Origin of the sequence: Micromonospora marina, assembly GCF_900091565.1 — a bacterium.
Taxonomy (GTDB): domain Bacteria; phylum Actinomycetota; class Actinomycetes; order Mycobacteriales; family Micromonosporaceae; genus Micromonospora; species Micromonospora marina.
This window is the reverse complement of the sequence record NZ_FMCV01000002.1, coordinates 53,758-166,407: the sequence shown is the minus strand read 5'-3', so window position 1 is coordinate 166,407 and position 112,650 is coordinate 53,758. Positions and strand designations below refer to the sequence as shown.

At 72.6% G+C, this 112,650-nt stretch carries 106 protein-coding genes, 1 tRNA gene, 3 pseudogenes and 1 riboswitch (2 of these 111 cut by a window edge); of the genes and pseudogenes, 60 read left to right on the top strand and 50 right to left on the bottom strand.

What is annotated here, in order from left to right; genetic code table 11:
• Window positions 1-581, bottom strand: the 5' end (the start) of a protein-coding gene (locus GA0070215_RS28830; RefSeq protein ID WP_167361472.1) for a class E sortase. It extends 1,069 nt beyond the left edge of the window; only the first 581 of its 1,650 coding nucleotides appear in the window; its start codon is at window positions 579-581; its stop codon lies beyond the left edge, outside the window.
• On the bottom strand, window positions 578-1,384 hold the full coding sequence (locus GA0070215_RS03335) for a DUF881 domain-containing protein (RefSeq protein WP_018785566.1): 807 nt from the start codon (window positions 1,382-1,384) through the stop codon (window positions 578-580). The genes GA0070215_RS28830 and GA0070215_RS03335 overlap by 4 nt, the downstream gene beginning before the upstream one ends.
• 230 nt (window positions 1,385-1,614) lie before the next feature.
• Between GA0070215_RS03335 and GA0070215_RS03330 the strand changes: the two genes are divergently transcribed.
• The 5 genes from GA0070215_RS03330 to GA0070215_RS03310 all read left to right on the top strand — a co-directional run bounded on the left by GA0070215_RS03330 (window position 1,615) and on the right by GA0070215_RS03310 (window position 7,288).
• A complete protein-coding gene (locus GA0070215_RS03330; RefSeq protein ID WP_018785565.1) occupies window positions 1,615-1,878 on the top strand; it encodes a cell division protein CrgA in 264 nt (87 codons plus the stop codon).
• Between the two features lie 180 nt (window positions 1,879-2,058).
• A complete protein-coding gene (locus GA0070215_RS03325; protein ID WP_091041630.1) occupies window positions 2,059-4,257 on the top strand; it encodes a (Fe-S)-binding protein in 2,199 nt (732 codons plus the stop codon).
• Between the two features lie 125 nt (window positions 4,258-4,382).
• Entirely contained in the window at window positions 4,383-4,592 is a 210-nt protein-coding gene (locus GA0070215_RS03320; RefSeq protein ID WP_091041626.1) for a hypothetical protein, read from the top strand.
• Window positions 4,593-4,762: 170 nt separating this feature from the next.
• Entirely contained in the window at window positions 4,763-5,773 is a 1,011-nt protein-coding gene (locus GA0070215_RS03315) for a C40 family peptidase (RefSeq protein ID WP_026267909.1), read from the top strand.
• A 335-nt stretch (window positions 5,774-6,108) separates the two neighbouring features.
• Window positions 6,109-6,243: riboswitch (cyclic di-AMP (ydaO/yuaA leader) on the top strand.
• A 13-nt stretch (window positions 6,244-6,256) separates the two neighbouring features.
• On the top strand, window positions 6,257-7,288 hold the full coding sequence (locus GA0070215_RS03310; protein ID WP_091041622.1) for a C40 family peptidase: 1,032 nt from the start codon (window positions 6,257-6,259) through the stop codon (window positions 7,286-7,288).
• Between the two features lie 64 nt (window positions 7,289-7,352).
• Here GA0070215_RS03310 and dcd read toward each other — a convergent pair.
• From dcd to GA0070215_RS03300, 3 pseudogenes are all read right to left on the bottom strand, one after another.
• A pseudogene (dcd, locus tag GA0070215_RS03305) lies at window positions 7,353-7,670 on the bottom strand (dCTP deaminase); the annotation flags it as partial.
• A gap of 153 nt (window positions 7,671-7,823) precedes the next feature.
• A pseudogene (locus tag GA0070215_RS29630) lies at window positions 7,824-8,108 on the bottom strand (hypothetical protein); the annotation flags it as partial.
• A gap of 555 nt (window positions 8,109-8,663) precedes the next feature.
• Window positions 8,664-8,969: pseudogene (locus tag GA0070215_RS03300) on the bottom strand (dCTP deaminase); the annotation flags it as partial.
• Between the two features lie 78 nt (window positions 8,970-9,047).
• Here GA0070215_RS03300 and GA0070215_RS03295 point away from each other — a divergent pair.
• Window positions 9,048-9,593, top strand: coding sequence for a pyridoxamine 5'-phosphate oxidase family protein (locus tag GA0070215_RS03295; protein ID WP_091041618.1), 546 nt, complete (start codon window positions 9,048-9,050; stop codon window positions 9,591-9,593).
• A gap of 90 nt (window positions 9,594-9,683) precedes the next feature.
• On the opposite strand, the gene GA0070215_RS03290 is transcribed toward GA0070215_RS03295, so the two are convergent.
• Window positions 9,684-10,694 (bottom strand): zinc metalloprotease, encoded by a 1,011-nt coding sequence (locus tag GA0070215_RS03290; protein WP_091041614.1) that lies wholly within the window; start codon window positions 10,692-10,694, stop codon window positions 9,684-9,686.
• Window positions 10,695-10,963: 269 nt separating this feature from the next.
• On the opposite strand from GA0070215_RS03290, the gene GA0070215_RS03285 reads away from it, so the two are divergent.
• The 3 genes from GA0070215_RS03285 (at window position 10,964) to GA0070215_RS03270 (ending at window position 13,361) form a co-directional block, all read left to right on the top strand.
• Window positions 10,964-11,037: transfer RNA gene (locus GA0070215_RS03285), tRNA-Gly, on the top strand.
• Window positions 11,038-11,464: 427 nt separating this feature from the next.
• Window positions 11,465-12,310, top strand: coding sequence for an AraC family transcriptional regulator (locus tag GA0070215_RS03275; RefSeq protein ID WP_091041611.1), 846 nt, complete (start codon window positions 11,465-11,467; stop codon window positions 12,308-12,310).
• A 154-nt stretch (window positions 12,311-12,464) separates the two neighbouring features.
• On the top strand, window positions 12,465-13,361 hold the full coding sequence (locus GA0070215_RS03270; RefSeq protein ID WP_091042117.1) for an alpha/beta hydrolase fold domain-containing protein: 897 nt from the start codon (window positions 12,465-12,467) through the stop codon (window positions 13,359-13,361).
• A gap of 277 nt (window positions 13,362-13,638) precedes the next feature.
• Here the strand turns inward: GA0070215_RS03270 and GA0070215_RS03260 are convergent, their stop codons facing one another.
• Both GA0070215_RS03260 and GA0070215_RS03255 read right to left on the bottom strand, forming a co-directional pair.
• Entirely contained in the window at window positions 13,639-14,160 is a 522-nt protein-coding gene (locus GA0070215_RS03260; protein WP_091041608.1) for a GNAT family N-acetyltransferase, read from the bottom strand.
• Between the two features lie 9 nt (window positions 14,161-14,169).
• A complete protein-coding gene (locus GA0070215_RS03255) occupies window positions 14,170-14,565 on the bottom strand; it encodes a VOC family protein (RefSeq protein ID WP_091041605.1) in 396 nt (131 codons plus the stop codon).
• An 87-nt stretch (window positions 14,566-14,652) separates the two neighbouring features.
• Between GA0070215_RS03255 and GA0070215_RS03250 the strand changes: the two genes are divergently transcribed.
• The 4 genes from GA0070215_RS03250 to GA0070215_RS03235 all read left to right on the top strand — a co-directional run bounded on the left by GA0070215_RS03250 (window position 14,653) and on the right by GA0070215_RS03235 (window position 18,082).
• Window positions 14,653-15,546: a LysR family transcriptional regulator gene (locus tag GA0070215_RS03250; RefSeq protein WP_091041602.1), complete on the top strand. Its 894-nt coding sequence runs from the start codon at window positions 14,653-14,655 to the stop codon at window positions 15,544-15,546.
• Between the two features lie 27 nt (window positions 15,547-15,573).
• The gene (locus GA0070215_RS03245; RefSeq protein ID WP_244166843.1) at window positions 15,574-16,020 is read left to right on the top strand and encodes an NUDIX hydrolase; all 447 of its coding nucleotides are present in this window, start codon (window positions 15,574-15,576) and stop codon (window positions 16,018-16,020) included.
• A 77-nt stretch (window positions 16,021-16,097) separates the two neighbouring features.
• Window positions 16,098-17,150: a MerR family transcriptional regulator gene (locus tag GA0070215_RS03240; protein WP_091042113.1), complete on the top strand. Its 1,053-nt coding sequence runs from the start codon at window positions 16,098-16,100 to the stop codon at window positions 17,148-17,150.
• Between the two features lie 20 nt (window positions 17,151-17,170).
• On the top strand, window positions 17,171-18,082 hold the full coding sequence (locus tag GA0070215_RS03235; RefSeq protein WP_091042108.1) for an LLM class flavin-dependent oxidoreductase: 912 nt from the start codon (window positions 17,171-17,173) through the stop codon (window positions 18,080-18,082).
• Here GA0070215_RS03235 and GA0070215_RS03230 read toward each other — a convergent pair.
• Together GA0070215_RS03230 and GA0070215_RS03225 are read right to left on the bottom strand one after the other, a co-directional pair.
• The gene (locus GA0070215_RS03230) at window positions 18,079-18,492 is read right to left on the bottom strand and encodes an ASCH domain-containing protein (protein ID WP_091041599.1); all 414 of its coding nucleotides are present in this window, start codon (window positions 18,490-18,492) and stop codon (window positions 18,079-18,081) included. The two genes, GA0070215_RS03235 and GA0070215_RS03230, sit on opposite strands and share 4 nt — an antisense overlap.
• Window positions 18,493-18,533: 41 nt before the next feature.
• Entirely contained in the window at window positions 18,534-19,082 is a 549-nt protein-coding gene (locus tag GA0070215_RS03225; protein ID WP_208600276.1) for a phosphoribosyltransferase, read from the bottom strand.
• Window positions 19,083-19,242: 160 nt separating this feature from the next.
• Between GA0070215_RS03225 and GA0070215_RS03220 the strand changes: the two genes are divergently transcribed.
• From GA0070215_RS03220 to GA0070215_RS03205, 4 genes are all read left to right on the top strand, one after another.
• A complete protein-coding gene (locus GA0070215_RS03220) occupies window positions 19,243-19,875 on the top strand; it encodes a septal ring lytic transglycosylase RlpA family protein (RefSeq protein ID WP_091041594.1) in 633 nt (210 codons plus the stop codon).
• 68 nt (window positions 19,876-19,943) lie between these two features.
• Window positions 19,944-21,068 carry a PP2C family protein-serine/threonine phosphatase gene (locus GA0070215_RS03215; RefSeq protein ID WP_091041591.1) on the top strand — a complete coding sequence of 375 codons (1,125 nt, stop codon included), beginning with the start codon at window positions 19,944-19,946 and terminating at the stop codon, window positions 21,066-21,068.
• A gap of 120 nt (window positions 21,069-21,188) precedes the next feature.
• Window positions 21,189-23,045: an acyl-CoA dehydrogenase gene (locus tag GA0070215_RS03210; RefSeq protein ID WP_018785544.1), complete on the top strand. Its 1,857-nt coding sequence runs from the start codon at window positions 21,189-21,191 to the stop codon at window positions 23,043-23,045.
• Window positions 23,046-23,231: 186 nt separating this feature from the next.
• A complete protein-coding gene (locus GA0070215_RS03205; protein ID WP_013283345.1) occupies window positions 23,232-23,501 on the top strand; it encodes a DUF6458 family protein in 270 nt (89 codons plus the stop codon).
• A 9-nt stretch (window positions 23,502-23,510) separates the two neighbouring features.
• On the opposite strand, the gene GA0070215_RS03200 is transcribed toward GA0070215_RS03205, so the two are convergent.
• Window positions 23,511-24,377 (bottom strand): aldo/keto reductase family oxidoreductase, encoded by an 867-nt coding sequence (locus GA0070215_RS03200; protein ID WP_091041587.1) that lies wholly within the window; start codon window positions 24,375-24,377, stop codon window positions 23,511-23,513.
• A gap of 136 nt (window positions 24,378-24,513) precedes the next feature.
• On the opposite strand from GA0070215_RS03200, the gene GA0070215_RS03195 reads away from it, so the two are divergent.
• Window positions 24,514-24,921, top strand: coding sequence for a winged helix-turn-helix transcriptional regulator (locus tag GA0070215_RS03195; RefSeq protein WP_018785542.1), 408 nt, complete (start codon window positions 24,514-24,516; stop codon window positions 24,919-24,921).
• Window positions 24,922-24,931: 10 nt separating this feature from the next.
• Here the strand turns inward: GA0070215_RS03195 and GA0070215_RS03190 are convergent, their stop codons facing one another.
• The gene (locus GA0070215_RS03190; protein ID WP_091041584.1) at window positions 24,932-25,468 is read right to left on the bottom strand and encodes a SixA phosphatase family protein; all 537 of its coding nucleotides are present in this window, start codon (window positions 25,466-25,468) and stop codon (window positions 24,932-24,934) included.
• Window positions 25,469-25,585: 117 nt separating this feature from the next.
• On the opposite strand from GA0070215_RS03190, the gene GA0070215_RS03185 reads away from it, so the two are divergent.
• A complete protein-coding gene (locus GA0070215_RS03185) occupies window positions 25,586-25,876 on the top strand; it encodes a DUF6458 family protein (protein ID WP_091041581.1) in 291 nt (96 codons plus the stop codon).
• Between the two features lie 106 nt (window positions 25,877-25,982).
• On the opposite strand, the gene trhA is transcribed toward GA0070215_RS03185, so the two are convergent.
• On the bottom strand, window positions 25,983-26,660 hold the full coding sequence (trhA, locus tag GA0070215_RS03180; protein ID WP_018785539.1) for a PAQR family membrane homeostasis protein TrhA: 678 nt from the start codon (window positions 26,658-26,660) through the stop codon (window positions 25,983-25,985).
• A gap of 75 nt (window positions 26,661-26,735) precedes the next feature.
• Between trhA and GA0070215_RS03175 the strand changes: the two genes are divergently transcribed.
• The 3 genes from GA0070215_RS03175 to GA0070215_RS03165 are packed head-to-tail and all read left to right on the top strand — an operon-like array spanning window position 26,736 to window position 28,943.
• A complete protein-coding gene (locus tag GA0070215_RS03175) occupies window positions 26,736-27,350 on the top strand; it encodes a 5-oxoprolinase subunit B family protein (protein WP_018785538.1) in 615 nt (204 codons plus the stop codon).
• Window positions 27,347-28,210, top strand: coding sequence for a 5-oxoprolinase subunit C family protein (locus GA0070215_RS03170; protein ID WP_091041577.1), 864 nt, complete (start codon window positions 27,347-27,349; stop codon window positions 28,208-28,210). Before GA0070215_RS03175 ends, GA0070215_RS03170 begins: the two co-directional genes overlap by 4 nt.
• Window positions 28,194-28,943: a LamB/YcsF family protein gene (locus GA0070215_RS03165; RefSeq protein WP_018785536.1), complete on the top strand. Its 750-nt coding sequence runs from the start codon at window positions 28,194-28,196 to the stop codon at window positions 28,941-28,943. The genes GA0070215_RS03170 and GA0070215_RS03165 overlap by 17 nt, the downstream gene beginning before the upstream one ends.
• Window positions 28,944-29,002: 59 nt before the next feature.
• Here GA0070215_RS03165 and GA0070215_RS03160 read toward each other — a convergent pair whose 3' ends face one another.
• The 10 genes from GA0070215_RS03160 to GA0070215_RS03120 form a co-directional block, all read right to left on the bottom strand.
• The gene (locus GA0070215_RS03160; protein WP_091041572.1) at window positions 29,003-30,835 is read right to left on the bottom strand and encodes an NHL domain-containing thioredoxin family protein; all 1,833 of its coding nucleotides are present in this window, start codon (window positions 30,833-30,835) and stop codon (window positions 29,003-29,005) included.
• Window positions 30,836-30,953: 118 nt separating this feature from the next.
• Window positions 30,954-33,818: an LppU/SCO3897 family protein gene (locus GA0070215_RS29460; protein ID WP_091041567.1), complete on the bottom strand. Its 2,865-nt coding sequence runs from the start codon at window positions 33,816-33,818 to the stop codon at window positions 30,954-30,956.
• Window positions 33,819-34,166: 348 nt separating this feature from the next.
• Window positions 34,167-34,304, bottom strand: a complete 138-nt coding sequence (locus tag GA0070215_RS28340; RefSeq protein WP_013283356.1) for a hypothetical protein — start codon at window positions 34,302-34,304, stop codon at window positions 34,167-34,169.
• A gap of 223 nt (window positions 34,305-34,527) precedes the next feature.
• Window positions 34,528-36,003 (bottom strand): dihydrolipoamide acetyltransferase family protein, encoded by a 1,476-nt coding sequence (locus tag GA0070215_RS03150; RefSeq protein ID WP_091042100.1) that lies wholly within the window; start codon window positions 36,001-36,003, stop codon window positions 34,528-34,530.
• 5 nt (window positions 36,004-36,008) lie between these two features.
• On the bottom strand, window positions 36,009-36,998 hold the full coding sequence (locus tag GA0070215_RS03145) for an alpha-ketoacid dehydrogenase subunit beta (RefSeq protein WP_018785533.1): 990 nt from the start codon (window positions 36,996-36,998) through the stop codon (window positions 36,009-36,011).
• A complete protein-coding gene (pdhA, locus tag GA0070215_RS03140) occupies window positions 36,998-38,176 on the bottom strand; it encodes a pyruvate dehydrogenase (acetyl-transferring) E1 component subunit alpha (protein ID WP_013473399.1) in 1,179 nt (392 codons plus the stop codon). The genes GA0070215_RS03145 and pdhA overlap by 1 nt, the downstream gene beginning before the upstream one ends.
• Window positions 38,177-38,788: 612 nt before the next feature.
• The gene (locus tag GA0070215_RS03135) at window positions 38,789-39,286 is read right to left on the bottom strand and encodes a hypothetical protein (protein ID WP_244166842.1); all 498 of its coding nucleotides are present in this window, start codon (window positions 39,284-39,286) and stop codon (window positions 38,789-38,791) included.
• Window positions 39,287-39,498: 212 nt separating this feature from the next.
• Complete coding sequence (locus tag GA0070215_RS03130; RefSeq protein WP_091041559.1) at window positions 39,499-40,725, bottom strand: hypothetical protein; 1,227 nt, start codon at window positions 40,723-40,725, stop codon at window positions 39,499-39,501.
• 52 nt (window positions 40,726-40,777) lie between these two features.
• Window positions 40,778-42,436: a GTPase gene (locus GA0070215_RS03125; protein ID WP_051090467.1), complete on the bottom strand. Its 1,659-nt coding sequence runs from the start codon at window positions 42,434-42,436 to the stop codon at window positions 40,778-40,780.
• Window positions 42,437-42,473: 37 nt separating this feature from the next.
• A complete protein-coding gene (locus GA0070215_RS03120) occupies window positions 42,474-44,294 on the bottom strand; it encodes a GTPase family protein (protein ID WP_018785528.1) in 1,821 nt (606 codons plus the stop codon).
• A 210-nt stretch (window positions 44,295-44,504) separates the two neighbouring features.
• Here GA0070215_RS03120 and dnaK point away from each other — a divergent pair, with 210 nt between their 5' ends.
• The 5 genes from dnaK to GA0070215_RS03095 all read left to right on the top strand — a co-directional run bounded on the left by dnaK (window position 44,505) and on the right by GA0070215_RS03095 (window position 49,255).
• The gene (dnaK, locus tag GA0070215_RS03115) at window positions 44,505-46,370 is read left to right on the top strand and encodes a molecular chaperone DnaK (protein WP_018785527.1); all 1,866 of its coding nucleotides are present in this window, start codon (window positions 44,505-44,507) and stop codon (window positions 46,368-46,370) included.
• 48 nt (window positions 46,371-46,418) lie between these two features.
• Entirely contained in the window at window positions 46,419-47,147 is a 729-nt protein-coding gene (gene grpE / locus GA0070215_RS03110; protein ID WP_091041556.1) for a nucleotide exchange factor GrpE, read from the top strand.
• A 79-nt stretch (window positions 47,148-47,226) separates the two neighbouring features.
• Window positions 47,227-48,417, top strand: a complete 1,191-nt coding sequence (dnaJ, locus tag GA0070215_RS03105; RefSeq protein WP_018785525.1) for a molecular chaperone DnaJ — start codon at window positions 47,227-47,229, stop codon at window positions 48,415-48,417.
• A 24-nt stretch (window positions 48,418-48,441) separates the two neighbouring features.
• Window positions 48,442-48,882: a heat shock protein transcriptional repressor HspR gene (locus GA0070215_RS03100; RefSeq protein WP_091041553.1), complete on the top strand. Its 441-nt coding sequence runs from the start codon at window positions 48,442-48,444 to the stop codon at window positions 48,880-48,882.
• A 166-nt stretch (window positions 48,883-49,048) separates the two neighbouring features.
• Entirely contained in the window at window positions 49,049-49,255 is a 207-nt protein-coding gene (locus GA0070215_RS03095) for a hypothetical protein (protein ID WP_018785523.1), read from the top strand.
• A gap of 79 nt (window positions 49,256-49,334) precedes the next feature.
• On the opposite strand, the gene GA0070215_RS03090 is transcribed toward GA0070215_RS03095, so the two are convergent.
• From GA0070215_RS03090 to GA0070215_RS03075, 4 genes are all read right to left on the bottom strand, one after another.
• Window positions 49,335-49,763, bottom strand: a complete 429-nt coding sequence (locus tag GA0070215_RS03090) for a hypothetical protein (protein WP_018785522.1) — start codon at window positions 49,761-49,763, stop codon at window positions 49,335-49,337.
• A gap of 166 nt (window positions 49,764-49,929) precedes the next feature.
• Window positions 49,930-51,147, bottom strand: coding sequence for a cation:proton antiporter (locus GA0070215_RS03085; protein WP_091041550.1), 1,218 nt, complete (start codon window positions 51,145-51,147; stop codon window positions 49,930-49,932).
• 5 nt (window positions 51,148-51,152) lie between these two features.
• The gene (locus GA0070215_RS03080) at window positions 51,153-51,653 is read right to left on the bottom strand and encodes a cation:proton antiporter regulatory subunit (RefSeq protein ID WP_026267902.1); all 501 of its coding nucleotides are present in this window, start codon (window positions 51,651-51,653) and stop codon (window positions 51,153-51,155) included.
• A gap of 68 nt (window positions 51,654-51,721) precedes the next feature.
• A complete protein-coding gene (locus tag GA0070215_RS03075) occupies window positions 51,722-51,952 on the bottom strand; it encodes a winged helix-turn-helix domain-containing protein (RefSeq protein WP_091041547.1) in 231 nt (76 codons plus the stop codon).
• 272 nt (window positions 51,953-52,224) lie between these two features.
• Here GA0070215_RS03075 and GA0070215_RS03070 point away from each other — a divergent pair, with 272 nt between their 5' ends.
• The 15 genes from GA0070215_RS03070 (at window position 52,225) to GA0070215_RS03000 (ending at window position 64,143) form a co-directional block, all read left to right on the top strand.
• Window positions 52,225-52,524 carry a DivIVA domain-containing protein gene (locus GA0070215_RS03070; protein ID WP_208600275.1) on the top strand — a complete coding sequence of 100 codons (300 nt, stop codon included), beginning with the start codon at window positions 52,225-52,227 and terminating at the stop codon, window positions 52,522-52,524.
• On the top strand, window positions 52,521-52,775 hold the full coding sequence (locus GA0070215_RS03065; RefSeq protein ID WP_018785517.1) for a hypothetical protein: 255 nt from the start codon (window positions 52,521-52,523) through the stop codon (window positions 52,773-52,775). Before GA0070215_RS03070 ends, GA0070215_RS03065 begins: the two co-directional genes overlap by 4 nt.
• Window positions 52,776-52,887: 112 nt before the next feature.
• The gene (gene clpB, locus GA0070215_RS03060) at window positions 52,888-55,479 is read left to right on the top strand and encodes an ATP-dependent chaperone ClpB (protein ID WP_091041538.1); all 2,592 of its coding nucleotides are present in this window, start codon (window positions 52,888-52,890) and stop codon (window positions 55,477-55,479) included.
• A gap of 186 nt (window positions 55,480-55,665) precedes the next feature.
• Window positions 55,666-56,046, top strand: coding sequence for a hypothetical protein (locus tag GA0070215_RS03055; protein ID WP_091041532.1), 381 nt, complete (start codon window positions 55,666-55,668; stop codon window positions 56,044-56,046).
• Between the two features lie 81 nt (window positions 56,047-56,127).
• Window positions 56,128-56,766 (top strand): DUF4178 domain-containing protein, encoded by a 639-nt coding sequence (locus GA0070215_RS03050; RefSeq protein WP_018785514.1) that lies wholly within the window; start codon window positions 56,128-56,130, stop codon window positions 56,764-56,766.
• Window position 56,767: 1 nt separating this feature from the next.
• Window positions 56,768-57,262, top strand: a complete 495-nt coding sequence (locus GA0070215_RS03045; protein WP_091041528.1) for a DUF2617 family protein — start codon at window positions 56,768-56,770, stop codon at window positions 57,260-57,262.
• On the top strand, window positions 57,259-57,684 hold the full coding sequence (locus GA0070215_RS03040) for a DUF4247 domain-containing protein (RefSeq protein ID WP_018785512.1): 426 nt from the start codon (window positions 57,259-57,261) through the stop codon (window positions 57,682-57,684). The genes GA0070215_RS03045 and GA0070215_RS03040 overlap by 4 nt, the downstream gene beginning before the upstream one ends.
• 31 nt (window positions 57,685-57,715) lie before the next feature.
• Window positions 57,716-58,138 carry a DUF350 domain-containing protein gene (locus GA0070215_RS03035; RefSeq protein ID WP_091041525.1) on the top strand — a complete coding sequence of 141 codons (423 nt, stop codon included), beginning with the start codon at window positions 57,716-57,718 and terminating at the stop codon, window positions 58,136-58,138.
• The gene (locus GA0070215_RS03030) at window positions 58,138-58,902 is read left to right on the top strand and encodes a hypothetical protein (protein WP_091041521.1); all 765 of its coding nucleotides are present in this window, start codon (window positions 58,138-58,140) and stop codon (window positions 58,900-58,902) included. Before GA0070215_RS03035 ends, GA0070215_RS03030 begins: the two co-directional genes overlap by 1 nt.
• Entirely contained in the window at window positions 58,899-60,467 is a 1,569-nt protein-coding gene (locus GA0070215_RS03025; protein ID WP_091041517.1) for a polyamine aminopropyltransferase, read from the top strand. The genes GA0070215_RS03030 and GA0070215_RS03025 overlap by 4 nt, the downstream gene beginning before the upstream one ends.
• A gap of 187 nt (window positions 60,468-60,654) precedes the next feature.
• The gene (locus GA0070215_RS03020) at window positions 60,655-61,407 is read left to right on the top strand and encodes a hypothetical protein (RefSeq protein WP_091041512.1); all 753 of its coding nucleotides are present in this window, start codon (window positions 60,655-60,657) and stop codon (window positions 61,405-61,407) included.
• Between the two features lie 72 nt (window positions 61,408-61,479).
• Window positions 61,480-62,208 (top strand): hypothetical protein, encoded by a 729-nt coding sequence (locus tag GA0070215_RS03015; protein WP_091041508.1) that lies wholly within the window; start codon window positions 61,480-61,482, stop codon window positions 62,206-62,208.
• Window positions 62,205-63,014, top strand: coding sequence for an SDR family NAD(P)-dependent oxidoreductase (locus GA0070215_RS03010; protein WP_091041503.1), 810 nt, complete (start codon window positions 62,205-62,207; stop codon window positions 63,012-63,014). The genes GA0070215_RS03015 and GA0070215_RS03010 overlap by 4 nt, the downstream gene beginning before the upstream one ends.
• Before the next feature lie 154 nt (window positions 63,015-63,168).
• Entirely contained in the window at window positions 63,169-63,708 is a 540-nt protein-coding gene (pyrE, locus tag GA0070215_RS03005; protein ID WP_018785504.1) for an orotate phosphoribosyltransferase, read from the top strand.
• A 57-nt stretch (window positions 63,709-63,765) separates the two neighbouring features.
• Window positions 63,766-64,143: an ArsR/SmtB family transcription factor gene (locus GA0070215_RS03000; protein WP_007454255.1), complete on the top strand. Its 378-nt coding sequence runs from the start codon at window positions 63,766-63,768 to the stop codon at window positions 64,141-64,143.
• Between the two features lie 172 nt (window positions 64,144-64,315).
• Here the strand turns inward: GA0070215_RS03000 and GA0070215_RS02995 are convergent, their stop codons facing one another.
• From GA0070215_RS02995 to GA0070215_RS02980, 4 genes are all read right to left on the bottom strand, one after another.
• Window positions 64,316-65,098: a DedA family protein gene (locus GA0070215_RS02995; RefSeq protein ID WP_369753263.1), complete on the bottom strand. Its 783-nt coding sequence runs from the start codon at window positions 65,096-65,098 to the stop codon at window positions 64,316-64,318.
• An 80-nt stretch (window positions 65,099-65,178) separates the two neighbouring features.
• Complete coding sequence (locus tag GA0070215_RS02990) at window positions 65,179-67,695, bottom strand: polynucleotide kinase-phosphatase (protein ID WP_091041499.1); 2,517 nt, start codon at window positions 67,693-67,695, stop codon at window positions 65,179-65,181.
• Window positions 67,692-69,191 carry a 3' terminal RNA ribose 2'-O-methyltransferase Hen1 gene (locus GA0070215_RS02985; RefSeq protein ID WP_091041495.1) on the bottom strand — a complete coding sequence of 500 codons (1,500 nt, stop codon included), beginning with the start codon at window positions 69,189-69,191 and terminating at the stop codon, window positions 67,692-67,694. The genes GA0070215_RS02990 and GA0070215_RS02985 overlap by 4 nt, the downstream gene beginning before the upstream one ends.
• 56 nt (window positions 69,192-69,247) lie before the next feature.
• Window positions 69,248-69,457: a hypothetical protein gene (locus tag GA0070215_RS02980; protein WP_018785499.1), complete on the bottom strand. Its 210-nt coding sequence runs from the start codon at window positions 69,455-69,457 to the stop codon at window positions 69,248-69,250.
• 138 nt (window positions 69,458-69,595) lie between these two features.
• Between GA0070215_RS02980 and GA0070215_RS02975 the strand changes: the two genes are divergently transcribed.
• Entirely contained in the window at window positions 69,596-69,979 is a 384-nt protein-coding gene (locus GA0070215_RS02975) for a phage holin family protein (protein ID WP_018785498.1), read from the top strand.
• Between the two features lie 195 nt (window positions 69,980-70,174).
• Window positions 70,175-71,197 carry a class II fructose-bisphosphate aldolase gene (gene fbaA, locus GA0070215_RS02970; protein ID WP_026267898.1) on the top strand — a complete coding sequence of 341 codons (1,023 nt, stop codon included), beginning with the start codon at window positions 70,175-70,177 and terminating at the stop codon, window positions 71,195-71,197.
• Between the two features lie 92 nt (window positions 71,198-71,289).
• On the opposite strand, the gene GA0070215_RS02965 is transcribed toward fbaA, so the two are convergent.
• Window positions 71,290-72,501 (bottom strand): LOG family protein, encoded by a 1,212-nt coding sequence (locus GA0070215_RS02965; protein WP_018785496.1) that lies wholly within the window; start codon window positions 72,499-72,501, stop codon window positions 71,290-71,292.
• Window positions 72,502-72,763: 262 nt separating this feature from the next.
• Here GA0070215_RS02965 and GA0070215_RS02960 point away from each other — a divergent pair, with 262 nt between their 5' ends.
• The gene (locus GA0070215_RS02960) at window positions 72,764-73,192 is read left to right on the top strand and encodes a DUF3151 domain-containing protein (protein ID WP_018785495.1); all 429 of its coding nucleotides are present in this window, start codon (window positions 72,764-72,766) and stop codon (window positions 73,190-73,192) included.
• A gap of 51 nt (window positions 73,193-73,243) precedes the next feature.
• Here GA0070215_RS02960 and GA0070215_RS02955 read toward each other — a convergent pair whose 3' ends face one another.
• Together GA0070215_RS02955 and GA0070215_RS02950 are read right to left on the bottom strand one after the other, a co-directional pair.
• Complete coding sequence (locus GA0070215_RS02955; RefSeq protein WP_091041491.1) at window positions 73,244-75,259, bottom strand: MinD/ParA family ATP-binding protein; 2,016 nt, start codon at window positions 75,257-75,259, stop codon at window positions 73,244-73,246.
• 74 nt (window positions 75,260-75,333) lie between these two features.
• On the bottom strand, window positions 75,334-76,332 hold the full coding sequence (locus GA0070215_RS02950; protein WP_091041487.1) for a diacylglycerol kinase family protein: 999 nt from the start codon (window positions 76,330-76,332) through the stop codon (window positions 75,334-75,336).
• Between the two features lie 121 nt (window positions 76,333-76,453).
• On the opposite strand from GA0070215_RS02950, the gene GA0070215_RS02945 reads away from it, so the two are divergent.
• The 3 genes from GA0070215_RS02945 (at window position 76,454) to purD (ending at window position 80,289) form a co-directional block, all read left to right on the top strand.
• On the top strand, window positions 76,454-77,743 hold the full coding sequence (locus tag GA0070215_RS02945) for an adenylosuccinate synthase (RefSeq protein ID WP_018785492.1): 1,290 nt from the start codon (window positions 76,454-76,456) through the stop codon (window positions 77,741-77,743).
• A 284-nt stretch (window positions 77,744-78,027) separates the two neighbouring features.
• Window positions 78,028-78,951, top strand: a complete 924-nt coding sequence (locus tag GA0070215_RS02940; protein WP_091041482.1) for a type IV toxin-antitoxin system AbiEi family antitoxin domain-containing protein — start codon at window positions 78,028-78,030, stop codon at window positions 78,949-78,951.
• Between the two features lie 90 nt (window positions 78,952-79,041).
• Window positions 79,042-80,289: a phosphoribosylamine--glycine ligase gene (purD, locus tag GA0070215_RS02935; RefSeq protein ID WP_091042096.1), complete on the top strand. Its 1,248-nt coding sequence runs from the start codon at window positions 79,042-79,044 to the stop codon at window positions 80,287-80,289.
• Here purD and GA0070215_RS02930 read toward each other — a convergent pair.
• The 4 genes from GA0070215_RS02930 to GA0070215_RS02915 all read right to left on the bottom strand — a co-directional run bounded on the left by GA0070215_RS02930 (window position 80,273) and on the right by GA0070215_RS02915 (window position 85,267).
• Window positions 80,273-81,763, bottom strand: a complete 1,491-nt coding sequence (locus GA0070215_RS02930) for a N,N-dimethylformamidase beta subunit family domain-containing protein (protein ID WP_091041479.1) — start codon at window positions 81,761-81,763, stop codon at window positions 80,273-80,275. The genes purD and GA0070215_RS02930 overlap by 17 nt on opposite strands.
• Window positions 81,764-81,839: 76 nt before the next feature.
• A complete protein-coding gene (locus tag GA0070215_RS02925; RefSeq protein WP_091041475.1) occupies window positions 81,840-83,405 on the bottom strand; it encodes an AMP-binding protein in 1,566 nt (521 codons plus the stop codon).
• Between the two features lie 193 nt (window positions 83,406-83,598).
• On the bottom strand, window positions 83,599-84,813 hold the full coding sequence (locus tag GA0070215_RS02920) for an acyl-CoA dehydrogenase family protein (protein ID WP_091041472.1): 1,215 nt from the start codon (window positions 84,811-84,813) through the stop codon (window positions 83,599-83,601).
• 1 nt (window position 84,814) lies between these two features.
• Window positions 84,815-85,267 (bottom strand): SCP2 sterol-binding domain-containing protein, encoded by a 453-nt coding sequence (locus GA0070215_RS02915; RefSeq protein ID WP_018785487.1) that lies wholly within the window; start codon window positions 85,265-85,267, stop codon window positions 84,815-84,817.
• Between the two features lie 78 nt (window positions 85,268-85,345).
• On the opposite strand from GA0070215_RS02915, the gene GA0070215_RS02910 reads away from it, so the two are divergent.
• A complete protein-coding gene (locus GA0070215_RS02910) occupies window positions 85,346-85,984 on the top strand; it encodes a TetR/AcrR family transcriptional regulator (protein WP_018785486.1) in 639 nt (212 codons plus the stop codon).
• A gap of 448 nt (window positions 85,985-86,432) precedes the next feature.
• Here the strand turns inward: GA0070215_RS02910 and GA0070215_RS02905 are convergent, their stop codons facing one another.
• The 7 genes from GA0070215_RS02905 to GA0070215_RS02875 all read right to left on the bottom strand — a co-directional run bounded on the left by GA0070215_RS02905 (window position 86,433) and on the right by GA0070215_RS02875 (window position 93,479).
• Window positions 86,433-87,062, bottom strand: a complete 630-nt coding sequence (locus tag GA0070215_RS02905; RefSeq protein WP_091041468.1) for a DedA family protein — start codon at window positions 87,060-87,062, stop codon at window positions 86,433-86,435.
• 24 nt (window positions 87,063-87,086) lie between these two features.
• Window positions 87,087-88,346, bottom strand: a complete 1,260-nt coding sequence (locus tag GA0070215_RS02900) for an adenylosuccinate synthetase (protein WP_091041466.1) — start codon at window positions 88,344-88,346, stop codon at window positions 87,087-87,089.
• Entirely contained in the window at window positions 88,343-89,314 is a 972-nt protein-coding gene (locus GA0070215_RS02895; RefSeq protein ID WP_091041462.1) for a hypothetical protein, read from the bottom strand. Before GA0070215_RS02895 ends, GA0070215_RS02900 begins: the two co-directional genes overlap by 4 nt.
• 10 nt (window positions 89,315-89,324) lie before the next feature.
• On the bottom strand, window positions 89,325-90,212 hold the full coding sequence (locus tag GA0070215_RS02890) for a BUD32 family EKC/KEOPS complex subunit (RefSeq protein ID WP_091041459.1): 888 nt from the start codon (window positions 90,210-90,212) through the stop codon (window positions 89,325-89,327).
• Window positions 90,209-90,967 carry an NUDIX hydrolase gene (locus tag GA0070215_RS02885; protein ID WP_208600274.1) on the bottom strand — a complete coding sequence of 253 codons (759 nt, stop codon included), beginning with the start codon at window positions 90,965-90,967 and terminating at the stop codon, window positions 90,209-90,211. The genes GA0070215_RS02890 and GA0070215_RS02885 overlap by 4 nt, the downstream gene beginning before the upstream one ends.
• 80 nt (window positions 90,968-91,047) lie before the next feature.
• The gene (locus GA0070215_RS02880) at window positions 91,048-92,121 is read right to left on the bottom strand and encodes a MaoC/PaaZ C-terminal domain-containing protein (RefSeq protein WP_244166841.1); all 1,074 of its coding nucleotides are present in this window, start codon (window positions 92,119-92,121) and stop codon (window positions 91,048-91,050) included.
• Window positions 92,121-93,479 carry a 3-oxoacyl-ACP reductase gene (locus GA0070215_RS02875; protein WP_091041452.1) on the bottom strand — a complete coding sequence of 453 codons (1,359 nt, stop codon included), beginning with the start codon at window positions 93,477-93,479 and terminating at the stop codon, window positions 92,121-92,123. Before GA0070215_RS02875 ends, GA0070215_RS02880 begins: the two co-directional genes overlap by 1 nt.
• Before the next feature lie 55 nt (window positions 93,480-93,534).
• Here GA0070215_RS02875 and GA0070215_RS02870 point away from each other — a divergent pair, with 55 nt between their 5' ends.
• Window positions 93,535-94,827 carry an acetyl-CoA C-acetyltransferase gene (locus tag GA0070215_RS02870; protein ID WP_091041449.1) on the top strand — a complete coding sequence of 431 codons (1,293 nt, stop codon included), beginning with the start codon at window positions 93,535-93,537 and terminating at the stop codon, window positions 94,825-94,827.
• Between the two features lie 52 nt (window positions 94,828-94,879).
• Here the strand turns inward: GA0070215_RS02870 and GA0070215_RS02865 are convergent, their stop codons facing one another.
• Complete coding sequence (locus GA0070215_RS02865) at window positions 94,880-97,177, bottom strand: PKD domain-containing protein (protein WP_167361471.1); 2,298 nt, start codon at window positions 97,175-97,177, stop codon at window positions 94,880-94,882.
• A 176-nt stretch (window positions 97,178-97,353) separates the two neighbouring features.
• Here GA0070215_RS02865 and purB point away from each other — a divergent pair, with 176 nt between their 5' ends.
• The gene (purB, locus tag GA0070215_RS02860; protein ID WP_091041441.1) at window positions 97,354-98,778 is read left to right on the top strand and encodes an adenylosuccinate lyase; all 1,425 of its coding nucleotides are present in this window, start codon (window positions 97,354-97,356) and stop codon (window positions 98,776-98,778) included.
• Window positions 98,779-98,866: 88 nt separating this feature from the next.
• Here the strand turns inward: purB and GA0070215_RS02855 are convergent, their stop codons facing one another.
• Together GA0070215_RS02855 and GA0070215_RS02850 are read right to left on the bottom strand one after the other, a co-directional pair.
• The gene (locus tag GA0070215_RS02855) at window positions 98,867-99,448 is read right to left on the bottom strand and encodes a YbjQ family protein (protein WP_196806701.1); all 582 of its coding nucleotides are present in this window, start codon (window positions 99,446-99,448) and stop codon (window positions 98,867-98,869) included.
• A 6-nt stretch (window positions 99,449-99,454) separates the two neighbouring features.
• On the bottom strand, window positions 99,455-100,138 hold the full coding sequence (locus GA0070215_RS02850) for a S1 family peptidase (RefSeq protein WP_018785474.1): 684 nt from the start codon (window positions 100,136-100,138) through the stop codon (window positions 99,455-99,457).
• Window positions 100,139-100,608: 470 nt separating this feature from the next.
• On the opposite strand from GA0070215_RS02850, the gene purS reads away from it, so the two are divergent.
• The 4 genes from purS (at window position 100,609) to GA0070215_RS02830 (ending at window position 105,085) form a co-directional block, all read left to right on the top strand.
• Window positions 100,609-100,872, top strand: a complete 264-nt coding sequence (purS, locus tag GA0070215_RS02845; protein ID WP_013473439.1) for a phosphoribosylformylglycinamidine synthase subunit PurS — start codon at window positions 100,609-100,611, stop codon at window positions 100,870-100,872.
• Window positions 100,869-101,552 carry a phosphoribosylformylglycinamidine synthase subunit PurQ gene (gene purQ, locus GA0070215_RS02840; RefSeq protein ID WP_018785472.1) on the top strand — a complete coding sequence of 228 codons (684 nt, stop codon included), beginning with the start codon at window positions 100,869-100,871 and terminating at the stop codon, window positions 101,550-101,552. Before purS ends, purQ begins: the two co-directional genes overlap by 4 nt.
• Window positions 101,553-101,616: 64 nt before the next feature.
• Window positions 101,617-104,325, top strand: coding sequence for a phosphoribosylformylglycinamidine synthase subunit PurL (gene purL, locus GA0070215_RS02835; protein WP_091041439.1), 2,709 nt, complete (start codon window positions 101,617-101,619; stop codon window positions 104,323-104,325).
• 10 nt (window positions 104,326-104,335) lie between these two features.
• On the top strand, window positions 104,336-105,085 hold the full coding sequence (locus tag GA0070215_RS02830) for a 2-phosphosulfolactate phosphatase (RefSeq protein WP_091042088.1): 750 nt from the start codon (window positions 104,336-104,338) through the stop codon (window positions 105,083-105,085).
• Window positions 105,086-105,163: 78 nt separating this feature from the next.
• Here the strand turns inward: GA0070215_RS02830 and GA0070215_RS02825 are convergent, their stop codons facing one another.
• Window positions 105,164-107,497: a carboxypeptidase-like regulatory domain-containing protein gene (locus GA0070215_RS02825; protein WP_091042085.1), complete on the bottom strand. Its 2,334-nt coding sequence runs from the start codon at window positions 107,495-107,497 to the stop codon at window positions 105,164-105,166.
• A 160-nt stretch (window positions 107,498-107,657) separates the two neighbouring features.
• Here GA0070215_RS02825 and GA0070215_RS02820 point away from each other — a divergent pair, with 160 nt between their 5' ends.
• The 5 genes from GA0070215_RS02820 (at window position 107,658) to amcA (ending at window position 112,321) form a co-directional block, all read left to right on the top strand.
• On the top strand, window positions 107,658-108,011 hold the full coding sequence (locus tag GA0070215_RS02820) for a sterol carrier family protein (RefSeq protein ID WP_091041435.1): 354 nt from the start codon (window positions 107,658-107,660) through the stop codon (window positions 108,009-108,011).
• Window positions 108,012-108,179: 168 nt separating this feature from the next.
• Window positions 108,180-109,697 carry an amidophosphoribosyltransferase gene (gene purF, locus GA0070215_RS02815; RefSeq protein WP_018785468.1) on the top strand — a complete coding sequence of 506 codons (1,518 nt, stop codon included), beginning with the start codon at window positions 108,180-108,182 and terminating at the stop codon, window positions 109,695-109,697.
• Window positions 109,698-109,754: 57 nt separating this feature from the next.
• A complete protein-coding gene (gene purM / locus GA0070215_RS02810; protein ID WP_018785467.1) occupies window positions 109,755-110,909 on the top strand; it encodes a phosphoribosylformylglycinamidine cyclo-ligase in 1,155 nt (384 codons plus the stop codon).
• Between the two features lie 127 nt (window positions 110,910-111,036).
• Window positions 111,037-112,128 (top strand): cyclophane-forming radical SAM peptide maturase AmcB, encoded by a 1,092-nt coding sequence (gene amcB / locus GA0070215_RS02805; RefSeq protein WP_208600282.1) that lies wholly within the window; start codon window positions 111,037-111,039, stop codon window positions 112,126-112,128.
• Window positions 112,109-112,321: a multiple cyclophane-containing RiPP AmcA gene (gene amcA / locus GA0070215_RS02800; RefSeq protein ID WP_018785465.1), complete on the top strand. Its 213-nt coding sequence runs from the start codon at window positions 112,109-112,111 to the stop codon at window positions 112,319-112,321. The genes amcB and amcA overlap by 20 nt, the downstream gene beginning before the upstream one ends.
• Before the next feature lie 147 nt (window positions 112,322-112,468).
• Here amcA and GA0070215_RS02795 read toward each other — a convergent pair whose 3' ends face one another.
• A protein-coding gene (locus GA0070215_RS02795) for a DUF3073 domain-containing protein (protein ID WP_013283429.1) crosses the window boundary here: on the bottom strand, window positions 112,469-112,650 show its 3' portion. Its footprint extends 34 nt past the window's final position; the window shows 182 of its 216 coding nt (coding positions 35-216); the start codon falls outside the window, past its right edge; the stop codon is at window positions 112,469-112,471.

The following is a 112,650-nucleotide window of genomic DNA, read 5'->3' as shown; positions in this document are numbered from 1 at the left end:
CCGCGCTCGGGCGGGATCGCTCCTCCGGTGGGATGGCGGACGGGGTGCTGCTGCGCCGCCGGCCCGTACGGTCCCGGTCGCGGGGGACGCTCACCCGGCGGGGGTGGTACGTCGGCGGGCGCCGCGGGGCGCATCCCGGGGGTGGCGGAACCACCCCGGTACGCCGGTCCGTGGTCCGCCGGGCCGTGGTGTGCGGGGCCGTGGTGCGCCGGGCCGGCCGGGTGGGGCGTACCCCCGGGGGGAAGCTCGCTCGCCGGGGGGCGGAACCGGAGGCCGTCCTCGGCGCGGGGGGTGCCCGTCTGCTGGTGCCCCTGACCGCCCGGCCACGTCGGCGGCGGAGCGACGGGCGGCTGGGCGGTCCGGGGCGGCGCGGCCTGTGGCGGGGCGGCGGGCGGCGGGACGGGCGGCCGGGTGTCCGGGCCGCGTCGGGCCGGGGAGGTGTGGGCCGGACCGGCGTCGGGCCACGGCAGGTCGAGCGGGGGCGGCGACGCCGGGGCCGGACGCTCGACCCGGGGGAGGAACGCGGTCGGCTCTTCCTGGCGGTCGTGGCCGGTGCGTTCCCGGGGGTCGCCGCCGGTCACCGGGGCACCGTCGCCGACTGCAACGCGGTGGAGTCCTCGAACGCCGGCACGCTGACCGTGGAGACGCGTTCGACGTACCCGAGTTGGTAGTGGTCGGCCACTTCCTTGAACACCCGCACTCCCTCAGAGGCGGCGAGCGCCCGCTGGAGCTCCGCGGGATCGCCGATTGCCACGATCTTGAAAGGAGGGGAGTACACCCGGCCGTGCAGCAGCAGGGTGTTACCGACGCAGCGTACCGCGCTGGTGCTCAGCACGCGGACGTTCATGATTGACATGGCCTCCGCGCCGCCGGCCCAGAGCGCGTTGACGACCGCCTGGACGTCGCCCTGGTGCACCACCAGGTCGTCGTTGCTGGCGCCCTTCGGCAGGGGCTGGTCGGGCCGCCGGTCGGCGTCGTTCAGCTCGACGGTCACGCCGCTGCCGGTGAGCGCGGTGAATCCGGCGCCCTGCCGGCTGGCGGCGGCCCGGTCCCGCTGGGTCTTGATCGGCCCGTCTGCGCCCGCGAGCGCTTCGGTCTGCTCCTCCACCTCGGCGCGGAGCCGGGCGGCCTTCGCCTCGCTGGCGGCGACCTCCTCGCGGCGGTCCTCGATCAGCTGGGTGAGCTGGGGCCGGCGGTCCTCGCGCAGGGAGGTGCCGCCAGCGGTGGTGGCGGTGGTGGTGAAGAGCAGGCCGGCCGCGGCGGCGATCAGGGGTACGCCGACGGACCAGCCGGGGCGGCGCTGGCGGGCGCGCCGGGGCAGCAGGGCGGCTGCCGCGCGGCGGAGGGCCTTCTGCCAGGAGGCGGCGCCGGACGTGTACTCCACCGGGCGTTCCCTTTCCCGTCGTCTCGTTCCGGTCCGCACCGGTGCGAGGCGACCTGCTCGACCCGGAAAGTCCGCTCTTTCCGGTTACTGAGTGCACCGGCCTGGCCCCATTCGTGGCCTGGACGGTCCGTCGGGACTACGCTAGCTGTCGAACATTATTGGCCATGGACCGTCGCCCTCGCGCCCGGTTGTCAGGCCGGACGAGGTCGTACCCCCCTCTGGAGAGCGTCGTGCCCAAGTCTCAGGTCCGCAAGAAGAAGGTGTACACCCCGCCGACGGACGTGCGTCCGACGGCGACGGCGTCGACGCGCAAGCCTAGCCCGATCTGGCTGCCCGTCACCGCGGTCACGCTGATCGTGGTGGGCATCGGCTGGCTGGTGCTCTACTACCTGTCCGAGCAGGCGTACCCGGTCGCCAGCTGGGGTTACTGGAACCTCGCCGTGGGCTTCGGCGCGATGGTCTCGTCGCTGATCCTGCTCTCCCGCTGGCGCTGATCCGGCGCTGCCCCACCCCGGCGTAGGTCACGCCACGCCGCCCCTGCCCGGCGCTTCGACGCCGCTGCACCTAAGGTGTGCGCAGGGCGGCGTGGCCTGGTGCGAGAAGACTCACGTTACTGCTGGGTAACCTTGCGCGTAGGCTGCTACGGACAAGCAGCAGACCGGGAGGCCAACTCGATGGGCAGCGTCCAGATCGTCACCACGATCCTCGCGGCCGCCATCACCGCCGTGGCGGTGTGGCTTGCGGTGCGCGCGGTCATGAAGATGACAGCCGTCATCCGGCTCGGCCAGCCCGCGCCGGAGCGCTTCGGCGACAAGGGCGCGCGTACCAAGACCATGCTGGTGGAGACCGCCGGTCACACCCGCATGCTGAAGTGGAGCGTGGTCGGCGCCGCCCACTGGTTCGTGATGGTCGGCTTCGTCGTGCTGTCGCTGCTGGTGCTGGAGGCCTACTTCGAGGTGGTCTCGACCGGCGGCGGGCTGCCGATTATCGGGCACTGGACGATCTTCGGTCTGGTCACCGAGTGGATCGGCATCCTCGGCCTGGTCGGCATCGGAGTGCTGATGGTGATCCGCCTGCGCAACCGGCCCGGCCGCGCGGAGAACCGCTCCCGGTTCACCGGCTCGACCATGTGGCAGGGCTACTTCGTCGAGTGGGTCGTCCTGCTGGTCCTGATCTTCGGGTTCGTGATCCGCGGCTTCAAGGTCGCCACCGACCACTTCGAGTACCCGGTCTGGGCCGCCCCGCTCAGCCACGCGGTCGGCTCGGTTCTGCCGAACTGGGAGGCGGGCGTCAGCGTCGCCGCGCTCATCAAGATCGCCATCTCGATGACCTGGCTCATCGTGATCTCGCTGAACGTCACCATGGGCGTGGCCTGGCACCGCTTCCTGGCCTTCCCGAACATCTTCTTCAAGCGCGACCCGGAGAAGCCCGCCGGCTCCGGCCTGGGCCCGCTGCGCCCGATGACCAGCGAGGGCAAGCCGCTGGACTTCGAGGAGGCCGACCCGGAGAAGGACCAGTTCGGTGTCGCCCAGGTCGAGCAGTTCAGCTGGAAGGGCCTGCTCGACTTCAGCACCTGCACCGAGTGCGGTCGCTGCCAGTCGCAGTGCCCGGCCTGGAACACCGGCAAGCCGCTGTCGCCGAAGCTGCTGGTGCTGAGCCTGCGCGACCACGCGTACGCCAAGGCGCCGTACCTGCTGGCCGGCGGCGGCAAGGACCTGACCGGCGAGGAGAAGGCCACCGAGGCGCAGCTCGCCCACATGGACGTGCTGGCCCTGGCCGAGGCGGACCGGCCGCTGATCGGCACCGCCGAGTCCGGCGGTGTCATCGACCCGGACGTGCTCTGGTCCTGCACCACCTGCGGTGCCTGCGTCGAGCAGTGCCCGGTGGACATCGAGCACGTGGACCACATCGTCGACATGCGCCGCTACCAGGTGCTGATCGAGTCGAGCTTCCCGTCCGAGGCCGGCGTCATGCTCCGCAACCTGGAGAACAAGGGCAACCCGTGGGGCGCCCCGCAGAACACCCGCGAGGACTGGACCAAGGGCCTCGGGTTCGAGGTGCCGCGCGTCGGCGAGGTCGACGACTTCGAGTACCTGTTCTGGGTCGGCTGCGCCGGCGCGTTCGAGGACCGGGCCAAGAAGACCACCCGGGCGGTCGCCACGCTGCTCAACGAGGCGGGCGTCAAGTTCGCCATCCTCGGTGAGGGCGAGACCTGCTCCGGCGACCCGGCGCGCCGGATCGGCAACGAGTTCGTCTTCCAGATGCTGGCCCAGCAGAACGTCGAGACGCTCAACGAGGCGTTCGAGGGCCGGGAGAAGAGCAAGCGCAAGATCGTCGCCACCTGCCCGCACTGCTTCAACACGCTGGGCAACGAGTACGGCCAGCTCGGCGGTGAGTTCGAGGTCGTGCACCACACCCAGCTGCTGGCCCACCTGGTCAGCGCCGGCAAGCTCACCCCGGTGCAGCCGGTCGACGGCGGCGTGACCTATCACGACCCGTGCTACCTGGGCCGCCACAACCGGATCTTCGCCGCGCCGCGTGAGGTGCTCGGCGACTCGATCCAGGGCGAGCTGACCGAGATGCCGCGCAACAGCGAGCGCTCCTTCTGCTGCGGCGCCGGCGGTGCCCGGATGTGGATGGAGGAGAAGATCGGCAAGCGGATCAACGTGGACCGGGTCGAGGAGGCCATGTCCACCGGGGCGAAGACCATCGCGGTCGGCTGCCCGTTCTGCTCGACGATGCTGAGCGACGGCGTGAACGGCAAGGGCGCTGGCGAGGACGTCGAGGTGGTCGACGTGGCGAGCGTGCTGCTGCGCTCGGTCAAGCCCGAGGCCCCGGCCGGTGAGCCGGAGGTCGCGCCGGCCGCGAGCTGAGGCGTACACCGCGAACTGTCGTTCCAGCTCTCCGGCGCGCAGCTCGGCATCACGCTCACCGCGTTGCTCACCGGCTACCTGGCCGAGCCCGCCCTGACCCGGCTCTTCTCGCCGCTGCTGCTGGGATGAAGTGGGCGTCCCGGCAGGTGCTGCGGTGGTGGCGGGTGGAGGCGACCGACGCGGTGAAGACCGTGTTGCCGGACGCCGAGGAGCACGACCGGACCACCGGCGCGCTGGCCCTGCCGTGTTCGGGTACGCCGGGGCGAGCCGCCGGGCGCCGGCTGACGGGCGTGGTGACGCTCGACGACGTATTGGCATCCATCGTCGGTAGGTGAGCTGAATACCCTTGGTGCGCAACCGATTGCGGATACGTGATTGAACAAACGGTCGCCTTGATTCCATCGGACGCCTTCCCTAATGTGAGGCACCGACCGCTGTGGGTCGTCTGCCTCGACCTTCCCTCTCGCGAGGCGCCCGGCGGTCGGTTGCAAAGGAGTCCGTGCCGGTGGCAACCACGCCCCCTCAACGTCATGCCCCGAGCGCTCCACCCGGCCGGCCGGCCGGGTTCCGACGGGTGGTACGCCGTCTGGTCACCCTGGTCGCGGCCGCCGCGGTCGGCGCCGGAATGCTGACGGCCCCGGCGCACGCGGCGCCGTCGGTGGACGAGATCGACGCGCAGATCGACAAGCAGTGGGAGCAGCTCGAACCCACCATCGAGCAGTTCAACAAGGTCCGCTCGCAGCTCCGCACCAACCAGAAGAAGTCCAAGGCGCTGAAGGACAAGATGGTGCCGCTGGAGCTGGCCTCCACGCTCGCCATGAACAAGGTCGGCGACATCGCGGCCCGGTACTACATCCAGGGCCCGTCGCAGGAGCTGGGCGCGCTGCTGGTGAACACCAAGCCGGGCACGCTGGCCGAGCAGCTGGTCATGCTGGACCGGATCGCCGACGACCAGCGCCGCCAGATCGCCAGTGTGCTCAAGGTGCGCGACGAGTACAACAGGCAGAAGGAGAAGCTCGACGCGCTGATCGCGCTGGAGACCAAGCAGCAGAACGATCTCGCGGCGAAGAAGAAGCAGATCGACTCGGAGATCAAGCGGCTGACCGCCATGCTCCCGGTGACCTCGATCCGCCCGGCGGGCTGCCCCAAGATCGACGGTGTGGTGAGCAGCGCCGCGCGGACCGCCATCAAGACGGCGTGCGCCCAGGTCGGTGACCCGTACGTGTGGGGCGCCACCGGCCCGAACTCGTTCGACTGCTCCGGCCTCACCCAGTACGCGTACAAGTCGGCGGGCATCTCGCTCACCCACTTCACCGGCGCCCAGTGGAACGAGGGTCGCCGGGTCTCCCGCTCCGAGGCGCGCCCAGGTGACCTGGTGTTCTTCGGATCCGACCTGCATCACGTCGGGCTCTATCTCGGCAACGGGGTGATGGTGCACGCGCCCCGTACCGGCAAACCGGTCCAGGTGTCGAGCATCAACACCCAGCCGCTCGCCGGCTTCGTCCGGGTCAGCTGACACAGGCTCTGCCAGCGCCGAAGGCCCCCGGTCCGTCACGGACCGGGGGCCTTCGGCGTGTGCGGTGGCGGGTCGGTACGGCGTGCCACTTCTCCATCGGCGCGGCGGCCGGGTTGCGGAACCACGCCTTCTGGCCGAGGTGCCAGATCGCCGTCCAGTCACCCTGGCGGCTCTCCAGTGGGCGATCAGCCTTGAAAGACTTCGCCTCCGCCCCGGGGCGTGGCCCCGGATCGCGTACGGAGTGTCACGCCGCTGGAAGTTGCGGATCGATAACGGTGGTCCCTACTCTGGGGAATCGTCGGCCGCTCGTCTCACCGTCCAACCCGGTCGGTGACGGTCCGACACCGCCGAGTCGCCTGCGGGCGAGCCGGGGAACCAGGTACCTGGGGTGAATCCGCAGCGATGCGGTAGGGCGGCTCCCTTCCCGCCCGAATCCGTCAGCTAACCCGGTAGGCGGTACGGAAGAAGGAGTACGGACGCCCGGTGGCACTCCATGCCCCGCGGCCGTCGTCGAACCGGTCGGTCGACCGGTCCACGGCTGTGCCGCGTACCCGCTGGTCCCGCTTCACCACCGCTCTCGCCGCCCTCGTGGGCACCGCCGTCGTCCTGACCGGCGGCGCCACGGCGGCACACGCCGAACCCTCGGTCGCCGAGATCGAGGCTCAGATCGACCGCGACTGGAACAAGCTCGAACCGGTCATCGAACAGGTGAACACCGTACGCGGGCAGCTCGCCGCGCGGCGCAAGCAGGCCGACGCGTTCGGCCGGCAGATCGCACCCCTCGAAGCCCGGGTGGACGCCGCGCTCGGCCAGGTCGGCGGGCTCGCCGCCGACGCGTACAAGGGCGACAACCTCTCCACCGTGAACGCGCTGCTGGGCAGCCGCTCACCCGGCGACCTGGTCAACGGCCTGGAACTGCTCGACCGCTTCGCGCACCGCCAGCACGAGCAGGTGCGCTCCGTCGCCGCGCTGCGCGACGAGCTGGCGGCGAAGAAGAAGCCGCTGGACGAGATGATCGCCGGTCTGGCGCGTACCGAGGCCCAGCTCGCGGCGAAGAAGAAGCAGATCGACGCCGATATCGCCAAGCTGGAGAAACTGCGGCTCAAGGTGTACGGCAAGGGTGGCGGCGGCCCGCTGCGCCCGGCGCCGTGCCCGGCCGGCTATCCCGGCGGCCCGGCCGGGGCGGCGGTCAAGTTCGCGTGCGCGCAGATCGGCAAGATCTACGTCTGGGGCGCGTCCGGGCCGGACCACTTCGACTGCTCGGGCCTCACCATGGCGGCCTGGGCCAAGGGCGGCGTCTCACTGCCGCACAGCGCGCGCCAGCAGCACGGCGTGACGAAGCGGGTCAGCCGGGCCGAACTACGCGCCGGTGACCTCGTCTTCTACTACGGCGACCTGCACCACGTGGCGATGTACGTGGGCGACGGCTGGGTGGTGCACGCCTCGCAGTCCGGCAAGCCCATCACGATGAAGCGGGTCGACGACGGCGACATCAACAGCTACGGCCGCGTGTAAGGAAGGGCCCCCTCTTAACGCCTCCGGTATAGGAGGGGGCCCCTATTAACAACGGTGGGTGCCGTCAGCGCGTCGGCCAGGTGCGCCAGCTCTGCCAGGACCGGCTCGGCGTCGGTCCGCGCTGCCCCTGGTACCGCGAGCCGTAGACGGCCGAACCGTACGGATGCTCGGCCGGCGAGGAGAGCCGGAAGATGCAGAGCTGGCCGATCTTCATGCCCGGCCAGAGCGTGATCGGCAGATTCGCCACGTTCGACAGCTCCAGCGTGACGTGACCGGAGAAGCCCGGGTCGATGAAGCCGGCGGTCGAGTGGGTCAGCAGGCCCAGCCGTCCGAGGCTCGAGTTGTGTGTGGGAATGAACGATCGCCCGGCGAGGAACATGCCGCGCGGATCGTTCACCTCGATGCAGCGAACAGGTACGGATTCCATCGGCTGCACGGCGACGATCGATCGAGATCGGTGGAAGCGATCGAGCTTCTGCCTGGCCAGTTTCCGAGGAAGCCGGAAAACTGGAACATGTGGCGTGAACGTCACCTGGTACGCCGGGCCCTCGTCGACGCCGTCGAGGATCGCCCGCTTCTTTCGTTTGACCGGTCGAAGGCCGAGGCTGGCGGCCAGTTCGACCACTGCGTCCGTCAGGTGTTCCCTGGTGCTGACGAACTCACACCGACCACGGTCATCGACGTAACCATCGACGTCCATCATTCCCTGTAGCAGGGCTACGCGCTGACTTGTGTCCGCGGTCAGGTACAGCTGCGGCACATGCTGGTTCCCCAGCACTCCAAGGCGTCTGAGGCGGCTGGAGAGAGAGTCGTCGGGCATGAACCTGCCGGTGCTGTCGTCGCGGGTATGGCCCGTTCCACCGATCCGGTAGCCGGATGGGGCGCCGGTCTTCCGCACTGGGTAGCCAGCCCGTCGGATCTCCTCGAGGATCGGCTCGTCGGCGCAGGCGAACTCGGCGTTGGCGGATGTCCCGTCGCCGAGCCACGCGCCCAGCACGTACGGATCGATGGGCAACTCGCGGGTGGGATATTGAACTGGCTCGGCAAGTGCGACTTGGTGTTCGACCTCGCCGTCGCCGTAGTGAAGGTCCGAGGCGATCTCCGCGGTCGTCCGGATCGTCCCGCCGGTCATCGTTCCGTGGTCGATTCGCTTACGCTCCACCCGCGTGGTCGTCATCCAGCGGTGATCGGCGTCGGCGACGATCGACTCTCCGTCGGAGAATGTGACGCGAAAGCATGGGCGACCAGACAGGACCTCAGTGGCAGAACGAACCAGTACCGGGCGGCCGCGATCATCGAAGACGTGGTCACCGACCTTGAGGTCGCCCATGCTGGTCCAGCCGGATGGTGTCGGCACCGGCGTGTCGAGCGCGAGCGCCTTTCCCTCCAAGCGTCCAGCAAGTTGGTTGCCCAACGTGATGACTTCTAGTGTGGAGGCGAGGACAAACTCGCCCGGATGCAGCACGAACGGGTGCCCGTCGGCCACGTCGATCGCCGACGTCAGGTCGTCCTGCTGGATCGACGGGTCGATGTGCGTGTAGAGGTGGTTGTTGAAGACCCGGAACAGCCGGTCCAGGCGTACGTCGATGCTCGACGGCTGCACCAGCGTGGGCTCGAAGGGCTCCAGCGCGAGCGTGCCGGCCTTGATCTCGGAGACCAGGTCGCGGTCGGAGAGCAGCATCGGAACACCATAGCGACCGGTACGGGTGACCAGCGTGTCGCACTGCATCTTCGTACACGTGTTCGATAGAGTGTCCACATGGCTTCCTGGTCCGAATTCGCCGCCGACGAGCCCCGCCTCGCCGACGAGATCCGCCTCCTGATGCAGCAGTACGGGCCGGGCTTCGGCTACCTCGCCACGGTCCGCGCCGACGGCGGCCCCCGGGTCCACCCGGTCTCCCCGGTGTTCACCGCCGACGGGCTCTGGTGCTTCGTCATCGACTCGCCGAAGCGCCGTGACCTCGAACGCGACGGCCGCTACGCCCTGCACTCGTTCCCGCCGGAGGAGAGCGACGACGAGGCGTACGTCGCGGGCCGCGCCCGGGCGGTGACCGACCCCGCCACGGTGGCCCGGCTGGCCCGGATCGGCCGCGCGTCGCCGCAGGGCGACTGGCGGCTGTTCGAGTTCACCGTCGAGGTGGCGATGCTGACCCGGCGCGATCCGGTCGCCCAGCCCGGCGCCGCCCCGCCGCAGGTGCGGGTGTGGCTCGACCCGCACGGGGGCGCGTCGGCCCGGCCTGACCCGCTCGTCGCCGAGGGCTGCCGCGGCCGGCACGGCTTCGACACGCGCCGCCCGGCCGCCTGACCCGACCCGGAACGAGCGGTGCCGGCCCCGTCCGAAGACAGGGCCGGCACGCGGTACGCGGTACGCGGTACGCGGTACGCGGTACGACGGTCAGGCTGCGCGGTAGGCGTTCCATGCGGTGAGCATGCGGCTCGCCTGGCCGGCGGTGAACTGGTGCATGCAGGAGTCGTACGTGTAGTCCATGAAGTTGGTGATCGGGTCCATGCCCGCCGTCGAGCAGGTGTCCCGCCCGGTCGGGCACTGGTACGCCGGGGACGCCTCGGCCGGGGTGTCGGAGACGCTGTCGCCCGAGCCGGAGCAACCGCCCTGGAAGGTGTGGTAGAGGTTCAGCCAGTGGCCGACCTCGTGGGTGCCGGTGTCACCCTGGTTGTAGTTGGTCGCCGTGCCGCCGGGCAGCGACTCGTTGAGCACCACCACGCCGTCCATCTTGTCCAGCGAACGCTTCGGGAACGTCGCCCAGCCGAGCAGGCCGTTGCTCAGCTCGCCCAGGTAGATGTTGAGCGTGTTCTTGCCGCCCACGCGCAGCGAGGTCTTCATCGAGCGCTCCGCCGAGGAGCCCTGCACGATCGGGTACCACGACGGGTTGGTCACCCGGTTGATCTTCGTGAGCTGGAACCCGAAGGCGGTGGCGGCGCCGCCGGTCGAGCCCGCGTACGACTGGTTCAGCACGGTGATCTGCTGATTGATCATCGAGTCGGTGATGTTGCCGCCGGCCCGGGTGCTGTTCTCCTGGATGACGTGCACGACGACCGGGATCGTCACGGCGGCCAGCGGGGCGACGACACCGGTCCGGAAGCCGGCCCGCTCGCGCTGCGCGGCGGCGAGGTCGGCCTCACGCTCACGGACCTGCTCGGCGGTCAGGTGGTTCGGGTCCAGCTTGGCGTTGCCGCCCTTCGCCACGCGAGCGTTCGAGTGCTCGTGCTCGTGCTCGTGCTCGTCGGCGTGGGCGTCGGCCGGCTCGGCGCAGACGCCGGCCGGGGTGGCCGAGAGGGCCGAAGCGGCGGGGACGACGCCGACGGCGGCGGTGCTGAGCAGCAGTGCGAGGGTCGACGTCGCGACACCGGCGGTACGCCGGGTCAGCAGGTTGGGACGGAGTCCCATGGGCCCACCTCTTTCTGACGGCGTGGCAGGGGGTGTGTCACGCCGGTGCGGAAACGTGGTGCAGACGTTACATCCCATCGACATATTTGAGAACGGCCATATGTTGCCGACGTGCAACATGTGCCCGCCCGCGTCGGCCGGGCGCTTGATCCACTCCAGCTCGGGGAGGTGGCGGGATCAACCGCGCGTCGATGCCACCACCTCGCCGAAGTGGCGCGCGAGCACCTGAGTGCGCGGGGGTGTGACCTTCGGGTAGAGTGGTGCCGCCTGCGGGTGTAGTTCAATGGCAGAACATCAGCTTCCCAAGCTGACAGTGCGGGTTCGATTCCCGTCACCCGCTCCACCACGAAGGCCCTGATCAGGACGTCAGTCCCGGTCAGGGCCTTCGATGTTGCAGGGCTGGCGCTCGTGCGGCGTGCCATTGGCGTGCCAGCGCCGGTCGGAGGAGGGCACCCTGCCTGCGAAGTTGACCCGCGAAGAAGCCATCCCTTGAGCGGGACTTGGTCTGCCCAGGCGGCTGTGTCTCCGACCTGATCTACCGGAGCGACGCTGCGTTGACGGCTGCTGAGGTGGTCGACCGAGCCCTGGCCTACCAGCCGATCCAGATGCGGTCCACGCTGTGGGCGTAGCCTCCGCCGCGCATCCGGCCTGACCCCTGCGGCCGGCGGCCCTCCGAGAAAATCGAAAGTGAACGACCGAGGCGGCCAGCCCCGGACGCCTCGGGACGATGACTGACCGACCCGCTTGAGGGTGACGCCTACCATCGTGACGTGCGACCTACCGACCCGGTGCGCGTCGGTTCGCCCGCCTGGGACATCGCGGTCCCCGCACGACCGGGCCGGCTGGCGGGAGTCACCATGGCGGGTTTCAGCGACCGGGCTGACACCCCGGTCGAGGTCGAGGTCGTGCCGCACCCCGCAATCATGATGCTCTTCGACCTCGGCGATCAGCCGCTCGTCGTCGACGACGGCGCTGGACGGCAACAGCGAGGCTGTGTCACCGCGGGACTCGCGCCGCCCCCTGGTGCGCGCGGACGGGGTCAGGCCGGAAGCTTCGCCTGCCTCCAGGTGCGGCTGTCGCCCGTGATCGCGCACGCGGTCCTGGGCGCCACGGGGGAGCTGAGCGGAGCCGTGACAACCCTCGACGACCTCTGGGGGCGGGACGCCGCGCGAATCCAGGAGCGGCTGCGCGCCGCCCGCTCCTGGGACGCCCGGTTCGTGATAGCCGAGGCGGCGCTGGCCCGACGTCACGACGCGGGGCGCGCGGTCGATGCGGAGGTCGCCTTCTGCTGGAGGCGGATGGTGGCCGGCGGGGGACAGGTGCGGGTCGAGCGGTTGGCGACCGAGGTCGGATGGAGTCGTAAGCGGCTGTGGGCCCGGTTCCGGTCCCAGATCGGTCTCACCCCCAAGCGGGCCGCCCAGCTCATCCGGTTCGATCGGGCGGCCCATCGTCTCGCCGCGGGTCACAGCGCCGCCACGGTGGCGGCGGACAGCGGTTACGCCGACCAGTCCCACCTTCACCGAGACGTCATGGCCTTCACCGGAGCGACGCCCGCGACAGTGGCGAGCGCACCGTTCCTCGCCGTCGACGACGTCGCCTGGCCCGGCCGACCCTGACGCCGGACCGAGGGAGCCCTTGACATTCGTTCAATCCACCGGCACGCACCGGCTGTGACAGTGAGTCCACAGCGTCTGCATGCCGGAGGACACCATGAGAGGCAAAGCTCCACTGGGCACCCGGATCCTGAAGGATTCGCTGGACTGGGAGGCTCTGACCGACGATCAGGTAATCGCCGCGCGCGAGAAGGCCAACCGCGTTGTGTCGTCTCGTGCCGCATGGATCATCACCGGTTTCCCGGACCGCGGCGTACGCATCGAGGAAACCTTCATCGATCTTCCGGGTCGCCGTCTGACGCTGCGGGTGCACCGCCCCAAGGACACCGGCCGGAGGCTGCCGCTGGTCGTCTCGTTCCACGGCGGAGGTTTCTTCGCAGGGACCGCTGCGCAGAACGACTGGCTCAACAGCCACCTCGCGGCCCGGTGCCCGGCGGTGGTCGTCTCGGTGGAGTACCGCCTCGCCCCGGAGCACCCGCTGCCCCGGCCGGTCGACGACGGCTACGACACGGTCGTCCGGCTCGTCGACGACGCCGCGCAGTGGAACATCGATCCGGCAGCCGTCGCGGTCGTGGGCGAGAGCGCCGGTGGCACGATCGCCGGACTCATCGCCTTGCGTGCCCGCAAGGACGGCCCGCCGCTGCGTGCACAGGCTCTGATCTACCCGGGCACGGACTGGACGGAGAGCATGACCGAGTACCCCTCGATCACGGAGAACGCCGACAACCCCACCCTGCCGGTGTCCCGGCTACGCGCGACCCGCAAGTTGGCCGTGCCGCCCACCCTCGACCCGCGCAGTGTGTCACCGGTCAAGTTCGACAACCTCGCCGGACTGCCACCGACACTGGTCGTCATCGCCGCACTGGATCCGCTGGCCGATCAGGGAAGCCGCTATGTCGAACGGCTTCGCGAGGACGGCACCGACGTTCGCCTGACCTGCTACCCGAGGGCCACTCACACGTTCCTGAGCACTCCTGGTCTGGTGCCTGCCGCCCGGCCGGCGCGCCGCGAGACAGTCGCCTTCCTCCGCAGCCACCTTCATCCGGCGCCGTGAAGCCGGGCGGCCCTCGGGCAGGGCCGCACCGGCGGATCAGGGGTTCCGGCTCGCCCACTGCGCCTGAGTGGGCAGGTTCGCGTGTCGAGGCGGTCAGCTATCGCCTGCTTGGCCGCCGGGTCCAACGTCTCGGGCAGCCGGCCGAAGGACGCGGGCTCGGTACCGGCAAGCGTCTGTTCGGCGAGGGGACGGTGCCGAGCGCGCTGCGGCTCACCGAGTCGGTCACCCACGCCCACGGCACGCTGCAACTGACGTACGAGCCGGCCGGCGCGCCCGCCTACGGGGACGCGGCCGCGTAGGGCGCGCGGAGGTCGAGCACGTGCCGCAGGCCGGGCTCCCCGTCCAGATCAACCAAGCCGCCGGGCACCGCGCCGTCGAGCACGAAACCGGTACGCCGGAGCACGGCCAGTGAGGCCGGGTTCGCCAGCGCCGCCGAGGCGACCAGCCGGCGCAGCCCGTACTCGGTGCGGGCCAGTTCGCAGACGCGCCGTACGCCTTCTTGAGCGAGCCCGCGCCCGGCGGCGCGTTCGGCCACCCGGTAGCCCAGCTCGGCGCTACCGTTCGCCACGTCGACCAGGTTGAACCGCCCGAGCACGGCGCCGTGGTCGCCGACCAGCAGGTGGAAGTGGCAGGTGCCGCGTTCCTGCTCGTCCAGCAGGGCGGCGTGCCGGGCGGCGTACCCGGTGAAGAAGTCGTCGCCCCGGTCGGGGACGTACCGGGCGAAGTACGCCCGGTTCTCCCGCTCGAACCGCAACAGGGCGGGTGCGTGGTGGGCGGCGAGGCGTTGCAGCTCCGGCATCGGGCCAGGTTAGGCGTCGGCCGGGTAGCAGCGCAGTTCGATTGTGTTGCCGTCCGGATCGCTGACGTAGATCGAGGTGCCGGTGCCCCGTGCGCCGAAGCGCGGGACCGGGCCGGTCAGCACGGTGAACACCCCGGAGTCGACCACCCGCTGCCAGTCGACCGGCTCCACCACCAGGCAGAAGTGGTCCACGTTGGAGCCGCCCGCCTCGCCCCGTACCAGGTCGATGATGGTGCCGGCGTCGACGCGTACGGACGGGAACGGCACCTCTTCGGCCTGCCACCTGTCGACCCGCACCGGGGCCAACCCGAGCGTGCCGCAGTAGAAGTCGAGGGAGCGCTCGACGTCGCTCACCGAGAGGACGAGGTGGTCGAGACCGGTCACCGTCACGAGATCGTTCTGCATGCCGCCAACCCTGGTCCGGCACGCCGTCCGGACCAAGCCCGGACCGGACTACGATCGTTGACCCGCAGGCAACGACGGAGGTGCCCGGTGCTGGAGCGGTACGAGATCGAGACGTTCCTGACCCTGGCCGAGGAGCTGCACTTCGGGCGGACCGCCGAGCGGCTGCGGGTGAGCACCGGCCGGGTCAGCCACGTGGTTCGCAAGCTGGAACGTCGCATCGGTGCGCCGCTGTTCGAGCGCACCAGCAGGGTCGTCCGGCTCACCCCGATCGATGCCCGCCTGGCCGAGGAGATGCGCCCGCTGGTGGCCGGCATCGAGGCGGCGGTCCAGCGGGCCGTGGACGCCGGGCGCGGGCTCACCGGCGAGCTGCGGGTGGCGTACGTCGGTGAGTCGACAGCGCCGTTGCTGCTGCGGGCGGTCTCCCTGTTCACCGAGCGCCACCCGGACTGCGAGGTGCACGTGCACGAGGCGCCGCTGGCCGGCACCCGGTCGAGCCTGCGGGACGGCACGATCGACGTGCTGATCGCCTCGTACCCCTTCGACGGCATGGCGAACGGCCCGGTGCTGATGCGCGAGCGCCGGGTGCTCGCGGTGGCCGCGGGCCATCCGCTCGCGGCGGAGGAGTCGGTGTCGCTGGAGGTGCTCGGCGACCATCCGGTGGTGCAGTACCCGGCGATGACCTCGACCGCGTTCAAGCAGGACCGCACGCCTGACCGCACCCCGTCCGGCCGCCCGGTGCCGCTGGGCCCGGTGGGCGGCAGTTTCTCCGAGATGCTGGCACTGGTCGCGCTGGGGCGTGGGGTGCTGCCGGTGGGCGAGCAGACCCGCCGGTTCTACGCCCGTCCGGACGTGGCCTACGTGCCGATCCACGACGCGCCGCCGATCTGTCGCGGTCCGGTGTGGCCGGCCGGGAACACCACGTCCCGGGTACGCGAGTTCGTCCGCGCGGCGGCCGACGCCAACCCGCTGCCGCCGGACTGACGCCGTCGTACCCGGCTGGCAGCATCGGTGGGATGCGGGCCGTCGCCGCATCTGGTTGCGTACTTCCTGCTCCGCGATCCGGCCGACGGCGCGGTGCTGCTCGTCGACCACCGCCTCGCGGGTATGTGGCTGCCCAGCGGCGGTCACGTCGAGCCGGGTGAGCACCCGGCCGACACGGTGCGGCGCGAGCTGCGGGAGGAGTTGGGCGTGACGGCGGTCTTCGCGCCGCCGTTCGGCGAGCGTCCGGCGTTCCTCACCGTCACCGGGACGGTCGGCCCGCCGGAGCAGCGGCACACCGACGTGAGTCTCTGGTACGTGCTGTCCGGCCGCCGTGACCAGCGGTTCACGCCCGATCCGGTGGAGTTCGCCGGCATCCGCTGGTGGACGCCGGGTGAGGTGGACGACGCCCCGGCCGGCACGGTAGAGCCGCATCTGGGGCGGATGCTTACCAAACTGGCGGCGACGACGCCTTGACCCGTCCCCTGCGGCAAAGCCCAGCGTGGTCGGTGCCGGTCGCGGTGACCGGCACGAGGAGCGCGGGGGAGGACACGGTGCGACTGCTGACCATCGGCGCGTTCGCCCGCGCGACCGGCCTGAGCGCCAAGGCGTTGCGCATCTACGACGACTGCGGGCTGCTGCCCCCGGCCGCGGTGGACCCGCACTCGGGTTACCGCTACTACGCGCCGGAGCAGCGGGACCGGGCGCGGTTGATCGCCGGGCTGCGCCGGGCCGGGATGCCGCTGGCCGAGATCCGTACCGTCTGCGGCCTGCCGCCCGTTGCCGCCGCCGAGGCGCTCGACGCCTGGTGGCGGCAGGTCAGCGCGGACACCGCGGCGCGCGGCCGGGCCGTCGCGCTCCTCGTCGACAGGCTCAGCGAGAGGGGCACCACCATGTCCGAGACCACCTTCCGGTACGCGACGCGCTGCGAGACCGGGACGATCCGTGCTTCCAACGAGGACACCGCGTACGCGAGCGCGGCGCTGCTCGCGGTCGCCGACGGCGTACGCGGTCCGGCCGGGTCCACTGCGAGCGCTGCGGCGGTGGAGGCGCTGCGGCCGCTGGAGCAGGGGGACGGGTCGCGGGGCGACCTGCTCGCCGCGCTGGCCGACGCGGTGGCCCGGGCCGACCGGGCGGTACGCGCGCACGCCACCGACGCGGACCAGCCGGCCACCACGCTCACCGCGCTGGTGCGGCGCGGCAGCCGGCTCGCCCTGGTGCACGTCGGGGACAGCCGGGCGTACCTGCTGCGCGGCGGCGAGCTGTCCCGGCTCACCCGGGACCACACGTACGTGCAGACGCTCGTCGACCAGGGGAGGCTCACACCGGCCGAGGCCGGGGCGCATCCGCAGCGGGCACTGCTGGCCCGGGCGCTCGGCGCGGGCGCGGAGGTGGAGGCGGATCTGGCGCTGCGGACCGCGCTGCCCGGCGACCGCTACCTGCTCTGCTCCGACGGTCTCTCGGCAGTGGTGGAGCCGGGCGCGCTGCACGCCGCGCTGGCGGAGGCGGACGATCCGGAGAACGCCGTCGGGCGCCTGGTCGAGCTGGCGTACGCGGCCGGCGCGCCGGACAACATCGCGTGCGTGGTCGCCGACGTGGCGGCGTGATCCTCGCGACCCGGGCCGGCATGTCCGGCCCGGGTCGTACCCTGGCGATCATGCGAATCGGCATCGTGATCCTGCCCGACCAGCGCTGGTCGGAAGCACGTCGGCGGTGGGCCCAGGTGGACGAGTGGGGCTTCGACCACGCCTGGACCTACGACCACCTGGGCTGGCGTGACCTGGTCGACGGGCCGTGGTTCGACTCGTGGACGACGCTCACCGCGGCGGCCGGCGTGACGTCCCGGGTGCAGCTCGGGACGCTCGTGGCCTCGCCGAACTTCCGGCATCCGGCGGCGTTCGCCCGGCAGGTGACCGCGCTGGACGACGTGTCGGAGGGCCGGGTGCTGCTCGGTCTCGGCGCGGGCGGTATCGGCTTCGACTCGGCGGTGCTCGGCGGCGAGACGCTGCCGCCCCGGCGGCGCGTGGACCGGTTCGCCGAGTTCACCGAGCTGCTCGACGCGATCCTGCGGGAGGACGGCACGACCTGGCGCGGGGAGTGGTTCACCGCCGTGGACGCGCGCAACAACCCGGGGTGCGTCCAGCAGCCGCGGGTGCCGTTCGTGATGGCCGCGAACGGTCCGCGCTCGATGCGGCTGGTCGCCCGGTTCGGGCAGGGCTGGGTCACCACCGGGCTCGGTGGCGACGACGTCGAGGCGTGGTGGGGCACGGTGGCGGAGCTGTCGGGCCGGATGACGCGGACGCTGGAGGAGGCCGGCCGTGACCCGGTGACGCTCGACCGCTACCTGTCGCTGGACTCGGCGCCGGTGTTCTCGTTGACCAGCGCCGATTTCCTCGCCGAGCAGGTGGCCCGGGCGGCCCGGCTGGGCTTCACCGACGTGGTGACGCACTGGCCCCGGGCCAGCAGCTGGTACGCGGGCGACGAGGCGGTGCTGGTGGAGGCGGCGGCGCTGCTGCCGGAGCTGCGCCGGGCGGGTTAGGTGCCGACGCTGCCCTCTGTGGAGACCAGCCGGAACCGGAGGCAGACGATCCGGGTGTCGTCGGTGACCGGCGTGCCCTGCCGGGCCCAGTAGGCGTCGTGGCCCTCGCGCCACTCCTCGATCGAGCGGTCGCCCTCGCCCTCGGCGCGGGCGAAGTCCCACGGCACGTCGGCGAAGCGCACCACCTCGACGTCTGTCACCTCGACGACGCCGACGAACCCGTCGTTGTCGTCGACCAGCACCAGCCGCTCGCCGACGTACTCCAGTTCCTCGCCCTCCTGGTCGTACTCCTGCACGAGACCGGCGGTGGCGGTCTTCAGACCGGAGAGGACGAGGGTGTTGAGCCGGGTACGCAGCTCGCCGGGCGTGCCGAGGGCGAGTGCGCGTAATCCACCGATGCGGGGCCACATGCCGCCGACGCTACGGCACGCTCCCGCCCCCGCCGGCGGCCTCACGGCAGGTCGGCACCGGTGACCAGGGCGCGCAGCCTCAGCCGCTCGGCGACCTCGGGCGGGCAGGTCGCGACGAGCGCGGCGGCGCCGATCAGGTCGGCCCCGGCGTCCCGGACGACCAGGCACAGCGCGTCGAGCTGCGCGCCGGTGTCGACCCAGTCGTCGACCAGCAGCACCCGGTCGCCGGGGCGCAGCCGCCGACCGTCCACGCCGATCCGCAGCCGCTGTCCCCGGTGGTCGGGGGGTGTCTGCGCCCAGCGCGTCGGCCCGACCCGGCGTCGTTCGCCACCGTCCTTGTACGCGGGCAGGAAGCCGGCCCCGGCGGCGACCGCGACCAGCGGGCCGAGCAGCAGCCCGGTCACCTCGGGAGCGATCACGACACTCGGGCGGTCCTCGGGGAACAGCCCGGCCACCGCCGGTCCGACCTGGGCCAGCACCTGGGGGTCACGCCACCAGCCGGAGATGTCGCTGACCAGGTGGGTGCTGCCCGGGCCGGGGTCGATCCACCCGAACAGCTCGACCAGGCGACGACTCAGCACGGTTTCCATCCTGGCGGATCGGTGGGCCGTTCGGCCGATCGAGTGTGGCGTGATCGGCTACACGTACCAGGGTAAATGCGGGCATAGCACCATGATCACGTTGACTTCGGAAGTGCTTCTCTCGTTACGGTCCGGGCCGGTTTGTTCAGTTGACGAAAGGACCGGGCCGGTGGCTGCTAGGCACCTTCGTACCCGCAGGTTCTCCTCGCCCGCCGCCATCGCCGCGACCGCGGCGGTCGGTGTGGCGCTCGCGGTCGGCGGTACCGTCGGCGCCGTGCGGCTCACCTCCGCCGAGCCGCCCGCCGGGCCGGTCGCGGTCCAGACGCCGCCCAGCACGCCCGCCGCCACGTCGGCCGCCCCCTCGCCGACCGCGTCGGCCTCGCCGAGCGCGAGTCTCAGCCCGTCGCCGAAGGCCACTGCGAGCCCGAAGGCGAGCCGCACCCAGGCGGCCTCGCGGAGCAAGGCGCGGACCGCCTCCCCCTCCCCGACGGCGAAGAAGACGAGCAGCCCGAAGGTCGTGGACAGCGGCTCCTGCGGCGCCTCCTTCTACGCCGAGGGCCAGATGACGGCGAACGGCGAGACGTTCGACCCGAACGCGCTCACCGCGGCGCACAAGACGCTGCCGTTCAACACCAAGGTCCGGGTCACCAACCCGGACAACGGCAAGTCGGTGGTGGTGCGGATCAACGACCGTGGCCCGTTCATCGAGGGCCGGTGCCTGGACCTGTCCCGCGCCGCGTTCGCGACCATCGCCGCGACCGGCCTCGGCCACGTGAACGTCCGGTACGAGGTGCTCGGCTGACCGGCCACTCGGGCAGAACTTCCACGACCGACGGGCCAGGTTCATTCTCCCGTTCCCGTCCATCAGGCATGCTGTCCGATGTACGCACGCAACCCTTCCAGCCGGGCCGAGGCCCGCTGAGTCCCGGATCCCGCGCCGGTCTCGGCGCGGCCCTCGCGCTGCTCGCGATCGTGGTCGCGGTGGAGCTGGCGGACGGCCGCCCGGCGCACTACATCGCGCTGATGGTGGTCGCGCCGTTCCTCGCGGCGGCGCTGGCGTCCTGGCGGGTGGTGCTCGCGGTCGGCGGCCTGGCCACCGCCATCGGTGTCGGCTTCGCCGTCGCCGAGCGGGGCAGTCCGCTGGTGACTGTGGTCAACGTGACAGCCGTCGGGGCGGCGACCGCGATCGCGGGTGCCACGGCGGCGATCCGCCAGCGTCAGGCGGACCGGATCGCGGAACTGTCCCGGCTCGCCTCGGTCGCTCAGCAGGCGGTGTTGCGACCGCTCGGCCCGCAGGTCGGCACGCTCGCGGTGGCCGCGCGGTACATCTCCTCCACCGCCACGGCCGAGATCGGCGGCGACCTGTACGAGGTGATGGACACCCCGTACGGCGTGCGGATGATCATCGGTGACGTGCGGGGCAAGGGGCTGGAGGCGGTCCGCCTGGCCAGCATCGTGCTCGGCTCCTACCGGCACGTCGCGTACGAGCGGGCCGACCTGCGCGCGGTGGTGACCGACCTGGACCGCGCGGTGGCCCGCAACGTCGGCGACGAGGACTTCGTCACTGCGGCGTTGGTCGAGGAGCGCGGCGGCACGCTCACCATCGTCAACTGCGGGCACCCGCCGCCGTTGCTGCTACGCCGGGGCGCGGTGATCCCGCTGGAGCCGCCCGCGCCCGCGCCGCCGCTCGGTTTCATGCCCGTCGTCCGGCCCCGGGTGGAACGGCTGGAACCGGGCGACCGGCTGCTGCTGTTCACCGACGGGCTGGGCGAGGCGCGCCGGGACGGCGAGTTCTTCCCCACCGCGGACCGGGCCTGGCGGCTGCTCGGCCACGGCACCGTCGCGGACGGGCTGGCCTCGTTGGAGACGGCCCTTGTCGAGTGGGTGCACGGCCGGCTCGACGACGACATCGCGCTGGTCCTGATGGAGTACGTCGGCCCGCGCAGCACCACCGCCTCCCCGGTTCCGAGCTGGGAGGTCGGCGCCGCCGACTGATGAACGGGAAGTGTGTAATCGCTGTCACTTCCGAGATCGGCTTGTCGTTGCCTACCGGTGAGTAATACAGTCTGGAGTTACTGATCGGTAACACCTGTCCGGGAAGCGGGGCCAGCGAGCATGACCCACTACAAGAGCAACGTGCGGGACCTCGAGTTCAACCTGTTCGAGGTCTTCGGGGCGGACCGGACGTTCGGCCAGGCGCCGTACACCGACCTGGACGTCGACACCGCCCGCAGTTTCCTCTCCGAGGTCGACCGCCTCGCTCGCGAGGACCTGGCTGCCAGCTACTCGGACAGCGACCGCAACCCGCCGGTCTTCGACCCGGCGACGCACACCGCACCGCTGCCGGAGTCGTTCAAGAAGTCGTACAAGGCGTTCATGGACTCCGAGTTCTGGCGCCTGGACCTGCCGGAGGCCCTGGGCGGCACCAACGCCCCGCGCGCCCTCTGGTGGTCGCTCGCCGAGCTGGTGCTCGGCGCCAACGCCCCGGTCTGGATGTACGCCTCCGGCCCGTCCTTCGCACACGTGCTGCACGTCGAGGGCACCGAGGAGCAGAAGAAGTGGGCCCGGCTGTTCATCGAGAAGCAGTGGGGCTCGACCATGGTCCTCACCGAGCCGGACGCCGGCTCCGACGTGGGCGCCGGCCGTACCCGGGCGATCCAGCAGCCGGACGGCTCGTGGCACATCGAGGGCGTGAAGCGCTTCATCACCTCCGGTGAGCACGATCTGAGCGACAACATCGTGCACTACGTGCTGGCCCGCCCGGTCGGCGTCGAGGGTGTGGGCGGCCCGGGCACCAAGGGCCTGTCGCTGTTCGTCGTGCCGAAGTACCACTTCGACGCCGAAACCGGCGAGCTGGGCGAGCGCAACGGCGTCTACGCCACGAACGTCGAGCACAAGATGGGCCTGAAGGTCTCGAACACCTGCGAGGTGACCTTCGGCGAGCACGGCGTACCGGCCAAGGGCTGGCTGCTGGGCGAGAAGCACGACGGCATCCGCCAGATGTTCATGATCATCGAGTACGCCCGGATGATGGTCGGCACGAAGGCGATCGCCACGCTCTCCACCGGCTACCTGAACGCGCTGGAGTACGCCAAGAACCGGGTGCAGGGCGCCGACCTGACCCAGATGGCGGACAAGACCGCCCCGCGGGTGACCGTCACCCACCACCCGGACGTGCGTCGCTCGCTGCTGCTGCAGAAGTCGTACGCCGAGGGCCTGCGCGCGCTGGTCTGCTACACCGCGAGCTGGCAGGACAAGGTCGCGGTCGCCGAGGCGGCCGGTGACGAGAAGGCCACCAAGCTGGCCAAGCGCGTCAACGACCTGCTCCTGCCGCTGGTCAAGGGTGTCGGCTCGGAGCGGGCGTACGAGCTGCTCGGCCACGAGTCGCTCCAGACCTACGGCGGCTCCGGCTTCCTCCAGGACTACCCGCTGGAGCAGTACGTCCGGGACGCCAAGATCGACACCCTGTACGAGGGCACCACCGCGATCCAGAGCCTCGACCTGATCTTCCGGAAGATCGTCCGGGACAACGGCAAGGCCCTGATGGCGGTCGCCGCCGAGATCCAGGAGCACATCGCCTCCGAGGCCGGCAACGGCCAGCTCAAGGAGGAGCGTCAGGCGCTCGGCAAGGCGCTCGCCGAGATCCAGAACATCCTCGGCGTGATGACCGGCTGGCTGGGCGAGGCCCAGGGCGGCGACACCCGCGCGCTCTACAAGGTCGGCCTGGGCAGCCGCCGCTTCCTGCTGGCGATCGGCGACCTGGTGGTCGGCTGGCTCCTGCAGAAGCAGGCGGACGTGGCGCTGAAGGCGCTGGCCGGCGAGGTCTCCGCGGCCGACAGGTCCTTCTACACCGGCAAGGTCGCCGCCGCCCGGTTCTTCGCCCGCGAGGTGCTGCCCCGCATCGGCGCCGACCGGCGGATCATCGAGGGCGCCGACCTGGAGATCATGGACCTCCCGGAGGAGGCTTTCTGAGCCCTTCCGGGGGCTTTCACCCCTGAAACGTCACTCTCCCCCTCATGACGACGGCCGGCGGGCACCAGCCCGCCGGCCGTCGTCGTGCGTACGCCCCGGGGTGGATAGGCGGCCCGGTGGCGGGTAACCGTCGCGGACCACGACCGGAGTACGCCCACGGCCATCGCACGGGGGAGTGCAGCGCACATGGGCATTGGTAGCGCCATCTTTCTCATCGCGCTCGGCGCGATCATGACCTTCGCCATCCGGGCCAACGTCTGGTGGATCGACCTGCGCGCGGTCGGCTGGGTGTTCATCCTGGCCGGGCTGGGCGTCCTGCTGACCACGCTGTGGTTCTGGCAGGACCGCCGCAAGCGGGCCCGCACACTCATCGTGGAGGAGAACCGGCTCTCGCATCCGACCGCGATGATGCCGCCGCCGCCCGACCCGCCTCCGCCGACGGCTCCGCCGTCCTGACGCCGAGGCTCAGCGCCCGATCCGGTCCAGCTCGGCGAGGTCGTCGCCGGAGAGGGCCAGCCCCGCTCCGGCGACGTTCTCGTGCAGGTGCGCGACGGACTTCGTGCCGGGGATCAGCAGGATGTTCGGCGAGCGCCGCAGCAGCCAGGCCAGGGCGACGCCCATCGGCGTCGCCCTCAGGCGTTCGGCCACCGCCGACAACGCCGAGGACTGCAACGGCGTGAAGCCGCCGAGCGGGAAGAACGGCACGTAGGCGACACCCTGCCCGGCCAGCTCGTCGATCAGGTCGTCGTCACCGCGGTGGGCCAGGTTGTACCGGTTCTGCACGCAGACGATCGGCGCGATCCTCCGCGCCTCGGCCACCTGCTCCGGCGTCACGTTGCTCAGGCCCAGGTGGCGGATCAGACCCTCCTGCTGGAGCGCGGCGAGCGTTTCCAGCGCCTCGGCGAGCGACCCGGGCTGCGGGCCCGTGGCGTCACCGAGCCGTAGGTTGACCAGGCCGAGCGCGTCCACGCCGAGCGTCTCCAGGTTCTCCCGGACCTGCCGGCGCAGGCTCTGGGCATCCCGGGCCGTGGGCCAGCCGCCCTGCTCGTCCCGGTCCGCGCCGACCTTCGTGACGACGTGCAGCGACTCCGGGTACGGGTGCAGCGCCTCCCGGATCAGCCGGTTGGTGACGTACGGCCCGTACGCCGCGCTGGTGTCGATGTGGGTGATGCCGAGCGCGACCGTCTCGCGTAGCACCGCCAGGGCGCCGTCGTGGTCGGCGGGCGCTCCCATGACCCAGGGGCCCGCTAGTTGCATCGCGCCGTAGCCGAACCGGGTGACGGTCAGGTCGCCAAGCGTCCAGGTGCCGCCGGGAAGGGTGGTGCGGGCCATGTGTGTACCTCTTGGCTCTCGTCGTCGTTCGTGGCACCGCCGGGTCGCGGTGCCGACCTCCACTATCGGGGTGTAGCTTTCTGTCGGGAAGTAGGCACCTTAAAGTGCGTAACTCACCGGGCGACAGGAGCAGGCAATGAGCAAGGCGGAGTACGACGCGTTCCTGGCCCGGTGCCCCAGCCGGCAACTGCTCGACCGGATCGCCGACAAGTGGGTCACACTGGTGCTGGCCGCGCTGCGCACAGACGGCTCGCACCGGTTCGGCGCCGACTGCGCAGGCGTCCCGCGCCCGATGCGATATTCGGAGCTGTCCCGCACGCTCGCGGGCGTCAGCCAGAAGATGCTCACCCAGACGCTGCGCGCCCTGGAACGCGACGGCCTGGTCACCCGCACCGTCGAGCCGACAGTGCCCGTGACCGTCACCTACGAGCTGACCGCACTCGGGCTCTCGCTGCTCAAGACGATCCAGGGCTTGAAGGACTGGGCCGAGACGCACATGGACGAGGTGCTCACCAGCCGGGCGGCCTACGACAGCCGGGTCTGAGTCGTACCGGTCAGGCGCGGGCGGTGTGGCGGGCGGTGAGCGGCGCGCCGCCGGGGGCCAGCTCGGCCCACCGGGTCGTCGGCCGGTGCACCACGAGATCGGTGGTACGTAGCCCGTCCGGGTCGGCCCGCTGCGGGTCGAGCAGCGTCGAGAGCAGCGAGACCCCCGGGTTGTGCGCCACGAGCAGCACGGTGCCGGCGGTCGGCTCGACCGTTCGCACGAGGTCCAGCAACTGGTCCGGGTGTGCGTCGTACACGGCTGCCTCGTAGCGCACGGCCGGGACCGGACCCGCCGGGCCGCCCTCCGGCGGCGAGCCGGTCATGCCCATCGCCACGTCGTGCCAGGTCTGCCGGGTGCGCCGGGCCGGCGAGCAGAGCACCACGTCGGGAAGCAGCCCCCGCCGGGCCAGCCAGGCGCCGGCCGACGCCGCGTCGGCGTGACCCCGCGCGGTGAGCGACCGCTCCGCGTCCCGGCCGCCCGCGGGCTGCTCGGCCTTGGCGTGCCGCAGCAGCACCAGCGTCCGCTGCCCGTTCCTGCCGTCCGTCATGCCGCCCAGCTTGCCTGATTGGCGATCAAAGCGCCTGGGTATGTCGATGGGTGCCGCTACCTCATCCATGGCCGCGGCGGGCAGGAAACGCCAGCAGGACGCCAAGGAGGCGACGTCATGGGCATCGGTGCCAGCATTTTCCTCATCGCGCTCGGCGCGATCTTCGCGTTCGCCGTCGACACCAACCTGGGATGGCTGAACCTCGACGTGGTGGGCTGGGTGCTCATGCTCGCCGGTGTCGCCGGCCTGCTCACCACGCTCTACTTCTGGAACAGCCGTCGCCGGGTCGTGGCCGCCCCGGTGCGCGAGCAGGTGGTTGCCGAGCCGGTGGTGCCGGTGCGCGACGACCGCGTCGTGCGCGAGGAGTACCGCGAGGTGCGCCGCCCGGGCTCGGGCTACCCGGCCTGACCCCCGAGGACCCGAGGGCCCCGCAACGGCGCGGGGCCCTCGCGCATCTCCGGGGTCCGGCGCGACGCGGTCCGAGGTGCGGCGCGGCCGGTGCGGCCGTCGCGGCTCAGGCGAACAACGCGAAGTAGATCGCGATGTGGTGGCAGATCGCGGCGACGAGCGTGCAGGCGTGGAAGAACTCGTGGTGCCCGAAGACGGTGGGCCACGGGTTCGGCCGGCGCAGCGCGTAGAACACCGCGCCCACGCTGTAGATCGCGCCGCCCACACTCAGCAGCACCAGCGCGGTGACGCCACCGGCGTGCAGGATCTGCGGCAGCATGGCCACCGCGACCCAGCCGAGCGCCAGGTAGAGCGGGGCGGAGACCCAGCGTGGCGCGTGCGGCCAGATCAACTTGACCGCCACGCCCGCGATCGCGCCGCCCCAGACCAGGCTCAGCATGATCGTGGCCTGCCGGTCGTCCAGCAGGAGGGCGCAGAACGGTGTGTAGGTACCGGCGATGAACACGAAGATCATCGAGTGGTCCATCCGGCGCATGATCTGATAGCCGCGTTCGGACCAGACCCGCCGGTGGTAGAGCGCGCTGGTGCCGAACAGCCCGCACACGGTGAAGCTGTAGATCAGGCAGCTCACCAGCGGAGCCCAGCCGGGACGACTGGCGGCGATCGAACACAGCACGATGCCGCAGACGAGAGCGGCGAAGAACGCGTACGCGTGTAGCCAGCCGCGCATGCGCGGCTTCCCGATGTCGGCCGGCCGGAGCCGGAACGGTGCGGAGGTCGTCACCTCAATAGGTTACGACGCCGTAGGTTACTTGGAAGTAGTGTGGACCGTCACGTCAGCCGGCGAAAGGATGACCGGATGCGGATCCGGCCGGTCGGGGCACACGCCCTGCTGCTCGACTGCGACGACCCGGAGCAGGCACAGGCGTGGCGGGCCGAACTGTGGCACCGGCGCGAGGCGGGCGAGCTGACCGCCACCGAGATCGTCCCCGGCGCGGTCACCGTGCTGCTCGACGGCGTACCGGACCCCGACGCGGCCGCCGCGCGGCTCGCCCGCTGGCGCCCCCGGACCACCACGTCCGGCACGACCGGCGGCGAGACCCGGGTGCCCGTCGTGTACGACGGTGCCGACCTTCCGCTGGTCGCCGACCACTGGCACGTCGACGTTCCCGCAGTCGTCGACCGGCTGCGGCGCACCGAGTTCCGGGTCGCGTTCTGCGGGTTCGCGCCCGGGTTCGCGTACCTGACCGGGCTGCCGCCCGAGCTGTCGGTGCCCCGGCTCGCCACGCCGCGTACCCGGGTGCCGGCCGGCTCGGTCGCGCTCGCCGGCCCGTACGCGGGCATCTACCCCACCGCGTCACCCGGTGGCTGGCTGCTCGTCGGCCGAACCGACCTGCCACTGTTCGACGTGCACGCCGACCCGCCCGCCCGGCTCACCCCCGGCACCCGCGTCCGGCTGGTCGACGCGCCGTGATCGAGGTCCTGCGGGCCGGGGCGCTCACCACCGTCCAGGACCAGGGCCGGCCCGGGTGGGCGCACCTCGGCGTACCCCGCTCCGGCGCCCTCGACCCGGCCGCCCTGCGCCTGGCCAACCGGCTCGTCGGCAACGACGAGCGCGCCGCCGGGCTGGAGATCACCATGACCGGCTGCGTACTGCGCGTCACCCGGGCGGTGGCTGTCGCCCTCACCGGCGCCCCGGCCGACGTGCTCTGGCGGGCCGGGACCGCGCAGAGCCGCCCGGGGGACGTGGGACGGCCGCTGGCGCTGCCCGCCGGGGCGGTGCTGCGCGTCGGACCGGCCCGCGCCGGGGTGCGGACCTGGCTCGCGGTCAGCGGCGGGATCGCCGTCGAGCCGGTGCTCGGCAGCCGCGCCACCGACACGCTCTCCGGCCTCGGACCGCCGCCACTGCGCGACGGCGACCGGCTGCCCCTCGGCACCCCGGCCGGCCCACCCGCCCCGGTCGACCTCGCCGTCATGCGACCGCTCCCGGACGAACTTCGGCTCACCGTGCGCCCCGGCCCCCGGCAGGACTGGTTCACCCCCGAGGCACCGGACCTGCTGTGCCACGGCGCGTACACGGTGAGCCCGGACAGCAACCGGGTCGGCGCGCGGCTGGCCGGCGCGGCGGTGACCCGCGCGGTGGCCGGCGAACTGCCCAGCGAGGGCCTGGTGCTCGGCGCGGTGCAGGTGCCGCCGGACGGCCGGCCGCTGGTGTTCCTGGCCGACCACCCCACCACCGGCGGGTACCCGGTCATCGGGGTGGTGGACGACGTGACAGCGCTCGCCCAGGCCCGGCCAGGCACTACGGTGACGTTCCATGGACCTCAACGCTGACCTGGGCGAGGGATTCGGAAGCTGGCGGCTGGGCGACGACCACGCCCTGCTCGACCTGATCAGCTCCGCGAACGTCGCCTGCGGCTTCCACGCCGGCGACGCGGCCACCATGCACCGGGTCTGCGCCGGCGCCGCCGAACGCGGCGTGGCCGTGGGCGCGCAGGTCGGCTACCGGGACCTCGCCGGCTTCGGCCGGCGGCACATCGCGTACGACTTCGCCGAGCTGCGCGACGAGACGATCTACCAGCTCGGGGCGCTCGACGCGTTCTGCCGCCTGTACCGCACCCGGGTCCGCTACCTCAAACCGCACGGTGCGCTCTACCACGCGGCGGCCCGCGACGAATCGCAGGCCGCCGCGCTGGTGGCGGCGATCAGCGGATACGACCACGAGCTGCCGGTGCTCTGCCAGCCCGGCACCGTGCTGGCCCAGCTCGCGGCCGGTGCCGGCCTGCGGGTGGTGGCCGAGGGGTTCGCCGACCGCAACTACCTCCCCAACGGCACGCTGGTGCCGCGCAGCTCACCGGACGCGTTGGTGACCGACCCGGAACAGGTGGCCGTCCGGGCGGTACGGATGGCCGTCGAGCGGACGCTGGTCGCCGTGGACGGGACGGTGATCCCCGCCCCGGTCGAGTCGATCTGCCTGCACGGTGACACCCCGGGCGCGGTGCGGTGCGCGGAACTCGTGCGGGCCGCGCTCATCGACGCGGGGGTCACACCCACTCCGTTCGCGTGAAGGAAGGGCCCCCTCTTAACGCCTCCGGTAGAGGAAGGGGCCCTTCTTAACACGCACCGTCAGGCGTCCATCCCGCGCAGGACCAGCGGTACGCGGGTCGCGCCGCCGGTGACCACCCGGACCGGCACGCCCCAGTCCTGCCGGGTCAGGTGGCAGGCCGCGTGCTCCACGTCGGCGTCGCAGGTCGCCGCCTGGGCGGTCACCTGGAGCACCCCCTGCGCCACGTCGCCGTTGACCACCAGCCTGCGGGACAGGTCGGTGGTCGTGCCGGCGCCCTCGACCAGCAGCTCCGGCGGGGACGCCGAGACCACGAGCCGGGTCGACGGCCCGTACGTCTCGTCGAGCTTCTGCCCCGGCGCCGGCGTGAAGATCACTTCGAGCGTCAGCTCCCCGGCCGCCACATCGGTCGGCTTGCGTTCCAACCGGTGCCGCGGGCCGTCCACCGTGTTCGCGCCGGCCGACGTCAGCGCGCCCGGCGCCAGCCGGGTCAGCCGGTGCGCGGCCGACTCCACCACGAGGACATCGCCCTCGCCGGTGAGCACCAGGTCGCTCGGCTCGGCCAGCCCGTCCGCCACGGTGCCGACCTGCCCGGTCTCCGGATCGAAGCGGCGCACCGCCCCGTTGTACGTGTCAGCGATCAGCACCGAGCCGTCGGGCAGCGCGCACACCCCCAGCGGGTGCTGGAGCAACGCCTGGTCGGCCGGGCCGTCGACGTGCCCGAAGTCGAACAGGCCCTGACCGACGGCGGTGTGCATCTCACCGCTCTCGACCCACCGGATCGCGCTGGTCTCGCTGTCGGCCACCCAGAGGCGGGCACCGTCGGCCGAGACCGACAACCCGGACGGCTGGGCCATCCACACGTCCGGCAGCGGGCCGTCGCGCAGCGCCTCGACGGTGGTCCCGGCGTACATGCCGGCGGTCCGCTTGATCGGGTCGAACCACCAGAGCTGGTGGATACCGGCCATCGCCACGACCACCCGGTCGTCGTACCAGGCCACGTCCCACGGGGAGGAGATGTCGACGGCGCGGGCGTCGTGCGCGTGGTCGTCGACGGCCGAGCGCCACTGCCGCCCGGTGCCGGCCACGGTGACCACCTCGCCGGAGGACAGCCGTACGCCGCGCAGCAGGTGGTTGACCGTGTCCGCGACGACCACGTCGTAACCGGCCACCTCCGCCACGTGCGGCGGCAGCAGGCAGAGCCCCTGCGGCTCGGCGAACGTGGCGGCCGAGGCCGGGCCGTCGGTGCGGCCCCGGGAACCGGCGCCGATGCGGCGGACCACCGTCTCGCCGTCGGCGGCCAGCTCGACCAGGGAATGCCGGGCCGAGTCGCTGACCAGCAGGTTCCCGCCGTCGAGCGGGACGGCCTTGCCGGGGAACCGCAGGGCGGTGTCCGGCTCGGACGGCGGCACGTACGGGCCCTCGCCCCGGTGCAGCGTGCCCTTCGCCTCGTGGGTGGCGATCAACTCGTCGATCAGCCGCGACAGCCCTTCGGCGTGCCCCTCGCCGGCCATGGTGGCGACCACGTACCCCTCGGGGTCGACCACGGCGAGCGTCGGCCACGCCTTGGCCGCGTACTGCTGCCACATGTCCATCTCGGCGTCGTCGAGCACCGGGTGGTGCACGCCGTACCGCTCGACGGCAGCGGCCAGCGCCGCCGGGTCCTTCTCGTGCTCGAACTTCGGCGAGTGCACGCCGATCACGACCAGGACGTCGCCGTACTTGTCTTCGAGCGGGCGCAGCTCGTCGAGCACGTGCAGGCAGTTGATACAGCAGAACGTCCAGAAGTCGAGCAGTAGGATCTTGCCTCGCAGGTCGGCCAGCGTGACGGCCCTGCCGCCGGTGTTCAGCCAGGCCCGACCCCGTAGTTCCGGTGCCCGTACACGTGCGCTCATGCCCCCATCGTGCCGCACCGGCCCGGCGGGCTTCCGGCGATCCCCTGGTGAACAGACGCACACCGCAACGGCGCGGAGCGCCCACCCCGCGAGGGATGAGCGCTCCGCGTACGTGCGTCTACTGGCCGGCGGGCTTCAGGCAGAGCACCCGGGTGGTCCCGCCGCCCTCGACCGAGATTGAGGGCTGCGTCAGGTCGGCGCACTTGTCCTTGTTGTCCACCTTCGACACCACGCTGAACGCACCCGGTTCGCCGCAGTCGGCGTCCACGGCGGTCGTGCCGGACTGCTTCACGCAGGAGCCGACCGCCGGGTCGAATCCGGCCGACTTGTCGCCGACCTTGCCGAGCAGCATCAGGAGGCCGAGCGGTACGGCGAGGATCAGCACCGCTGCGATCAGCACGGCGGCGAGCACCCGGCCGTTGCGTACCTTCGGCGGGGGCGCCTCGGTCTGCGACTCGTCGGTGTCCGGCTTGAACGCGTCGAAGCGGCCCTGCTCCGGCTCGGCACCGGGACCGTCCTGCGACCAGGCCGGCGGTGCCTGCTGGGGCGGCGGCGGGAAGGCGTTCGCACCACCGGCCGGGCCCTGGCCGGGTACCGCGACCGAGGCGCGTCCCCCGGCGGGCGGGCCGAACCGTTCCGGCTCGCCGAACGACTCGGCCCGGCCGGCCGGTCCGCCGAACGGTGCCTGCTGCCCGCCCGGCCCGCCGAACGGATCCTGCTGCCCGCCGGGGCCGCCCGGTCCGCCGTACGGTTCCGGCTGGCCGCCGGGGCCACCGAACGGTTCCGGCTGGCTGCCCGGTGCGCCGAACGGTGCCTGCTGGCTGCCCGGTGCGCCGTACGGTGCCTGCTGGCTGCCCGGTGCGCCGTACGGTTCCGGCCGGCCGCCCGGTCCGCTGAACGCGTCCTGGCCGCCGGGAGCGCCGTACGGGCTCTGCGGGCCGCCGAACGGGTCACGGGCGGCGTCGGGCTGCCCGCCGCCCGGGTGCACGCCGTTGGCGGGGCGGGTGTTACCGGGCTGGTCCATGAAGGACGGCACACCGACGGGGAACGACGGCGGCGCGGCCGGCGCGGAGGGGGTGCCGGCGTACCCGTGCGGGCCGTCGGCGTCGTCGGGCCGCGACTGCGGGCCGGGGAAGGGCGGCCCGTCCTGGCCGGGGAACCCGGGCTCGTCCCGTTCGGGGGCGTCCTCGGGCTCCGGGCGGGCGGGCCGGCCGTACACCCGGGGCTGCGGCGTGGGGCCGCCGGTCGGCAGCGGCTGGTCGGACGGCGGGGTGACCCGGCTGGCCACCGGGACCGACGCGCTCGCCGAGACCGGGCCGCCCTCCGGGGAGGTACGCGGTCCGGGAACGGCAGGCGGCTGCGGCTCCTCGGGTCGGGACGCGGCCCAGCCGCCGTCGCCGCGCTCCGGCTCGTACCCCTGGGGTTCGGTCCCCGGGTGGTCGGTGGGCGGCGACGCGGCGAGCGCGGCGCCCGGCACCCGCTGCTGCTGTGCCGGAAGCGGCACGGCGTTGCCGGGGGAGATGCCCGGCGCGGGGGCGGGCTGGTAGGCCGGGGCGGAGTCCTCGGACCGGCCCCACGCCTCGGCCTGCGGCCACGGCTCGGGCGCCGGGCGCTCGTCCTGGTTGCCGCTCCAGCCGGCGGGTGCGTCGGGCGCCGGCACGGACACGCTCGCGCGGGCCTCCGCCGGGGCGGCGGCGCCCCGGGCGGGCTGCGCCGGCTCGTCCGCCGGCCGCCCGGGCTCGTGCTGCTGCGGTACGGAGGCCGCGCCGCTCCAGGCGCCGGCCTGCTCACCGGCGTCACGCTGCTGCGGTACGGCGCCGCCGTCACCCCAGCCGCCGGTCTGCCGGCCCTGGTTCGGCTCCCAGCCGCCCGGCTGCGAAGTCTCGGCGGGGTTCACGGCGCGCCCGGCGGCCCAGCCACCGGCGCGGTCCGGGTCCTCGGTGCGGGCCGGCTCGTCCCAGCCACCGGACCGGTTCTCGGCGGGCCAGCCGCCGGAACGCTGTCCCTCGTCGTGCTGCGATCCAGCGGTTGCCCGCCAGCCGCCACTGTCCTCGGCCGACCGGCCGTCCTGGTCGGACTGCTCCGGAGTGGACCAGGTGTTGTCCGGCCGGGCGGCGCCCGGCACGGAGACCGCGGCGGCGGCACGTGCGGGCGGGTCGGCCGGCGGCCAGGTGGCGCCGGTCTGCTGACCCGGCGCCCAGGCCGGCTGGCTTTCCCGCGGGCTCCAGCCGCCCGAGCGGTTCGGGTCGTCGGACGCGGCGGGCTGCTCGTCGCGCGGGGTCCAGCCGCCGGAGCGGTTCGGGTCGTCCGGCTGCCCGGCGGCGGCCCAGCCACCGGCTCGACCGGCGCCGTCGTCGTGCTGCCCCCCGGTGGGCGCGAAGCCACCGGAGCGGTTCGGGTCGTCCGCGGAGGCGGGCGTCACCCAGGTCTCGTTCGGCACGGTGGCCGGTGCGGGCACGTAACCGGTGCCGCGGGCGGCCGGGTCACCGGACGGCGACCAGCCCGGCTGCTCGCCGGAGCCCCATCCGGGGCGGTTCCGGTCGGCGGCCCAGGGGGCCTGCGACGGCTCGGCCGGGCTGCCCGGCGGCGTGGCGGCCCAGGCGGGCGGCGCCTGCTCGGCGCCGCGGTCCGGGCCGGACTGCTCCTGGCTGCCCCAGGCGGGGTCACCGGAACCGGCCCAGGCGGGGTTGCCCTGGTCGTTGCCGCCCCAGGCGGGCTGCGGAACCTGGGCGGTCGCCCGCCCGGTCACCGGCTGACCCGCGGGCGGGGCCCACGCGGGCGGCTGGTCGTCGTTCGCGGCCCAGGCCGGGGCCGGCTGCGCGGGCCGACCGGCCGGCGGGGGCGGTGCCCAACCGAGGTCGGGTGCGCCGTTGTACCCGTTGTCCTGCTGCGCCGGCTGTTCGCCGTACGGCACCGGTCCGCCGGTGCCCGGCGACACCTCGCCCGGCTCCTGGCCGGGGCGGTGCGGAGCCTCGGACGTCATGGGTGCGCCTCCTCCATCACAGGTCGGCCGCCGATGCCGGTCGGGGAACCGTCGGCACAGCTGCCGGCGTCGCCGGCGGGTACCGGCCGTGCGCGCTCCCCGCACCGTATCCGGTGGTCGCCCGGGACCGCCCCGGGGGAGCATCAGCGGTCACCGAAAGTCACCGGACGACGTCGACGGGTTTCGTTGCCCCGCATCCGTCCGGAGTCAGCCGGTTGGCGACCGTGCCAACCGTACCGGGCGGTGAAGCGAGGTGGAATCCCGGTGCCGACCGATGCCGATACGCCGAAGACCCGCCCGGTGCCGGGCGGGTCTCCGAACTGGAGGAGGTGAGAAAGGTCGGTGGCGTCAGCTCATGTGACGCTGGGCGATGGCGAGAAGCTCCTCGCGGACCGCGGGCGAGTTGGCGGAACGCAGCGCGTGCTCGATGGCGCGGGCGCGGCGGTTGGCGTCGCGGCGGGTGCGGATTCGCTCGATCATGCTCATCTTGGGTCTCTCCTCCTGGCTATTCGGTTGTCAGCCCCTTGATGTCTCTATTCAAGCGCACCGGACCGCCGAGCGCCATCGATTATTAGGTGAGCTGAGCCACGTGCCGAAGGATCGTAGGCACTCGTGCCCCATGATCCGATGATTCCTTTCCCAAAAGGTCACGGCCGGTGTGCCGGGCGTTCACCCGTGGCACACCGGCCGTGACCGGAGCGGTGGTGCGTCAGGTCCAGGCGAGTAGCGCCGCCTCCGGGTCGGCCAGGAAGTCCCCGATGTCGCGGAGGAACTTCGAACCCAGTTCACCGTCGATGATCCGGTGGTCGAAGGACAGACCCAGCGTGGTCACCAGGCGCGGCTTCACCTTGCCCTTGTGCACCCACGGCTGTTCCCGTACCGCGCCGAAGGCGAGGATCGCCGACTCGCCCGGGGGCAGGATCGGCGTACCGGTGTCGACGCCGAAGACGCCGACGTTGGTGATGGTGAGCGTGCCGCCGGACATGTCCGCCGGGGACGTCTTGCCCGACTTCGCGGTCTGCACCAGTTCCGTCATCGCGTCCGCCAGCTCGCGCAGCGAGAGCCGCCCGGCGTCCTTGATGTTCGGCACGATCAGGCCGCGCTCGGTGGCCGCCGCGATGCCGAGGTTGACGTACTCCTTCACCACGATCTCGTCGCCGGCCCAGGTCGAGTTGACCATCGGGTACCGCTTGACCGCCAGCAGCACCGCCTTGGCGACCAGCAGCAGCGGCGACACCCGGACGTCGCGCCACTCGCGCCGGTCGCGGAGCCGGTCCAGCGCCTTCATCGCCCGGGTCACGTCGACGGTCAGGAACTCCGTCACGTGCGGGGCGGTGAACGCCGAGCGGGCCGTGTTCTCCGCGGTGAGCTTGCGTACCCCCTTGACCGGGATGCGCTGCTCGCGGTCCGCGCCGAAGCTCGCGGCCGACGCGGCCGGTGCCGCGACCGGTTGCGGTTCGGCCGCCGTCGCTGTCGCGCTCGCCGCCCGCTGTACGTCCTCACGGGTGATCGAGCCCAGCGGACCCGAGCCGGTGAGCGTGGCCAGGTCGATGCCGAGGTCCTTCGCCAGCTTGCGGACCGGCGGCTTGGCCAGCACCGGACCGGAGACCCGGCCGTTGCCGTTCACCGCCGTCGCGGGAACAGGCGCCACCGGCGCGGGCGCGGCCGGCGCGGGTGCCGCCGGGGCGGCGGCCTGAACCGGTGCCGCCGGCTGAGCCGGTACGTCGCCCTTGCGCGGGCGGCGCTTCGCCGGGGCGTTGCGCGGGCCGTAGCCGACCAGCACGGCGGTACGCCCACCCGGGGCGACACCGCCGATCAGGCCCGGCTCGACCATGCCCTCGGCCGGCGCGACCTCGACCGCGGCGAGCGACGCGGCCGACGGTGCGGGCAGGTCCGACGCCGGGGCGGCGGTGGTCGACTCCTCGATCGGCCCGGCGTTCGGGTCGGTGTCGATCGCGATGATCGGCACGCCGACCTCGACAGTGGACCCCTCCGGGTGGAAGATCGCCTGCACCCGTCCGGCCCACTTCGCCGGGATCTCGACCGCCGCCTTGGCGGTCTCGACCTCGACGATCGGCTGGTTGAGCTCGATGTCGTCGCCGACCTTGACCAGCCAGGCGAGGATCTCGCCCTCGGTCAGGCCCTCGCCCAGGTCGGGAAGGTTGAACTCCTTGATCCGGGACATGCCGCTCACCAGCCGAACGTGCGGTCGACGGCGTCGAGCACCCGGTCCAGGTCGGGCAGGTACTCCTCCTCCACCCGGGCGGCCGGGTAGGGGGTGTCGAAGCCGGTCACCCGCAACACCGGGGACTCCAGGGAGTAGAAGCACTCCTCGGTGATCCGGGCCGCGATCTCCGACCCGAGACCCAGGTTGCCCGGGGCCTCGTGCACCACCACGCAGCGGCCGGTGCGCCGCACCGACTCGTACGCGGCGGTCAGGTCCAGCGGCGAGATCGTGCGCAGGTCGATGACCTCCAGCTCGCGGCCGTCCTCGGCGGCGGCGGTGGCCGCGTCGAGCGCGGTGCGGACCATCGGGCCGTACGCCAGCACCGTCGCGTCCGTGCCGGGCCGCGCGACCCGGGCCGCGTGCAGCGGGTACGCGTCGACGATCGGCGCGTCCAGGTCCACCGGACCCTTCTCCCAGTAGCGCCGCTTCGGCTCCAGGAACACGATCGGGTCGTCCGACGCGATCGCCTGCTGGATCATCACGTACGCGTCCTGCGGGTTCGCGCAGCTCACCACCTTCAGACCGGCGGTGTGCGCGAAGTACGCCTCGGGCGACTCGGAGTGGTGCTCGACAGCGCCGATGCCGCCGCCGAACGGGATGCGGATGACCATCGGGATCCGCACCTTGCCCTGCGAGCGGTAGTGCATCTTCGCCACCTGCGACACGATCTGGTCGTACGCGGGGTAGACGAAGCCGTCGAACTGGATCTCGCAGACCGGCCGGAAGCCGCGGATGGCGAGGCCGACAGCGGTGCCGATGATGCCGGACTCGGCCAGCGGGGTGTCGATCACGCGCTGGTCGCCGAAGTCCTTCTGGAGACCGTCGGTGATCCGGAACACGCCGCCGAGCTTGCCGACGTCCTCGCCCATGATGACGACCTTGGGGTCGTTCTCCAGGGCCCGCCGCAGGCCGGTGTTGAGCGCCTTGCCGAGGGTGAGCGTCTCCGTGGCCATCAGTGCGCGCTCCCCTCGAAGGACTCCATGTACTGCGTGAACCGGGCCCGCTGCTCGTCCAGCTCGGGAGAGCCGTTGGGGTAGACGTGGTCGAACATGGTCACCGGCTGCGGGTCGGGCATGGCGAGCACGCGCTCGCGCAGGTGCACCGACTCGGTGCGGGCCTGCTCGTCGACAGCGGTGAAGAACGACTCGTCGGCGATCTTCTGCTTGGTCAGGAACGCCTTCATCCGGGCGATCGGGTCCTTGGCCTGCCACGCCTCGACCTCGCTGGCGATGCGGTAGCGGGTCGGGTCGTCGGAGGTGGTGTGCGCGCCCATCCGGTAGGTGTACGCCTCGATCAGGCTCGGGCCCTGGCCGTTGCGCGCGTTGTCCAGCGCGTGCCGGGTCACCGCGTACGACGCGAGCACGTCGTTGCCGTCCACCCGGACGCCGGGGAAGCCGAACCCGCCGGCCCGCCGGTACAGCGGCACGCGGGTCTGCCGCTCCAGCGGCTCGGAGATGGCGTACTGGTTGTTCTGGCAGAAGAACACCAGCGGGGCGTTGAAGACGCTGGCCCAGACGAACGACTCGTTGACGTCGCCCTGGCTGGTGGCGCCGTCGCCGAAGTAGGCGATGACCGCCTCGCCGTCCTCGCCGCCGGTCTTGCCGTCCATTGCGACACCCATGGCGTACCCGGTCGCGTGCAGGGTCTGCGCCCCGATGACGATCGTGTACATGTTGAACTTGAACTCGTTCGGGTCCCAGCCGCCCTGGTCGACGCCGCGGAACAGGCCCAGCGGCATGATCGGGTCGATGCCGCGGCAGTAGAGCACGCCGTGCTCGCGGTAGGTCGGGAACGCCATGTCCTGCGTGCGCAGCGCCCGGCCGGAGCCGACCTGCGCGGCCTCCTGGCCCAGCAGGCTGGCCCACAGTCCCAGCTCGCCCTGGCGCTGCAGGGCGGTGGCCTCGGCGTCCAGCTTGCGGACCAGGACGAGGTCGCGGTACAGCCCGCGGTACTCCTCGTCGGTGAAGTCGACGCGGTACTCGGTCCCGTCCGGGCCGAGCGCGCTCTCGATCCGCTCACCCTCGGGGGTGAGCAGCTGTACGAGTTCCGGTTCACCGGTCGCGGCGGCGCGTCTGGTGCGGGGTGCGGCCCGCTTGCTGCGGGTGGCGGCCCCGGGGTCGCCCTTTGCCATCCGTCTCTCCCTGTCTGTCTGCGCCGGCGCCGGGGGTTACCCGAGCCGAGCACCTCGTGCGCCCGCCCGGCTGGTGCCGGGTCGGTCCCTGGCGACCGCGCCTGACCCCGGTAGGGGTTGCCGCGCGGCGTGAGCCGGAGTCGGTCGGGGACAGACCCAGGCCCGGGAGCGCCGGCGCCGTTCCGCACCAGCCGCGGGGTACGCGGAGGTGGCGGCTGCGTTGCCGTCGTGTCTGAATGATTGCAGAGGAGGTGAGCGGGCCCACAGTATGGCCTCCCCCGCCGGTGAGGTTCCATCAGGTTCATGACGGATAACCGCTTTTGTCCGCGTTGACGGGAGTGGTTGACGCACAAATTGTGTGTCGACACGCGGTTGCGGCTGGTGAACTGAGTGTCACTGGGTCAAGCTGGCGATGAGCCTCGCGCGGCATTTGTCCGATTATCCGCGCGTGCTCTCCCCGTCCCGTCCGTACGTGAGGAGTGTGCCGGTGTCCGAACCAGAGGGTCCGCCCGGTACGCCCTTCCTCGGCCGGCACCGGGCGCTGCCCGCCTCCCCGTACCGCCGGGTCGTGGGTGCGCACCGCGCCCCCGGCACCGGCGGTCCCAGCCGTGGCTACCTGCTCACCGTGGCACTGCTCGCCGGCACCGCGTCGATGCCGATCCTCGCCGCGATCAGCACCGGCTCGGCCACCGTCGGCAGCAGTGCCCTCCCCGACACCAGCACGCCGTTCCTGCCGACCCCCTCGGTCGGCCCGGTGGTCATCCCGATGCCCCGGGGCACCCAGGCCCCGGTGCCGTCCACGCCCACGCCCACGCCCACGCCCGCCGTCGACGTGACAGCGGTGCCCCCGGCGCGGCCGGTGCTCCCGGCGGCACCGGCCCTGCCCGACGACAGCGACCTCGGCTCCCGGCACCGGTCCCGCCCGGTCGCCGCGCCCCCGCCGCCGTCCGCGCCGGTCCGGCCCACACCGGTCCGTCCGCCGAGCCCGTCGCCAATGCCCTCGCCGTCGCCGTCGCCCTCGCCGTCGCCCTCGCCGTCATCCTCCCCGTCGGACCCGCCCTCGCCGACGCCCGAGCCGAGCCCGAGCCCGAGCCCCGAGCCGTCGGTCACGACCGCCGAGCCGACGCCCTCGGGAGGCTCGTCCGGCCCGTCCAGCCCATCGGATCCGTCCAGCCCATCGGATCCGTCCAGCCCATCGGATCCGTCCGGTCCCGCCGATCCGTCCGGTCCCGCCGATCCGTCCGCCACGTCTGTCCCGTCCGGCCCGGCGGTCTCCCACACCTCATGATCCACATGATGCCGATCAGGCGAGGCGCGGTCGCCTAGGCCGGGTCGTCGGTCAGGCGGTGACGGTTCGCCTCGATCCAGGCGTCGAGCGCCTCCGGGTCGTCCGGGTCCACCCCGTCCGCCATGAGCTGGGCCACCGCCGCGGTGGCCGGGCTGCGCCGCTCGCCGGTGCTGTAGAGCCGGGCGAACTCCGGCACCATCTCCGTGATCGCCTCGTCCGTCCGGGCGGCGGCCGCCTGCGACAGCCCACGCTGCCGGGCCGCGTACGCCGCCCAGGCGCGCAGCACCCGGGGCAGCATCGCCGCGTCGTCCATGTCCAGCACAGCCCGGCGGTGCACCCAGTCGAGCAGGAACAGCTCGGCGACCATCGGGCTCCACCGCATCGGGTCGGCGTCGGGAAAGCCGGCCGCGTGGTCGAGCAGCAGGCCGAGGCAGAAGTGCAGCGAGGCCAGCTCGCCGTCGGCCACCTCGGGCAGCCCGAACCGGGCCGCCTCGGGCGAGTCGAGGAAGGCACGGACCATGCGGGTGCGCTCCTCGTCGGTGAGCGGCGGCACGACCGCCGGATCGGCCGGCGGGGTCGGCCCCGGGAGTACGGCCAGCCGCGCGCCCACGAGCGCCCGGTCGGTGGCCAGCGAGCCCTGTGCGGGCAGCTCGGTGAGGTCGTCGGTGACCGCCAGGTGACGGCTCACCTCGGCGTGCATCCGGGCCGGGTCCTCGGCGCGGAACCAGGTGAACTCGTCCTCGGTGCAGATCTCCCGGGCCTGCTCGACGATCCGTCCGGCCGGGCCGCCGACGAAGACGTCCTTGGTGATGCCGATGTTGTGGTCGACGAGGGCCACCAGCGCGTGCTCCGGGCCGCCCTCATCCTCGTCGTCGTACGCGAACGTGGCGAGGTAGGAGGTCTGGTCGCCGTACACGTCGCCGTAGGCCCAGGCGCCGGTGACGCGTACCCGGCCGAGCTGGCCGGCCCACGACGGGGCGTGCGCGCCGGGCCGGACCCGGGCGGCGCCCTCGGCGTCGGGCACCAGGGCGGCGAAGACGGCCCGCAGTGTGGTCGCGGAGGCGCTGCGGCGCCGGGACGTGGCGGCGAGGAAGCCGGAGACGAACTCGCGGACGGACTGCTCCCGGTCGTGCTCCGCGACGGCGTAGACGCTGCCCAGCAACGCGGCGCCGAGCATCTCCGCGTCCAGGGCCGAGTCGAGCCTCGTCACGTCGCGCGCGGCGTGCAGCACCGCGTCGTAGGGGGTCTGTGGCGTGGCCATGCATCGACCCTACGCCGCACCGGCCGCCGCCACACCGGTCAGCACGCCGGGTTCAGCGCCGTTCCGCCTCACGTAGCGCGTCCCGGGCCGTGCCGTAGCGCGCCAGCACCGCCCAGACCGGGTCCAGCACGTACTTCTCCCCGATGCTGCCCACCGAGGTGAGCAGGCGCTCCTCGGCCCGCCGCCGGGCCCGCCGGGCGGCCCACCCCACCACCGGCCGGGTGACCGCCGCGACGACCAGCCCGGCCAGCAGGCCACCGAGCAGCAGGACGGTGGGCCAGGGCACCACGCCGAGCGTCGGGTGCTCCAGCTCCGGCAGGCCGAGCAGGCGCAGCGCGTACCCGAGGAGCAGCCACGCCAGGCCGGCCAGCGCGGCCAGGGTGACCACCCACTGGAGCACGCCGACCACCCGCCACCAGGCAGGCCGCCGGTCCATGCCGAGGTCGGTCGCGGCGACCGCGTGGTCGAGCGCACCCGGCAGGTCGGCCTGCCGGGCCCGCGCCGCGGCGGTCACCGCCGTCGGCCACGGCGCCGGCAGACCGGCGCCGGACCGGTCGGCCACCGCGCGGATCGCCAGCGTCAGCGCCGAGCGCTGTGCGGCTGTCGGATCGGGTACGGAGGTGGCCGCGACCAGGCTCTCCGCCGGTGCGTCCGGATCCTGTCCGGGCAGGTGCAACCGGCGCAGCGGATCCGGCCGCAGCTTCCGCCAGCTCCGCAGCAGCGGCCAGCCGGTGTTGCCGACCGCCCGGTGCCGGTACGCGCCCTCGACCGCCTGCGCCACGGTCGGCACCCCGGCCGCCCCGGCCAGGGCCCGGGTCAGCTCCTGCGCCGAGGCGTCACCGGGCCGGGTGCGCGGCGGCTCCGGCCCCACGAGCGGTTCGAGATCGGCCACCACGGCGTCCACGTCGCCGGAGAGCCGGCGCAGGGCGGCCTGCCGTTCGGCGACCGTACGCTCCAGTTCGGCCCGCAGCCCGTCCAGCCCGTTCGGGTCCACCGCGACGGTCGGCAGCAGCGGCACCCCGCCCAGCCCGTCGGCGTCGAGCAGCCGGCGCAGGTCGTCGAGGACCTTCGGCAACTCGGTCGGGTGCAGCCGGTCGGCCTGGTTGAGCACCACGACTGTGACGTCCTTGTGCCTGTGGAACTCACGCAGGTAGCTGGTGTGGATCACGCGGTCGGCGTACTTCTGCGGGTCGACCACCCAGACCACCAGGTCGACCAGGCCGAGCAGGCGGTCGACCTCCAGCCGGTGCCCGTGCTGCACCGAGTCGAAGTCCGGCAGGTCGAGCAGGACCAGGCCGTGCAGGTTCGACTCGTCGTCGCCGTCGAGCGGGCTCTCCCGGACGAACCGGTGCCGGGGCAGCACCCCGACCCAGTCGAGCAGCCGGACCGCACCGTCCAGCGGGCCCCACACGCAGGCGTGCGCGACACCCGTGGTGGGCCGGCGTACGCCCACCGGGGAGAGGTCGAGCCGCGCCAGCGAGTTGAACAGGCTCGACTTGCCGCTGCCGGTCGCACCGGCGAGCGCGACCACCGTGTGCCGGCCGGAGAGGGCCAGCCGGTCACCGGCGCGCTCGACCACTGTGTGCGCGGCGACGAGCTGGGCGTCCGGCACGTGGCCGTCCACCGCGCCCAGGAACCGCTGGATCGCGGTGAGCCGTTCGATCAGGGCGTCCGGGTCGACCCGCTGCTCACCCCGTATCGCCTCGCGCATCCGTCCCACGATGTTGCTCACGGTGCCGTCCTCGCGTTCACGGGCGAATTTCCTGCTCGGTGGCCGGCGGGAACAGGCCGCTGCGGTGCCGGGCCCGCTCGACCTCGACGGCGGCCCAGCGCAGCGCCGCACCGGAGTTGGCGGCCGGGCGCTCGGCCTCGGTGCGGCTCAGGAAGCGGGCGGCCTCCTCGGCCAGCAGCTTGCCGACCCGGTCGAGCAGGTCGGCGCGGGCCTTGCGGGCCAGGTTGCGGACCGCCTGGTCGCCGAAGATCGCCTGGAGCACGGTCTGCCCGGCCACCGCCGTGCCGGTGCCCGCGGCTACCTCCAGCCCGGTCGGGATGAACGCGGTGGAGGCGAACACGCCGATCATGACGGCGAGGCCGGTGGCGTTCACCGCGTACGCGGCCGTGCGGGCCACGAACCGCCTGTCGCCGCCCTCGACCCGGACCAGCTCCAGCACGCCGCGCTGCCAGTCGCGGACCAGCTGCTCGGCCCGCTGCGGCAGGTCGGCCGAGGGATGGGCCAGGTCCGGCTCCAGCAGCGCCGCGCCCGCCGGGTGCGCCTTCCAGCCGGTGTACGCGTTCTCCGCCGCCTCGGCGGCCACCCCGCGCAGCAGCGTGACGAGCTGGGACTCGATCGCGGTACGCAGTTCCGCGGCGGGGGCGGGCCGCCCGGTGACCGCCGCGACCACCCGGTCGCGCAGCCGCCCGATGCGGGCCTCCAGCCCGCGGAAGAAGTCGCCGGTGCCGATGAACTCCTGCCAGCGGGCCAGCACCTCGCCGCGCAGCAGCCGGCCGTCGCGGAGCCCCTGGTCGACGCTGCGCTCCGCGCTCCGGTACGCGGCCTGGACCCGCTCGTCCAGCGCGTCGGCGGCGGTGACCTGCTCGTCGGCGGCCTCGGCCAGCTCCTCCACGACCGGGTGCAGCGCGGCCAGCGCGCCGTCGAGCGTCTGCCGGACCACGGCGGCGCGGGCCTCGGCGTCGGCGGCGAGCCGGGCGAACCAGTCGCTCAGCGGCGCGGTGATCCGGTCCGGCAGCAGCCCCTGCCCGTCCACCCAGGTCTCCGGCAGCACGAACAGCGGCGAGGCGCCCAGCTCCTGCTCGGCGAGCATCTCGGACAGGTGGGCGGCGACCTCGTCGGCCGCTTCCGGGGGTACCCGGTCCAGCACCATCGCCACGGCGGTGCCGCGGGCGCGGGCGCTGCGCAGCAGCTCCCAGGGGACGGCGTCGGCGTAGCGGGCGGCGGTGGTGACGAACAGCCAGAGGTCGGCGGCGGCGAGCAGCTGACCGGCGAGCGCCCGGTTCGCGTCGACCACCGAGTCGATGTCGGGCGCGTCGAGGAAGGCCAGGCCGGGCGGCAGTGCCGGCGCGGTGACCAGGTGCAGGGTGCCCGGCTGCTCGCTGGGCTCGGTGGTCCGGGTCAGGCCGGGCAGCAGCTCGCCCTGCCGGAACCAGGCCGCGTCGGCCGGGCTGCACACCAGCACCGGGGATCGGGTGGTGGGGCGGAGCACGCCCGCCGCGCTGACCCGCGCCTGGACCAGGCTGTTGACGAGCGTCGACTTGCCGGCGCCGGTGGAGCCGCCGACGACCACCAGGAGCGGGGCGTCGAGCCGGGCCAGCCGGGGCAGCAGGTAGTCGTCGAGCTGGTCGGTGAGGCTCGTGGCGGCGTGCCGGGCCGGCTCGGTCGAGGGCAGGGCGAGCGGGAAGCGGGCCGCTTCGATCGCCGCGCGCAGGGCGGTGAGCGCGGCGGGCAGGCCGTCGGCGGCGTGAGCAGGCTGGTCGTCGCCCGTGGTGGCTCCGGTGCGGGCTGCGACGGCGGGCGCGCCGGCACGGGTGGCGGAATCGCCATGCGTCGTCACCGCTAAAGCGTGCCCGACCGACGCAAGGTAAGACAACCGGACGGCAGTAACGGTCGGGTTGCGCCGGGTCGGCTCAACCCCGACTTGCGGATTGGCGATCGCGTGGCACTATTGAGTCAAGTTCACTCAACTTGTGGTGCGGTCGCTTCCGGGCGGCCCGCCGGGCAGGCCGTCTGACCTGCTCACCCGTTACGAAGCGAGGAAGCGAACATGGCACGTGCGGTCGGCATCGACCTCGGCACGACGAACTCCTGCGTCAGCGTTCTCGAGGGCGGTGAGCCCACCGTCATCGCCAACGCCGAGGGCTCGCGTACGACTCCCTCGATCGTCGCGTTCGCCCGCAACGGCGAGGTGCTCGTCGGTGAGGTCGCCAAGCGCCAGGCGGTGACCAACCCCGACCGGACCATCCGGTCGGTCAAGCGTGAGGTCGGCACCAACTGGACCGTCGACATCGACGGCAAGAAGTACACCCCGCAGGAGATCTCGGCGCGCACGCTGATGAAGCTCAAGCGGGACGCCGAGGCGTACCTGGGCGAGCAGATCACCGACGCGGTGATCACCGTCCCGGCCTACTTCAACGACGGGCAGCGCCAGGCCACCAAGGAGGCCGGTGAGATCGCCGGCTTCAACGTGCTGCGGATCGTGAACGAGCCGACCGCGGCGGCCCTGGCGTACGGCCTGGACAAGGGCTCCAAGGAGCAGACCGTCCTGGTCTTCGACCTCGGTGGCGGCACCTTCGACGTGTCGCTGCTTGAGCTGGCCGAGGGCGTGGTGGAGGTCAAGTCCACCAGCGGTGACAACCAGCTCGGTGGTGACGACTGGGACCAGCGCATCATCGACCACCTGGTGAAGACGTTCCGCGGCGAGCACGGCATCGACCTCTCGCAGGACAAGATGGCGATGCAGCGGCTCAAGGAGGCGGCCGAGAAGGCCAAGATCGAGCTGTCCGCCGCCACCACCAGCAACATCAACCTGCCCTACATCACCGCCGGCTCGGCCGGTCCGCTGCACCTGGACGTGACGCTCAGCCGGGCCGAGTTCCAGCGCATGACGCAGGACCTGCTGGACCGCTGCAAGGGCCCGTTCGAGCAGGCCGTCAAGGACGCCGGCATCAAGATCTCCGACGTCGACCACGTCATCCTGGTCGGCGGCTCGACCCGGATGCCGGCCGTGACCGACCTGGTCAAGCAGCTCACCGGCCGCGACCCGAACAAGGGCGTCAACCCGGACGAGGTCGTCGCCGTCGGCGCCGCGCTCCAGGCCGGTGTGCTCAAGGGCGAGGTCAAGGACGTCCTGCTGCTCGACGTGACCCCGCTGAGCCTGGGCATCGAGACCAAGGGCGGCATCTTCACCAAGCTCATCGAGCGCAACACCACCATCCCGACCAAGCGCTCCGAGGTGTTCACCACCGCCGACGACAACCAGCCGTCGGTGCTGATCCAGGTGTTCCAGGGCGAGCGGGACATCGCCGCCTACAACAAGAAGCTCGGCACCTTCGAGCTGACCGGTCTCCCGCCGGCCCCGCGCGGCGTGCCGCAGATCGAGGTCACGTTCGACATCGACGCCAACGGCATCGTGAACGTGCACGCCAAGGACCTGGGCACCGGCAAGGAGCAGAAGATGACGATCACCGGCGGCTCCTCGCTGCCGAAGGACGACATCGAGCGGATGCGCCGGGACGCCGAGGAGCACGCCGACGAGGACAAGCGCCGCCGTGAGGAGGCCGAGACCCGCAACGTGGCCGAGGCGCTCCAGTGGCAGACCGAGAAGTTCCTCGCCGAGAGCGGCGACAAGCTGCCCGGCGAGAACCGCGACCAGCTCAACGAGGCGCTCGGCGAGCTGCGCAGCGCACTCGGCGGGCAGGACATCGAGAAGATCAAGTCCGCGCACGAGAAGCTGGCGCAGGTCTCCCAGCAGGCGGGCTCGCTGCTCTACGCCCAGCAGCAGGAGGGCGAGCAGACCGCACCGGGTGCGGCCGGGCCGGGTGCCGGTGCGGGTGCGGCCGGTGGCCCGAAGGCCGGTGGCGACGACGACGTGGTCGACGCGGAGATCGTGGACGAGGACAAGAAGAAGTGACATCCGGTCCCGGACACGACTCGCACGGCAGAGGGATGAGGTAACCGCATGACGGACAAGCCACGAGCGGCCGACCCGGGTGCCACCGGGTCGGCGCCGGGCGCCGGCAAGGACACCGGCGACGAACCCCGGGTCGTCATCCGCGACAAGCGCAAGCTCGGCAAGGTGACCGAGCAGCCGGCGAGCGACGCCTCGGCGGCCGACGCGGCCGCCGACGCGCCCGCCGAAGGGCTGGTCGAGGAGGCCGAGGTCGTGGTCGACGAGATCGGCGGCGAGGCCGAGGTCAGCGGTCCGGCCGTGGTCGACTCGCCCGCCGAGCCGAACGGTACGGACGCGCCGGCCGGCGCCGAGACGGAGTCGCTCCGCACCGACCTGGAGGAGCGCACCCGCGACCTCCAGCGGGTGACCGCGGAGTACGCCAACTACCGCAAGCGCGTCGACCGGGACCGCAACCTGGTGCAGGAGCAGGCCACCGGGGCGGTGCTCACCGCGCTGCTGCCGATCCTCGACGACCTGGACCGGGCCCGCGAGCACGGCGACCTGGTGGGTCCGTTCGGCAGCGTGGCCGAGCAGCTCACCGGTGCGCTCGCCAAGTTCGGCCTGACCGCGTTCGGCGAGACGGGCGACCCGTTCGACCCGACCCGGCACGAGGCGGTGGCGCACCAGACCTCCGCCGACGTGACGGAACCGACCTGCGTCCAGGTCATGCGCCGCGGTTACCAGCTCGGCGAGCGGCTGCTGCGGCCCGCCATGGTCGCGGTCGCGGACCCGGAGTAGTGCCGACCCGTGACGTCCCGCCCGCCCGCACCGGGCGGGCGGGACGACCGGGGTTCGACCCGTGGAAGGGGGTGGACCGGTGAGTTCCAAGGACTGGATCGAGAAGGACTACTACGCCGCGTTGGGCGTGGACAAGTCCGCCTCCTCGGACGAGATCAAGAAGGCGTACCGCAGGTTGGCCCGGGAGTCGCACCCGGACCACAACCCCGGCGACACCGGCGCCGAGGAGCGGTTCAAGACCGTCTCCGAGGCGTACGCGGTGCTCGGTGACGAGAAGAAGCGCCGCGAGTACGACGAGATGCGCTCGCTGTTCGGCTCCGGCGCCTTCCGGCGCAACGCCCGCGGCGCGGGCCAGCCGGGCGGCATGCCGTTCGACGTCTCCGACCTGTTCGGCGGCGGTGCCGGCGGCGGCGACAGCCGGTTCAGCGGCGGCGGCGGTTTCACCGACCTGTTCAGCTCGATCTTCTCCGGCGGCGGTGGCGGCGGCGGTCCGGCGCGTCCGCGCGGCCCGGCCCGCGGCCGGGACGTCGAGACCGAGGTGGCGCTCGACTTCACCGACGCGGTTCACGGCGTCACGCTGCCGCTGACGCTGCGCGCGCCCGGGGTCTGCGACACCTGCCACGGCAACGGCGCGAAGCCCGGCACCCAGCCGGTGGCCTGCCCGGTCTGCCACGGCGCCGGGGTGACCACCCGTAACCAGGGGTCGTTCAGCTTCTCCGAGCCGTGCCGCAACTGTCAGGGCGTCGGCACGGTCGTCGAGGAGAAGTGCCCGGAGTGCCACGGCACCGGCGGGGTCACCAAGACCCGCACCCTGCACGTCCGCTTCCCGGCCGGGGTGGCCGACGGGCAGCGGATCCGCCTGGCCGGCCGGGGTGAGCCCGGCGAGCGGGGCGGCCCGGCGGGCGACCTGTTCGTGCAGGTGAAGGTCCGCCCGGACGAGCTGTTCGGGCGCACCGGGGACGACCTGACCCTGAGCGTCCCGGTCACGTACGCCGAGGCGGTTCTCGGCACGGACCTGCGTGTACCGACCCTGGACGGGACGGTGACCCTGCGGGTGCCACCGGGTACGCCCAGTGGGCGGGTGCTGCGCGCCCGCGGCAAGGGCGTCGTACGCAAGGACGGCCGCGCCGGTGACCTGCTGGTCACGCTCGACGTGGTGGTCCCGGCGAAGGTCTCGGACGAGGCGCGGGCGGCGCTGGAGACCTTCGCGGCGCAGACTCCGCCCGCCGCGCGGGAACATCTCGACGCGCGGGTACGTCGATTCAGTTGACGGCGGCAGCGGAGGTGAGCGGGCATGTCGGAGGAGTACGTCAGCTCGGGTGACCCGGCTAACGAGGCCAAGGTTTTGATGATCTCGGTGGCCGCGCGGATGGCGGGGATGCACCCGCAGACGCTGCGCCAGTACGACCGGCTGGGCCTGGTGCAGGCCGGCCGGGCGTCCGGCGGAGGTCGCCGCTACAGCGTCCGGGACGTGGTGCTGCTCCGCGAGGTGCAGCGGCTCAGCCAGGACGACGGGATCAACCTGGCCGGGGTGAAGCGGATCATCGGGTTGGAGCGGCTGCTCGAAGAGGCGCAGCAGCGCGTCGCCCGGCTGGAGGCGGAGCTGGATGCCGCGTACCGGCGGATCGCCGAGCTGGAGTCGCTCGGCGGCTTCCCCCGCGGCGACCTCGTGCCCACCAACCGCACGTCCACCGCGCTCGTCGTCTGGCGTCCACGCCGTACGCCCGACCGCTGACCTGGTGCCTGAAGGCCGGCGCGCCCCGCTCCCCCGGGGCCGCGCCGGCCTTCGCCGGTTCGCGGGCCGGGTCAGGGGAAAGCGGCGTACGGCAGAGCGCTGTCAACTAGGCTCTTGTGCAGGGGCAAAAGCCCCCAAAGCGGATTCCGGGCTGGCGGGGGGAGTCATGACGGAACCGGCGAAGAAGGTGGCTGAGCGCGCGGAGGAACGGCTGGAGAAAGTGGCCGAGAACGTGCGCGAGCGGTTCGACCGGGTCACCGAGGGACGCTTCAGCGACAAGGTCAAGGAAGGGCGCTTCGCCGACCAGACGGACCACGGTGTGGACCGGGCACGGGACGACGAACGGCGCCGGAAGCAGGGCGGGTCGACCTGACGATCCGCCGACGTGCGGGCCGGGATCCACGGGGGATCCCGGCCCGTTCGCCATCCGGGGTGGCGAGGCGGTCGAGGCGTCAGAGGCGGCGGTTCTCCCGGACCAGGCCGCCCTCGCACCAGTCCCGGTAGACGAACAGATCCGGCCGGGCGAGCAGTACCCGGCTGTTGTGCGCCCAGTTGCGCATCAGTTCGTCGCCGGACTTCTCGGCCTGTTCGACCAGTTTGCGGAACCGGCGCTTGGGATGGGCGCGGAAGTTCGTCCGGATGCCGTCGGCGGCATAGATGTAGAGGCAGTGCAGCGTGAACCGCCGCGCCGGGCAACCCTGATCCATGGCCAGGTCGAACAACGTCTGCACCAGGTGGTCACCGGCGACCAGCAGATCCCAGTCCGGCGGCATCGAGGTCAGCGGCACGGAATCCGGCTGATAGGCCCACGCCCGAAGCTCGGCGGGCGAGGGGTCGACGGGGTTGGCGAAGCCGTGGAACGTCTCTTCCTGCACGCTCACCGGCCGACCTTCCGCTTGCGCTGGCGGGGGCGCAGGCCACCCGCGGACCCTGGCTGCTGGGCCGAAACGTTAACGCGGTTGGACGGAGCAGTGGTAGACCTTCCCGGGATCAATTTGACAACGCCGGGCCGGATCTGCCCTGCGGCGGATCCGGCCCGGCGCCCGGTCAGTCGGCGGTCGGCGCGGGCAACGGCGAGACCGCACGGGCGGCGGCGGCGCGGGTGCGCAGCCACTGCTTGAACCACGGGGTGTCGGGCAGGCGGGCGAGCAGCGGCCCGGTCACCACCGTGATCAACACGTACGCCGTGGCGAGCGCCGCCAGCTTCGGGTTCACCGGATAGGTGGCTGCCACGGCCAGTCCGGCGATGACGATGGAGAACTCGCCGCGCGGGGTCAGCGCCAGGCCGGCCCGCCAGCGACCAGGCTCGGCGATCCCGGCCCGACGGGCGGCCAGGTAGCCGGTGGCCACCTTCGTCGTCATGGAGAACACGGCGAGCAGGAGCGCGGGCAGCAGCACCGGCGGCATGTCCATCGGATTGGTCACCAGCCCGAAGAACACGAAGAAGACCGCGGCGAAGAGATCCCGCAGCGGGGAGAGCAGTTCGGTGGCGTGGTGCGCCACCGGCCCGGACAGCGCGATGCCGACCAGGAACGCGCCGACCGCGGCGGAGACCTGGAGCTTGGCCGCGATTCCGGCGATCAGCAGGGTCAGGCCGAGCACCCCGAGCAGGAGCGCCTCCGGGTCCTTGGCGGAGAGCGCCGTCGAGATCAGGTGCCCGTACCGGATCGCCACCGCCAGCACGACGACCACGGTGAGCACCGCGGCGGCCAGCGAGATCCCGCCCTTGAGCAGGCCGGCGCCGGCGAGCAGTGCGGTGACCAGCGGCAGGTAGAGGGCCATCGCCAGGTCCTCGATCACCAGGACGGAGAGGATCACCGGGGTCTCCCGGTTACCGACCCGGCCCAGATCGTTGAGCACCTTGGCGATCACACCGGACGACGACACCCAGGTGACACCCGCGAGCACCACGGCCGCCACCCAGCCCCAACCCAGCAGCAGCGCGAAGGCGAAGCCGGGCAGCGCGTTGAACACGGCATCGATCAGGCCGGCCGGCGCGGCCGAACGGAGGTTGCCCACCAACTCGTTCGCGCTGTATTCGAGGCCGAGCATGACCAGCAGCAGGATCACGCCGATCTCGGCACCGACGGCGAAGAACTCCTCGCTGGCGTTGAGCGGCAGCAGGCCGCCGTGCCCGAAGGCGAGGCCGGCGAGCAGGTAGAGCGGGATGGGTGAGATGCCGAACCGCCGGCTGAGTCGGCCGAGCAGCCCCAGCAGGAGCAGCAGTGCTCCGACCTCGACGAGCAGAGTCGTGGTTTCGTGCATGCGCCTCAGCCGTCCGGATCGGTCTCGGCCAGGATGGCGCTCACCCCGTCGAGTCCCTGGCGGGTGCCGACCACGACCACCACGTCACCGGCGGCGAAGCGGAAGCTGGGACCGGGTGAGACATTCACCTCGCCCCGCCGCAGCACGGCCACGATGGAGGCCCCGGTGCGGGTGCGTGCCCCGGTGTCGCCCAGCCGCCTGTTCACGTACTTCGTGCCGGCCGGGATGGCGATCTGCTCGGTCAGCAGCCCGGCGGCCTGCTCACGCAGGCCGGAAAGCTGGCTGAGCATCAGCGACGCGCCGAGGATGTCGGCGAGCGCCTCCGCCTCGTCGTCGGTCAGGGGGATGTCGGCCTGGCAGGAGTCGGGATCGTCCGGGTCGTAGAGAACCAGGTCGCGACGGCCGTTGCGGTGGGAGACCACGCCGAGCCGGCGGCCGGACTCCGTCATCAGATCATGACGTACGCCGATCCCGGGCAGGGCGGTCTGTTCGACACGTACTCGCACGCCGGTGAGGCTACTCCGGGCACGCACCCGCCGCGTTCGGGGCGGATCGATCGCGCGATGGTGCGAGATCAGGGGGCGTCGTCGCGAGTGGTGACATAGGTGCCCTTGCCCTGATGTCCCTCGACCAGACCTTCGGCTTGGAGGATCAACAACGCCGAGCGGACCGGCTCCGCGGACACCTGGTAGAGCGCGATCAGCTCACGCAGGGAGGGGAGTTTGTCGCCAGGGCCGTACTCGCCCGATGCGATCTTGTCTCTGATGTCCTGCGCGATTCTCTGACGGTCCGAAACTCGGGGCATGGCGGCAACTCCTGGTAGGCCCCAAGATCTTCCCACGAGTCAGACCGGTCAGCCAACACTTGGCGTGCTAAGCATGCTCACTCCTTGTCATACAATGCTTTGCATTGTATGTTCTCCGTGCGGATGCCTTCGGCGGATCGCCTGGTAGGCAACCGGCCTCCCGGTTGGCAGCCGTGGACGGCGCGACTGGTCGTATGCGCGGCCAGTCGTGTCGCCTCACCCGTCTCCTTTGGCTCGGAAGAAGGGACAGTGTCGTGCGCAATCTCCTGCGAATGCGTCCGAAGCAGCGGAACGCGGAACCGCCCAACTCCGCGCCGGGCGGCGCCTACCGCGCCACCTCGTACCTCCCGCTCCGGCCCTGGCAGGTGCGGGGCCGCCGTTTCGCGACGCGCCGTCGAGGGTTGGACCCGGCCGAGGTCGCCGCGTTCCTCGATCGCGTCGCCGGGGACCTCGCCGCCGCGTACGCCGAAATCGCTCGAAGCCGGGACGAGACGGCCCGGATCAAGCACGCGTTGCGCGAGTGGCAGTCGCGTCAGGCGCCGTCGATGCGCGACCTGGCCGGTCGGTCGTGACCGTGCGGTACGTGATCCATCTGCCGGTGCGGGCGGCCGACCTGGCCCGGGCGAAGATGCTCGGTCGCACGGCCGGGCGGTCGTTGGCGTTCCTCGCGGTGGTGGAGCTGGGCGGGATCACCGTCTCGGCCGAGGACGACCAGGCCGTACGCCATTGGGTGTTCTGCGACCGCAAGCTGGACGGCGGTCGGCGTTGCGTGCTGCGCGCCGACCACGAGACCCCTTGCCTCGCGCGCCTTCCACGGCGCTGAGATCTTGGTACGAATGGGCCCCTGTGACTCAGGTCACAGGGGTGGAGTTGAGCGGAATAGGCTCAACCCTGGTTGTGTCATGTCCAGTGGACACGCCGATCCGGGGGAGCCCATGAACACGGAACGTCTCACCACCAAGAGCCGCGAAGCCATCACCGGTGCCGTCGCGCTGGCGAACCAGCGCGGTCACGCCACCGTGGAGCCCTGGCACCTGCTGCTGTCACTGCTGGACACCGAGGGCTCGACCGCCGCGGGCCTGCTTCGCGCCGTCGGGGCCGACCCCGCCGAGCTGCGCCGCGTCGCCCAGCGCTCGGTCGACGCCCTGCCCGCCGCCCGTGGGTCGAGCATCGCCGAGCCGACGCTGGCCCGCGAATTCGTCAACGCCATCGGCGCCGCCGAGCAGATCGCGCGGCCGCTGGGCGACGAGTACACCTCGACCGAGCACCTGCTGGCCGGGCTGGCCCGGGTCGGCGGCGCGGTCTCGGTCGCGCTGAAGAACTCCGGCGCCACCGAGGAGAACCTGGTCGCCGCGTTCCCGACCGTCCGGGGCGGGGACCGCCGGGTCACCACGGCCGACCCGGAGCAGACCTACCAGGCCCTCACCAAGTACGGCGTCGACCTCACCGCCAGCGCCCGCGACGGCAAGATCGACCCGGTGATCGGCCGGGACTCGGAGATCCGCCGGGTGATCCAGGTGCTGTCCCGGCGTACGAAGAACAACCCGGTGCTGATCGGCGAGCCGGGCGTCGGCAAGACCGCGATCGTGGAGGGCCTGGCCCAGCGGATCGTGGCCGGCGACGTGCCGGAGTCGCTGCGGGACAAGAAGCTGGTCTCGCTCGACCTCGGCGCGATGGTGGCCGGCGCGTCCTACCGCGGCCAGTTCGAGGAGCGGCTGAAGTCCGTGCTGGAGGAGATCAAGAACTCCGACGGCCAGGTCATCACGTTCCTCGACGAGCTGCACACGGTGGTCGGCGCGGGCAAGGGCGAGGGCTCGATGGACGCCGGCAACATGCTCAAGCCGATGCTGGCGCGCGGCGAGCTGCGAATGGTCGGCGCGACCACGCTCGACGAGTACCGCGAGCACATCGAGAAGGACCCAGCCCTGGAGCGCCGCTTCCAGCCGGTGCTGGTCGGCGAGCCGACGATCGAGGACACCATCGGCATCCTGCGCGGCCTCAAGGAGCGCTACGAGGTGCACCACGGCGTACGGATCACCGACGCCGCACTGGTGGCCGCCGCGGCGCTCTCCGACCGGTACATCACCGACCGGTTCCTGCCGGACAAGGCCATCGACCTGGTCGACGAGTCCGCGTCCCGGCTGCGCATGGAGATCGACTCGCGGCCGGTCGAGGTGGACGAGATCGAGCGGGCGGTACGCCGGCTGGAGATCGAGGAGATGGCGCTCGCCAAGGAGCCGGACGCCGCGTCCGCCGAGCGTCTGGAACGGCTGCGCAAGGAGCTGGCCGACAAGCGTGAGCAGCTCACCGCGCTCTCCGAACGCTGGCAGACCGAGAAGAGCCACATCACCAAGCTCTCCACCGCCAAGGAGGAGCTGGAGCGCCTCGGCGGCGAGGCCGAGCGGGCCGAGCGCGACGGCGAGCTGGAACGAGCCGCCGAGCTGCGGTACGGCCGGATCCCCGCGCTGCGGACCGAGCTGAAGCAGGCCGAGGAGGAACTGGCCCGGCTCCAGGCCGACGGCGCGATGCTCAAGGAGGAGGTCGGCGCGGACGACATCGCCGCCGTGGTCGCCTCCTGGACCGGCATTCCCGCCGGGCGGCTGCTCGAAGGCGAGACCGCCAAGCTGCTCCGGATGGAGGAGACGCTGGGTTCCCGGGTGGTCGGCCAGTCCGAGGCGGTCACCTCGGTCTCCGACGCGGTCCGGCGCGCCCGCGCCGGCATCGCCGATCCGGACCGCCCGACCGGCAGCTTCCTGTTCCTCGGCCCGACCGGCGTCGGCAAGACCGAGCTGGCCAAGGCGCTCGCCGAGTTCCTGTTCGGCAGCGAGGACGCCCTCATCCAGCTCGACATGTCGGAGTTCCACGACCGGTACACGGTGTCCCGGCTCGTCGGTGCCCCTCCGGGCTACGTCGGCTACGACGAGGGCGGGCAGCTGACCGAGAAGGTGCGGCGCCGGCCGTTCTCGGTGGTCCTCTTCGACGAGATCGAGAAGGCCCACCCGGACGTCTTCGACGTGCTGCTCCAGGTGCTCGACGACGGTCGGCTCACCGACGGGCAGGGCCGTACCGTCGACTTCCGCAACGCGATCCTGATCCTCACCTCGAACCTGGGTTCGTCGGTGATCAGCGACCTGACGCTCACCGAGAACGAGCGCCGGGAGGGTGTGCTCGCGGTGGTCCGGTCGCACTTCAAGCCGGAGTTCCTCAACCGACTCGACGACATCGTGGTGTTCGCCGCGCTCCAGGGCGAGGACCTGCGGTCGATCGTGGACATCCAGCTCGACCGGATGCGAACCCGTCTTGCGGACCGCCGGTTGGCACTGGACGTCAGCGACGCCGCACGCACCTGGATCGCCGAGCACGGGTACGACCCGATCTACGGTGCCCGCCCGCTGCGCCGGCTGGTGCAGTCGGCGATCGGCGACCAGCTCGCCAAGGCGCTGCTGGCCGGGGTGATCCGCGACGGCGACACGGTCCGCGTCGACCTGTCCGACTCCAAGGAGTCCCTGGCGGTCACCGCCGCCTGACCCGCCACCCGTGTGAAGGCCCGGCCGTCCTGGTCGGGCCTTCGCCGTCCCCACCGCTGGCCGCGTGCCGCCGGTGCGTGCGCCTCGCGGGTTGTTAACAAGGGGCCCTTCCTCTACCGGAGGCGTTAATAGGGGGCCCTTCCTTACGGGGAGTGCGGGGGTGGTGGGGTGGGCACATAGTGGGGCATGAGCGGGAGCTGGGAACGGGAACTCGACGAGGCGGCGCGGAAACTCGACGGCGCGGACACCCTCGCCTTCGGCGGGGTGGGGCTGGCGGGGCAGATCCTGCCCGCGACCGAGGCGTACCGGACGTTGGAACAGGGGTTGCGGGAGCACCCGGAGGCGGCCCGCAAGCGGATCGACAGGTTGCTCCGCAGGGGTTCACCGGCCGGCCGGGCGTACGCGGCGACGTTGCTGGAGGCCGTCGACCCGGCGGCCGGGCGGGACGCCTGGGCCCGGCTGCGCGGCGACGACGGCGAGTTCACCACATTCTCCGGTTGCCTGATGGGGCGCACCACGCTGGGCGAATACGCCGCCGACCGGCTCGCCAGTGCCCAAAGTAGCTGAGCGCACACTCAGCGAACAGGTCTTCATCAGGGGTGCGTGCGGTTGTTACCGTTCCCGCCGAGCACGTTGGGGGAGGCGGTCGTGAACGGTTCGTTGGCGTACGTGGTGACCACGCTGGGCTGTCTGGTCGGGGTGGCGGGTGTGGTGATCGCCGTCATCGCGGTGCGGAAGTCGCGGACGGCGTCCAGTTCCAAGACGAAGGCGGCACCGGGTGACCCGTTCCGGGACCGGGACACCGACTCGCTGCGCGGCGACCCGCGCGCGCTCAAGCCCGGTGACATCGTCGAGATCCGCACGGTGCCGTACACCGTGCGCGGCTCGGTGCACCTGGTCGAGGGCGGATGGAGCTGGGCGGAGCACCTGCTCGACGACGCGGGCGGGGTGAAGCGCTGGCTCTCCGTCGAGACCGACCCGGACCTGGAGATGGTGCTCTGGACCAGCGAGCCGGGGGCCACCGTGACGCCGGGCGCCCCGACGCTGGAGATGGCCGGCCGCCGCTACAACTGGGACGAGTCGGGCCAGGCCCGCTACACCGCCACCGAGGGCACCGGCCTCGACCCGAACGGCACCATGCGCTACCACGACTACCAGGCGCCCGGCGGCGCACGGCTGTCGTTCGAGGCGTACGGGGAGGCCGGCTGGGAGGTCAACGTCGGCGAGGAGCTACGCCGCGCCGAGGTGATGATCTACCCGCAGGGCGGCCCGGAGACGGTGCGCTGAGGTGCTCGTCTCCCTGCACGCGCCCTACGTCGACACCAGCGCCGCCGACCTGAGCCTGGCCCTGGGCGGCCCGGAGCTGCCGGCACTGGCCGTACGCGACATCGACCTGCCCGGACTGCCGCGCCTGCGGCTGCGCCTGCTCGGCGCCTCCCACCAGGTGGTGCTCGGCAGGCTCACCGAGACGGTCGCCTGCCTGCCCGGCCGCCCGCCGCACCTGCCGGGCACGCTGCACGACGAGAGAGCCGGCTACCGGTTCCTCGCGACTGTGCTCCGGCCCGACGGCGACGGCCTGCGCACCCGGGTCGCGGCGCTGCGCGCCGAACTGGCAGACGACCCGTACGCGCTGATCGGGGTCTTCCCCGGCGACGAGGACGCGGTCACCGCGCTCTCCGTCCGGCCCGGTCCACCGGACGGCGCGCTCGCCTGGCGCACCTGGCACGCCTACCCGCAGACGAACGAGCTGGTCCTGACCGAGACCGTGGTGGAGGAGCTGTGACGTACCGACGGTGGTTCGTGGTGGGCGTGGCGGTCGCTCTCATCGGCGCTCTCATCGCCGCCTTCACGATCTTCTACGGCAACTTCTCGCCCCGGGGCTACGTGGAGGACACCTTCTCCCGCGCCTCCACGCGGGACATCGGCTCGAACGCGGTCGCGTACACCTCGAACAAGGCGCCGAGTGAGGTGTCCAAGCAGATCACCGACGCCTGGAAGCCGGCCGACCAGTACGTCGACGGCAGCGGCGTGTACCTGCGCTACGACGACGACTCGGTGGTGATCCTCCCGCTCGCCGTCGGCTCGGTGATCCTGCTGGAGAAGATGACCACCGCCTACCCCCGGTACCACAGCGTCGTCGGCAACAGCTGGGGCTGGGGCCGAGGCAGCACGGTCCGGGGCGGCGGCCCCGGTTCCGGAAAGTAGCCCCTCCCGTCCCCTCACTCTGGAGTCACCTGTGCAGAATCTCGTCACCGACCTGCTGGTCACCCTCGCGTACGGCGCGGTCGGCGTCGTCCTGATGGCGATCGGCTACGTCCTTGTCGATGTGGCCACCCCGGGCAAACTCCACGAGCTGATCTGGACCGAGCGCAACCGCAACGCGGCGCTGCTGCTCTCGTCCAACCTGCTCGGGGTCGGCACGATCGTGGTCGCCGCGATCGTGGCCAGCGCCGACGACTTCACACTGGGGCTGATCGGGGCGGGCGCGTACGGCATCACCGGTCTGGTGATCATGGCGGCGGCCTTCGTGCTGCTCGACGTGGCCACTCCGGGCAAGCTCGGCGAGCTGCTCGTCGACCCGGAGCCGCACCCGGCGGTGTGGGTCTCCGCCACCGTGCATCTCGCCACCGGTGCGATCATCGCGGCCGCGATCATCTGATGGCGGGAAAGGCCACCGCCCAGCAGAAGAAGCGCCAGCAGGTGTGGGCCTGGACGCTGACCGCCGGGATCCTGGTCGTCGCCGTCGTCATCGGGGTGAACAGCGGAGACTCGGACACCTCCGTCCCCGCCCCGGTGGCCGACGAGCGGTCCGGCACCGTGCCGATCCTCCGGACCGCCGCCGACAGCCAGGGCATCTGCTACGGCTGGGAACTGCTCGACGTGTACGACGAGGTGAGCGTGGGCTCCAACCTCGGCGACGGCACCAGCGTCATCGACGCGCCCGGCTGCACGCGCTGGATCGCGGTGTCCGCGACGGTCAGGTACACCCCGTCCAGCAGCGAGTCGGAGGACTCCGCCACGATCCGGATCAAGGGCTCGGACGACATCGAGTTCACCGACCTCGCCGCGATCGAGACCCGCCTGGGCCGCTTCGGGCTGGACGAGGAGGCGTTCGTCGACGACCCGGGCTGGGCCGTCACCCGGGCCGCCACGATCCTGCCGCTGCTCGCCGCCGAGCGCGGGCTCGCCGAGCCGGCCGCGACGCCCACCGCCGGGCCGTCGGCCGAGGCCGCCCCGCTGCCGGACGCCGGCAACGACTTCTGGCGGGACCGCTGGGTCTACGTCCTCAGCTCGGTCGGCCTGTTCCTGCTCGCCGCGCTGTTCCTCGCCGTGGGCGTGCGCCAGCGCCGCAGGCACCGGGGACGGGTGCCCGCGCAGCGCGCCGGGGCGGGAGCCGCCGGACGTACCCGGAGCAGACGGTGACCGTCGACGTGGCCGCACGGCCGCGGTGGCGCCTGGCCCGCGCGGCGGTCCTGCTCGCGGTCTTCGTCTGTGCGGCCTGCGGCCTGGTGTACGAGCTGGCGCTGGTCGCGCTCGGCAGCTACCTGATCGGCGACACGGTCGGTCAGGCGTCGATCGTGCTCGGCGTGATGGTCTTCGCGATGGGCGTCGGCGCGCTGGTGGCGAAGCCGTTGCAGTCCCGGGCGGTGGTCTCGTTCGCGGTGATCGAGCTGACGCTGGCTCTGCTCGGCGGCCTGTCCGTGCTCGGCCTCTACGCCGCGTTCGCCTGGCTCGACCTGTACGGCCCGGCGCTCGTCGGCACCGCGTTCGTGCTCGGCCTGCTGATCGGCGCGGAGATTCCGCTGCTCATGGTGATGCTGCAACGCATCCGGGAGCAGTCCGCGGGCAGCGCGGTGGCCGACCTGTTCGCCGCCGACTACGTGGGCGCGTTGCTCGGCGGGCTGGCCTTCCCGTTCCTGCTGATCCCGGTCTTCGGCCAGCTCAAGGGCGCGCTCGTGGTGGGCGCGGTGAACGCGGTCGCAGGTGTCGTCCTCGTCTTCACCGTGTTCCGCGCCGACCTGAGCCGCCGGGCGGTGGCCGCGCTGGGCGCGGCCACCGTCGTGGTCGGCCTGCTCCTCGGGTACGCGTGGGTGACCGCCCACGACTTCGAGGTGACCACGCGTCAGCAGCTCTACCGCGACCCGGTGGTGCACGCCGAGCGCAGCCGCTACCAGGAGATCGTGCTGACCCGTTCGGTGCGCGAGCCCGGCCACTCCGCCGCCGATCTGCGGCTGTTCCTCAACGGCGACCTCCAGTTCAGCTCGATCGACGAGTACCGCTACCACGAGGCGCTCGTGCACCCGGCGATGCGCGGGGCACACGGCGACGTGCTGGTGCTCGGCGCGGGGGACGGGCTGGCCGCGCGGGAGATCCTCAAGTACCCGGACGTGCGCTCGGTGACGCTCGTCGACCTCGACCCGGCCGTGGTCGAGCTGGCCCGCCGTGAGCCGCAGCTGCGCGAGCTGAACCGGGAGTCGCTCACCGACCCCCGGGTACGGGTGCTCAACCTGGACGCGTTCGCCTGGCTGCGTACGGCCGCGGACCGCTTCGACGTGGTGGTCGCCGATCTGCCGGACCCGGACGAGACGGCCACCGCGAAGCTCTACACGATCGAGTTCTACACGCTGGTCCGGCCGGTGCTGGCCCCCGGCGGGCGGCTCGTCGTGCAGTCCGGGTCGCCCTACTTCGCGCCCCGGTCGTACTGGTCGATCGAGCGGTCGGTCCGCGAGGCGGGCTTCGCCACCGTGCCGTACCACGTCGACGTGCCGAGCTTCGGCGACTGGGGGTTCGTGCTCGCCGCGCCCGGTGACGTCGCGCCGGAGCTGGCGCTGCCGGCCGATCCGCCGCCGCTGCGTTTCCTCACCCCGCAGGTGCTGGCCGCCGCCGGCACGTTCCCCGCCGACCGGGCCCGGCTGGACGTGCCGGCCTCCACGCTGCTGCGGCCGAGGGTGCTGGACTACGCCCGCGAGGAGTGGCGCGGCTACTAGCAGGTCTTCACCTTCACGGTGAACCAGTTCGGCGCGGTCTCCGCCGTCGCGCTCGATCTCGTGCTGCTCGGCGTGGTGACCGCCGAGCACCGCCGGTTGCGGCGCGCCGCCGGGAGGTGAGCCGTTCCGGCGTGCTGAGCTGGTGGAAGATCGCTACGGTGAGCATCTGATCCAGGAAGGGAGAATCATGGTCGATGCTTCGGGCACCCCGCCCCGCACGCGTCCCGGCACGGTGACGCTCTCCAGTTGGCTGCTCATCCTCGTCGCCGTGATCCAGGTGCTGAACCTGATCGTGGCGCTGACAGTCGTCGGCACGATCCGCGACGTTCTCACCGAGGCGTACGCGGGCACCTCGGCCGAGGGGGCCGCCGACATCGCGTACGCGTTCAGCCTCGTCATGGCGGTCGTGTCGCTGTTGATCGCGGCCGGGCTCGTCGTTCTCGCGCTGCTGAACAACCGGGGCAAGAACGGCGCCCGGATCACCACCTGGGTGCTGGGCGGCATCCTGTTCTGCTGCACCGGCGGTGGGCTGGTGAGTGGTCTCGCCGGCGGCATGACGGGCGGCGGCACCACCGGTGACGTGCCCAGCTCCGATGAGATCCAGCGCCGGATGGAGGACGCGCTGCCGTCCTGGTACACCCCGGTCAGCCTGCTGCTGGGTCTGGTCGCGCTGCTCGCCCTGCTGGCCGCGCTGATCCTGCTGGCGCTGCCGAAGTCGAACGAGTTCTTCCGCAAGCCCAAGGCCGGCTGGGAGCCGCCGGTGCCCGGTGGCGCCTACCCGGCGTACCCGTCGCACCCGGGCCAGCCGGGATATCCGGCGTACCCGTCGTATCCGCCGACGCCCGGCACTCCGCCGTCCGCGCCGGGTGGTCAGCCGCCGTCCGCGCCCGGCGATCAGCCGGGTGAGCGCCGCGATCCGGAGCCGCCATCCGGAAGTTGACGTCCGGATTGCAGCGACGCCGACGATCCCTCCGAGTAGGTTGCAAGCCGACGCCTACCGGAGGGATCAGTCGTGTCGTACCCCGATCGGGCCGCACCCCGCCGGCCGGCCACGGTCCTCGCCGCGGCGGCGATGCTGTCGGTGATGGCGGTCGGCGCCGTGGCGTACGCGGTGGTCAACCTGGCCGTCGGCGGCGGCACGGTGGACCGGTTCCGGGATGCGGCGGCCGAGCGGACCGGCGCGACCGGCGGCGACATCGACCAGGTGGCCGGTCTGCTGCGCGGCTCCACAGTGCTGGCCGCCGTGCTCGGCGTGCTCGCCGCGCTGCTGCTCGTCGGGCTCGCGCTCGGTCTGCTCGCCGGCCGGTCCGGTGCCCGCACGGCGACCTGGGTGGTCGCCGGGACGGGCCTGCTCTGCGGTTGCTGCGGGCTGGCGGTGCTGGTCGGCCAGCGGGCCGCCCCGCTGCGGCTCGGCGCGGACGACCGGATCACCGCCGACCTGCTGGGGCTCGTCGGCGACGCCTACCCGTCGTGGTGGATCCCGGTGAACGCGACGCTGTCGGTGGCGCAGATCCTCGGCTACCTGGTGGTCGCCGTGCTGCTCACGCTGCCGTCGTCCGGCGCGTTCCTGCGCCGCCGATCCGCGCCGCTGCGGCTGTCCGGCTACGGCTCGACCGTGTCCGGCGCGACCGCCGCCGGGCCGACGCCCTGGGGACCGCCACCCGGCCTGAACCCGCCCCCGTCCGTCCCACCCGTGCCGCCGCCGGGTGGGTTCCCGCCGCCGCCGGAGGACCGCCGATGACCGGTGACACCGACCACTCCCGGCGCCGCGCCCTGGTCACCGGTGCCAGCCTGGGCATCGGCGAGGCGTTCGCCCGCCGGCTCGCCGCCGACGGCTGGGATCTCGTCCTGGTGGCCCGGGACGCCGCCCGGCTCGACGCGCTGGCTGCCGAGCTGACCGGCCGGCACGGCGGCGACGCGGAGACGATAGCCGCCGACCTGTCCACCGAGGACGGCTGTGCGGCGGTCGAACAGCGGCTGATCGCCGGTACGCCGATCGAGTTGCTCGTCAACAACGCCGGCATCAGCCTGAACACGTCGTTCGTCCGCTCGCCGGTGGCGGACGAGGCGCGGCTGGTCCGGCTCAACGTGCTCGCGGTGCTGCGTCTGACCCACGCCGCCCTCGACCCGATGATCGACCGAGGCCACGGGGCAGTGATAAATGTCTCTTCCGTTGCGGGCTTCGGCGTCCCCATGCCGGGATCCACGTACTCGGCCAGCAAGGCGTGGGTGACGAATTTCAGTGAATCGATCGGCCAGTCCGTCGCGCCGCTCGGTGTACGCGTGATGGCGCTCTGCCCCGGCTACACCCGGACCGGTAATCACGAACGAGCGGGCATCGACATGTCGCGCCTGCCCGCCTGGGCCTGGCTGCGGGCCGACGATGTGGTCGCCGAAGGGCTCCGTGACCTGCATAAAGGTAAGTTCGTGAGTGTCCCGGACTGGAAGTACAAGGTGGCGGTGGCCGGGCTGCGACACGCGCCGAAGCGCCTGCTGCGCGGCTTCCGGCGGGACACCCGGGGTGCGGTCGGGCGGCAGCGCGGCTGACCGGCGGCGGCCCGTACGCGGGCCGGCCCGGTGGCCGGCCGGGATGGACAGTCGCACAGCGTAGCCGCTCATCGCCACCCGTCGGTCGCCCGCAGGGTTGACCGGGGCACACCCGAGACACGACTCTCAGACTCGCGAAGTACGCTCTTGAGCCATGGGCGACCACGACGACCTGCGCAAATTCATCACTGACCTCGCTGTGGTGCACGGCCGGGTGGTGCTCTCGTCGGGCCGCGAGGCGGACTGGTACGTGGATCTGCGCCGCGTCACGCTCCATCACGAGGCGGCTCCGTTGATCGGCCGGGTCATGCGGGACCTCACCGCCGACTGGGCGTACGACGCGGTCGGTGGGCTGACCCTGGGCGCCGATCCGGTGGCCGCCGCCATGCTGCACGCCTCGGCGGGCACCGGCCGCGCGGTCGACGCCTTCGTGGTCCGCAAGGAGGGCAAAGCCCACGGTCTCCAGCGCCGGATCGAGGGGCCGGACGTCTCCGGGCGACGGGTGCTCGCGGTCGAGGACACCTCCACCACAGGTGGAAGTGTGTTGACGGCGGTCGAGGCATTGCGTGAGGCGGGGGCCGAGGTGGTGGGTGTGGCGGTTATTGTTGATCGAGGTGCCGGCGACGCGGTGCGAGCCGCCGGATTGCCCTATCGGGCGGCCTATACGTTGGCTGACCTCGGCCTTGTGGCGTAAAAGTTTGCCGATTCGGATCTGCTGATATGCAGGCGGATCGATGCTGCTGGTGGAAGGATGGAATACGTGGGAACTGCGTTGGCTGAAATGACCATGCCTCAGATCTCGCCGCTTGCCGGCGAGCCGATCGAACGCGCCGACGCCGAGCGGCTTGCGGGGGTCCTCAAGGCCCTCGCGGACCCCGCCCGGCTGCGGCTGCTCAGCCTGATCCAGTCGGCTCCCGAGGGGGAGGCGTGCGTGTGTGACCTCACCGCGCCGCTCGGCCTCTCGCAGCCGACGGTCAGCCACCACCTGCGAATCCTCACCGAGGCCGGCTTGCTGGAGCGGGAGAAGCGCGGGGTCTGGGCGTACTACCGGCTGGTGCCGTCCGCGATCGCCACGATCGCGGATCTGCTCACCCCGCCGCGGAAGCGGGCCACCAAGAAGGCTCGCTGAAACCTTCGGGCCGACCCGACCGAGGGTCGTCCCGACCGGGTGACCGGTGGCGTGCGAGGGGTGGCGCCATCAGCGCACGGTGACGGCTGTCGTCGTCCGTGTGACCCGGCTGGAGCAGTGCTGTCGAAGGCCGGTCCTCGTCCGAGGGCCGGCCTTCGGCGTCCGTACGTGCTCAGTGCCGGTGCTGACCACCGTCGCCGTGCCCGGGACGATGCCCCTCGATGCCCTCCCGGGCCGCCTCCACGGTGCCGGCCAACGTCGCCGCGGTGATGACGGCGACCGCCTCGCCGCGCTTACGTGCCCGCCGGTCGCGCAGGAACTCGAAGAAGATCGGCATCACCGAGATCACGATGATCAGCGCGACCACCGGCAGGATGTACCTGTCGATCTTGTCGCCGATGGCGTCGTAGATCTGGCGGGCCAGCAGATAGCCGACCAGCAGGATGCCGTCCACCCAGAGGACCGCGCCCACCACGTTCCACAGGAAGAACCGGCGCGCCGGCATGCCGAGCACCCCGGCGACCGGGTTGAGGAACGTCCGCACGATCGGGATGAACCGGGCCAGCACCACTGCCTTCGCCGGGCCGAACTTCTGGAAGTAGTACTCCGCCTTCTCCACGTACTCCCGCTTGAACAGCCGGGAGTTGGGCTTGTCGAACATGCGCCGGCCGTACCGGGCGCCGAGCCAGTGCCCGAACTGGGCGCCGACGATGGCGCAGAGCGGACCGCCGATCATCAGCCCGATCAGGGACACACGGGTGCCGTCGCCGAAGATGGCGTCCGCCACCGGTGAGGCAGCCACCCCGGCCAGGAACAGCAGCGAGTCGCCGGGGAAGAAGAAGCCGACGAGCAGCCCGGTCTCGGCGAAGAGGATCACCCAGACGCCGACCATGCCGAAGGTGTGGATGAGGTCCTTCGGATCGAGCGGGTTCAGCGCCACGCTCTCGGAGAACATCCGGGTCTTCTCTGCTGTGTTCACGGCCACACACGGTACCCCGGCCCGGTCCGGCATTTCGGCCGGACCGGACGTCGTCGTCAGAGGCGGGGGTCGACCGGTTCGGACTCGCAGGCGAGGATCGCGAACACCAGCTCGTGGCGGCGCCAGAGCGGCGCGTCCTCGGCCAGCGCGTCCAGCGCGGCCAGGCCCAGCCCGTGCTCCCGCAGCGCCATCCCGCGCTTGCGGCCCAGCGACCGGCGGCGCAACGCGGCGAGCTGCGCCGGATCGGTGTACCCGGGACCGTAGATAATCCGCAGGTACTCCCGCCCCCGGCACTTGATCCCCGGCTGGAGCAGCGAACCCTTCGGCGACCGGGCGGCCAGGCCCGCGTACGGCTTGACCACCATGCCCTCGCCACCGGCGGCGGTGAGCGCAAGCCACCACCCGGTGGCGTCCGTCACCGCCGACTCGTCGGCCAGGTCCACCACCCGCCGCCGGGTCTGGGTGAAGAACTCCGGATCGGCGGCGCAGAGCCGGTCGGCCAGCGACAGGTGCCAGCCGTGATCGCGGTCGGCGTAGCTCACCCCGGCGCCGGCCAGCACCGCGAACGGCGCCAGGGTCACCCCGCGCAGCCCGTCGGTCGGCCGGACGTACGCCCGGTAGGCCGCCGAGTAGGCGGTGACCTCCGCGGCCCGCCCCGCCATCCGGTCGCGCAGCGCGGCCACCGGCAGCCCGCGCCCGGCGGCGGTGTCCAGCGCGGCGAGCACCGGCGGCAACGCGGCCCGCCCGGCCGCGCCGACCCCGGCGTACTGCTCGCGGATCAGCCCACCCGCCTTCGCCGACCAGGGCAGCAGCTCGGTGTCGAGCAGCAGCCAGTCGGTGTCCAGCTCGGCCCAGAGGCCGGCGGTGGTGACCGCGGTGCGCACCCGGGCCAGCAACCCGTCGTGCAGCGGCGGATCGAAGAACGGCCGCCCGGTACGGGTGTGCACCACCCCGCCGCCGAAGCGGCCCGGCTCCCGCTCCACGAGCACCACCGCCCGCGAGCCCATGTGCTTCTCCTCGCAGACCACCCGGTCGACACCGGCCCCCCGGTAGTCGGCGAACGCCTCGGCCGGATGCTCCAGGAACCCGTCCACCGCCGACGTGGAGCAGGGCGCCATGGTCGGCGGAAGCCACACCAACCGGCCCGGGTCGACCGCGAACCGGCTCATCACCTCCAGTGCGGCGGCGGTGTTCTCGGCCGGCACCGTCAGCGACCCGTACGCGTGGGTGAGGTGCCGCCGCCCGGTCACGTCGGCCAGGTCCAGCACGGTGTCCGGCCGCGCCGGCGCGACCGGGCCCAGCGGGCGGGCCGGGGCGTACCACTCCTGCACCGCCGGGACGGCCACCAGCTCCCTCTCCGGGTAACGCAGCGCGGTGAGCCGCCCGCCGAACACGCAACCGGTGTCCAGGCAGATGGTGTTGTTCACCCACTCCGGCTCGGGCGTCGGCGTGTGCCCGTACACGACCGTCGCCGAACCCCGGTAGTCCCGCGCCCACGGGTAGCGCACCGGCAGGCCGTACTCGTCGGTCTCGCCGGTGGTCTCGCCGTAGAGCGCGAACGACCGCACCCGGCCGGACGCCCGTCCGTGGTACGCCTCCTTCAACCCGGCGTGCGCCACCACGAGCCGGCCGCCGTCGAGCACGAAGTGGCTGACCAGGCCGTCGATGAACGTCTCCACCTCGGCGACGAACTCCGGCGGCTCGGCGGCGAGCTGCTCCATCGTCTCGGCCAGGCCGTGGGTGAGCCGGACGTCCCGGCCGCGCAGCTTGCGCAGCAGCTTCTGCTCGTGGTTACCCGGCACGCAGATCGCGTGGCCGGCCGCCACCATGCCCATCACCAGGCGGAGCACGCCCGGCGAGTCCGGGCCGCGGTCCACCAGGTCACCGACGAACACCGCGGTACGCCCCGACGGGTGCGCCGCGTCCACCGGGCGGCCCGCGTCGTCGTGCCGCAGCACGTAGCCGAGCCGGGACAGCAGCGTCTCCAGCTCGGTACGGCAGCCGTGCACGTCCCCGACCACGTCGAACGGACCGGTCAGCTCCCGCCGGTCGTTGAACAGCTTCTCGAAGCGGATCTCCGCGGCGTCGATCTCCTCCACCCCGCGCAGCACGTGCACCTTGCGGAAACCCTCGCGGGCCAGCCGCCCGTACGACTGCCGCAGGTCGCGGCGCATCCGGCCCAGCACCTGACGGCCGTGCGTCCGGTCGGCGCGCGCCTCCGTACGCTCCCAGGCCACCGCCTCCGGCACGTCCAGCACGATCGCCACCGGCAGCACGTCGTGCTCGCGGGCCACCCGGATCAGCCCGGCGCGGGCATGCGGCTGGAGGTTCGTCGCGTCGACCACCGTCAGCAGTCCCCGCCGCAGCCGGATGGCGGCGACGTGGTGCAGCGCGTCGAACGCGTCGGCGGACGCGGACTGGTCGTTCTCGTCGTCGGCCACCAGGCCGCGGAACGTGTCCGAGGAGAGCACCTGGCTGGGCGCGAAGTGCCGCCGGGCGAACGTCGACTTGCCGGAGCCGGAGACGCCGACGAGCGCCACCAGAGCCAGCTCGGGGATGTCCAGGACGGTCATCGGTTCGTCGCCTCCTTCCGGTCGTCGCCGGTGTTCTCGTTGCGGTCGTCCCGGTCGTTGCGGTCGGGCCGCTCGTTGCGGTCGTCCCGCGTCAGCACCGCGATCTGGGTCGGCGTGCCCACCTCCGGGTCGTCGTCGCCGACGCCGCCGAGCACCGCCGTGTAGCCGTGCGCCGCCGCCACCCGGCCCACCCAGGCGGCGAACTCGGCCCGGGTCCACTCGAACCGGTGGTCCGGGTGCCGGAACCGGCCCGGCCCGAGCCCCTCGTAGCGCACGTTGTACTCCACGTTCGGCGTCGTCACCACCACCGTGCCCGGCCGGGCGTGACCGAACACCGCGTCCTCCAGCGCCGGCAGGCGCGGCGGGTCGACGTGCTCGACGACCTCCATCAGCACCGCCGCGTCGTACCCCCGGAGCCGGTCGTCCCGGTAGGTGAGCGCCGACTGCCGCAGCCGGATCCGGTCCCGCTGCCGCTCCGGAAGGCGGTCCAGGCGCAGCCGCCGGGCCGCCATGCCGAGCGACCGGTCGGACACGTCGACGCCCACCACCTCGGTGAACCGCCGGTCGGCGACGAGCGCGGTGAGCAGCGCGCCGCCACCACAACCGAGGTCCAGCACCCGGCTCGCGCCGCTGTCCCGCAGCGCGGCGAGCACCGCCTCCCGCCGCCGTACCGCCAGCGAGGCCCGGCGGACGTCCTCCGCCGCCCCGGCCTCCGTGGACGGCTCGATGCTGTCGTCGGCGGGCGGCTCGTCGGCCAGCCGCAGCTCGGTCAGGCGGGCCATCGCCTCGCCCGCGAGCGCCCGGCGGTGCGCCAGGTAGCGGCGCGTGATCAGACCCCGCTCCGGGTGACCGGCCAGCCAGCCCGCACCGGCGCGCAGCAGCTTGTCCACCTCGTCCGGCGCCACCCAGTAGTGCTTGGCGTCGTCGAGCACCGGCAGCAGCACGTACAGGTGGTTGAGGGCGTCCGCGAGCCGCAGCGTGCCGGTGAGCGTTAGATCGACGTACCGGCTGTCACCCCACTCCGGGTACGTCTCGTCGAGCGGGACCGGGTCGGCGGTCACGGCCCAGCCCAGCGGGGCGAAGATCCGTACCGCCAGCTCGGCACCGCCCCGGCAGCGCAGCACCGGCACCCGTACGGTCAGCGGGATCGCGCTAGCGGCCAGCTCGGGACGGTCGCGCGACTCGCCGCGCAGGGCGGAGCGGAACACCTTCGCCAGCGCGGACGAGAGCAGACTGGAGGCGGCGTACGGGCGGTCGTTGACGTACTGCCCGAGCGCGAAGCCCTCCGGCGCCCGGTTCCTGCGGCCGCCGCCCAGCTTGAGCGGATCGACCTCGACCAGCAGCGCCGCCGTGCAGCGCGCCTCGTCCGCCTCCGGGTAGAACACATGCGCGGCACCGGCGGGCAGGTCGAAGCTCTGCACGCGGTCCGGATGCTTCACCAGGAGGTGTCCGAGGTCGGTCGCCGGGCGGTGGGTCGTGGTCAGGGTCAGCAGCACTCATCGATGATCTCGTGCTCGCCTGGTTCCTGTCGCGGGGGTTTCCGGGCGCCGGGTCAGCGGTAGTCGTCCTCGTCGGCGGTGACGACGCGGGCCTGCTCCATGGCGTCCCAGTCGTCGACCTCCATGCCGCGGTGCGGCTCGCCGTCGGTGTCGTCGGTCACCGTGGTGGCCTGCTCGACCGCGTCGGCCGGCTCGGCCTCCAGATCCCGCTCCTCCGGGGCGAGGTGGTCACTGGGGGCGAAGTCCTCGTCGGGCTGACCCATCGTCCCTCCCTGTTCTCCGTGCGGGCATCGTCCCCACCACCGTACGGGCTGCTCCCGGCCGCCGCTGGGTGGCGGGCGGAACGGCGGAGTCGGCGATTGTCCCGCTCCGGGCGCACGGCCGGTGCCAGGATGGTTGCCATGGGCTTCCTGATCCGACTCGGGATCACCGCGGTCGCGTTGTGGATCGCGACGCTGATCGTGCCCGGGGTGGAGGTGAGCGGCCGCAACACCGGCAGCACCGTGCTCACCCTGATCGTGGTGGCTCTGGTCTTCGGTGTGGTCAACGCGGTGCTCAAGCCGCTCATCAAGGTGTTCGGCTGCGTGTTCTACCTGCTCACGCTCGGCCTGTTCGCGCTCGTGGTGAACGCGCTGCTGTTCCTGCTGACCGACTGGATCGCCGGGGTGCTGAAGCTTCCGTTCCACGTGGACGGCTTCTGGGCCGCGTTCTGGGGCGCCATCGTGGTCGCGGTGGTGAGCTGGCTGATCAGCGTCGTCGTACCGGACCGGCTGGAGAATCGGTGAGCGGCGTCCGGGCCGGTTGTGCCCCGCTCGCGCTCCTGCGGGATACTGCCCGCGGTGGACAGCGCGGTCCGGCGCACCCGTGGACGTCAGCGGCCGGAACGGTCGGCTCCGGGGAAGATCCGGGGCCGGAACGACCGCCCTCCATGGAAGACAGCGGCCTGCACGGCCGAGAGCGGTAAGTAAGGAGCGTTCGACATGCCCATCGCTTCCCCCGAGGCTTACGCGGAGATGCTGGACCGGGCCAAGGCCGGCCGGTACGCGTACCCCGCGATCAACGTGACCTCCTCGCAGACGCTGAACGCGGCGCTCAAGGGCTTCGCCGACGCGGAGAGCGACGGCATCATCCAGGTCTCCACCGGTGGCGCGGAGTACCTGTCCGGGCCGTCCGTGAAGGACATGGTGACCGGCGCGGTGGCGTTCGCCGCGTACGCCCACGAGGTCGCCAAGAAGTACCCGGTCAACATCGCGCTGCACACCGACCACTGCCCGAAGGACAAGCTGGACAAGTTCGTCCGGCCGCTGATGACCATCTCGCAGGAGCGCGTCAAGGCCGGCCAGGAGCCGCTGTTCCAGTCGCACATGTGGGACGGCTCGGCCGTGCCGGTGGCGGAGAACCTGGAGATCGCCGAGCAGCTGCTGACCGAGGCCGCCAAGGGCAAGATCGTCCTGGAGATCGAGGTCGGCGTCGTCGGCGGCGAGGAGGACGGCGTCGAGAACGCCATCAACGACAAGCTCTACACCACCGTCGACGACGGCCTGGCCATGGTCGACGCGCTCGGCCTGGGTGAGAAGGGCCGCTACATGGCGGCGCTCACCTTCGGCAACGTGCACGGCGTCTACAAGCCGGGCAACGTCAAGCTCCGTCCCGAGGTGCTCAAGCAGATCCAGGACGCGGTCGGCGCCAAGTACGGCAAGGACAAGCCGCTCAGCCTGGTCTTCCACGGCGGCTCCGGCTCGCTGCTCTCGGAGATCCGGGAGGCGCTCGACTACGGCGTGGTGAAGATGAACATCGACACCGACACCCAGTACACCTTCACCCGCCCGGTCGCGGACCACATGTTCCGCAACTACGACGGCGTGCTGAAGGTCGACGGCGAGGTCGGCAACAAGAAGATGTACGACCCGCGCGTCTGGGGCAAGGCCGCCGAGGCCGGCATGGCCGCCCGCGTGGTCGAGGCCTGCGAGCACCTGCGCTCCACCGGCACCACCATGAAGTGACACCCCGCGTGTAAGGAAGGGCCCCTTGTTAACAGCTCGCTGTTAACAAGGGGCCCTTCCTCTACCGCAGGCGTTAATAAGGGGCCCTTCCTTCACCGCACCAGCAGCGTGACGGCCTCGTGGACGTCGTCGGTCAGGTGGATCGTGTGCGACAGGTCGCCGAACGGGGACGCGGCGAACAGCGGGCGCAGCAGCGACTCCACCGGCAGCTCGGTGGTCCAGTACGTGCGGTCCAGGAAGACGTACGCCCCACTCGCCCCGTCGGTGCCGTAGAACGTCTTGGTGGCCGCCTGGAACACCTCCTGCACGGTGCCGGCCCGGCCGGGCGCGAACACGATCCCGCCCCGGGCCAGCCGCAGGATCGTGTCCTCCCGGATGGCGTTGGAGAAGTACTTCGCGATCCGGCCCGCGAACAGGTTCGCCGGCTCGTGGCCGTACAGCCAGGTCGGGATGGCCAGCCCGCCGGACCGGGCCCAGTCGGTGCCGGGCGCCGACGGGCGGGGCGAGGGCAGCGACGGGCCGTCCGCGTACCGCTTGCGCACCGCCAGCGCCGCCGCCGTGTACCGGTCGTGGTCGGTGAAGTCCGGCGCGACGGCGAGCACGTCGATCGCGGCGGACAGCTCCTCGGCCGGCCAGGCCGCGAGGAACGCGCCGAGGTTCGCCGCCTCCATCACGCCCGGACCGCCGCCGGTCACCACCAGGCGGTCGGCCCGTGCCAGCTCCCAGCCCAGCACCGCGGCCATCCGGTACGCGACGCTGCCGCGCGGCACCGCGTGCCCGCCCATCACGCCCACCACCGACTGCGGCCCGTGCGTGGCCAGCCACGCCCGGGTGGCGTCGGCCAGGGCGTTGTCCACGCCGTGGTCGTGCAGTCGCTGCCCGAGCGCCTCGCGTACGTCCGGCAGCGCGCCGCCGTGCGCTCGGAAGTGCGCGTACACCCGGGTGTCGTACATCTCGGTGAACCCGCCCTCGGTGAACCCGGCGGCCAGTTCGTCAGCGGTGTAGAGGTGCGACGGCTGGGTCGGGTAGGGCAGCCCGGAGAACGGCGGGACCACGTTGGCGCCCCGGCGGACCAGGTCCGCGCCCACCTCACGACCGGCGAAGCGGCAGCCCACGAAGAGGGTGCCGGTGACGTCGATGTCGCGCAGGTCGGGAACCGGGTCGAGGTCGAGGCGCAGGCCCTGCACGGTCAGACCGGCCAGGGTTCCCCCGGCCAGCCGCTGCTCGAACGCGGTGCGGGTCTCGATCTCGTTGACGTGGGGGGCGTGCGGCTCGATGACGTCCGCGGGTGGTGGGGTCGGCACCAGGTCATCCTGCCCCCGCACGGCAAGTGCCGAAACCGGGGGCGAGAACGACAGGAGCCCGGCGGGCACGCCGCCGGGCTCCTGCGTAACCGGGTCCTGGGGAGGCTCCGGATCTGTATTTGTAGTGCAAGAACCACGGCGGCGGCATGGGCCGCGGGTACGTGTGCTCCCGCCGCAGGCGTGACGAAACCCTCAGCCGTTCAGCCAACCGTTCGGGCGAGGCCCCTCGCGTACCCGAGGGCGAAGCGGGTTGAATGGGGCGATGCAGAACCTGTTGCCTGAGCCACCGGCCACCCTGCTCCCGGTCCACGAGGAGGCCGACGCCGCGCTGGCGGCGGCGGCCGAGCAGGGCACCGACGAGGCGTACGCCGAGGTCGCGGCCCGATTCCCGACCTACAGTGCGGCCTGGGCCGCGCTGGCCGGCCGCGCGCTCACCGCGGGTCAGGTCGTCACGGCGTACGCGTACGCCCGCACCGGCTACCACCGGGGCCTCGACCAGCTGCGCCGCAGCGGCTGGAAGGGCCACGGCCCGGTGCCCTGGGCGCACACGCCGAACCGGGGCTTCCTCCGCTGCCTCTACGTGCTGTCCCGCGCCGCGGGAGAGATCGGCGAGGCGGACGAGGCGGCCCGGTGCGCCCAGTTCCTCCGCGACTGCGACCCGGCCGCCGGAGACGCGCTCTCCAGCGACTGACCACTGCCGCGACGGCCGGTCCCGACCCGGGTGCCGGCCGTCGCGCCCGTCCTACAGCCCTTCCGCCACCGACGCGGCGATCTTCAGCCAGGCGTCGCGGGTGGCGGAGGAGAGCTGCCCGTACCGCAGCGGCTCGCCGGTGTCGATGAGCCGCTCGTACGGCGCCAGCAGCACCGCCCGGGTCCGCGCCGCGAAGTGGGCCTGGATCGCGGGCAGGTCGATCTCCTTGCGCGACGGCGGCATCGAGACCACTGTGACCGCCTGCCGGACCAGCCGCTGCCGACCGCTCTGCTCCAGGTGGTCGAGCATCCGGGCGGCGGTCTCGGCCGAGTCGTTACGGGCCGACATGGTCACCACGAGCTGGTCGGTGGCGTCCATCGCGGCCTGCCAGTTCTGCGCCCGGACGTTGTTCCCGGTGTCCACGAAGATCAGCTTGTAGAAGCGGCTGACCACTTCACGGATCTCCGCGAACGCGGCGGCGGTGAGCATCTCGCCGCCGGTCGCGGACTCGTCCGAGGCCAGCACGTCGAACATGCCCTCGCCCTGCGAGCGGACGTACTGCGACAGGTCACCCACCCGGCCGTGCGGGCCCTGGAACTGGGTCAGGTCGCGCAGCATGTCCCGCACCGTACGGGCGTGGAAGTCCTGCTGGGCCCGCATGCCGAGGGTGCCCTGGGTCTCGTTGTTGTCCCAGGCCAGCACGTATCCACCGCGCTTCTGGCCGAACGTCATGGCGAGCAGCAGGATCGCCACCGTCTTGCCGGCGCCGCCCTTCGGGTTGACCACCGTCACCTGGCGCAGGCCGCCGAAGTTGCGGCGGACCATCTCGATGTCGCGCTTCATCTCCTGCTCGTGCCGCCCGGGCGCGAGCCGGACCAGCCCGATCCTGTTGACCACCGCGCGTACGCCCATGGTGGCCACCGGGTCGACCGGCCGGGCCTGGCGGCGGCGGGCGAAGTCCTCGGCGGTCGGGGGTACCGCCTGCTGCGGCATCCAGCCCTGTTCCGGGTGGGGCGCTCCGGGCTGCGGCGGCGGGGGCACCACCGGGCCGGACAGCGGTGCCTGCGGGGGCAGCGGGCCGCCGGGCTGCGGCGCCCCGGCCTGGGGCGTCCAGCCGGGCGGCGGGTACCAGCCGGGCTGACCGGGCTGCGGTTGGTACCCGGTCTGGCCGGGTTGCGGCGTCCAGCCGGGCGGCGGGTGGCCGTTGCCGTACGGGGACTGCTGCGTAGGTACGCCCGGCGACGGCGGGAACGGCCCGAGGCGGGGCATCTGCTCGGGCGCGCCCGGCCCGGCCGGTCCCGTGCCGGATACCGGCGAGGGCTGGGCCGGTGTGCCGGCGACAGTGGCCCAGCCGGAGGGGATGCCGTCGGTGGGGAGCGCGTCAGGCGGCGGGGGCGGTGCCACGGTGGCGCGGCCTGCGGCGGTGCCGTCGGTGGGGAGCGCGTCAGGCGGCGGGGGTGGTGCCACGGTGGCGCGGCCGGACGCGGTGCCGTCGTCCCCCGCCGGCTCGGACGGCGGAGCCGTGGCGTCGGCGGGGTCCGACCCGGCCCGCTGCGGCGGCTGGGCCCACGGCGAGGTGGCCCGGCCGTTCACGGCACCCGAGCCGGCCGAACCCGAGCCAGCAGTATCCGGTCCGGTGGTGCCGGTGCCGGTGCCGGTGGCGGTGGCGGGCGTGGTCGGGGCGGGAGCCGCGTGCGACGCGGACGGGGGCGGGCTCACGGGCGCCGTGGCCGACGAGCCGGCCATCGCCGGTGTGCCGGGCAGCACGGGTGTTCCGGGCACCACGGGTGAGCCGGACGCCGCCGGTCGCGCCGGTGACGGGCCGGACGACGCCTGGTCGAGCGTGAACGGCAGATCCAGGTCGACCGCCGGCGCCTGGGACGCCGGAACGTCCGCCGCCGGCGTGGGAGCGTCGGCCTGCGGGAGCGGCCAGGGCACCGACGCCCACGGCGGGATCGTGGCCGCCGTCGCGTCGGTCTCCTCCGGCGGCCAGAGCGGCTCGACGTCGCGCTGCGGCACCTGTGGTCGGCCCGGTACGTGGGCCCGGTCGTCGTTCTCGTGCACCACGGATCCTCCCCATTCCTTCCGCCGAGGATAGGCGGTCCGGCCAGCGTCGCGAGCCGGGCGGGGATCGACCGAGGTCAGCCCGTCCAGACCGCCCATGCACCCGGCTCGGTCCACCAGGAGCGCTTGCGGCTCAGCTCGCCCTCGACGCCGTCGTCGAGGAAGGGCACCTTCTCGTCGCGGGGCACCACCGCCACCGCGCGTCCCCGCGCCCGCCGTACCTCCAGCCGGACCTTCTTCCGGCCCAACGCCGAGCGGGTCACCACTGGTACGGCGACGCCCACCGTCACCCGGCCGTCGGCCGGATCCGGGCCGCCCAGCAGGTCCACCTCGCCCAGGCGCGCGTACCCGCCCGCGTTGCCGATCGCGCATGCGGTGATCGGTTCGGAACCGTCACTGAGCACCGTGCCGTCGACCTCGACCCGGGCCCGCCAGTGCAGCGGGCGGCCGGCGTCGTCGGCGGCGCCGAGCAGCGCACCGTCGAGCGTCACCGAGCCGCCGTCGTTACGCAGCAGGTCCAGCCGCCGGGCGGTGCCGTCCAGCACCGCGGCGGCCACACCCGCCGGATCCCGGGGCAGCCCGAGCTGCGCGGCCAGGTCCCGCGCCGCCCCGGACCGGGCCGGATCGAGCGGGAGTACGCCCACCGGGGGCAGGTCGGGCACCGTACGGTTGCCGGCCAGGTCCGCGGGTCGGCGACTCGGCGGCGGAGCGTACCGGCGCACCAGCCGGCGCAGGACGGCGCGCAACTGACCGTCACTCGCCGCGGCGACGATCAGCCGGGTCTTGCCGTCGGAATCCGGCCAGGTGAGGCCGTCGGCACGCGGCGGGCCGTCGAGGCGGGCCAGCACCTCGTCGATCTCGGCGTCCGACCGGGCGGTCACGGTGGTCACCCGGGCGCCCCGGGCGGTCAGCTCATCCGTGCAGGCCAGCACCGGTACGCGCGGCGTCTCGCAGCGCTCCTCGCCGGTGTCGGCGGCGGTGTCGTCCGCGCCGCCGCAGCAGGCGCCGCCGCTGCCGCAGCCACCACCGGGAGCGTCCCGCTCCGAGCCGAGGGTGAGCAGCACCACGTCGTACACGAAGGAGCCTCCTGCTTTCCGACCAACCCCTGCTGGTCCCACCGTCACTACTTGTTAGCCTGACACCCCGGGCTCGCTGACCGGTCGCCACCTGGCACCCGAGCCTTCTGGAGGCGAGAAGATGCCAGCGATCGTGCTGCTCGGCGCCCAGTGGGGCGACGAGGGCAAGGGCAAGGTTACCGACCTGCTGGGTGAGCGGGTCGACTACGTCGTGCGCTACTCGGGCGGCAACAACGCGGGCCACACGGTGATCACGCCGGACGGCCAGAAGTACGCGCTGCACCTCATGCCGTCCGGAGCGCTGTCACCGAGCGCGATGATCGTGATCGGCAACGGGGTGGTGGTCGACCCGAAGGTGCTGCTCCAGGAGATCGACGGGCTCGCCGAGCGCGGCGTGGACGTGTCCCGCCTGCGCATCTCCGGTGACGCGCACCTGATCATGCCGCATCACCGGGCGCTGGACCGGGTGGTCGAGCGCTACCTGGGTAGCTCCCGCATCGGCACCACCGGCCGGGGCATCGGTCCCGCGTACGGCGACAAGGTCGCCCGGATGGGCATCCGCCTGCAGGACCTGCTCGACCCGGGCATCCTGCGCAAGAAGCTGGAGCTGGCGCTCCGCGAGAAGAACCAGCTGCTGTTCAAGACCTACAACCGCAAGGCGATCGACGTCGAGGAGACCGTCGAGGAGTACCTCCAGTACGCCGAGCGGCTGCGCCCGTACATCGCCGAGACCCGGGTGATGCTCTGGGACGCGCTCGACCGCGGCGAGACCGTGCTGCTGGAGGGCGCCCAGGCCACCATGCTCGACATGGACCACGGCACCTACCCGTTCGTGACCTCGTCGAACCCGACGGCCGGCGGGGCGTGCGTGGGCGCGGGCATCCCGCCGACCGCGATCACCAAGGTCATCGCGGTGAGCAAGGCGTACACGACGCGGGTGGGTTCCGGCCCGTTCCCGACCGAGCTGTTCGACGACAACGGGCAGCACCTGCGCAAGATCGGCCACGAGTACGGCACCACGACCGGCCGGGAGCGCCGCTGCGGCTGGTTCGACGCGGTGGTGGCCCGGTACGCGTGCCGCCTCAACGGCGTCACCGACCTGGTGGTCACCAAGCTCGACGTGCTGACCGGCCTGGCCAAGGTGCCGATCTGCGTCGGGTACGAGATCAACGGCGAGCGTTTCGACGACATGCCGATGACGCAGACCGACTTCCACCACGCCACGCCGATCTACGAGGAACTCGACGGCTGGTGGGAGGACATCACCAAGGCGCGGACCGAGGACGAGCTGCCGGAGAACGCGAGGCGCTACATCACCCGCATCGAGGAGCTGACCGGCACCCGCGTGAGCGTGGTGGGCGTAGGCCCAGGCCGAGAGGAAAACGTCCTCCGCCACCCCCTCCTCCCCTAACCCACCCCACCCCACCCCACCCCCCACCCCCCACCCCCCACCCCCCACCCCCCACCCCCCGCCCCACCCCCGACCACCCCGTTGATCAAGGAGTTTGTGTCCGGATCCGACGCCGAACTGGACACAAACTCCTTGATCAACGGGGTGGTCGGGGGTGGGGCGGGGGGTGGGGGCGGGGTGGTCGGGGGGTGGTTGCTGGGAGGCGGTGCGGGGGCGGCTTTGGTTATCCACAAGGTTGTCCACAGGGGCGTCGGCTGTGGGGTGGCGCGGGGGAGCCTGCGCGTGTGGGTGAATTCGGCGAACTGACGCGGCTGGCCGCAACACAGGGCGGGTTCGTGACGGCCGGGCAGGCGTTGCGCCTGGGCGTCGGCCGGGAGCAGATCCGGTACCTCGTCCGGTCCGGGCGATGGACGCGCGTCTCGCGTGGTTGCTACCTGCCGTCTCCGGCCGGGCCGGCGCCGGTGTCATTCCGGCGGGCCATGATCCGCGCCGCGATCGCGAGCATCGGGCCGGGTGCGGTCGCCGTACTCGACACCGCCGCCGAGCTGCACGGCATCGCCGGCCTTCCACCGACGGCCGCGATCCACGTCTCGGTGCCGCCGCACCGGCCGCACGTGCAGCGTCGGGCGGAGCCCAGCCTGACGGTGCATCAGTTGACGCTCGGTGACGCGGACGTGTGCCGGGCCGACGGCGTACCGGTCACGACTCCGGTGCGCACCGTTGCGGACGTTTTGCTGCGGGCGAGGCGCTACCCGGCGGTGTGCGTCCTCGACTCCGCACTCAACCAGGGCATCCTGGCCGAGAAAGACATGTCCCTGGTGCTTGCGCACCTCGCCGGTCGCCGCGGGGCGGTCGCCGCTCGGGAATACCTGGCCGAGGCAGACGGCCGGGCACAGTCACCCCTGGAGACCCGCGCCCGACTCCGGTGCGTCGACGGCGGCGTGCCGCCGGAGGTCCTGCAACTGCCGGTACGGGACGACGACGGCTACCTGCTCGGCATCGGGGACCTGGCATGGCGCGGGGCGCGTCTGATCGCGGAGGCGGACGGCCGAGCCCCGCACCTGACGCCCGAGGCCGTCTACGCGGACCGCTTCCGACAGAACCGCCTGGTCAACGCCGGCTGGCGGATCCTCCGCTTCACCTGGTCCGACACCATGCGCCCCGACTACATTCCCCAGACGGTCAAGCACGCCCTGAAGCGCCGGTGATCAAGGAGTTTGCGGACGATCACCCCTCAATCTGAGACGCAAACTCCTTGATCGACGGGGTGGGGTGAGGCGGTCAGTAGGATGCCGGTCGTGCGCGTACTTCTTGTGGGTGGTGGTGGGCGGGAGCACGCTCTCGCGCTCGGACTCGCCGGTGACCCGGCTGTCGAGGCGCTCGTCGCGGCTCCGGGGAATCCGGGGATCGCGGCGGTGGCGCAGCTGCGGGAGGTGACACCCACCGACCCGGCGGCCGTGGCGGCCCTCGCCGTCGAGGTCGCGGCCGACCTGGTGGTCATCGGGCCGGAGGCGCCGCTGGTGGCGGGCGTCGCCGACGCGGTACGCGCCAAGGGCATCGCGGTGTTCGGCCCGAGCGCCGAGGCGGCCCGGCTGGAGGGGTCGAAGACGTTCGCCAAGGACGTGATGACGGCCGCCGGTGTGCCGACCGCGCGCGCGTACACCTGCGAGGACGCGGCGGCCGTGGCGCGGGCGCTCGACGAGTTCGGCGCGCCGTACGTGGTGAAGGACGACGGGCTCGCCGCCGGCAAGGGTGTGGTGGTCACCGACGACCGGGCGGTCGCCGAGCGGCACGCCGCGGAGTGCGGCCGGGTGGTGATCGAGGAGTACCTGTCCGGCCCCGAGGTCTCCCTCTTCGTGGTCACCGACGGCGAGGCGGCGGTGCCGCTGCTGCCGGCGCAGGACTTCAAGCGGGTCGGCGACGGCGACACCGGGCCGAACACGGGCGGCATGGGCGCGTACGCGCCGCTGCCGTGGACCCCGCCGAACCTGGTCGACGACGTGATGCGCGACGTGGTGCACCCGACGCTGGCGGAGCTGCGCCGCCGGGGCACCACGTTCGCCGGCCTGCTCTACGTGGGCCTGGCGATCACCCCGTCCGGTCCGCGCGTGATCGAGTTCAACGCGCGCTTCGGCGACCCGGAGACGCAGGTGGTGCTCGCCCTGCTGGAGACGCCGCTGGGTGGGCTGCTGCACGCCGCCGCCACCGGCACGCTCGGCGGGCACCCGCCGCTGCGGTGGCGCGACGGCGCGGCGGTGACGGTAGTGGTGGCGGTCGACGGCTACCCGGCGGGCCCGCGTACCGGTGATGTGATCATCGGCGCGGACCGCGCCGGGATCATCCACGCCGGCACCCGCCGGGACGCCGACGGCACGTTGCGGTCCGCGGGCGGCCGGGTCCTCTGCGGTACGGCGACCGGGCCGGACCTGGCCGCCGCGCGCGACGCTGCCTACGAGCTGGTACGCGACGTCGAGCTGGCCGGTGCCCACCACCGCACCGACATCGCGGCGGCGGCGGTGGACGGCCGGATCACGATCCCGGGCTGAACGGGCCGGCCATCCGGTTGAGCACGTTCGCCGTGGCCCGCTCGATGCGCGGGTCACGGTGCCCCTGCCGGTCCAGTGCCAGGGTCCAGCCGAGTGTGCCGCTGGCGAACACCACGGCGCCGCGTGCCGTCTCGTGGACGTGGCTGCTCTGCAGCCGCCGCCCGCCCTGCCGTGCCGGGTACGGCGAGGAGCTGAGCGTGGTCCCGGCGGGCCGGGGGAGGGCGGCGTGCAGCCCGTCCGCCTCGCCCGCGACCACGCCCGGGATGCGGTCGCCGTCGGCGACGCCGGTGCCGGCCCACACCCAGTGGTCGGCGGCGCGTACCACGAGCGGCTGCGGGGTCAGCACGATGCCGTTGTACTGCACGCCGAGCAGTGCCTGTTCGGGCCGGTCGAGGTCGCGCCAGGTCACCGTCGGGTCGCCGGTGCCGGCACCCGGGTCGGGGAGCGTCTTGGCGCACTCGACGACCCGTTCGGGGCGGCCGTCGGCGGCGGCGCGTACGCGGGTATGCCAGTAGACGCTGTTCGCGCCGAGGAACGCGAGGCTGGTGCCCCCGTCCAGGCCGACCTCGGTGGCGCGGCGCATCTCGGCCGACCAGTACTCGTCGTGCCCGCAGAACACCAGACCCCGGTACCGGGCCGGGTCTTCTCGCCCGGAGTGCAGGTCGAGGCTGGTGGCGTAGCTGACGTCGTAGAGGTTGCGTTCCAGCCACCGGATCGCGGCCTCGTCGCGGTCGAAGTGGGTGGGCAGGCCCGCACCGGAGTACGGGCGGTCGAAGGACACCGCTCGTGCGCGCAGTGCCGGGTCGCGCCGGCCGTCGGCCCGGTAGCCGTTGTAGAGGCTCTTGCCGACCCGACGGTCGTGCGGCCACTGGTTGTACGCCTGCCAGGTGGTCACCGGCAGTACCACGCAGAGCGCGGCCGGGCGCCGGTCGTCGCGTACCACGAACGGCGTGCAGGCCCGCCAGCCGCCGGCCGAGGTGAAGACCGCCTGGTAGAGGCCGGAGGCCCAGCCGTGCGGGACGGACAGGCGCCACGACACCGGCCACCGGCAGTCGAGCACGCCGGTGTCCGGGTCGGCCGCCGGCACCGGCTGCGGCACGCCGCGCAACTCGGGGCTGGTCAGCATCGTGCGGGCGCCCGCGCCGTCGTACCAGCCGATGCGGTGCACGCTGATCCGGAACCGGCCGCCCGGGTTGACCGCGACGTGGAAGTCGATTTCCTCGCCGGGCGCGACGCTCGTCGTCGAGGCGTACCCCTGGATCTGGCGCCGCCGGTCGTCGGCGGCCCGGCCGCCCTGCTCGGGCCACCACGGCTGGCCGGCGGCGCGGTTCTCCCGCTCGACGGGCGGGACCGGCCACCGGGTGGGTGAGTCGTCGGGCCGGCCGCCGAGGACCGGGTCGAACGGGCCGAGGGCGGCGGCGGACGCGCCACCGACGAGGAGGCCGAGTGCGGTACGCCGCCGAAGCCCGTCCATTGTGGTGCTCCCCGTCTCCCCGTTCGGTCGGGGAGACCGTAGCACCGGACGGCGGCAGCCGGGTGACCGATGTGGATCAGTCGAAGTAGCGGCGCAACTCCCGGCCGAGGACCTTGCCGGTGGCGTTGCGCGGCAGGTACTTCACGAACACCACGTCGCGGGGCACGGAGAAGCGGGCCAGGTAGCGCCGGACGTATTCGCGGACCGCCTCCGGGTCGAGCGTCTCGCCGGTGCGCAGCGCCAGGAACGCGGCCAGCCGCTGGCCGTAGTCGGGGTCGGGTACGCCGATCACGGCGACCTCGCGGACCTGCGGCAACCGGGCGATCAGATCCTCCACCTCGGACGGGAAGACGTTCTCGCCGCCCGAGACGATCATGTCGTCGGCGCGGCCGTCGACGAAGAGCAGTCCGTCGGCGTTCAGCCGGCCCAGGTCGCCGGTGTCCAGCAGGCCGTCGCGGCTCTCCCGGCCGGTGCCCGATGTGTAGCCCTCGAACAGCATCTCGTTGCCCACGAAGATGCGCCCGACCTCGCCGTCGCGGACCGGCCGGCCGGTGCCGTCCAGGATGGCCAACCGGGTGCCGTGCGGGGGGCGACCCGCCGTGGTGGGAGCGGCGCGCAGTTCGGCCGGGCCGGCGATGGAGGCCCAGGAGACCTCGGTCGAGCCGTAGAGGTTGTAGAGCACGTCGCCGTACCGGTCCATGAACGCGGTGGCCAGGTTGCCGGGCAGCGCGGAGCCGCTGACCGCCACCACCTTGAGCGGTGGCCTCGGCTCCGGCGGCGCCACCTCCATCAGTCGTTGCAGCATCACCGGTACGGCGAACATCGCGTCGCACCGCTTGTCGGCGAGCGCGGCGAGCGTGGCGGCCGGGTCGAAGCGGCGGTGCAGCACGACCGTGGCGCGCAGCGCGAACGACACCTGGAGCGCGGCGTACCCCCAGGTGTGGAAGATCGGCGCGGCGATCATCACGGTGTCCTTCGCGTGCAGCGGGATGCGGTCGATGATGGACACCAGCGGGCCGAAGCCGTGCGGGGTGGGCCGGCGAGCGCCCTTGGGCGCGCCGGTGGTGCCGGAGGTGAGCACTATGGTGCGCCCGTCGCGCTCCGGCGGCTGGAGTTTCTCGCCGGGGACCGCTGCGGCGATCAGCTCCTCCTGCCGCCGTTCGTCGACCCGGGGCAGCTCGGGCGGGAGGCCGAGGACACGCTCGGTGAACTCGCCGTCGTGCACCAGGACGCGCAGGCGCTGCTCCTCGGCCACAGTCACCAGCTGGGCGGTGGACAGCCCGGTGTTGACCAGGACGGCGTCCGCGCCGAGCAGTATGGCCGCCACTATCGCCTCGATCAGGCCGTGGTGGTTGCGGCAGAGCACACCGACCCGGTCGCCGCTCTGCACGCCCAGGTGGGACCGCAGCGACCGGGCCAGCCGCTCGGAGCGGTCGAGCAGTTCCTGGTACGTCATGGTGGCACCGTGCTCGTCGGCCACGGCGACGCGTCCGGGGTCGCGGGCGGCGGCCTGGCGCAGTTCCCCGGCGAGGCTCCAGCCCCACCGGCGCAGCGTGTTGAGCTGCGAGGCCACGCGGATCGGTCCGCCCGGGGTGAGCAGTCCACGTCGGGTCAGCGTGGCGGCGATGAACGGCAGGTCCACGGCGCAACTCCTTCGCGTTCGTGGTTCGTCGACCAGGCTGTTCGTGTTCGTCGACCAGGTTCCGGACGGGTCGGCCGTCCGCTTCGGCGTGATCTTGTGCCCGATCGCGGCTCGGGTCGGCCCCGGGGCGGCGGCGACCCGGCTCGCGACGGCACGGGGCGTCGTCGGCGGCCGGGCCGCGGCCCGCCGGCGGTCAGCGGATCTGCATTCCGGAGACGGCCCGGGAGATGACCAGCCGCTGGATCTCGGAGGTGCCCTCGAAGATGGTGTAGATCTTGGCGTCGCGGTACCACCGCTCGACCGGGTGGTCGCGCAGGAAGCCGGCGCCGCCGAGGAGCTGGACCGCCTTGTCGGTCACCGAGACGGCCACCTCACCGGCCTTGAGCTTGGACATCGACCCTTCGCCGGCGGTGAACGGCCGGTTGTTGCGGCCCATCCAGGAGGCGCGCCAGACCAGCAGCCGGGCCGCGTCGATCTCCGTCTTCATGTCGGCGAGCGCGAACGCGACCGCCTGGTTGGAGATGATCGGGCGTCCGAACTGGACCCGCTCCTTGGCGTAGTCAAGGGCGTACTCGTAGGCGGCGCGGGCCACGCCGAGCGCCTGCGCACCGACCGTCGGGCGGGACAGCTCGAACGTCCGCATCGCCGCCTGGCCGGAGGCGCGCTGCCCGGACCGGGCGCGGGCCAGCCGCTCGTCGAGCGCGTCCTTGCCGCCGAGCAGGCAGCGGCCGGGCACCCGGACGTCGTCGAGGAAGACGTCGGCGGTGTGCGAGGCGCGCAGCCCGAGCTTGCGCAGCTTGCGGGTGGCGGTCAGACCGGGAGTGCCAGGCGGTACGACGAACGCGGCCTGGCCGCGCGAGCCCAGCTCCGGCTCGATCGAGGCGGTGACCACGTGCACCCCGGCGATCCCGCCGTTCGTGGCGTACGCCTTCTGCCCGTTGAGCACCCACTCGTCGGTGGCCTCGTCGTAGACGGCGCGGGTCCGCATCGAGCCGACGTCGGATCCGGCCTCCGGCTCGCTCGTGCAGAACGCGGCGACGGCCGGGGAGGCCACGTCGCCGAAGCATTGCGGCACCCATTCGACGAGCTGGTCGGGGGTGCCGGCGCCGTAGATCGCGGCGACCGCGAGGGAGGTGCCGAAGATGCTCAGGCCGATGCCGGCGTCACCCCAGAAGAGTTCCTCGCTGGCGATCGGCAGGGAGAGGCCGGTGGGGTCGGCCCAGCAGGTGGCGAGGAACTCGAACCCGTACAGGCCGAGCTTCGCGGCCTCCTGGATGATCTGCCACGGAGTTTCCTCCCGGGCGTCCCACTCGGCCGCGGCCGGGCGCACGACCTCGGCGGCGAAGCCGTGCACCCAGTCGCGAAGGTCCCGCTGTTCCTCGTTCAGGTCGAGCGAGAACTCGGCCACGTCAGGCCTTGGGGATGTCGAACAGGTTGGCGATGTTGGCGGCCAGGCCCAGGTCGCCCTTGGCCTTCAGCTTGCCGGTCATGAACATCATCACCGGGTTGGCGCCACCGGAGACGATCTTCAGGAACTCGACCGGGCCCATGGTGAGGCTCAGCTTCGGGTCGCGGGTGGCGGTCTCCGAGACGGTGCAGGTGCCGTTCTCGATGACGATCTCGTAGGTGTCGGTGCCACCGTCCGGGCGGCCGGTGATGTTCCAGTGGATGACCGCGTTGGTGGCACCGGCGCGGTCGGCGCGGAACAGCGTGGGCATCCGGTTGAAGACCTCGCTGAGGATCTTGCCGCGCGCCTCGCCGGACATGATCTCGGCGATCTTGGCGTCCGGCGTGGACTTGACCAGCTGCGCGAACTCCTTCGGGCCGACGTTCGCGAAGTTGGCCGGGTCGAAGTCAGTCATGGGGGATTGCACCTCTCGGGCGGGCCGACTTTGGTTACTCTGGCGTAACCTTACGCACGGGTAGGTATGCTCGCAAGGGTGTCCAGCACGCCGACCTTCAAGCGCCTCCCCCGGGCCGTACGCGAGCAGCAGATGCTCGACGCGGCGGTGAAGGTGTTCTCCCGCCAGGGCTTCCACGCCGCCAGCATGGACGAGATCGCCGACGACGCCGGCATCTCCAAGCCCATGGTGTACGCCTACCTCGGCACCAAGGAGGAACTCTTCATCGCCTGCCTGCACCGGGAGAGCACCCGGATGATGGAGGCGATCGCCGGCGCCGCCGCCCCCGACCTGCCCGCCGACGAGCGGCTCTGGCGCGGGCTGCGCGCGTTCTTCGGCTTCGTCGGCGCGCACCGGGACGGCTGGGCGGTGCTCTACCGGCAGGCCCGTGGCTCCCAGCCGTTCGCCGCCGAACTGGCCGCCATGCGCGGCCGGCTGGTCGAGGTGGTCGCCGGGATGCTCGACCACGCGCTGCGCGCCTCCGGTCGCGAGATCGGGGCCACCGACCTGGAGGTGGTCGCGTACGGGCTGGTCGGCGCCAGCGAGTCGCTCGCCGACTGGCTGGCCGACCACCCCGAGGCCGACGCCGGCAAGACCGCGACCCGGATGATGAACGTGGCCTGGCTCGGCGCCGACCAGTTGCTGCGCGGCGTCACCTGGCACCCGCCCACGGCGTAAGGAAGGGCCCCTTCTTAACGCCTGCGGTAGAGGAAGGGCCCCTTCCTAACACCTGCGGGGTGCGGCGGCCCCGCGTCTCGAGGTCGGCACCCAACCCTCCCCGAGCCCGGTGCCGTCGCGGGCTTCGCCGGGTGACCGCCTGGGCGGGCGCCGTCCGGCGTGTCGAACCGTACCTGCCGGTGCTGCTGGCCGGGACGGTGGCCGCCGCCACCTGGGCCTCGGCCACCGGCGGGCTCGGTGTCCGCTCGCCGCTGCCGACCGCGGTGATCCTCCTGCTCGCGCTGGCCACGGCGCCTCGGTGCTCTCGCCGCGCCGCTGGGTGCTGCCCGCCGTGGCCGCCGTGTGCTGGCTGGTCCTGGCCGCCTGGGCGGCCGTCGTGGTCACGCCCTGGCGGGCCGGCACCGCCGGCAACTCGCCGCGTACCTGCTCGGGACGCTCCCGGCCATGCTCACGGGCATGGTGGTCGGCGGCGGGCGGCCCGGGCCCGTGCTCTGCGCCGGCCCCAGCGGACGGCCTCGAACAGGCCGGTGACGGCCAGCGAGATGGCGACGCCGGCGAGCAGCCCGGACAGCGGGTTGTGCTCGAACGCCAGGCCGCCGAAGTAGCCGAGCAGCCCGCAGTAGGTCCCCCAGGTGACACACGCCAGGCCGTCGTACAGCAGGAACGTGCGCGCCGGGTAGCGGACCGCGCCCATGGTCAGCGTGACCGCGGTCCGGCCGCCGGGGACGTACCGGGCGGTGGTCAGGATCATCCCGCCGCGCCTGTCGACCGCCCGGCGGGCCCACTCCGAGCCGGCCCGCCGCCTGCTGTCCGCCGGGAAGCGGGCCAGCCGGTGCGCGCCGCCGCCGCGCCCGATCGCGTACGAGATGTGGTCGCCGACGAGCGCGCCGAGCGCGGCGGTCACGATCACCAGCGCCAGGCTCGGCTCGCCGCCGGCCGCGAAGACCCCCGCGGTGATCACCACAGTCTCGCCCGGTACGGCCGGGAAGAACGCGTCGACCGCGGTGACCGCGATGATCACCAGGTACACCCACGGCGACGTCACCGTGTGGTGCAGCAGGTCGATCATGTCCCCCATGCACCCATGCTCGGGGGTGCGGTGTTAAGCAGGGGCCCTTCCTCTGCAAAAGGCGTTAACAAGGGGCCCTTCCTTCTCCCGCGCCGTGGGCCCGTGCGAGGTGAGCACAACCGGTGCGCCCAGCGCCTCCGAAACCGCAGCCGGCCAGTCGGCGGGCGCCTCGCCCAGCACCGGCCGGGTCCGCAGCAGCCGCTGCGTGAGCGCCGCCTGCCGGTCCAGGTCACCGGCCGGGCCGGGAACCAGCCGGCCCATGTCCTCGTACCGGCGGCAGATCCGCAGCTCCGGACCGGCCAGGTCGACGTGGGTGAGCGCCAGCCCGTCCACGCCACCGGCCACCTCCAGCGCGTACCGGTGGGCGACCGCGTCGAAGTGCCCGAACCGGAACCGGCCCTGCCAGGGGTTCGTCCCGTTGTGCCGGTCGGTGAACGGCAGCGCCGCGTCCTCGGTGACCAGCGGCCCGGGACCGTGCCTGGTGGTGGTGGTCCGCAGGACGCCGAGCCGCTGCGCGGTGCCGGCCATCCCCGCCTCGGCGAGCAGCGTCTCGGCGTTGGCGAACGTCGTGGTGCTCCACGTGGTGTACGGGTGGAAGCCGTGCCACTCGTCCAGCAGCACCCCCTGCGCGCCCTCGAACACGCAGGTGCCCGCGCGCAACGCGGATGCCAGCCAGGTCCGGTCGACGATCGCCACCCGCCGTGCGAAGGCCGCGTACGCGGGCAGGCAGTCGTCCACCGGCGGCGCGTCCAGCGGGCCCAGTTCGGCGGTGAGCCGGTCGCGCAGCGCGGTCAGCCGCCGGCGCAGCACCGCCGGGCGGTGGCAGTCGGCCACCCGGGGCGCCTCGTCGGGGTGGGCGAGGCCGTACGCGACCGCCTCGCCCACCCCGAGCCCGCAGGAGCCGTGCCGGTCGGCTCCCCGGGCGATCTCCCGGGCCCGGTTCGCGGCCCGGTGGTACGGGGTGGCGAGCAGCGCCTCCCCGTCCACTGTCAGACGGTCGAGCGCGTCGGGCACGCCGACCGACGCGAGGTGGTCGGCCTCGGCGGCCAGGGCCAGCGGGTCCACCACCACGTGCCGCGCCAGGTGCGTGCGCACCCCGGGACGGAACGTCCCGGCGCCGAACTGCGCGAACGTGTGGTGCCTCCCGTCGCGCAGGACGATGTTGTGCGCCGCCTGCGCGCCCCCGTTGAACCGGACCACCGTGTGCACCTGCCGGGTGGCGCAGAGCAGGTCCACCACGGTGCCCTTGCCGGCGTCGCCGTAGCCGAGGTCGACCACCGTCACGTGGTTCACAGCCGGGTGACCCCGCCGTCGGCCGGGCTGGACGGCAGCGCCGGGCTGGACGGCAGCGTCGCCACCGTGCGGCGGCCCGAGTCGAGCCGCGCCAGGGCCTTCGAGACCGTACGGGTGGCGGTGGAGCCGGCCCGGTCCAGGTCGCGCAGCCCGGCGTCCAGGTCGATGGCCTGCTCGCCGAGCCCGACGGTGAGCGCGATCGTCTCGCAGACCGCGTCCAGGTCGTCCAGCTCGACCGCGTTCTGCCCGAGCAGGCCGCGCCAGAAGTCCAGCACCTTGCGGTTGCCCGCGTAGTGGCTGCCGGCGGGCAGCAGGTAGTAGGTGTCCCAGCGCGCGGTCACCTCGTCCACCACCTGCCGGACCGGGATGTCCTCGCGCAGATCGTCGCCGATCAGCCGGGCCACCTCGGCGGTCTTCACCGCCGGGTACGCCAGCTCGTCGCCGATGATGAACAGGTAGCCGCGCCGGCCGCGCTTGTCCCAGCTGTCGGTGGCCGTGTGCCGGGCCATGAAGTACAGCGCCAGCTCGTACGACTCCGTCATCTGGCCGCCACCGCCGCCCTCCAGCACGATCCGGCCGAGGTCGTCGTCCATCCGGTTGTCGGACTCGAACTGGCCGACCTGCAACGGCACCCGGTCGCAGGTGGCGTCGCCGATCGCGCCGAACATGACCTGCGGGTCCTTCGCGTACCCCTGGCGCAGCAGCAGGCCGAGCAGCTGCGGCAGCTTGCTCTGCAGCACCCTTGGCACGTGGCCCATCGAGCCGGTGACGTCGAACAGCACGGCGATCGGGGTCGACTGCGGGTGCTCGGCGGAGTCGCGGCTCTCCCGCAGCGCGTCGCGCGGGTCGAGCGCCGGGTGCACCTTCCGGGCGCCGCTGTCGCTGTACGAGAACGCGCTCCTGCCGGTGCGGCGTCGGTACCGGTCGGCGGCGTCGTACACGTCGGTGGACCAGATTCCACTGCCCATGGCAGCCTCCCTACGGGTTGAGGGTGAAGGGTCGGAAGGTGCGCGGCCCGTACAGCCGGTGCAGCACCTCGTCCAGTTCGCGCAGCAGCCGCCAGGCGTCGTCCGGCCGGGTGGCGAGCGCGGTGCCCTGGCAGCCGTCGGCAAAGGCGCGCAACTCGCGCGGTGCGTGGTCGCCCATCAGCCAGGTCATGCAGCGGGCGGCCATCGCGATGTCGGTGCCGGGCCCGCACTGCCGCTTCTCGGCGACCTCCGGCGGATACCAGTCCTCGTGACCGGGCACCAGCGCCGGCACGAGCCCGCCCGGGTCGGCGGAGAAGCACCAGTCGACGAGCACCACGCCGTGCGCGTCCGGCTCGATCAGCACGTGCCGGGGCAGCACCGCGCCGTGCACCACGCCGGCCCGGTGGGCCAGGCCGAGCGCCACGAGCAGCCGCCGCCACATCCAGGCCGCGTCGCGCGGGTCCAGCCCGTCCGGGTACGCGCGGCGCACGTCGTCCAGGCTGTGCAGCCCGGGTACGGTCACCAGCTCGTTCACCTGTCGTTGCACGCCCGTCGACGGGTCGCGCGCCGGGTAGGAGTCGACAAGCTTGGGCACGTACGCGAGGTGCCGGGCGTCGCCGTGCTCGGCGATCCGGCGCAACGCGCGCGCCTCGCGGGCCATCAGGTCGTTGTCGCCGGGGTGCCGGGTCACCTTCGCCAGGTGATAAGAAGGGGCCCCTCCTCTACCGGAGGCGTTAACAAGGGGCCCTTCCTTGCGTTCGTGCAGGGTGGCGACGTCGCCGGTGTACGCGGGGGCGGGCGTGCGCCACCGGGTGGTGACGGTGACGAGCGCGTCGGCCGCGGCGGCGCGTACCAGCGGGTCGGCCGTGACCAGCCGGATCGCCTCCTCGGTCCTCACCGCACCGTCTCCTCCCGGGCGGGGCGCAGCAGCGCCGGGTGCAGCAGCCGGGCGTCTCCGGCGCGGTAGAGCTTGGCCCGGGGGCCGCCGCGCGCGCCGCCGCGTTCGGTGCTGGCGCCGGTGCCCTCCACGAAGCCGGGCACCGAGAGCACCTTGCGGTGGAAGTTGCCGGCGTGCAGCGGGTGGCCCCACACCGTCTCGTAGACCTCCCGCAGCTCGGTGACTGTGAACTCGGGGGCGAGGAACCGGGTGGCCAGCGGCGTGTACTCCAGCTTGGAGCGGGCGCGCTCAAGCCCGTCGTCGATGATCCGGCCGTGGTCGAAGGCGAGCTGCCGGCTGTTCAGCGCGGTCACCGGCAGCCAGGTCGCCTCGTCGGCGTCGGTGTCGGCGACCGGGTCGGGCAGGTCGGGGGCGAACGCCAGGTGGGCGACCGAGACGACCCGCATGCGGGGGTCGCGGTCGGGGGCGCCGTAGCTGCCGAGCTGTTCCAGGTGCACCCGGCGCAGGCGCTCGCCGCCGAGGCCGGTCTCCTCGGCCAGTTCCCGGCGGGCGCCCGCGGCCAGGTCCTCGTCCGGGTGGACGAAGCCGCCGGGCAGCGCCCAGTGCCCCGCGTAGGGCGGTGCGCCGCGGCGGATCAGCAGCAGGTGCAGCGCGCCCTCGCGGATGGTCAGCGCGACCACGTCGACGGTGACCGCGACCGCCGGGTAGTCCCGGGGGTCGTACCCGGCCAGGAAGTCCTGCTCGCTCACGGCCACCTACTCTCTCAGGTTGAGAACAACTCAATCTGAGAACAACTTAGCCGCGAAAAGAGGGGACGGCAAGTCCCCTCTTTCGCTCAGCGCACGGAACCGACCAGATGCGGTTTCCCGTCCCGGGCGCCGTGCAGCGCGAAGTCCCAGCCAGCGCCGGTCGCCGAGGCGCTGAACGCCACGGTCGACGGCAGCGGCACCGGCAGCTTGAACGACACGTCCACCGTGTACGTCTCGGACAGCCGCGGCTCCAGCGCGGCCAGGCAGCGGGCCTTGCTCCACATACCGTGCGCGATCGGGCGCGGGAAGCCGAACAGCCGCGCGCCCAGCTTCGACGTGTGGATCGGGTTGTGGTCGCCGGAGACGCGGGCGTAGTCCGTACCCACCCGGGGCGTCACCCGCCACCGCGCCGAGGCGGCCGGCGGAGCCGGGCGGTCACCCCGGTCGCGCCGCGGACCGCCGCCCGCGGCGCGCTCCTTCCCGAGGTACGTGGACACGCCGCGCCAGACCTCCTCGCCACCGATCGACCCGATGAGCACCACGTCGAGTTGGCGGCCCCGCTCGTGCGGGCGCAGGTTCTCCGCGTACGTGTGGAAGTCGACCGTCTCGCCGGCCTCTACCGGGCGGTGCACGGTGATCCGGTTGGCCACGTGCACCACGCCGGTGAGCGGGATCGGGAAGCCCGGGCTCGTCATCAGCCGCAGCGACAGCGGGAACCCGAGCACGTGCAGGTACGTGGCCGGCAGCCGGTCGGTCAGCCGGAACCCGCACACCCGGTCGTAGCCAGCCAGGTGCCCCGGATCCACGGCGACCCCGGAGACGGCGAGTTCGACCCCCGGCACGTCCCCGCCACGCCGCCCCCCGACCCCCGGCACCACTCCCAGCAACGCCCGCCGGTACAGCGCCCCACTGGCGGGCAGCCGCTCCAACGCGACCCGCCGCCGCGCGCCCGGCCCCGCCCCCTCACTCGCCCCCTCACTCCGTCGATCATGAGGTTGGCTGCCTCGTGGATCTTCAGAAGTGCCGTCAGCTTCATGATCGTCGGAGGTGGATCGGGCCTGGGTGCGGGCGAGGGCGGCGGCACGGGCTGCGGTCAGGTCGCGGGTGGGGCCCTCGATCAGATCGTGCAGGCTCAGGTCGTCGTTCTGGTCCTTCGCCATCACGCCCCCAGCAGGCTCTGGCCGCAGACCCGGACCACGTTGCCGCTCACCGCGCCGGACGCCGGCCAGGAGAGCCAGCCGATCGTCTCGGCCACGTCCACCGGCAGGCCGCCCTGGGCCATGCTGTTCATCCGCCGTCCCACCTCGCGGATGGCCAGCGGGATACGCGCGGTCAGCCGGGTCTCGATGAAGCCCGGCGCCACCGCGTTCAGGCTGATCCCGCGCTCGCGAAGCACCGGGGAGAGCGAGTCGACGAGGCCGATCACGCCGGCCTTGCTCGTCGCATAGTTGGTCTGCCCCCGGTTGCCGGCGATCCCGGCGATCGACGAGACCGACACGATCCGGCCACCGGCCGGGATCAGGTCGCGTTCCAGCAGCACGTCGTTGATGCGCTCCTGGCTGGACAGGTTCACGTCGATCACCGAGTCCCACCGGTCGGCGTCCATCCGGCCCAGCGTCTTGTCCCGGGTGATGCCCGCGTTGTGCACCACCGCGTCGACCCGGCCGTGGCGGGACGCCAGATGCTCCGCCAGCCGTGTCGGCGCGTCCGGCGCGGTCAGGTCGAGCTGCACCGCGCTGCCGCCGATGTCGTTGGCGACGGCGGCCAGCTCGTCCCCGGCCGCCGGGATGTCCAGCGCCACCACCTGGGCGCCGTCGCGTGCCAGCACCTTCGCGAGCGCCGCGCCGATGCCCCGGGCCGCGCCGGTCACCAGCACCACCTGGCCGGAAAGCGGCCGGTCCCAGTCGGCCGGTGCGACGGCGGTGCCGGCGCCGACGCGCACGACCTGGCCCGAGACGTACGCGGAACGGCCGGAGAGCAGGAACCGGAGCGTGGACTCCAGACTCACCGGCGTGCCGGCGTCACCCTCGCGTGTCACGTAGACGAGCTGGGCGGTCACGCCCCGGCCGAACTCCTTGCCGATGCTGCGGGTCAGGCCCTCCAGCGCGCGCTGGGCGGTACCCTCCCGGGGAGAGCCGCACTCGGCCGGCGGGGTGCCCAGCACGATCACCCGGCCGCTGGGCAGCAGCGAGCGGGCCTGCGGGTGGAAGAAGTCGTAGAGCTGACGCAGTCCGGCGGAGTCGGTGATGCCGCTGGCGTCGTACACCAGGGCCGCGAAGCGGCGGTCGGCGTCGTGGGCGGCGACCGGATCGGCCAGCTCGACCCCGGCGGCGGTCAGGATCTTCCCGGCCGGCTCGGCGATCCGGCCGCCGGCCGAGGAGCCGAGCAGGACCGGCCCGGGAACGAGGGGGTCGCCCGGCGTGTGCCGGCGCAGTCGGGGCGGGTCGGGCAGCCCGAGGCGCTTGACCAGCGCGCGACCGGCCCCTGTCTGGACGAAGCTCGCGTACCTGTCGGTCATAGGCGTAGCCTACTGGCGAGTAGGGTTTGGGCAACAGTTTCGAGGGAGGCCGATCGTGCAGAGTGTCCGGCGGGTCGCGGTCATCGGGGGCAACCGCATCCCCTTCGCCCGGTCCAACTCGCGCTACGCGCACGCGTCGAACGCGGACATGCTCGGTGCGGCGCTCGACGGGCTGGTCGCCCGGTTCGGGCTGGCCGGCGAGCGGATCGGCGAGTTCGTGGCCGGTGCGGTGCTCAAGCACTCACGCGACTTCAACCTCACCCGTGAGGTCGTGCTCGGCTCCCGGCTCGACCCGCACACCCCCGCGTACGACATCCAGCAGGCCTGCGGCACCGGACTGGAGGCCGCCATCCTGGTCGCCAACAAGATCGCCCTCGGGCAGATCGAGGTCGGCATCGCCGGTGGCGCCGACACCACCTCGGACGCGCCGCTCGCCGTCAACGAGGACATGCGGCGCACGCTGCTCCAGCTCAACTCCGCCCGTACGCTCGGCGAACGGCTCAAGATCGCGGCGAAGCTGCGCCCGCACCAGCCGTTCAAGCCGGACATCCCGCGCAACGCCGAGCCGCGTACCGGGCTCTCGATGGGTGAGCACGCGGCCCGGACCGCGCTGCGCTGGAACGTGGACCGGACCGCGCAGGACGAACTGGCACTGCGCTCGCACCAGCGGCTCGCCGCCGCGTACGACAAGGGGTTCTTCGACGACCTGATGACCCCCTACCTCGGGCTGACCCGGGACCAGAACCTGCGGCCGGACACCAGCCTGGAGAAGCTCGGCTCGCTCAAGCCGGTCTTCGGCGCCTCCGGCGCGGACGCCGAGCGGGCCACCATGACCGCCGGTAACTCCTCGCCGCTCACCGACGGCGCGTCGACGGTGCTGCTCGCCTCCGAGGAGTGGGCCAAGGCGCACAACCTGCCGGTGCTGGCCTGGTTCTCCTGGTCCGAGACCGCCGCCGTCGACTTCGTGCACGGCGACGAGGGCCTGCTGATGGCGCCCGCGTACGCGGTGCCCCGGATGCTGGCCCGGGCCGGGCTGAGCCTGCAGGACTTCGACTACTACGAGATCCACGAGGCGTTCGCCTCGCAGGTGCTGGCCACCCTTGCCGCCTGGGAGTCGCCGGAGTTCTGCAAGGAGCGCCTCGGCCTGGACGGCCCGCTCGGCTCGATCGACCGGGACAAGCTCAACGTCAACGGCTCGTCGCTGGCGGCCGGGCACCCGTTCGCCGCCACCGGCGGCCGGATCGTCGCCACGCTGGCCAAGCTGCTGGACGCCAAGGGGAGCGGGCGCGGCCTGATCTCCATCTGCGCCGCAGGCGGACAGGGCGTGACAGCGATCCTGGAGCGCTGACACCGACGCCCGCCCGGGGTGGCTTCCCGGGCGGGCGTCGGCGGTGCGAGCATCAGCCCCCGACTGTGAACTTCTCCCACGGGCCGATCGCGGTGCGGTTGGCGATCAACGGCTTGGCGCCCGCACTCTCGGCACTGACGTAGTGGTTGTTGATCGTCGCCTTGAGGCTGACCGTGCCGTCCGCGTTGCGGACCAGGACGAACGTCTCCCAGGCGCCGGCGCTGGTGCGGTTGGCGATCAGTGGCTTGGTGCCGGTGCCGTCCGCGCAGACGACCTTGCCGTTGGCCTGGGCGAGGAGTGCGACCTTGCCGTTGCCCAGGTCGAGGACGTCGAACCGCTCCCACACCCCTGCTGTGGCACGGTTCGCGACCAGCGGCTTCGCGCCGGCGCTCTCCGCGCTGACGAACTGCCCGTTCGCGCCCGCCTTCAGGGTGCGGTTCGCGTCGGCCGGGTTGACGCGGTAAAACTTCTCCCGGGTGCCGATCGCGGTGGCCGTCGCGACGAGTTGAGCGCTCCCGTTGACGCCCACGTACGCCCGGCCGCTCCAGCGCAGGCTGATCGTGCCGTCCGCGTTGGTGACCAGGTCGAAGGTCTGCTCGTCCGTGACCACCGGGCTGTTCGGCAGGATGGCGCCGCTGTTGACCAGGTACCGTCCGACCGAGCGGGACAGCACAGCGACGCGCCCGTTGCCCGCATCGGCCAGGTCGAACTGCCCGTCGCCGGCCAACGTGGCCTTGTCGGCGGTCAGGACCCGCCCTGCCGTGGCGGACGTGTAGCGCAGGTTGACGAGGGCGAGCAGACCGATCGTGCCGGTACGCCGCAGGACGCTGATGCCCTGAGCGGCGGTGCCGGTCCGGTTGTCGGACCCCGAGACCGTCACCGAGACGGTGTAGTCGCCGGTGGTGGCGTAGGCGTGCGAGACGACCGGCTTGTCCGAGGTGACCACCGTGCCGTCACCGAAGTCGAAGACGTATCTGGAGATCGGCCGGTACCCGGGAAGCGAGAGGGAGGCGTCGGCGGTGACGGTGCGGGTGCCCAGATCCAGTTTCGTCTCGACCCAGGCGCGCGGGGCGCCCAGATATTCGGTCACTCCGCGATCTGCCCATGGCATCGGGCCTGCGCCGGTGTTGGGCCGGTTCGGGTTGTCGGCACGGGCGTTGCCGGCGCGGTCGGTGGCCTGGAAGCCCGGTGCTGCGGAGTTCGCCGAGTCCTCCGCCTCGGTGGCGTAGGACGTGTCCAGGTCGTGCGCGGCCTGCCCGGACGCGAGCCGGAACGCCTGCAGGCTCATCCGGGTGCCGTTCCACGAGTAGGCCGTGTCGGACGGTGAGCTGAAATGGTAGGTATTGTTGTAGTCCACCACGGTGCTGCTGGCGGCGGCGTCGAAGAGTCCGATCTCCACGCCGGGCGGGTCCGCCGGGTCGCAGTAACTTCGGGTGGTGATCCCGTTCGAGGTCATGATGTTGTTCTGCACGGAGACGCCGGTGGCGTCGCCGTCTACCCGGATGCCGTCGCCGCAGTGGTCGCGTACGTAGTTGTTGGTGATCGCCGTCCGGGCGGCCCCACGGACGTGAATCCCCAGTCCGGCTCCGCTCTGGACCTGGGTGTTGGCGACGACGGTGTCCGCCGCCGCCGGGCCGATCGCGATTCCGGCGCCGGTGAACGCGCCGACGGTGCTGTTCAGGATCGTGTTTCCTGGTCCGTCGATCCGGATGCCGACGTTTGGTTCGGCGACCTTGTAGGTTCCGCCCACGGTGGCGGAGCTGACGACGACACCGGTGGTCGCCGCGTCCATACTGATGCCACTGGTCGGCACCGCGCCCTTGACGACGATCTGGGTCAGCGTCGTCCGGCTCACGGCTGCGAGCCGGACGATCGGTGCGGTGGCCGTGTCCGCCGGAAGGAAGCTGCCGCCCTGCACTGTCAGCCCGGACGCGTCGGCGAGGTCGAGGGCGGGGCCGTCGGCGGTCTTGGCCACCCGGATGTTCTGGAGCACGATGTCGTGCTGGCCGTGCACGACGACCCCGGCGGTGGGGCCGTTGATCGTGGCGGTACCGCTGGCGACGATGGTGATCGGCTGCTCGGGGGTGCCGGAGCGGCCGACGGTGACCCTTTCCGGGTAGGTGCCCTGGCTGACGTCGACGGTCTGGCCCGGTTCGACACGGGCCACCGCCGGATTGATGGAGCAGAACGGCGTGGCCAGAGTGCCGGGGCCGGTGTCTGAGCACGCCGCCGCCGTCTGGCGGACGTAGATGGTGGTCGTGTCGGCCGCCTGGGAAGGCGCGGCGAGGGCCAGCAGGGAAGCGCCGGTCAGCACGGTGGTGGTGAGCCCGGCGAGAAGAGGTCTGTGCATGTGAACCTCGGTCGAGGAGGGAATGCCCTGAGTGGGACCGGGCAACATGATCCGCGACTTGTCGGGTCCGCGCAGCCCTTGCGGACGTATCGGACGCGGTCGTCGGGCACCGGTCGTGCTGGACCGGGTACCGGCGTCGCCGGGGCCGGCCCGGGCCTCATGAAAGACTGAGGTACGTGACGACGATCCCGAACGTGCTCGCCAACCGGTACGCCTCGCCCGAACTTGTCGCCCTCTGGTCGCCGGAGGAGAAGGTCCGGATGGAGCGCCGGCTCTGGCTGGCGGTACTCAAGGCCCAGCGTGACCTCGGCGTGCCGGTGCCGGACGGGGTGGTCGAGGCGTACGAGCGGGTGGTCGACCAGGTCGACCTGGCCTCGATCGCGGCCCGGGAGCGGGTCACCCGGCACGACGTGAAGGCCCGGATCGAGGAGTTCAGCGCGCTCGCCGGGCACGAGCACGTGCACAAGGGGATGACCTCCCGCGACCTCACCGAGAACGTCGAGCAGCTCCAGATCCGCGCCTCGCTGGAGCTGATCCGGGACCGGGTGGTCGCCACGCTGGCCCGGCTGGGCTGGCACGCCGGGGAGTACTCGGCGCTGGTGATGACCGGCCGGTCGCACAACGTCGCCGCGCAGGCCACCACGCTCGGCAAGCGGTTCGCGTCGGCGGCCGAGGAGCTGCTGATCGCGTACGAGCGGCTGGAGGATCTGATCGGCCGCTACCCGCTGCGGGGGATCAAGGGGCCGGTGGGCACCGCCGCCGACCAGCTCGACCTGTTCGACGGCGACGCCGGCAAGGTGGCCGAGCTGGAGCATCGGGTGGCCGGGCACCTGGGGTTCAGCCGGGTGCTGGACAGCGTCGGCCAGGTCTACCCGCGTTCGCTGGACTTCGACGTGCTCTCGGCGCTGGCCCAGGTGGCCGCCGCGCCGTCGTCGCTGGCCACCACGATCCGGCTCATGGTGGGCCAGGAGTTGGTCACCGAGGGCTTCAAGCCGGGTCAGGTCGGTTCCAGCGCGATGCCGCACAAGATGAACACGCGTTCGTCGGAGCGGGTGAACGGCTTCGCGGTGATCATCAGGGGTTACCTGTCGATGGTCGGCGAGCTGGCCGGCGACCAGTGGAACGAGGGTGACGTCTCCTGCTCGGTGGTGCGCCGGGTAGCGCTGCCTGATGCGTTCTTCGCCGCCGACGGGCTGTTCCAGACGTTCCTCACCGTGCTGGACGAGTTCGGCCCGTACCCGGCGGTGATCAACCGGGAGCTGGAGCGCTTCCTGCCGTTCCTGGCCACCACGAAGATCCTGGTGGCGGCCGTACGCCGGGGTGTGGGCCGGGAGGTCGCGCACGAGGTGATCAAGGAGCACGCGGTCGCCGTGGCGCTGGCGATGCGGGAGAAGGGCGCGGTTGAGAACGACCTGTTCGACCGCCTGGCCGCCGACGGCCGCCTAGGCCTGACCCGGCCCGAGATCGACACCCTGGTCGCCGATCGCAACGCCTTCGTGGGCGCCGCCACCGACCAGGTCGCCCGGGTGACCGCAAGAATCACCAGGGTCGTCGAAGCCCACCCCCACGCGGCGGCCTACTCCCCACCCCCCATCCTCTGACCTTTTCTGGTCGATCACTGAAGTTGGCGGCACTCAGGGAGGTCATTTCTGCCGTCAACTTCATGATCGACGCGGCAGAGCAAGGGGGTCAGGGGCCGGTGGGGGTTTCGGCCGCGGAACTCAGGTTGGGGGCGGACGCGGGTTCGGCGATGCCGCCGGGGGCGGAGGCGATCTCCGGGTCGTGCGCGGTCTCGGCCGCGATCGCGGGCTGGTCCGGCGGCATGACGTCCGGCATCTTCGGCGCGACGATCACCGCCGTGCCGTACGCGCAGATCTCCATCCACATCTCGCCGCAGTCGCGGCTGTCGAAGCGCATGCCGATCACCGCGTTCGCGCCCAGGCGGCGCGCCTCCTCGCCGAGGCGGGCCACCGAGTCGGTACGCCATCGGGTCAGGTTGTCCGGCGCCATCGGGTCGTAGGCGCCACCGCGCAGGTTCTTGACCCCCTCGCGGTACGGGTTGCGGGTCCTCGCCATCGAGGAGACCACTTCGCCGAGGATCTGGCGGATCTCGTAGCCGGGCAGTTGATCCGTCGTCACGACCAGCACCCTTCCGATGCTGTCAGTCCCCGGCCGGGTGGTTCGCGAGCCGTGTTCAGCTGATCGGATGCTGCAAAACGGCGCGGCGCGGACGGTCGGGCCGCACCCGACCGATCCGCGCCGCAACGGCATCAACCGTCAGACACCGGCCGTCGAGGTGATCCAGGCCCGGTTGTACGCGACACTGCCGTAGTTCTGGATGCTCTGGCCGTCGGCGGTGGAGGCGACGCCGACCTGCCGCCCGTTGTAGAACTGCGGACCGCCCGAGTCGCCCCGCCACGCGTTGCCGTTGATCCGGGTGCTCCGGATCGCCTGGCCGCCGTACGCGTCGGTGGCGCTGTTGCTGGTCACCCGGACGCTGGCGGTCTTGAGCTGCGACGACGCGCTGCACCCGCTGTAGCAGGTCATGCCCCAGCCGTAGATGGTGTTCGTGGAGCCGACCGGCGGGTTGCTGGTGGCCAGTGACACGGCGGAGGTGCTGACCGTGCTGGACAGGCGCAGCAGGGCCAGGTCGTAGCGGCTGTACGAGGCGCTCACGGTGCGGGTCACGCCGCCCGAGGCGCGGTAGACGCTGCCGACGCGCACCGACATGGTGCCGCTGACGCAGTGCCGGGCGGTGAGCACCCACTGGGGCGCGATGACGCTGCCGGAGCAGGTGAACGAGCCGTTGCTGAAGACGGCGGCGGCCCACGGCGCGGACGAGACGGTGCCGCCGCCGATGATCGGCTGAGGGCCGGCCGGTGCGGCGGCAGCGCCGGAGGCGGTGACCAGGACGCCGGCCAGCGCGGTGGTCAGCACGGCGAGCAGGGGACGGAGACGCATGTCGGGGCTCCTTCTGCGCGGACGCCCGGGGTTACCGGGCAGGGGGTGACACCCGCCGGATGGGGTGGGCCGGCGAGGGACGTCGATCCCAGTCATCGACATCTGACGATGCATGCTACGGCCGCGACGCCCTCTGTCACAAGGTGCGGATCGAATCAGGCCGATGGCGTGACGTGCGCCGCGTGGCGCGCCGACGCGCTGTCGGATACCGGTCCAAGGTGGGGTGTTTCGCGGCAGAATGCCTGCTGGGAGGCGTTGCCGGAAAGCTCCGGCAAGCACGCAGCGCAACGAATTCGCATCGACGCCGCAACGAACGGGCAACGGTGCCCGTCCGGTGCCGCGGGTGCGGCAGATCAGTGCCGGAACTGCCCCCGGCCGGTGCGGGCCGGGCGGTATCTGCCAGGTACGCTGGCTGCGCTCGCCCGATTGTTGGGCCGGCACCCAACTGCGTACACAGTCAGGAGTGCCCAGTGCCTCGCGTCGTCGTCGACGTCATGCTCAAGCCCGAGATCCTCGATCCGCAGGGCCAGGCCGTCGCAAACGCGCTGCCCCGGCTCGGCGTCAGTGACGTCGCCTCGGTTCGGATCGGCAGGCGGATCGAGATCGAGTTCACCGGCGAACCGGACCTGGACCGGGCCCGGGAGATCGCCGACAAGCTGCTTGCCAACCCGGTCATCGAGGACTTCACCGTCCGGGTGGTCACCGCCGACGAGACCGCGGGCGCGCAGTCGTGACCGCCCGGGTCGGTGTGGTCACCTTCCCCGGCTCGCTCGACGACGGGGACGCGGCCCGGGCCGTACGGATCGCCGGCGCCGAGGCGGTCCGGCTCTGGCACGGCGACCCGGACCTGCACGGGGTGGACGCCGTCGTCCTGCCCGGCGGCTTCTCCTACGGCGACTACCTGCGCTGCGGCGCCATCGCCCGGTTCGCCCCGGTGATGGAGACGATCGTCCAGGCCGCGCGCGGTGGCCTGCCGGTGCTCGGCATCTGCAACGGCTTCCAGATCCTCTGCGAGGCGCACCTGCTGCCCGGCGCGCTCACCCGCAACCAGCACCTGCACTTCCGCAACCGGGACCAGGTCCTGCGGATCGAGAGCACCGGCACCGCCTGGACGAACGCGTTCCAGCCGGGCCAGGAGGTGCTGATCCCGGTCAAGAACGGTGAGGGCTGCTACGTCGCCGACCCGGCGACGCTCGACCGGCTGGAGGGTGAGGGCCGCGTCGTCGCCCGCTACGTCGGCGGCAACCCCAACGGATCGCAGCGCGACATCGCGGCGATCACCAACGAGGCCGGCAACGTCGTGGGCATCATGCCGCACCCCGAGCACGCGGTGGAGGCGCTCACCGGCCCCTCCCTGGACGGCCTCGGCTTCTTCACCTCGGTGCTCAAGCATCTGGTGGGAGCGCCGGCGTGATGGTGGCCGGGAACATCGGTCGGCCCACCCGCCGCACCGGCGGCGAGCGCAGCAAGGAGACGTCATGACCACCCATCCGGACCCGGCCCTGCGCGAGCAGCAGGGCGTGGTGCCGCAGGCCGGCCCGACCGACGACTGGGCGCCGGGCGTGGACACCGTGTCCCGGGCCGCCGACTCGCCGGAGGAGCTTCAGCCGTACGCCGAGCTGGGCCTCCGCGACGACGAGTACGACCGGATCCGGCACATCCTCGGCCGCCGGCCCACCCAGGCCGAGCTGGCCATGTACTCGATCATGTGGAGCGAGCACTGCTCCTACAAGTCGAGCAAGGTGCACCTGCGCCAGTTCGGCGAGAAGGCGCCGCCGAGCGACCGGCTGCTCGCCGGCATCGGGGAGAACGCCGGCGTGGTCCGTGTCTCCGACGAGCTGGCGGTGACGTTCAAGGTCGAGTCGCACAACCACCCGAGCTTCGTCGAGCCGTACCAGGGCGCGGCGACCGGCGTCGGCGGCATCGTCCGCGACATCCTCGCCATGGGCGCCCGCCCGGTCGCCGTGATGGACCCGCTGCGCTTCGGCGCGGCCGACCACCCGGACACCGCCCGGGTACTGCCCGGCGTGGTCGCCGGCGTCGGCGGCTACGGCAACTGCCTGGGCCTGCCCAACATCGGCGGCGAGGTCGTCTTCGACCCCTGCTACCAGGGCAACCCGCTGGTCAACGCGCTCTGCCTGGGCGTGCTGCCGGTCGACCGGCTCCAGAAGAAGGACGCCACCGGCCCCGGCAACGTCGTGGTGCTGATGGGCGCCAAGACCGGCCGCGACGGCATCGGCGGCGTGTCGGTGCTCGCCAGCGCCACCTTCGACGAGGGCAGCGAGCAGCGCCGCCCGTCCGTGCAGGTGGGCGACCCCTTCATGGAGAAGCTGCTCATCGAGGCATGCCTGGAGCTGTACGACGCCGAACTGGTCGTCGGCATCCAGGACCTCGGCGGCGCCGGCCTGACCTGCGCCCTCACCGAGACCGCCGCCTCCGCCGGTACCGGCATGCGGGTCTGGCTGGAGCGCGTGCCGCTGCGCGAGCCCTCGATGGAGCCGCACGAGATCCTGGCCAGCGAGTCCCAGGAGCGGATGCTGCTCGTCGTCTCGCCGGACAAGCTCGACGCGGTGCTCAAGACCGCCGAGAAGTGGGGCGTCTGGGCCACTGCCATCGGCGAGGTCACCGCGCCGTCGGCGGACGGCCAGCCGGGCCGGCTGATCGTCACCTGGCGCGACCAGCTCGTGGTGGACGTGCCGCCGGGCTCGCTCGTCGACGACGGCCCGGTGTACGCCCGGCCGATGCGCGAGCCGGCCGACCTGATCCTGCTCCAGGCCGACCGCGCCGAGACGCTGCCCCGGCCGAGCACCCCGGAGGCGCTCCGGGAGACCGTGCTGCGCATGATCGCGTCGCCGAACCTGGCCGACAAGACCTGGGTCACCGAGCAGTACGACAGGTACGTGCTCGGCAACACCGTGCTCGCCCAGCCGGAGGACTCCGGCGTGATCCGGATCGACGAGCGCAGCGGCCTCGGTGTCGCGCTCTCCGTCGACGGCAACGGCCGGTACGCCCGCCTCGACCCGTACCACGGGACGAAGCTGGCGCTGGCCGAGGCGTACCGGAACGTGGCGGTGACCGGCGCGAAGCCGATCGCGGTCACCAACTGCCTGAACTTCGGCTCGCCGGAGGACCCGGGCGTGATGTGGCAGTTCGCCGAGGCCGTGCGTGGCCTCGCGGACGGCTGCCTGGAGCTGGGCATCCCGGTGACCGGCGGCAACGTCAGCTTCTACAACCAGACCGGCGCCGCGGCCATCCACCCGACCCCGGTGGTCGGCGTGCTCGGTGTGCTCGACGACGTCGCCGACCGGGTGCAGATGGGCTTCGTGCCGCGTCCGGCCGGCGACCACGACCAGCTGTTCCTGCTGGGCGAGACGCACGTCGAGCTGTCCGGCTCGGAGTGGGCCTGGGTGACCCACGAGCACCTGGGGGGCATCCCCCCGCAGGTCGACCTGGCCCGCGAGCGGCAGCTCGCCGAGCTGCTGGCCGAGGCGGCCCGGGTCGGGCACCTCAGCTCCGCGCACGACCTGTCCGACGGCGGCCTGGCGCAGAGCCTGGTCGAGTCGGCCCTGCGCCGCGGCGTGGGCGCCCGGGTCGTGGTGCCGGAGCACTTCGCGGGTGGTTCGATGCCGTTCGTGTTCCTGTTCAGCGAGTCCGCCGGCCGCGTGCTGGTGTCGGTGCCGCGCGGCCACGAGAAGGCGTTCACCGCCCTCTGCGCCGAGCGCGGCGTGCCGTGGGAGTTCATCGGCGTCACCGACCCGGCCTCCGGTGCGCTGGAGGTGCACGGTCAGTTCCGGTTCGGCCTGGACGAGCTGCGCGAGGTACACACCGGGACGCTCCCGCGCCTGTTCGGTGTGGCCGAGGCGGCGCACGTGGAGGTGGAGGCGACCCGTACCGGGACGACCACTGTGCTTCCGGCCACGGCGGAGCAGCCGGTAGGCGTGGACCCGGCCGCTGTCGACGCCGAGCCGATCGCCAAGGCTGGCCGGGACACGCAGCCCGCCGAGGCCGAGGCGTCCGCGCCCGCCCCCACGGCGGAGTCCGACGCGCCCGCTGCGGCGGCGCCGGGCGAGGCCGCGCCGGCCGACGTGACGCCGGCCGTCGACGAAACCCCGGCCCCGGACGAGTCGGCGGCCGCCGACGGATCCGACCGTCCGGCTCCCGGTGAGCCGGCGCCGGGTCAGCGCTGAGGCGCTGGCCCTGGCCGTCTTCGCCCAACCCGGCGCCGGTGCCCGGTTCGACTGGGGACTGACCGGGGCGGCGGAACTCGGCCGGGTCTGTGCCGCCCTGGTGGTGGTGGACGTGTTGTCGTTCACCACCACCGTGGAGGTGGCGGTGAGCCGTGGCATGCGGGTGCACCCGTTCCCGTGGGGTGAGCAGGCCGCCGACTACGCCCGCCGGATGGGGGCCGTGGCCGCTGTGGGCCGCCGGAAGATGACTGCGGAGCACCCGTGGTCGCTGTCTCCGGCGGCACTGCGGGCCGCGCCGGTCGTCCCCGACCTGGTGTTGCCGTCACCGAACGGTTCGGCGATCAGCGCCGCCGCGAGCGCCACCGGGGTGCCGGTGGTCGCGGCGTGCCTGCGTAACGCACCCGCCGTCGGGCGCTGGCTGCGCGCCGAGGGGTACGGCTCGACGGACGCCCCGGTGGGCGTGGTGGCGGCCGGGGAGCGCTGGCCCGACGGGTCGCTCCGGCCGTGCGTGGAGGACCAGCTCGGTGCGGCCTGCGTGCTCGACGCGCTCGCCGACGTGCCGGGTGGGCTCTCGGTGGAGGCCGCGATGGCGCTCGCCGCGCTGGCGAGCACGCCGGACGTGCCGGCGGCGGTCCGGGGATGCGTCTCCGGGCGGGAACTCGCCGAGGGCGGCTTCGCCGAGGACGTCGCGGTCGCGACCGAGGTCGCTGTCTCCGACGTGGTGCCGGTACTCCGCCAGGGCTACTTCGCCCCCGCCTGAGCACCGCTTCCGGTCCCGTCCCGCAGGACGCGCCCCTGATGATCCCGGCGGGCCGTCGTCAGCCACGTCCGGTGCCTGTCAGTCGTCCAGCCAGTCGAGGCGCCGTCCGCCACGGTCCGCCTGCCCGTCCGGGCGGGCACGGCCTGCCTGCGCCGGGTCGTTGGGGTAGGCGTTGTCGTAGCCGCCCCCGCGCTGCTGCGGCGGCTCCTGGCCGTAACCGCCCTGGCCGTAACCACCCTGCGGGGCCTGACCGTAGCCGTCCCCGTACCCGCCGGCCTGCTGGCCGTAGCCGCCGGACTGGTGACCGCCGTCGTAACCGCCACCCGCGTTGCCGTATCCGCCGGTCGGTGCGTCGCCGTATCCGCCCTGCTGACGGCCGCTGTCGTAGCCGCCGGTCGCACTACTGTCGTAACCGCCGGCGCCGCTGTCGTAGCCACCCTGGGACCGGCTGTCGTAGCCGCCGCCACCGGGGTTGTCGTAGCCGCCGGTCGGTGCGTCACCGTATCCGCCCTGCTGACGGCCGCTGTCGTAGCCGCCGGACGGGGTATCGCGGTAGCCACCCGAAGGGGCGTTGTCGTAGCCGCCGGTCGCGTCCTCGCCGTAGCCGCCGCCCGCCGCACGTCGGCCGCCGTATGCCGGTGCGTCGCCGTACCCGCCGGACGGGTTGTCGCCGTAGCCACCACCCGCTGCGTTGCCGTAGGCACCGGTGGGATCGCCGTACCCGCCCTGCTGACGGTCGCCGTCGTAACCGCTCGACGCGGCGCCGTAGCCACCGCCTGCGCCATAGCCGTCGCTCTGCTCCGGGCCACGGCCGTACGAGGACGAGCCGGCCTGGTCGTAGCCGCGGTCCTGCTCGGGCTGGTAGGTGCTGGTCGGGTACGGGTCGGCCGCGGGCGCGTACTGCGTGCTGTCACCGGTGTAGCGGCCGGTGGGCTCGTCGAAGCGCTCGTTGCCGTAGCCGCCGCCCTGGGCCGCGTAGCCGGCCGCTCCGGCCGCGGCACCGGCACCGGCACCGGCGGCGTAGTCCGGGCTGCCGTATCCGGCACCGGAGGAGGGGCCGTTGCCGTAGCCGCCGCCCGAGGACGGCGCGTTGCCGTAGCCGCCGCCCGAGGATGGCGCGTTGCCGTAGCCGCCCGCGCCGCCGTAGCCGCCCTGGCCCGGTGCGTCGTCGCCGTAGCCGTAGCCGCCCTGGCCGCCGCCGACACCATAGGACGGGCCGGGCGGGGCGCCGTACGGGTCCGGCGGGACGTCGTCCACGACCGGCCGCTGGAGCATGGTGGGGGCGTCGCTGATCGACGGGCCGCCGACCATCGTCGCGGCCGGCCCGGCGCCCATGCCGTTCACCACCCGGGTCTGGTCGTCAGCCCCGTGGTACGCGCCCCGGGCCGCCGGGATCGCACCGGCCGCAGCGGGGCCACCCGGACCGGTCGGTCCGTCCGGACCGTCGCCGTCGCCGTCGTCGCCCTCGTTCTTGCGGCGCATGTAGAGCAGCACGATGGTGCCCACGCCGACGGCGACGAAGAGGCCGCCGAGCAGGATGAGCAGCCAGGAGCCGAAGCCGCCGGAGTCCTCGTTCGCGGCCGGCTGCTGCGCGGCGGGCGCCTCGGCCGACGGGGTGTCGGTCGCCTCCTCCTCGAGCGGCTCCTCGGACGGCGGGGCGGACTCACTCGCCGACGGGGAGGCGCTCGGGCTCGCCGACGCCCTCAGCTGGATGCTGAGCCGGACGCCGGTCACCGACTGGCCGGCGTCCGCGTTGATCGACCGGGCGACCGGCGAGGCGCCGTCGGTGGAGGCACCGAGGTCGATCCGGCCGGGCGCGATCGGGTTGGACTCGGAGCCGCTGAAGCTGAAGTTGCCGTTGCCACTGGTGTTGGTGCGGCGTTCCTTGCCCGCGCTGTCGCGGAGCATGACGAGGGCGCCCTCGATGGCTTGGCCGTCGGCGTTGACCACCTTGCCGGACACCGTCTTGACGGTCTGCGGCTGCTGCGGCTCCGGGGCCTCGCCCTTGACCGCCAGCTGGAAGGTGCCGGTGGCCGGGTCGGAGTCGTCGGGCCGGACCTGCACCGTGACCGACGTGTTGGCGTCCTGCGCGTTGTCGTTGGCGCGGATGGTGAGCAGCTGGGTCTTGGGCTGTGGGTTGCCCGGCGAGAAGTTGACCTGGCCGCAGCCCGAGGCGCAGCTGACGCCGGACGGCAGGCCGGTCAGGCTGATGTCGGCGCTCTGGTCGCCGTCCTGCGGAGTGATCCGGACGGTGATCGTGGTGTCGCTGCCGGCGTTGACCGTTGCCGATCCCGGGGAGACGCTGACGTCGGCGGCGAGGGCGGGAGATGCGGGGACGGTGAGCAGGGCGCCGGAGACCAGCGCTACGACCACACCGGCCCGCTGCTTCCAGGCACGTCGGTGTGTTGACACGTCCACCGCCTTCCGGGTCTGATCCCCGCGTCGGCCGCTCGGCCGAGGTTGATCACTCACGGTACGAATTACGCCGTCGGCAACTATGCCTTGTCTGACCGGATCATCTCTACCCAGGGCCGCCGTCGGGGGGCGTTCTGCCGGGTCGTATCGTCCCGTCGTGTCCTCTCCGCACGCTTATTCCGAAGCGGTACTCGCCGCACTGGCGGCGCTGGACGAGGGGCGTTCGCCCGAACGGCCGGTGCTCCGGGAGGCGGTCCGGACCCTCTTGGCTGCCCTCGCGGATCGCGCCCCCGGCCGATCGGTGGAGGTGCGCGTCCCACCCTACGGTGCGGTCCAGTGCGTGAGTGGTCCACGACACACCCGTGGTACGCCGCCGAACGTGGTGGAGATGGATCCGCCGACCTGGCTGGCGGTCGCCACCGGACGTCGGGGATGGGCGGAAGCGGTCACTGAGGGTCGCATCCGGGTCTCCGGAAACCGGGCTGACCTCTCCCCGCACCTCCCGATTTAGGCGTCGAGCAGGGCAAACCCTGTCCACTCTGTGTGGGCGTCTCATGACTGTCGGTGTCGGCTGCTGGTCGCGTACACTGAGAGCCGACGACGGTCCCGGCCCATGCGTGCGGAGCTGCCCCCCGACTCCGCCAGGCCAGTCCAGACCCCCACTGCGAGGGAGCGGCAGGTGCCCCGAGGCGATGGCCGGCTGAGCCACGACCTTGACCCCCAGCGACCCGGCCCACAGGACGCGTGCGGCGTCTTCGGTGTCTGGGCTCCGGGTGAAGAGGTCGCCAACCTCACCTACTTCGGGCTCTACGCCCTCCAGCATCGCGGTCAGGAGGCCGCGGGCATCGCGGTGAGCGACGGCTCCGGTGTCGTGGTCTACAAGGATCTCGGCCTGGTCGCCCAGGTGTTCGACGAGCCGACGCTGGCGAGCCTGCGCGGGCACGTCGCGATCGGGCACGCGCGCTACTCCACCACCGGCGGCTCGACCTGGGAGAACGCCCAGCCGACCATCCGGGCCACGAGCGCCGGCACCACCATCGCGCTGGCGCACAACGGCAACCTGGTCAACACCGCCGAGTTGCAGCGCGAGGCGGCCGTGCGAGGGCTCGACTCCGACGGCTCGACGAACGACACCTCGCTGGTCACCATGCTGCTGGCGAGCCGGCCCGACCTGTCGGTCGAGGCGGCCGCGCTGGAGGTGCTGCCGCAGCTGCGCGGCGCGTTCAGCTTCGTCTTCATGGACGAGTCGACGCTCTACGCGGCGCGCGACGCGCACGGCGTGCGCCCGCTGGTGCTCGGCCGGCTCGAACGCGGGTGGGTGGTGGCGAGCGAGACCGCCGCACTGGACATCGTCGGCGCGAGCGTGGTGCGCGAGGTCGAGCCGGGCGAGCTGATCGCCATCGACGAGAACGGCCTGCGTTCCAGCCGGTTCGCCTCGCCCGAGCCCAAGGGCTGCCTGTTCGAGTACGTGTACATCGCCCGGCCGGACGCCACCATCGCCGGCCGCAACGTGCACGCCGCGCGGGTGCAGATCGGCCGCCAGCTCGCCAAGGAGCACCCGGTCGAGGCCGACCTGGTGATCCCGGTGCCGGAGTCCGGCACGCCGGCCGCCATCGGCTACGCCGAGGAGTCGGGCATCACCTACGGCCAGGGCCTGATGAAGAACCCGTACGTCGGGCGCACGTTCATCCAGCCCTCGCAGACGCTGCGGGCGCTCGGCGTCCGGCTGAAGCTGAACCCGCTGCGGCAGAACGTACGCGGCAAGCGCCTGGTGGTGGTGGACGACTCGATCGTGCGGGGCACCACCCAGCGGGCGATCGTCCGGCTGCTGCGCGAGGCGGGCGCCCTGGAGGTCCACGTCCGGATCTCCTCGCCGCCGGTGAGCTGGCCCTGCTTCTACGGCATCGACTTCGCCACCCGCGCCGAGCTGCTCGCGAACGGGCTGGACAACGACGGCGTCCGCCGGTCCATCGGCGCCGACTCGCTCGGTTACGTATCGCTGCCCGGTCTCATCGCGGCGACCGAGCAGCCGAAGAGCCGGCTCTGCCGGGCGTGCTTCGATGGGGAGTACCCGATCGACCTGCCGGCCGGAAACCTGATCGGCAAGCACGTGCTCGAAGGAGTGGGACGCCGGGTCGCCGCCGAGGCGGCCGGGCCGACCGGTCCGCTCGTCGCCACACCGACCCACCACCCGTAGCACCACCGACGCGGGTCCGGCCGCTCCGGGCCCGCGGGAACCACAAAGGGGAGAACCGTGACGCACGTGTCCGAGCGCAGCGGCGCAGGATCCAGCCCGACGGGCGCCGGCGGCGACCGCCAGCCCTGGTCGGCGGGTTCCGGCCGGACGCAGCGCAAACGCTCGGTCTCGTACGCCGACGCCGGGGTGTCGATCGAGGCGGGCGACCGCGCGGTCGAGCTGCTCAAGTCCAAGGTCAAGGAGACCCGGCGCCCCGAGGTCATGGGTGATCTGGGCGGCTTCGCCGGCCTGTTCCGGCTGGACACCACGAAATACAAGAACCCGATCCTGGCCTCCTCGACCGACGGCGTGGGCACCAAGCTGGTGATCGCCCAGCAGCTCGACATCCACGACACGGTCGGCATCGACCTGGTCGCCATGGTCGTCGACGACCTGGTGGCCTGCGGCGCCGAGCCGCTGTTCCTGCTCGACTACATCGCCACCGGCGAGGTCGTGCCGGACAAGGTCGCCGAGATCGGCGCCGGCATCGCGGACGGCTGCCGGTACGCCGGCTGCGCACTGCTGGGTGGCGAGACCGCCGAGCACCCGGGCGTGCTGCGCCCGGACGAGTACGACATCTCGGCCACCGGCGTCGGCGTGGTGGAGGAGAGCGAGATCCTCAGCCCGGAGCGGGTCGAGGTGGGCGACGTGGTGATCGCCATGCGCTCCTCCGGCCTGCACTCCAACGGCTACTCGCTGGTCCGGCACGTGCTGCTCGGCGCCGGCCGGATGCGGCTGGACGTGGTGATCGACGACTTCGGCCGCCAGCGGACGCTCGGCGAGGAGCTGCTCACCCCGACCAAGATCTACGCGCAGGACTGCCTGAAGCTGATCGCCGAGGCCGAGGTGCGGGCGCTGGCCCACGTCACCGGCGGCGGCATCCCCGGCAACCTGGTCCGGGTGCTGCCCGAGCACGTCGACGCCGTGGTGAACCGCTCCACCTGGAAACCGCAGCCGATCTTCGACCTGATCCAGTCCAAGGGCCGGATCGAGGACCCGGAGATGGAGGCGACGTTCAACATGGGCGTCGGCATGTTCGCGATCGTCTCCGCCGAGGACGCCGACCGCGCGCTGGCCACCCTGACCGGCCGGGGCGTGGACGCCTGGCAGGCCGGCGAGATCATCGAGGGGTCCGGCAACGTGCAGATGGTCGGGCAGCACACCCGGGGCTGATCACCCTGCGCCGATCGGCCGGGCACGTGATCGGGGGTTCACCCGAGCGGTCGCCGCGGCCTAGCCTGAAGGTTCGGTTTTCAGGCAGGCGGGGGAGACGCTGATGGCTGCGCGCACGCCCGGAGGGATGCGGGGAATCGCCGCCGTCCCGTCGTACGTGGTGATGCAGCCGACCACGCTGTGCAACCTCGACTGCGCCTACTGCTACCTCCCCTTCCGGTCGGTGGACCGGCGGATGCCGGTGGCCGTCGCCGAGGCGGTGGCGGCGTCGGTGAACCAGTGGGCGGCGGGCGGTCGCTTCTCCGTGGTCTGGCACGGCGGGGAGCCGCTCGCGGCCGGCCGGGAACACCTGGCCGCGCTGCTGGCGCCGTTCGGTCCCGACGTCGAGCACCACGTGCAGACGAACGCCACGCTGATCGACGACGCCTGGTGCGCGTTCTTCGCCGAGCACCGGGTACGGGTCAGCGTCAGCGTGGACGGGCCGCGGGCGCGCAACGGCGAGCGGGTCACCCGGGGCGGGCGGCCCGCGTACGACCGGATCGTGGCGGGCGTGGCGGCGCTGCACCGCCACGGCCTGCCGTTCTCGGCGCTCGCGGTGGTGTCGCGGCCGGAGCCGGGCCTGGCGACCGAGCTGTACGGCTACTTCCTCGACCTTGGCTGCGACGTGCTCGGCGTCAACATCGAGGAGACCGAGGGCGTCAACACCCGGACGAACGCGCGCGACGAGGGCGCGGTCACCCGATTCTGGGCCGAGCTGGTGGCGGCGTGGCGCCGGGATCCCCGGATCCACCTGCGTGAGGTGGAGTGGTCGCTGCGGTACGCGGGAGCGGTCCTGGCCGGCACCGCCGACGATTTGCTGCCCCGGAGTCTCGACCCGATCCCGACGGTCGGGCACGACGGTTCGGTGGTGGTGCTCTCGCCGGAGTTGGCCGGCTTCACCGATCCCCGGTACGGCGACTTCGCCAGCGGGAACGTGCTGACCACCCCGCTACGCGACATTCTCGCCGGTGCGGCCGGTACGCCGTGGGTGGACGAGTTCCTCACCGGCGTGGAGGCGTGCCGGGCGTCCTGCGCGTACTTCGGGTTCTGCGGCGGCGGGCACGCCGCCAACCGTTACTTCGAGCTGGGGCGTTTCGACGGTACGGAGACCGAGCACTGCCGCAACAGCAAGATCCGCCTACTGGAGGGAGTGTTGGAGCATGCCCGAGACCATCAGTGACACCGACCGGGAGGCGGTCGCCGACCGGGTGCGGGACGCCGCTGCGGGGCTTACCGCTCTGCTCCGCGAGGCGGAGGCGGCGCGGCTGCTGCGGGCGGAGGTGTCGGGCGGCGACGGCGCCGGCGCGGTCTGCGCGTGGAACCACTTCGAGAACATCCCGACGTTCTACAACTGGAACAACCGGCCGCGCTGAGGGGACGGTTCCGCGATCAAGGACCTGCCGGCGCGTCGGAGCGTACGCCCCGGCGCGGCAGGCCCTTGATCGTCGGTCGTAAGCCGGCTCAGCAGAGCACATGCGTGAGCACGCGGGGGTTGCCGCGTGCTCGGATGTGACCGGAGGTCAGCGGGTCGGACGAGCCCAGGTGTCCGGGTCGTCGTCCGCGTGGTCCTCGTCATCGTCGTCGACATACTCTTTGTAGTCGTCGTCGAAGTTGTGCTCAGACTTTCCACTACCCGCCAGTTCGCGCTGCAAGGCGGTTAGGTCGGTGTTCGGGGAGTGGTACTTCAACTCCCGGGCCACCT

Excerpts from the sequence above, each read along its gene's own strand:
- GA0070215_RS03070 (WP_208600275.1), top strand. The coding sequence starts at position 52,225 with ATGCGTCCGAAGCAGCGGAACGCGGAACCGCCCAACTCCGCGCCGGGC.
- GA0070215_RS03010 (WP_091041503.1), top strand. The coding sequence starts at position 62,205 with ATGACCGGTGACACCGACCACTCCCGGCGCCGCGCCCTGGTCACCGGT.
- GA0070215_RS03095 (WP_018785523.1), top strand. The coding sequence starts at position 49,049 with ATGACGGAACCGGCGAAGAAGGTGGCTGAGCGCGCGGAGGAACGGCTG.
- GA0070215_RS03235 (WP_091042108.1), top strand. The coding sequence starts at position 17,171 with ATGTCCGGCCCGGGTCGTACCCTGGCGATCATGCGAATCGGCATCGTG.
- GA0070215_RS03185 (WP_091041581.1), top strand. The coding sequence starts at position 25,586 with ATGGGCATCGGTGCCAGCATTTTCCTCATCGCGCTCGGCGCGATCTTC.
- amcA (WP_018785465.1), top strand. The coding sequence starts at position 112,109 with ATGCCCGAGACCATCAGTGACACCGACCGGGAGGCGGTCGCCGACCGG.
- GA0070215_RS03230 (WP_091041599.1), bottom strand. The coding sequence starts at position 18,492 with ATGTGGCCCCGCATCGGTGGATTACGCGCACTCGCCCTCGGCACGCCC.
- GA0070215_RS03320 (WP_091041626.1), top strand. The coding sequence starts at position 4,383 with ATGAAGTGGGCGTCCCGGCAGGTGCTGCGGTGGTGGCGGGTGGAGGCG.
- GA0070215_RS02855 (WP_196806701.1), bottom strand. The coding sequence starts at position 99,448 with ATGCCGTTGCGGCGCGGATCGGTCGGGTGCGGCCCGACCGTCCGCGCC.
- GA0070215_RS29460 (WP_091041567.1), bottom strand. The coding sequence starts at position 33,818 with ATGACGTCCGAGGCTCCGCACCGCCCCGGCCAGGAGCCGGGCGAGGTG.
- GA0070215_RS03175 (WP_018785538.1), top strand. The coding sequence starts at position 26,736 with ATGCGGATCCGGCCGGTCGGGGCACACGCCCTGCTGCTCGACTGCGAC.
- GA0070215_RS02850 (WP_018785474.1), bottom strand. The coding sequence starts at position 100,138 with ATGCGTCTCCGTCCCCTGCTCGCCGTGCTGACCACCGCGCTGGCCGGC.
- GA0070215_RS03020 (WP_091041512.1), top strand. The coding sequence starts at position 60,655 with ATGGTCGATGCTTCGGGCACCCCGCCCCGCACGCGTCCCGGCACGGTG.
- GA0070215_RS28340 (WP_013283356.1), bottom strand. The coding sequence starts at position 34,304 with ATGAGCATGATCGAGCGAATCCGCACCCGCCGCGACGCCAACCGCCGC.
- GA0070215_RS03290 (WP_091041614.1), bottom strand. The coding sequence starts at position 10,694 with ATGGGACTCCGTCCCAACCTGCTGACCCGGCGTACCGCCGGTGTCGCG.
- GA0070215_RS02990 (WP_091041499.1), bottom strand. The coding sequence starts at position 67,695 with ATGACCGTCCTGGACATCCCCGAGCTGGCTCTGGTGGCGCTCGTCGGC.
- GA0070215_RS02865 (WP_167361471.1), bottom strand. The coding sequence starts at position 97,177 with ATGCACAGACCTCTTCTCGCCGGGCTCACCACCACCGTGCTGACCGGC.
- GA0070215_RS02960 (WP_018785495.1), top strand. The coding sequence starts at position 72,764 with ATGCAGAACCTGTTGCCTGAGCCACCGGCCACCCTGCTCCCGGTCCAC.
- GA0070215_RS02905 (WP_091041468.1), bottom strand. The coding sequence starts at position 87,062 with ATGGGGGACATGATCGACCTGCTGCACCACACGGTGACGTCGCCGTGG.
- GA0070215_RS03195 (WP_018785542.1), top strand. The coding sequence starts at position 24,514 with ATGAGCAAGGCGGAGTACGACGCGTTCCTGGCCCGGTGCCCCAGCCGG.
- GA0070215_RS03190 (WP_091041584.1), bottom strand. The coding sequence starts at position 25,468 with ATGACGGACGGCAGGAACGGGCAGCGGACGCTGGTGCTGCTGCGGCAC.
- pyrE (WP_018785504.1), top strand. The coding sequence starts at position 63,169 with ATGGGCGACCACGACGACCTGCGCAAATTCATCACTGACCTCGCTGTG.
- GA0070215_RS02895 (WP_091041462.1), bottom strand. The coding sequence starts at position 89,314 with ATGGGCAGTGGAATCTGGTCCACCGACGTGTACGACGCCGCCGACCGG.
- clpB (WP_091041538.1), top strand. The coding sequence starts at position 52,888 with ATGAACACGGAACGTCTCACCACCAAGAGCCGCGAAGCCATCACCGGT.
- GA0070215_RS03210 (WP_018785544.1), top strand. The coding sequence starts at position 21,189 with ATGACCCACTACAAGAGCAACGTGCGGGACCTCGAGTTCAACCTGTTC.
- GA0070215_RS03325 (WP_091041630.1), top strand. The coding sequence starts at position 2,059 with ATGGGCAGCGTCCAGATCGTCACCACGATCCTCGCGGCCGCCATCACC.
- amcB (WP_208600282.1), top strand. The coding sequence starts at position 111,037 with ATGCGGGGAATCGCCGCCGTCCCGTCGTACGTGGTGATGCAGCCGACC.
- fbaA (WP_026267898.1), top strand. The coding sequence starts at position 70,175 with ATGCCCATCGCTTCCCCCGAGGCTTACGCGGAGATGCTGGACCGGGCC.
- GA0070215_RS03295 (WP_091041618.1), top strand. The coding sequence starts at position 9,048 with ATGGCTTCCTGGTCCGAATTCGCCGCCGACGAGCCCCGCCTCGCCGAC.
- GA0070215_RS03085 (WP_091041550.1), bottom strand. The coding sequence starts at position 51,147 with ATGCACGAAACCACGACTCTGCTCGTCGAGGTCGGAGCACTGCTGCTC.
- dnaK (WP_018785527.1), top strand. The coding sequence starts at position 44,505 with ATGGCACGTGCGGTCGGCATCGACCTCGGCACGACGAACTCCTGCGTC.
- GA0070215_RS03075 (WP_091041547.1), bottom strand. The coding sequence starts at position 51,952 with ATGCCCCGAGTTTCGGACCGTCAGAGAATCGCGCAGGACATCAGAGAC.
- pdhA (WP_013473399.1), bottom strand. The coding sequence starts at position 38,176 with ATGGCAAAGGGCGACCCCGGGGCCGCCACCCGCAGCAAGCGGGCCGCA.
- GA0070215_RS03055 (WP_091041532.1), top strand. The coding sequence starts at position 55,666 with ATGAGCGGGAGCTGGGAACGGGAACTCGACGAGGCGGCGCGGAAACTC.
- grpE (WP_091041556.1), top strand. The coding sequence starts at position 46,419 with ATGACGGACAAGCCACGAGCGGCCGACCCGGGTGCCACCGGGTCGGCG.
- GA0070215_RS03160 (WP_091041572.1), bottom strand. The coding sequence starts at position 30,835 with ATGAGCGCACGTGTACGGGCACCGGAACTACGGGGTCGGGCCTGGCTG.
- GA0070215_RS02980 (WP_018785499.1), bottom strand. The coding sequence starts at position 69,457 with ATGGGTCAGCCCGACGAGGACTTCGCCCCCAGTGACCACCTCGCCCCG.
- GA0070215_RS02915 (WP_018785487.1), bottom strand. The coding sequence starts at position 85,267 with ATGACTGACTTCGACCCGGCCAACTTCGCGAACGTCGGCCCGAAGGAG.
- GA0070215_RS03125 (WP_051090467.1), bottom strand. The coding sequence starts at position 42,436 with ATGCGCGAGGCGATACGGGGTGAGCAGCGGGTCGACCCGGACGCCCTG.
- GA0070215_RS03205 (WP_013283345.1), top strand. The coding sequence starts at position 23,232 with ATGGGCATTGGTAGCGCCATCTTTCTCATCGCGCTCGGCGCGATCATG.
- GA0070215_RS03000 (WP_007454255.1), top strand. The coding sequence starts at position 63,766 with ATGGAATACGTGGGAACTGCGTTGGCTGAAATGACCATGCCTCAGATC.
- GA0070215_RS02945 (WP_018785492.1), top strand. The coding sequence starts at position 76,454 with ATGCCAGCGATCGTGCTGCTCGGCGCCCAGTGGGGCGACGAGGGCAAG.
- GA0070215_RS02875 (WP_091041452.1), bottom strand. The coding sequence starts at position 93,479 with ATGACCGACAGGTACGCGAGCTTCGTCCAGACAGGGGCCGGTCGCGCG.
- GA0070215_RS03225 (WP_208600276.1), bottom strand. The coding sequence starts at position 19,082 with ATGGAAACCGTGCTGAGTCGTCGCCTGGTCGAGCTGTTCGGGTGGATC.
- GA0070215_RS02930 (WP_091041479.1), bottom strand. The coding sequence starts at position 81,763 with ATGGACGGGCTTCGGCGGCGTACCGCACTCGGCCTCCTCGTCGGTGGC.
- GA0070215_RS03100 (WP_091041553.1), top strand. The coding sequence starts at position 48,442 with ATGTCGGAGGAGTACGTCAGCTCGGGTGACCCGGCTAACGAGGCCAAG.
- GA0070215_RS03260 (WP_091041608.1), bottom strand. The coding sequence starts at position 14,160 with ATGCCGGAGCTGCAACGCCTCGCCGCCCACCACGCACCCGCCCTGTTG.
- GA0070215_RS03215 (WP_091041591.1), top strand. The coding sequence starts at position 19,944 with ATGCTGTCCGATGTACGCACGCAACCCTTCCAGCCGGGCCGAGGCCCG.
- GA0070215_RS02975 (WP_018785498.1), top strand. The coding sequence starts at position 69,596 with ATGGGCTTCCTGATCCGACTCGGGATCACCGCGGTCGCGTTGTGGATC.
- GA0070215_RS03200 (WP_091041587.1), bottom strand. The coding sequence starts at position 24,377 with ATGGCCCGCACCACCCTTCCCGGCGGCACCTGGACGCTTGGCGACCTG.
- GA0070215_RS02995 (WP_369753263.1), bottom strand. The coding sequence starts at position 65,098 with ATGTTCTCCGAGAGCGTGGCGCTGAACCCGCTCGATCCGAAGGACCTC.
- GA0070215_RS02880 (WP_244166841.1), bottom strand. The coding sequence starts at position 92,121 with ATGGCGAAGGACCAGAACGACGACCTGAGCCTGCACGATCTGATCGAG.
- GA0070215_RS03130 (WP_091041559.1), bottom strand. The coding sequence starts at position 40,725 with ATGGCCACGCCACAGACCCCCTACGACGCGGTGCTGCACGCCGCGCGC.
- GA0070215_RS03255 (WP_091041605.1), bottom strand. The coding sequence starts at position 14,565 with ATGCAGAACGATCTCGTGACGGTGACCGGTCTCGACCACCTCGTCCTC.
- purL (WP_091041439.1), top strand. The coding sequence starts at position 101,617 with ATGACCACCCATCCGGACCCGGCCCTGCGCGAGCAGCAGGGCGTGGTG.
- GA0070215_RS03145 (WP_018785533.1), bottom strand. The coding sequence starts at position 36,998 with ATGGCCACGGAGACGCTCACCCTCGGCAAGGCGCTCAACACCGGCCTG.
- GA0070215_RS03030 (WP_091041521.1), top strand. The coding sequence starts at position 58,138 with ATGGCGGGAAAGGCCACCGCCCAGCAGAAGAAGCGCCAGCAGGTGTGG.
- GA0070215_RS03150 (WP_091042100.1), bottom strand. The coding sequence starts at position 36,003 with ATGTCCCGGATCAAGGAGTTCAACCTTCCCGACCTGGGCGAGGGCCTG.
- GA0070215_RS03165 (WP_018785536.1), top strand. The coding sequence starts at position 28,194 with ATGGACCTCAACGCTGACCTGGGCGAGGGATTCGGAAGCTGGCGGCTG.